The organism is Mycolicibacterium novocastrense (assembly GCF_001570485.1).
Lineage (GTDB): Bacteria > Actinomycetota > Actinomycetes > Mycobacteriales > Mycobacteriaceae > Mycobacterium > Mycobacterium novocastrense.
The window spans coordinates 1-113991 of record NZ_BCTA01000023.1; the positions used below are offsets into that span (position 1 = coordinate 1).

Here is a 113991-nt window from a genome sequence, read left to right on the forward strand (position 1 = left end):
TGGGACACGAAGGCCTCCTGGTTGGTGAAGCGGTTCTTAGACAGCTCCACTTCACAACCGGAGGCCTTCCCTGTCACACAGGCTCACCGATAAGGGGAGGGACAACCTCCCTGGGCATCACAGCTAGTCGTCGATATCGATGGCTGCCTGCTGGCCACCGCCAGTCGGTGCGGCGCTGTTGACGGCCGGCAGGGGCGGTTCGGACTTGGCATTCGAGGACGGCTTACCGGTCGCGCCCCGATACGGCGTGCACACGCCGACGAAAGGCACATCCTGACACGGTCCCTGGGGCAGCGCGGCCGCAATCGGGGCGGACGACAGCGCGGCCGCGGCGACCGCGAAAGCGGCAACTGCCGATCGAACCGTCATACCGAGCATCGTGGTTTCCTTCCGCCGATGCATACCTGAACGCCGCTGTGCACCAGGATAATCCCTGCACCTCGTCGAAAACAGCTCGTCTAGCTGGTCTTACAGTTAGCTTGGTTACCGGTCTCGATCGCTGCGGGCATCCCAGATGCGTTCCGTCTGCGGGCCGACGTCCGGGTCGTGGGTTTGCTGAAAGTTGCGTCCGCCGCGTGCGTAGGTCGCGAGAACCGCTGCGGGGACGTCGGGTTCGAGGATGGGCTCGCGCAGCCAGCGGCACGGCCGCACATGCACCAGGTCGACGGCGGCGGCCTCCTCGGCATCGTCCCGGCGGTACGGACCATCGATGCGGCCCAACCAGAAAAGCCCGTCGGCATCGCGGGTCCACACGAAGGACCCGTCTTCGACATCGGTGAATCGGTCCACGCGGCGAGCCAGCCGCTCGCCGAAACCCGCGTCGCCGAAACCGACGACGCCCAGAGCCAATGCCCGGTCGAGCGATTTCTGGGGGTCGATGTCGTCGCGGCGAGATCGCATCGGGGCCCGGTACACGGCGGTCATCCGCGATATTCTGCCTGTGACATGGAGACGTTCAAGCGCTATCTGATGTTTCAAGCCATGATGTTCGTCTTCGGCATCGTCGGCCCGATATTCCTCATCCTGTACTTCGCGTCCCAACCGGACCCCACCATGCGGTGGGCGTATTGGATCGGATTGTTCATCACGGCCGCAGACGTTCTGATTGCGTTGGGGCTCACGGCTTCTACGCAGACGAGTCGGGAACCCGCAGACACCCGCATCGCGGTGAAGCTCCTCGAGCGGCGCCGGCGCGACTAGCTGAACGGCGCCCGTTCGTCGATACGCCGCGACAGGCGACCTGCGCCGCGCCAGATCCGGGCGGTCCAGTCCTCGTCCTCGTCGGTGACGAAGTTGCCCATCACCCGCACCGCGATGTTCATCAGAGTCGCCGACCGCATCGCGAGCGGCCCGGTTGACGGCAGGAATCGCGGGAACGTCAGCAGCAGTGCGAGCCGCCGGGCCACGGAGAACCCGCGCGCATAGTGCGCCGACAGCACCGCGGGCCACGCCTGCGACAGATCACCGGTGCCCAGCAGTTCGGCGGCCAGCCGGCCGGTTTCGAGGCCGTAGTCGATACCTTCGCCGTTGAGCGGGTTCACGCAGGCCGCAGCATCGCCGATCAACATCCAGTTCGGCCCGGCAACACCCGACACCGCTCCGCCCATCGGCAGCAGCGCCGACAGGCCGGCGCGCGGTTCCCCGACGAAGCCCCACTCCTCACGACGTAGCCCGGTGTAATACGACATCAGTGGCCGCAGCGCGGCGTCGGCCGGGCGCTTGATCGTCGCGAGCGCCCCGACGCCGATGTTCACCTCGCCGTTGCCCAGCGGGAAGATCCAGCCGTATCCGGGCAGCACCGCACCTTCTGGCGAGCGCAGCTCCAGGTGCGAGGTGATCCACGGTTCGCTTGCGCGCGGCGTGCCGATGTAGCCCCGGATCGCTACGCCGTACACCGTCTCCTGATGCCATTCGCGGCCCAGCACGCGGCCCAGCGTCGAGCGGGCTCCGTCGGCGACGATCAGCTCGCCGCAACCGATCTCGGCGCCCGAATCGAGTATCACCGCCGCCACGCGTCCGGAGGCGTCATGGCGCACGTCGACGGCTTTGACGCCGAGCATCATCTTCGCGCCGTCGTCGACGGCGACCATGCGGATGCGGTCGTCGAGTTCGGTGCGCGGAACCGCGCTCGAGGTCGACGGAAACGACGGTCCGGGCCACTCGATCTCGACGTCCGCCCCGAAGCCGGACATCCGCAGGCCACGGTGCCGCACCCGACCGTCCAGCCACGGCCCGAGGCCGAGGCGGCGCATCTCCAGCACGGCGCGCGGAGTCAGCCCGTCGCCGCAGGCCTTGTCGCGGGGGAACTGCGCCTTGTCGATGACGAGGACGTCGCGGCCGTTGCGCGCCGCCCACGCGGCGGCGGCCGAACCCGCGGGGCCGGCCCCGACGACGACCACGTCCGCCTTCATCGATCCCCCGGTCGCTTCGCTCTCCCCTGGCCTTCGGCCGTGGGCCCAACCCGCCGGTAAGTCCATGGTTCCCAGTATGTTGGCAGGGTGAGGACGCCAGCGACGGTGGTAGCCGGGGTGGACTTCGGAGATCCCGAATTCGCGCAGGAAGTGCGCGACGGGGTCGCCCGCATCGAAGACCTGATGGCCACTGAGCTCGGCAAAGCCGACGAGTTGATGGCCGAAGCGGTACAACACCTGTTCCAGGCCGGCGGGAAGCGGTTCCGCCCACTGTTCACGGTGCTCTCCGCCCGGCTGGGTCCGGACCCGGATGCCTGGCAGGTCACCGTCGCGGGCGCGGTCATCGAACTGGTGCACCTCGCGACGCTGTACCACGACGACGTGATGGACGAGGCGCAAGTCCGTCGCGGTGCGGACAGCGCCAACGCGCGCTGGGGCAACAACATCGCGATCCTGGCAGGCGACTACCTGTTCGCGACTGCCTCGCGTCTGGTCAGCAGGCTCGGACCCGACGCCGTTCGCATCATCGCCGACACCTTTGCCCAGCTGGTTACCGGCCAGATGCGGGAAACCCGCGGCGCGGCCGAACACGTCGATTCCGTCGAGCACTACCTGAAGGTCGTCTACGAGAAGACCGCATGCCTGATTGCGGCGTCCGGCCGGTTCGGGGCGACATTCTCGGGTGCCGACGAAGAGCAGATCGAGCGGTTGAGCCGGCTGGGCGGCATCGTCGGCACGGCTTTCCAGATCTCCGACGACATCATCGACATCGACAGCGATCCGGACGAGTCCGGCAAGGTGCCGGGCACCGACCTGCGCGAAGGTGTGCACACCCTGCCGGTGCTGTACGCGCTGCGTGACGACGGTCCCGCCGCCGACCGGTTGCGCGAGCTACTGGCCGGACCGGTGGAAAACGACGACGACGTGGCCGAGGCCCTGCGGCTGTTGCGCGGGTCACCGGGTATGACCAGGGCCAAGCAGACCGTCGCGCAGTACGCGGTGCAGGCCCGCGAGGAGCTCTCCCAGCTGCCCGAGGGGCCGGGCCGTCAGGCCCTGGCGACCCTGGTGGATTACACGGTCAACCGGCACGGCTGAGCGCCGGAACTTGCGGAGCCCGCCTAAGCGTTGATTCAGCGAAGTCTTTCTTTCCGAAGGAGGAAGCGATGACCTGGCATCCGCACGCGAACACCGCCAAGACGTTCGCTCTGCTGGTGGGGTTCTCGGCGCTGATCGTGTTCATCGCCGCGCTGTTCCGCAATACGGCGCTCATCGGCCTGGCGGTGCTGTTCGCCGTCGGCATGAACGCCTACATGTATTTCAACAGCGACAAGATCGCGCTGCGGGCGATGCACGCGCAGCCCGTCACCGAAATGCAGGCCCCGGTGATGTACCGGATCGTGCGCGAGCTGGCCACCACGGCTCGCCAGCCGATGCCGCGGCTGTACATCAGCGACACCGACGCGCCGAACGCGTTCGCCACCGGCCGCAATCCGCGCAACGCCGCGGTGTGCTGTACGACCGGCATCCTGCACATCCTCAACGAACGCGAACTACGGGCGGTGCTCGGGCACGAACTCTCACACGTCTACAACCGCGACATCCTGATCTCGAGCGTCGCCGGCGCGATGGCCGCGGTCATCACCGCGCTCGCCAACATCGCCTACTTTGCGACGATCTTCGGCGGTAACCGCGAGGGCGCCAATCCCTTTGCGATCCTATTGGTTTCGCTGCTCGGCCCCATCGCGGCGACAGTGATACGGCTGGCGGTGTCGCGGTCGCGGGAGTACCAGGCCGACCAGTCCGGCGCGGAGCTGACGGGCGATCCGTTGGCGTTGGCCAGCGCGCTGCGCAAGATCAGCGCCGGCGTCGAGCAGGCACCGCTGCCGCCCGACCCCAAGCTGGCCGATCAGGCGCACCTGATGATCGCCAACCCGTTCCGCGCGGGCGAGAAGATCGGCAAGCTGTTCTTGACGCACCCGCCCATCGGGGACCGCATCGCCCGCCTGGAGTCGATGGCCGGTCGGGGCCCTGGCTACTACTGACACCTCACCGGTCAGTGGTCTGTCAGCCGCAGTTCGACCATCGGCAGGGCGGTGTTCTCGGTGGTGATCGGTGCGCCCAGGGTCGATTCGAGGACCGGCTTCATCGTCTCCCACGCCCGGCGGTGCCGGTCGACGTAACGGCGCAGCGCAGCGTCAGCTTCGTCAGTGCTGAGCGGACGCGCGATCGCGGGCCTCGACAACCGGGTACCGACGGACACCTTCACCCTGGGATCGGCCTGGACGTTCTTGTACCACTGCGCGCGGGTGCCGAAGCCGGAGGCGACGATGTAAGCCTCCGGGTCAGTCCGATCGAGCACCTCGAGCACCACTTGCCGGGTCTGCCCCGACTTCCGGCCGATGTGTTCCAGCAACAGGATCCGCGAGCCGAAGATGAACCCGAGGCGTGCCCGATACAGCCCGATCGGGGCACGCATCAGCCGACGTGACCGCAGAGCCTTGGTGCCTGCGCCCACCAACACGTCCGAGGCTCGGTGAACCAGGTTCAAAAGCGCGCACATCGAGATCCTCCTTCGCTGTGCGTATTTGCCACTCCGTGGGCGTGTGGTGTGTGAGTGGCCCACAGAGTCCTTGTCTGAGTGCGTAAAAGGGGAGTAGAACCGACAGTACGGACCAGCCCGACGGACGGCGAACCCCAACGGAAGGGCGGTGGGTCGGTCATGTCGTCAGCGATGTCGTTCGCCTGGCCTGCTCGGTTGGAGCAGCGGGTCGCGCGCATCTGTGCGCGGGCTCAAGATCCGCTCGAACTACTGTCTGCGGTCGCTACCGTCGTCCGGGCAAAGATCCCCTACGCCGCTGCGGGCTGGCTGCTCACCGACCCCGACACTTTGCTCATCACCGGGGTGCATGCCGAGAACGTCACACGTCAGCAGAATCTCGCCCTCATCGAATGCGAATTGACCACCGACGACGTGAACAAGTTCGTCGACCTCGCACGGCGGGAGGTCCCGGCGGCTTCGCTCGGCATCGAGACCGCCGGTGATCTGAGCCGCAGCACGCGTTGGTCGAAGATCTACCAACCCAACGGATACGGCGACGAGATGCGGGGCGTCTTCAGTTCCGGGTCGGCCACCTGGGGGCACTTCTGCCTCACCCGGCGTGCCGAGGACCCGTTCTTCACCGAGGTCGAGGTCGCCACGATGGCGAGGCTCTGCCCGCACGTGGCCAACGGCATCCGGGCGTCCCTTCAGCTCGACGGTAGGCCCGTGCCGTCGGTTCCCACGGCGCCCGCGCTGCTGATACTCGCCGACGACGGCAGCATCGAGTCGATGACACCGCAGGTCAGCGAGTGGCTGGGGCCCGTCGAGGTCGAACGTCTGGAGAGCACCATCGTGCTGCACGAGGTCGCTCACCGGGCGCGCGTTCTCGCCGAAACCGGAGTCGGCGAGCCGGCGATGGCGCGCACCAGGGGCCGCTCCGGTGACTGGCTCGTGGTGCGGGCAGTCCGTCTGGAGCGAGAGGGGGCGGAAACAGGCTGCACCGCAGTGGTTTTGGAGCAAGCGCGCCGTTCGGACATTGCCCCGCTGCTGGTTCACCTGAGCCAGCTGACCCGTCGGGAGAAGGAGGTCACCCAGCTGCTGTTGACCGGCATGTCCACCCGGGAGATCGCCGGCCGGCTGTGGATCACCGCCGAGACGTTGCGCGGTCACATCAAGGCGATCTTCGCCAAGCTGGGTGTGAACAGCCGTCCGGAGCTTGCGGCACTACTCTCGCAAGATCTCGTCCTTCGGCAGTGACTCGCGCAACTTCGAAGCCGCCAGCTGCGCGGCAATGTCGTCGGCTACCCGTCGAGCCAGCGTTCCAACGAATCTCGTCAGCCCCGGCCGGTACACGTAGCCGACGAAGCGAAGACCTGGCAGTACCTCGGTGCCGCGTCCGTCGCGTGGCATGCCCCGCTGGTCGAGGACATCGAGATGGGAGACCATGGCATCCAGTCCGGTTCGGTACCCGGTGGCCGCGATGATGGCATCGACCTGAACAGAGGTGCCGTCCGCAAGGACCGCTCCGTCGGGTTGGAGTCGGTCGACGGCCGCTACCACGCGAAGCGAGCGATCGCGGATCGCATCGATCACTTGACGATCGACGATTGCAGTGCCCGCGCCGCGGCGCTTGAGTCCAGCGATCGGCCCCTCCGGCGGCTTGCCGAACCCGTAATCGCTCAGATCGCCGATCATTCCGCGCTGCACGGCAAGCAGAATCTTGTCGACGAGACCGGCGGGAAGCCGGAGAAAGAGCGGCATCGGCAGGTCGAAGGGCAGCCGACCGACTTGCCGCAGAAGAATGTTCGGCGGAGTGCGCACCGCCAGCAGTACCTCTGGGCAACCCGAGCGGCTCAAGTCGTGGGCGATCTCGAGCCCGCTGGAACCCGCGCCGGCGACCAAGACACGCTGACCGGCGAACCGGTCGGCGTTGCGGTACTCCGCGGTGTGCACGACCCGCCCGACGAAGCCGTTGTCGGCTGCCCAATCGGGGAGAGCAGGCTGATTGAAGATGCCCGTTGCGACCACGACATGGCGTGTCCTGCGTGGACCGCCGTTGGTGGCAACCTTCCAACCTCCCTCGGGGAGCGGGTCGAGTCGCTGCACGTCGACACCGAGTTCGACGGCAACATGGTGGCGGCCGGCGTAGGTCTGCAGATAGTCGACGTACTGGTCGCGGGTCGGAAACTGACCGAAGCGACGCGGGAACGGAGCGCCGGGCAGAGCCGAATTGCGGCGGCATGTGTTGAAACGCAGGGCGTCGTAGCGACCTGACCAGGCGGCGCCGATCTGCCCGCCGCGCTCGACGACGGTCACGTCCACTCCCCGCGCGAGCAATTCGGCGGCGCAGGACAATCCGGCAGGACCGCTGCCGATCACCAGCACGGTGTGCTCGGTTGTCATGGCGGTTCCTCCGTGAGCTTTCGCTGTGGTTACAGCGTCGGTCGAACTCGCGGTTCGCGCCATCCCGCAGGTGGGGGGTCCACTCCTCTGGCCGATGCGGGTAACACCCTGCGGACCTGCGGCGATGTGATTCGTGTGCTGCGAGTATTCCCGCTACCCCTTAGGGTGTGGACCGTGCTGAACAGGGTGTTGATCGGCGTCGTCGGGTCCGCGGGGGCGGCCCTGATCGGCGCGCACGGTATCGCCGCCGCTCAACCCTCCGAACCGCCGGCGCCACCGGCGCCGAACGTCAACGCGCTCGCGCCGGTGAAGCTGTCGGAGTTCGCGAAGATGGACGGCCACTGGTATGCGTTCAAGACCCCCGACGGATTGACGTGCGTCCTGCAGCGCAACGGCGGCTACGGCTGCAGCGGTGCGATCCCCGCGGCACCGAACGGCGCCAACTTCGTCAGCGGCGGCCCGGGTGTCCCGCAGTTCTCGGCGACGACGGCCGACGTGTTCGCCGTCGTCGGCGACGCCAAACCGCTGCCGGCCGGTTCGCGAATCAGCTTCCAGACCGTCAGCTGCGGCAGCGACGGCGGCGTGACCACGTGCTCGGACAGCCGAAACCAGTCCGGCTTCGTGTTGAGCCCCGCGGGCAGCCACATCATCAACGGCGGCAGGGACCCGCTGCTGGAGCGGCCCGAGGGCACGAACCCGTTTTTCAACTGAGCTAGAACCCGGCGCCGTGCACCTCGTGCCCGGGCTTCTCGACCATCAGGCCGCGGTAGGCGTCCTCGACGGAGGAGCCGTGGTTGACCACGGCGTCGACCTCGCGGGCGATCGGCATCGAAATCCCGTACTGGTCGGCGAATTCCATGATGACGCTCGCCGCCTTCACACCCTCGGCGACCTGGTTCATCGACGCGATGATCTCGTCGATCGGCTTGCCCGCACCCAACTGCTCACCGACGTGGCGGTTGCGGCTGCGCTGGCTGGTGCAGGTGACGATGAGGTCGCCGATGCCCGCCAGGCCGGCGAATGTGTCGCGGTGCCCGCCGGTCGCCTCGCCGAGTTTGGACATCTCGCGGATCGCACGGGCCATCACCATCGCGCGGGTGTTCTCGCCGATCCCCAGCGAATAGCCCATCCCGACCGCGATCGCATAGACGTTCTTCAACGCCCCGGCCATCTCCACGCCCACCACGTCGTCGGTGGTGTAGGTGCGAAACCGCTTGGTGCGGAACAGTCGTGCCAGATCCGCGGCGAGTTGCTGGTCGGGCATGGCGAGCACCGCGGCGGCGGCGTACCCCTCGGCCACCTCACGCGCGATGTTCGGCCCGGCCAGGATTCCGGCCGGATGCCCGGGCAGCACCTCGGAGACGACCTGGCTCATCCGGAAGTTGGTGCCCTGCTCGAGGCCCTTGACCAGCGACACCACCGGCACCCATGGCCGCAGCTCCTTGGCGAGCTCGGTCAGTACGCCGCGGAAGCCGTGTGACGGCACGCCCATGACGATGACGTCCGCGCACGCCGCCGCCTCGGTGAAATCCGTCGTCGCCTTGAGGCTGTCCGGAAGCTCGACCTCATTGCCCAGGTACTTCGAGTTGCGGTGGTTGACGTTGATGTCGTCGGCCGTCTCCTGGGAGCGCACCCACTGCAGCGTCGGCCCGCGGCGGGCGCAGATGGACGCCACGGTGGTGCCCCAGGAGCCTCCACCGAGAACGACGACTTTGGGTACACGTTGCTGTGGTGCCATGCCGATCAGGGTAGGTCGGACGGCGGATGTTCAGGGGCATTTCGTGGACCCCGGTCAGCCCAGCACGGGGAACCGTCGCTCCTGCGCAAGGCGGTCGAGGGCCGTCTGCATGACGGACCGGACATGGGCATCGACCGCCTGGGCGTTGCCGCCGAACATCCGGACATCGATCGGTTCGAGCACTTGGTCGACGATCTTGGCAGGCAACGGCATGTTGGCCGGAAAAAACGACGTCACGCCGAATGGAAAGCCGGCAGTCAATGGCAGGATGTCCAGCCGGATCCGGTGCAGGCCCAACCTCTTCGCCAACCGGTCCCCTCGCGTCAGGAACAGTTGAGTCTCCTGCCCTCCGATCGAGACCACGGGCACGATCGGCACGCCGGTGTCGATCGCGAGCCTGGCGTAGCCGGTGCGGCCCTCGAAGTCGATCACGTGCGCGCTCAGCGTCGACCGGTACGCGTCGTAGTCCCCACCGGGATACACCAGTACGACCGCATCCGAGCGCAACGCTTTGGCGGCGTTCTCCGGGTTCGCATGCACGACGCCGATGCGGCTCAGGTAACTCCGCAGTGGAGTGAAGAACACGCCGTAGTGAGCGAGCGTGTACAGCGGGCGGTCATAACCGAACCTCTTGTAGAAGGCCGGCGCGAAGACGAGTACATCCGGTGTCAGCATTCCGCCGGAATGATTGGACACCACCAACACCCCGCCGCTGGACGGGACTGATTCCAGTCCGCGGACTTCGACGCGGAAGTAGCGGTTGATCACCGGCGCAATGAGTTTCGTCGCCAGCTCGGTGAAATCCCGATCCCACTTGGCGAGCTCTGAACCGTCGACATCGCTGGCATTCATCGTTCCTCCGCGCGCTGTGCTTGGAGGTTCGACGGTAATTCGAATCCGCCGGGCTGAAATCGGTTGGCGCTGATTGAGGACCAACGCCTACCGAACCGATGACCAAGGACTCCTAGGAAGGTGGTGGCCCTGTCCTAGCGTCCCTGATAGTCGCGGGACCGGACCGGCGGCACAGATTTGGTGGCGGCGGAAATGTCGGGCGGCAATCTCTAGGGAGGAGTCCCGACAGATGATTTGGCGGATGCTGCGCTGGTCGCCGGAAACGCCGGCGTCCGATCGGGATGTCTCCAACGCGCTCGTGGCGGTCGGCGGTCTCTTCATGATGTCCGTCGATGCGGTGAAATTCATCTTCCACCGTCCCTTCCAGGCGCGAGAGTTCCTGGAACAGTCGGTGTTCATCGTGCGGGTGGCGCTCCTTCCGACGATGCTGGTGGCTGTCCCGTTGACCGTTTTGGTCAACTTCACGCTGAACATCCTGTTGCGCGAACTCGGTGCGGCCGACTTGAGCGGTGCGGGCGCCGCGTTCGGGGCGGTGACGCAGGTCGGACCCATCGTGACCGTGCTCGTGGTGGCCGGTGCGGGAGCGACGGCCATGTGTGCAGACCTGGGTGCGCGCACCGTCCGCGACGAGATCGCCGCATTGGAGGTCTTGGGGATCAACCCGGTCCAGCGGTTGGTGACCCCTCGGATACTCGCCGCCGGACTGGTGGCGCTTCTGCTCAACAGCCTGGTCGTCATCATCGGTGTAGGGGGCGGCTATGTCTTCTCGGTTTTCGTCCAGGACGTGAACCCGGGCGCTTTCGCCGGCGGCATCACGCTGCTCACCGGGGTCCCCGAACTGATCATCTCGGGGATCAAGGCGGCGCTGTTCGGCCTCATCGCGGGCATCGTCGCGTGTTACCGGGGATTGACCGTCCGCAGAGGCGGCGCACAGGCCGTAGGCAACGCGGTCAACGAGACGGTCGTCTACGCGTTCATGGCGTTGTTCGTGGTCAACGTGGTCGTCACCGCGATCGGTATCCAATTCACCGCCAACTGAAACGAGTCCGACATGCCCTCGCACCCGCCGACTGTGCATCCACGGGTCGACAAGGAGATCAGCCGTCCGATCGGGGTTCTGGGCCGACTCGGCGATCAGGCACTGTTCTGGGGGCGGTCGCTGGCCGGTGTGCCGTACGCGGTGAGGTACTACAGGACTGACATCGCTCGGCTCATCGCCGAGATCGGCATGGGCGCAGGGACTTTGGCGATGATCGGCGGCACGGTGGTGATCATCGGATTCCTGACGCTGGCGACGGGCGGAACTCTTGCGGTGCAGGGCTACAGCTCGCTCGGAGACATCGGCATCGAGGCTTTGGTGGGCTTCCTCGCGGCATTCATCAACGTCCGGATCTCGGTTCCGGTCGTCGCCGGAATAGGACTGGCGGCTACCGTCGGCGCAGGCGTGACCGCGCAACTGGGTGCCATGCGCATCAGTGAGGAGATCGACGCGTTGGAGGCGATGGCGATCCGCCCGGTCTCTTTCTTGATCAGCACGAGGCTCGTCGCCGGCATGATCGCGGTCACACCGCTCTACACGATCGCCGTCATCTTGTCATTCCTGGCGAGCCGGTTTACGACGGTGGCCCTGCTGGGGCAGTCGTCGGGGCTCTACGACCACTACTTCTCGACGTTCCTGAGCCCGGTCGACCTGTTGTGGTCATTCCTGCAAGCCGTTCTTGTGGCGCTCACGATCCTGTTGATCCACACGTATTACGGCTACTTCGCCACGGGAGGCCCGGCCGGCGTCGGCGTTGCAACGGGCAACGCGGTGCGGGCATCGCTTGTGGTGGTCGTATCGGTGACCTTGTTGGTGTCGCTGGCTGTCTACGGAACGGCGGGCAACTTCAACCTGTCGGGCTGAGCGCGCCGCGTCAGCGGGTTCTGGTCGGGCGAGCCGATCAGCGGTAGTTGACGAACTGCAGCGCCACGTCGAGGTCAGCGCCCTTGAGCAGTGCAATCACGGCTTGCAGATCGTCGCGCTTCTTGGAGCTGACGCGTATCTCGTCGCCCTGGATCTGCGCCTTGACGCCCTTGGGCCCCTCGTCGCGGATGAGCTTGGTGATCTTCTTGGCCTGCTCGCTGCTGATGCCCTGCTTGATCTGGCCGCTGACCTTGTAGGTCTTGCCAGACGCCTGCGGGTCGCCGGCGTCGAACGCCTTCATCGAGATGTCGCGGCGGACCAGCTTCTCTTTGAAGACGTCGACGGCAGCCTTGGCGCGCTCCTCGGTCGAGCTGGTGATGACCACCGTCTCCTCGCCCTGCCACTCGATGGACGTATCGGTGCCGCGGAAGTCGAAGCGTGTGGCCAGCTCCTTTGCGGCCTGGTTCAGGGCATTGTCCACCTCCTGGCGGTCGACCTTGCTCACGACGTCGAACGATGAATCCGCCATTGGATCCGTCCTCCCTGATGATCTGGTGCCGTTTTCGTCTTGGACCCATCCTCGTTGTACCCTGCAAGTCGCACCAAACCGGGTCGCCCGGGCGGTGCAGCACCCAGGCAGGTTGCCCGAGCGGCCAATGGGAGCGGACTGTAAATCCGTCGGCTTACGCCTACGCAGGTTCGAATCCTGCACCTGCCACGCTGGTCAGGCCCCTTTCGGGCGGGCCTGCGGCTTGCTTACCGGGGCTATGGCAGGGACCGAAGCGCCACGCGGCGTTGCCGAGATCCTTTCAGTGCGGCGAGCGTCTCCTCCGACGGCGGGGCGACGAGCACGGCCACGAAGTCGTCGAGCAGAGAGCTCACGTGTAACGCGTAGGCCGGGACCGGCAGTCCGAAAGCACGGTATCGATGACGGTCGGCGCACGCGTGCACGCACATCGCCGAAACTCGGTGGATCCGTTCGTCACGAATGGGTCGCGGGATGTGCCTCGTGGTGTCGCCGACTCTCCTGACGTACTCCCGATGGGACTTCTGATGCTCTTCGGGCAGGGACGCGAGGGGGCTCGCCGACGAGTCGTAACGCAACAACTGTTCCAAGAACGACACATAGAAGCAGCTCTCGTCCTCGGCCATCTCGATGAGCGGCAGCTGATGCGCCTCGACGATCGCCCGTAGGTCATCGGACGGGGCCCGCGCCGCCAGCAACCGGCGTCGCTGCGTCAGGTGCTCGAGGCGGTGCAACAGAATCGCCTGTATCAGACCCTCTTTCGACCCGAAGTGGTACTGCACCGCCGACTTGTTCGCCATGGCCGCTTCGGTGCCGATCTGGCGCAGCGGAACACCGTCCAGACCTCGTTGCGCGAACAGCCGCTCTGCCGTGAGCACCAGTTGCTGCTTCGCCGACAGCTCCACCGGCACAGACATGGAGCTAGAATCTCACACTGGACGAATTAAGTCTATGGACTTAAAGTTCAGTCGTCCGACTCCAGAGGGGTGCTATGGCCGACCAGCCTTACCAAGATGTGATGCTCGCCGATCCGGTGTTCGGTCCGGTGTGGGAGCGGCCCGGCCTGAGTCGGCGAGACCGCCGGTTCGTCACGCTGACGTGCGTATGCGCGCTCGAGAGCGTCGACCACATGAATCAGCACATGTACGCCGCACTCGCCAGCGGCGACATCGCCTACGACGAAATTCTCGAATTCGTGCTGCATTTCGCCGTATATTGCGGCTGGCCTCGGGCGTCTGAAGCCGAAGGGGCGGCACGCAATCAATGGGCGCGGTTGGCCACCGAACGAGGCGAGGACGTCCCCCCGAGGCCCGATCTCCCGGTGGAGTCCTTGGGGCCGACGGATCATCACGTTCGGCTTGACGAGGGCGAAAGGTGCTTCGTCGACGTGAACTTGCTACCTGCGCCACCCCGGGACTCGCCGTATTTCCAGGCCGGCATCCTGGCGTTTGTTTTCGGCCACCTTTGGCAACGACCCGACCTCGGACGTCGAGAACGCCGGTTGATCACCGTTGCCGCCGTCGGAGTGTCCGGCGCGCTCGGCCCGATCTACTCCCACGTCGGCTCGGCGCTGGAGTCCGGCGATATCACCCGTGCGGAGATGAACGAGGTCATTCTGCAGTTCTCTGCATACAGCGGGTTTCCCAAGGGCCGTCTTCTGCAGACGGCCGCCGACGAATCGTGGCGGCGGATCACCGCCGCCCCGAAAGGAGATTGATGCCGAAGCCACTCGAAGGCAAAGTCGCGTTCATCACCGGCGTAGGTCGAGGGCAGGGCCGCGCCCACGCGGTACGCCTGGCGCGCGACGGGGCCGACATCATCGGAGTCGATATCTGCGAGAACATCGCATCGATGACGTACCCGAATGCTTCACTCGCCGACCTCGAGGAAACCGAACGCCTCGTCGAGAAGGAAGGCCGCCGCATGGTGGCGCGCAAAGGTGATGTCCGCAGCTACCACGACATGCTGGCCGCGGTGGATGCTGGCGTCGAGCAGTTCGGCCGCATCGACATCACCATCGCCAACGCCGGGATCGTCCGTCTTGCAGGTGAATCCGCAGATTTCATGCAGGACTGGCAGGATGTCATCGACACCAACCTCACCGGCGTCTATCACACCATTCGGGCCGCGCTGCCCGTCATGCGCGAGGGCAAGCGGGGCGGGTCGATCGTGATCACCAGTTCCACGGCCGGTTTGAAGGGCACCGCATCGCTCAACGCGAGCGGTAACGCCTACGCGGCGGCCAAGCGAGGCGTGGTCGCCCTGATGCAAAACCTCGCCAACTACCTTGCTCCGGAATGGATCAGGGTGAACACCATCCACCCCACCGGAGTGCTCAGCGGCATGACGCAGAACGACGCGATGAACGCGTTGATGGCACAAGCGGCCGAAGGGGGACAGAACGCGATATCCGGCATGGAGAACGCGCTCCCGCTGCCCATTCTCCAGCCCGAGGACATCGCCAACGCAGTCGCATTCCTCGTCTCGGAGGAGGCCAAGTTCATCACCGGCATCCAGTGGCCGCTCGACGCCGGCTTCACCGTCCGCTGAGGTGGCCGTGGAATCGCTACAGGGTGCCACCGCCGTCATCACGGGAGGCGCCAGCGGCATCGGATTGGCGACGGCGCGTTCACTCGCCCGGAGGGGAGCGCAACTCGTCATCGCCGACATCCACGCCGACAACGCGAACGAGGCCGCCTCGGAACTCCATGAGAGCGGCTATCCGACGGAAGCCTTCGTGTGCGACGTGGGAACCGACGAAACCTTCGCCGATCTCCGCGACTTCACGCTGGACCGCTACGGATCCGTCGACATCGTGATGAACAACGTCGGCGTGCTGACCAGTGGCCGACCCGACCAACTCCCCGTCAGCGAGTGGGAACGGATCATCAACATCAACCTGATGTCCGTCGTCCGCAGCAACGCCGCTTTCCTTCCTGTCCTCATCGCGCAGGGTCGCGGCCACATCGTCAACACCGCCTCGTTCGCCGGTCTTTTCACGTATTCGTACGACCGAATGCCCTACGCGGCGACGAAGGCCGCTATCGTCCAGATCTCTGAGGGGCTCCGGCTCTACCTTCAGCCACAGGGGATCGGCGTCACTGTGCTATGTCCTGGTCCGGTCGCGACCAACATCCTCGCGACGATGCCCCCTACGTTCGGTCCAGAGGTCCAAACCGGCTTGCCCGGCGAGCAATTCGGGGTTCTTCTTCCGGAGGAGGTCGGTGAACAGGTCGCCGAAGCCATTCTCGGCGACACCTTCATGCTCTTCACCGATGATCAGGTCCGTGACGTTCTCGTCGAGCGCGCGTCGGATTGGAACTCGTTCATCGCGAAGCAGACGGAGAAGCTGGCTCAGCACTGAGGCGGGCCCGGGAGGCCCGGTCCGGCGCGCTCACAGGGCGTCGGCCGGAAAGACCTCATCGGCCAACGTGAGCCAATCGATGGTGCCCGCCTCGGTCGTCTCGTCGACGGTCGAGACCTTTGTCGTGACGGTTGTGGTCATGCATCAATCGTCGCCGCGCCCGGGTGCCCGTGGAATCGCCGGGAAGCCAGACTTCACGCCCTCGAGGTCAGCTTTTCCTATCCGCCCGGTAAGGCCGCGTCGTACCGACCATCAGCGCCGCGTGATCGCGCGGCTGACCACCTCGGCCACTTCCTTGTCGGTCAGCGCGCTGTCCTCGATCAGCGTGTGGGACAAGACCATCCGGACGACGACTTCGGCAGCGCCGAGTGGGCTCAAAGCGAGTTGATCTGAACTCGGTATCGCCTGGGCGACCATCGCCGCCACCGTCTGCACCAGGTTCAATCGATCGTTGCCGACAGGCAGCCCGGCATACAGCAGCCAGTGCGGTTCGTGGTCGCGAATGTAGACGAACGCCTTGTGATTGCGGAGGTACCGCAGCGTGGTGGTGACGACAGCCGCCGTCTGCGCGGTGGGGTCGGCCTCGGGGTCGAAGGCCGCGAGCGTCGCGGCGATCATCGCGCCGATCTCCTGCTCAGCGATCGCGCCCAGCAGTCCGTCCTTGTCGCCGAACTCGCGGTAGGCGGTGGCCCGCGAGACGCCGGCCCGTTCTGCGACCTGGCTCAAGGTCAGCCGATCCAGACCGCTTTCGCTGATCATCTCCAGCGCGGCTTGCACCAGTTGTGAGGACGAACGAGTCCTGGCCACGCCCCTTTCTACCGCAGCACCATTGCTTCTCCACGCAAACTGAGACTAGATTGCAAATTAGTCTCAGAAGAGGAGCGTGCCCGGTGACCCAGACTCCGATCATCGCGACCGATGGGCCCGCACTGCCCGAACTCGATCGGTACCTCGCGTCCCTTCCGGTCAGCGAGCGCGACCAGCTGATGGCCCAGCTCGCGACGCTCAGCGATGCCGACGTCAGAAGCCTCGGAGTCAGCGAGCCGCAGCTGGCCGAATACGACTACTCGGTCGACGACATCGACGGAACCATTCCGGCCGACCTCGAAGGCACCCTGTACCGCAACGGGCCCGGCCGCTGGCAGGACCACAGCGGTCGGCCGCTGCACCATCTCTTCGACGGCGATGGCATGCTCTCGGCGTTCACCATCGCCGACGGATCGGTCCACTACAAGAACAGGTACGTGCGGACCAACCACTATCTCGGCAAGACCGGGCTGAACCATATGGGCACCGCCGCGCCCGGTGGCATCAAGTCCAACATCGGTCGCCTTCCGCCGAACCTGGCCAACACCAATGTCGTTGAACACGCCGGTCGGCTGTTCGCGCTGTGGGAAGGCGGACCGCCGCACGAAATCAAACCGCAGACATTGGAAACCATCGGCGTCCGCCGGTTCGGCGGGAAATTGCGTTGGGTGGGATCCTATTCGGCGCATCCGTGCCTCTGCCCGGCAACCCGCGAGATGTTCAACTTCGGCGTCGAGTTCATCCCGCGACCGCACTTACGGATCTATCGCACCGACCCGACGGGCCGGCTGAAGCACTTCCGCTCCGCGCGACTGCCTTACGTCGCCATGGTGCACGACTTCGCGCTGACGGAGACCCATTTGGTGTTCGTCGTCTCACCGATCATCCCCGCGGCCCTGCCGGTGCTGTTGGGGCTCAAACCGATGGGCGACGCCATGCGGTACCGACCCGAGCGGGGCAGCGTATTCGTCTTGGTGCCGAGGGACGGCGGAAAGATTCGCACCATCGAATATGACGCCGTCTTGATGTTCCACCTCAGTAACGCCCACGACGACGGCGGTGACACCGTCATCGACGCGATCACGTACGACGACGGGCGACTCTTGGGGAGGCTCAACCGATTCCACGTCGCGCCGCTCGATGACGCACCATCGACGTTCATGCGATACCGCATCACACGGTCGGGACGTGTCCTGGCCGAACCGCTGTCGGGGCTGCCCTGCGAATTCCCCCGGCACAACGACGCATTCGAGGGTCGCAAGCACCGGTACGCGTACCTCAACACGCGCCACCATCTCGTCTCGTTCTACGACTCGATCACCAGACTCGATCTGAGCGACAATTCCGCGGCGACGTACACCACACCCGAGCCCGGAAACAGCTTCTGCGAGCCGGTATTCGCCGCCAAACCCAACGCGACCGCGGAGGACGACGGTTGGGTGCTCTCCGTCGAGTACCAGGCGGGGACGCATACATCGCGGCTGGTGATCTTCGACGCGGCGGATATCGCCGCCGGCCCGATCGCCGCCGCGAATTTGCGCCACCACATCCCGCAGGGCTTCCACGGCAACTTCGTCCCGCGGCCTCAGTGAGGGTGTGAGGTTTCGGACGGTCCTGACGAACCGGTTATGACGCGGATCGGCGGTCAGGACGCTGCGGGACAGCGACCTTGGCGACCGACTCCATGGCCACCGCAAACCGCGGATAGATGACGGCGGGGCCCACCCAGCGCGCGAGGAAGGTTCGCAGTTCGGTGCCGGTGGGGTGTTTCTTGTTGGTGTCGACGAGATACGAGTACAGGATCCGCAGCAAGAACTCGGCGAGCTCGCCGAGCGCCTCTTCGTCGAACCCGTTTGCGTCCCAGTCCACCTCGTACCGGTGCAGCATCGATCGGCTGAAGGCCAGCGCGGTGTCGGACGACAGCGACGGTGCGAGCTCACCGCGGGACCTTTTACTCAGGATGTAGATGATGCGATCGTCGCGGGACAGGTTCTCGATCGCGAACGCCAGCCCCTCGACTACGGCGGTGACGGCGTCGGTTTCGTCGCCCACGTGATGGGCCAACTGATCGAGGAAGCCGTCGCCGGAGCGCATCACTGTCGCGAGCAGGAGCGCCTCGGTGCCCGGGAAGTAGCGGTACACCGTCTGCCGGGTCACCCCCAGCGAGCGCGCGACGTCGGCGATCCGCATCGCCGAGCCGCGCTCGGCGATGATCTCGTCGGCGGCATCGAGGATGCGGCTGATCGCCTCCTCGTCAGAGGCGGGTGTGTTGCCCGACCAGCCATGGCGTCGCGCCACTAGTCGCCCACCTCCGCGCCCTGCATGTTGAGATCCTAGCGGCGGGGTTCGCCACTACCGGCCATGCCGACCGAGTACCAGTGGGCGGCGCTCTTCGGCTCCTCGTCGTATCTGTCGCACCAGCGTTCCGCGAACGGAGGGAGATTTTCGTGGGTCGGGTCATGGTTCGGCCCCTGTGATCGGACCAGGCCGGTCAGCATTGCGATCATCTCCTTCCTGGGCACGCCGGCGTAGGTGCCCTGCCCGGGCTCGGTCATTTGTCGGGCGGCGCGAGCCGCCGCGAGCAAGGACGGCGGTGTCATTCGTTCGGGCAGCAGGCCGCCGTAGTGGCCGCCGTCGGCTGCCGGGACATGCTTTTGGAACCCGCGAGAGACGATCCCGGCGATCTCGCCGAGGTGCACGGCGACGGAGCCGATCGTCCTGGCGCGATAGAGAAAGTCGCCGTGCACGGCGTTATACACCATCAGCGCGGAGCTGCGATGCTCGATCTCCTCGACGAAATGCCAGAGGAACAGCGATGCGACGCGTTCGTCGCCCGGTGCGAACAGCTTGTCCTCGTGGTCGAGGAACACCTTGAAGTAGGGCGTGAAGGTGTTCTCGATCACCGCGGTGTACGCGAGCCGCCACGCCAAAGGTTTTGTGGCAGTGAGGCGGTCGTAGGAGGCGATCACCTCGTCCATCGTCTCCTGCAGGCCCGGCCAGCGCCGGACCAGCGCACGGAAGTGGCTCATGTGCGCCGCCGAGTGTTGTGCCTCCTGCCGCAGGTAGGCGTTCGCCTCCTCGGCTTGCCGTGGATCGCGCATCAGCGGGATCGCTTCGCGGGTCGCGTCGACGATGAACTTCTCGAAGCCGGGTGCGAAGAAGGTGATCAGATTGCACTGCATCGCGAACGCCGGCCGCTGCGGGTTCCAGTTGAACGGCACGTCGTCGCCGCCGAGATCGAATCGGACGCGCCGCATCTTCAGGTTGGACATCGTCGTCGGACTCCTCGTCGAGTGGGTCGATCAAATCAGACCATACGTCTTGCGAATTGTGTATTCTTCGCGAATGGGCCGATTGGCGGAATGTGATGCTCTGCTCGGTCAGCCCTTCGACGACCCGGACGATGTGATCCGCGCCGCCGTCGCCGACGCGAGCGTCCCCGCGCTGCTGATGTCGATGGTCCACATGACCGGCGACATGGGCGTGCTCGACGAAATGCCCGGCCCGTATGCGCTCATCGCGATGGACCTGCAGGGTGCGATGAGCGAACCCGACAAGCAGAAGGTACGCGACCGCGCCGTCGAGGTGATCCGCGACTACCGAGACCGCGGATGCCCCGCGCCGTTCGTGCCGGACGCCGAGCAGATGCGGGTGATGCTCAACGTGATCTCGGCGGGCACGGTGACCGAGGAGTTCGTCGACTATGTCGCCGCGGACCTGCGTTTCACCGACGCCGATCAGTGTGGACCGGTGCTGGCATCGACCGCGCAGCAGCGCCACGACTTTCCGGTCGTCGTCATCGGCTGCGGTGAAGCCGGACTGCTGGCCGGCATCAAGCTCAAGGCCGCCGGTGTGCCGTTCACGATCGTCGAGAAGCGGTCCGCGGTCGGCGGCACCTGGCTGGCCAACCGGTATCCGGGCTGCCGTGTGGACATCGCCAGCCAGTACTACACCTATTCGTTCGAACCGACCGACCACTGGCGGCACTACTATGCCGAACAACCCGAGATCCTGCAGTATCTGCAGAACGTCGCCGACAAGTACGGCGTCGTGCCGCACGTGCGCTTCGACACCGCGGTCACCGGCGCGACGTGGGACGAGAACTCGGCAACCTGGCGGGTCACCGTCCGGGGCGCCGACGGGCGAACCGAGGAACTGACCTCACGCGCCGTGATCTGCGCCGTCGGCCAGTTCAGCAACCCGGTGATCCCAGACATCAAGGGCGCCAACACCTTCAGCGGACCGTCCTTCCACACCGCCGACTGGCGTGACGACGTCGATCTGAAAGGCAAGCGGGTCGCCGTCATCGGCGCCGGCGCCAGCGGGTTTCAACTCGTGCCCGCGATCGCGGACCTGACTGAGCATGTCGACGTCTATCAGCGCACCCCGCAGTGGATGGCGCCCAACCCGATGTACCACGACGTCGTTCCCGACGGGGCACGGTGGGCGATGCGGCACCTGCCGTATTACGCGCGGTGGCTGCGGTTCGTGTCGTGGTGGCCGATCGCCGACGCGCTCGACGAACAGGTCCGCATCGACCCGCACTGGGACAACGGCGGCTTGTCGTGCAACGCGTCCAACCACGCCATCCGCGAGATGTTCATTGCGTGGATGCGCAACTTCTGCACCGACGAGGACCTGCTGGAGAAGGTCACACCCAAATACCCGCCTATGGGCAAACGGACGTTGCAGGACAACGGAACCTGGCTCACCACGCTGCAGCGCGACGATGTCGAGTTGGTCACCGACGGCATCGCCGAGATCACGTCCCACGGCGTCATCACCGTCGACGGCGTGCACCGCCGCGCCGATGTGCTGGTGTGGGCCACCGGTTTCGATGTCAACCATCAGCTCGGCCCGATCGATGTGCGCGGTCTCGACGGGCTCGCACTCAACACCGCCTGGGGTGATTCGGCGTACGCGTACCTGGGCGTCACGGTGCCGGGATTCCCGAACTTCTACTGCATGTACGGCCCAGGCACCAACGGCGTCAACGGCGCCAGCATCATCTACAACTCGGAGTGCCAGATGCGCTACATCATGGGCTGCATCGACATGCTGCTGGCCGGCGGGTACGACTCGGCGATGCCGCGGGCGGACGTCTGCGCCGACTACGACCGTCGCAACCAGGAACGTCTCAGCCAGATGGTCTACAGCCACCCTGCAATCTCGAGCAGCTACTACAAGAACGCGTCGGGTGGGTTGCCCACTCTGTACGGGTTCCGCATCTTCGACTACTGGCGATGGACGAGCCACCCCGATCCAGACGACTACGAACTGCGGAGCTCGGACAGGACCGCTGAACTCAGCCGACCTTGAGGTACTCGAGGATGGCGCTGCCGACCACTCGGGGCTGATCGACCTGCAAGAAGTGTCCGGCACCGGGAATCGTGCGCACCCGGCTACCCGGCGGGAGCGCGTCGATGACCCCGTCGAAATAACCGGGCTGGACCGCGCCGTCCTGTTCACCCTGGAGTACGAGCACCGGATGGCTGGGCAGCTTGAACCGGAACCGGTGCAGGCCCGCGTATTGCGCTGCGGGACGGGTGAATCGAACCATGGACCGGTAGTACGACACCGCTGCCTTGCGGTGGGCGAGCGAGGGCAGCGCGTCCAGCGTCGCTGCGACACCGTCGCGCACGTCCACCCCTGGTGGCGACCAATCCCTCCAGAGTCGGGGGATCACCCGGTGCAGCACCCGCTCCGGCACGAACGGCAACTGGAAGAACAGCACGTACCAGCTGCGGCGCAGTTGGATCGCGGCCATCCGCAGATTCTGGCCCAGCCCGCGCCGCGAGTTGTCCATCGCCGCGAGCGGGGGCACCGACATCACGATGTGCTCGGCGAACGGGGAGCCCGGGTAAGCGGCGAGCCCGCTGGCGGTGAACGCGCCCCAATCGTGGCCGATCAGCACCGCGTCGGCCGGTCGGCCGAGGTGCGCGTGCAGGTCGACCATGTCGCACATCAGCGCGCCCAGGTGATAGTCACCGTCGGGCGCGGGTTCCGTCGGGTCATAGCCACGCGTGAACGGCGCGATCACGCGAAAGCCGTTGTCCACCAGTATCGGTGCGAGCGTCCGCCAGCTGTACGCACTGTCCGGGAAGCCGTGCACGCAGATGGCCGGCCTTCCGTCCGCGGCTCCCCAGCTGAGCGCGCTCATCCGCAGCCGCGGGAGATCGAACTCGATGAGTTCCGGATCGGTCATTTCGTGACCATACATTAATTCACATCTGTATTGTGTGGGGTGACGATCGGCGATGAGGAGCACAGGCTCGATGAGCTTCGACGTGGTGATCAAGAACGGCCGGTACTTCGACGGAACAGGCGGTCCGTCGGCTATCCGCAACCTCGGCATCCGCGACGGCCATGTCGCCGTGGTAACCGACGAACCGATCGGCGGCGTCGAGGAGATCGACGCGTGGGGGAAGTGGGTTCTGCCCGGGTTCATCGATATTCACACCCATTACGACGTCGAGGTGCTCAACGGTCCGGGCCTGACCGAGTCGCTTCGCCACGGCGTGACCACGGTGGTGGTCGGATCGTGCTCGCTGTCGACGGTGCATGTCGGCGGCGTCGACGCGGGTGATCTGTTCGGCCGGGTGGAGGCGATACCGCGCGAGCACGTCATCGCCGCCATCGATCGGCATAAGACCTGGTCCACCGCCGAGGAGTACGCCCGGGCCCTCGAGGCGCGGCCCCTCGGGCCGAATATCACGGCGTTCATCGGCCACTCCGACATGCGCACCGCCGTCATGGGGCTCGAGCGCGCGACGACGTACGACGATCAGCCGACGAAGGCAGAACTCGCGCAGATGGAACGGTGGCTCACCGAGGCGCTCGACGCCGGCTTCATCGGCCTGTCCTCCCAACAGCTGCTGTTCGACCGGCTCGACGGCGATGTCTGCCGCTCCCGCACGCTGCCGTCGACCTACGTGAAACGGCGGGAGATGCGTCGGCTCACCCGGCTGGTGCGCCGGCGCGGCCGGGTGCTGCAGAGCGGACCCGACATACAGCATCCGCTGAAGATGGCGGCACAGCTCGTGCGATCGATCGGTGGGGTGCGCCGTCCGTTGAAGATGAGCTTTCTGGCTGCCGCCGACGCCAAGTCGAACCCGATCGGCCACAAGATCCTCACCGGCGCAGCGCGAGTCGTCAACGGGCTCGGCGGCGACTTCCGGTGGCAGCACCTGCCAGTGCCGTTCGAGGTCTACGGCGACGGCATCGATCTGGTGATCTTCGAGGAGCTCGGCGCCGGCGCCGCGGCTCTGCACCTGCGCGACGAGGTGGAACGCGACGAGCTCATACAGGCCGAGGACTATCGACTCCGGTTCCGCAAGGAGTACGACAACAAGTTCAAGATCGGGGCCTGGCACCGGGACTTCTTCGACGCCGACATCGTCGCCTGCCCCGACGAATCATTGGTGGGCAGAACCTTCGGGCAGGTCGGCTTGGACCGCGGTCTGCATCCCGTCGACGCCTTTCTCGACCTCGTGGTCCGGTACGGCAGCGCCCTGCGCTGGCGCACCGTCATCTCCAACCACCGGCCCAGGATCCTGAAGAAACTCGCTGTCGACCCGGGTATTCAGGTCGGTTTTTCCGACGCCGGGGCCCACCTGCGCAACATGGCCTTCTACAACTGCAATCTGCGCCTGCTGCGCCATGTCCAGCAGAGCGCCGAGGCCGGTGCGGAGTTCATGACGGTCGAGTACGCCGTGCACCGACTGACGGGCGAACTGGCCGACTGGTATTCGCTGGACGCGGGCCATCTGCGGGTCGGGGATCGCGCCGACGTGGCCGTGATCGACCCCGCGCACCTGGACGAATCGCTCGACGCCTACGCCGAGGAGACCGTCGATCAGTACGGGGGGCTGAGCCGCATGATCAACCGCAACGACGACGCGGTCACGGCGGTGCTGGTCGCCGGCCGCACGGTCGTGCGCGACGGCGTCCCGACGGAGCTGGTCGGCACGGTCCGGACCGGTAGCTTCCTGCGCGCCGGCCAGACGATCCCGGCACCGGCCGAGGCGGTAGCGGCCAGTGGGTGACATCGACTACGCACAGATCGACCCGGAACTGCGACGGATCGCGCGGATCCTGCCGAAAGGTTATGCGCTGCACCGAGGTTTGGCGGTGCCGCGCGCATTGATGGCGCTCGCCGGGTACACCGGGCGGATGCGCGGCGTCGAAGTGGCCCGCGTGAACAGCGACGTCGCCGTCCGTGTTCACCGTCCGCGCGGTAGCGCGCCGCCCGCTCCGGCGCTGTTGTGGATCCACGGCGGCGGAACCGTGATGGGCTCTGCGGCACAGGAGGATCGGTTCTGCAGGAAGCTGGCCAACTTCACCGACGTGGCGGTCGTCGCGGTGGATCATCGCCTCGCGCCGGAGCATCCATACCCGGCGCCGCTCGAAGACTGTTACACCGCACTGCAATGGCTGACCCGGCAGCCGTGGGTGGATCCGGCGCGGGTCGCCGTCGGCGGGGCCAGCGCGGGCGGCGGATTCGCCGCGGCGGTGGCGCAGCTCGCCCATGACCGCGGCGACGTCGAACTCGCACTGCAGATGCTGGTCTACCCGATGCTCGATGATCGGACCCCTGCGGAGTCCCGGCGCCGGGTGATGTGGACTGCGCGCGACAACCGCACCGCCTGGCAGTGGTACCTCGCCGGTGCCGACCCCGAGGCGGCGGTCCCGGCGCGCCGCGCCGACCTGTCCGGGCTGGCCCCGGCGTGGATCGGCGTCGGGACCCTCGACCTCTTCCACGACGAATGCCGGGCCTACGTGCAGCGGTTACGGGACGCCGGTGTCGACGTCCACGAGGAGATCGCCGATGGCGCGTTCCACGCTTTCGATCTGATCGCCCCGAATACCTCTGTGGCGCAGCGCTTCTTCGCCAGTCAGGTCCGCGCGCTGCGCGCATCCCTTGTCGACGATCCCGTCCGTTACTGAGGTAATCCCGTGCCACGACAAGAAGCTCTCGAGCTCACCCGCCGCGTTCTCAAGCACTTCGAGAACGAAAGCCTCGACATCGCCGATCAGGTGTGGCGCGAACCGCGCAGCGCCTACGTCGACCGCGACCGTTACGAGGCCGACATTCGCATGCTGCGTAGCGTGCCCCACGTGATCGGCTGGGAAGGCGAGGTCGCCGCCCCCGGCTCGTATGTGACGAAGGATGTGATGGGCACACCCGTTCTGGTGACACGGGCGCAGGACGGTGCGCTGCGCGCGTTCATCAATGGCTGCGCACATCGAGGCGCGCAGGTGGCCGACGGCTGCGGTGCAACGCGAACGCTCACCTGTCCCTATCACGGCTGGACCTACGGCCTGGACGGTCGGCTCAAGGGGGCGCCCGCCCGCACGATGTTCGCCGGAGCAGACCTCGAAGACCGCGGCCTGATCTCGTTGCCCATCAGCATGCAGGGTGGGCTTCTGGTCGTGGGACTGTCGGCCGACGTCGATGTGTCGACGGCGCTGGACGGTATCGCGACGCCGTTGTCCGACTACGCCTTTGACCGGGTGTTCCACGTGGAGACCCGGCGCTACGACATCGCATGCAACTGGAAGCTCGCTGTCGACGTGAACTTCGAGGGTTACCACTTTCCCTTCGTCCATGCCGACACCTTGGACCCGTTGGCATCGAACAACTCGGTCTACGACATCTACGGCCGGAATATCCGCTGGGCCTTCCCGTTCCGCGACATCGTGCAGTACCGAGATCTCTCAGAAACCGACTGGCCCGACCAGTTCTTCGGCACCGTGGTGTACGGGCTGTTTCCCAGCTGCGTGCTGATCGAGGCGCCGGGCACGTCGCAGATGCTGCGCGCCTACCCCGGCAGCAATCCGGGCGAGACCGTGCTCTACCTGTCCATCTCGGCACCCGCGGAACCGGTCACCGACGACGAACGCGCCTGGTACAAGATGGGACTCGATGGCGCCGCCCAGGTTCTCGAAGGACAGGACTTTCCGATGGCCGAGGCGTGCCAGCGCGGTCTGACGGCCGGCGTCGACCACGTCGTCTTCGGCCGCAACGAGGCGCTGCTGCACCACCTCGCCGCCGTGCGGAACCAAGCGCTGTTGATCTGAGGGCACTGCGGGCGGCGAGCGCCCGCTCACCGGTGTAGGACAACGCCACAGCGCCGCAGGTCCTTGACCACTGCCCGCGCGAGGTCCAGTGTTTGGGTAGGCCGACCGATACGCAGGGGAGGGCCGCTGATGAGCATCGACGATGACCCGGTCACCACGCTCGATGACCTGCGCAGTGATTTGGCGCGCCGGCACAAATGGACAGCCACCGGCGGCGCCTCGGTCGACCCGGCGGTCGTCGACGCCGATATGGCGGCGCTCGACCGCGACGGCTATCTCATCTGGGAAAACCTGCTCAGCGCCGACGAGTGCGCGCAGATCAAGGAGACGGTCGCGCCGTGGCTCGCGCACACGGGCCGCAACTCGTTCGAAGGACACCGCACCCAGCGCGTCTACAGCCTGCTGAGCAGGACTCGGGTGTGCGACCGGTTGGTCGACCATCCGCGGGTGTTGGCGGTCCTCGATCGGCTGCTGATGGACAACTACCTGCTGTCGGCCCTACAGGCCATCAACATCCAGCCCGGCGAGACCGCGCAGTTGGCCCACCACGACGACGGCTTCTACCCGATCCCGCGACCACGCGAACCCCTTGCCGCCGCGACCATCTGGGCGATCGACGATTTCACCGCCGACAACGGCGCCACGGTGCTCTACCCCGGCAGTCACCGCTGGGGCAGGCGTCGCCCCGAACCGGACGACCCCGCGATACCCGTCGTCATGCCCGCCGGCTCCTGCGTTTTTTTCGTCGGCACCCTCTGGCACGGCGGCGGCGCCAACACCACCGACGCCGCGCGACTGGCCGTCACCGCCCAGTACTGCCAGCCGTGGCTGCGGCCGATGGAGGCCTTCACGCTCTCCATATCGCGCGATACGGCGCGCGAGGTCTCCGATGACATCCGCCGGATGATCGGCTACAGCATCCATCCGCCGTTTGTCGGCGCCGTCGACGGCCTGCACCCCCTGCGGCTGTTGGAGCAGCCGTAGTCGAAGATTGCACACCGGGATCTGGGCGCTAGGACACAATCCGCGCACCGGTTTCCAGCTGGGCGGTTCCCACTCAGAACGCGTCAGGATCTCCGGGCTCGGTCTCGAGCACCTCACGGTTGAAGATCAACATCTTGGCGAAGTACAGCCCGCCCGCCGACACGACGCCGAGGACGATCAGGTCGGGGACCAGGGAATCCGAGGGTGACATCAGCGCGACCAACGAGAACACCACCCAGACGAGGGCGGCGATCGCCACGGGTACCTCGAAGCGGCCTAGTCCGAACGCACCCTCCCTGCTGCCCAACCGCTTTCGCACCGACAGGTACAGCACCGTGATGGCTCCATAGATCAGCGCCGGCAGGATCGTCGACCCGACGATCAGCTGCAGCAGCGCCTGACCGGGCAGCGCCACCATGAGGGCGACACCCACGACGAACATCAGCACGGTCGCGGGAATCGGTGTACGTGTTCTCGGGTTGACCCGCCGGAACAGGGTATAGCCGGGAAAGCGTGAATCGCGTGCCATGGCAAAAACGATGCGTGAGCACGAGGCCAGCATCACCATCGCCGCACCGAACATCGCGAACGCGATACCCGACAACAGGATTCGCTCCGTGACGGGCCCCAGCTGACCGCGAATGATCATGGCGACGGGTGATTCGCTGGTGCTGACCTCGGGGATGCTCTTGATCGCGACGGTGAGAACGAAGATGAAGATGAAGCCCAGGACAGCCGACGCGATCACCGAGGAGACGATCGCCCGGGGGACACTGCGGTACGGATCCTTGGCCTCCTCGGCCAGATTGGCCGCCGAGTCGAATCCGACCAGCGTCACCAGTCCCATCACCATCCCCGCCATCAAGCCGCCACCGATCGCGAAGTAGTCGGATGCGCCGGCGGCGACACCCCGCGAGACGACATTGTCGACGGTTGCGCTGCCGCTGTGCACCATCACCGCCCCCAGGACGATCACCAGCACGACGACGATCGTCAACTCGAGTGCGACCGCGGTCGAAGTGACCACGCCGAGCAGTCGGGTCGATGCGATGACGAGCACCGTTTGCATCGCCAGCAGCGCCAGCGTGATCAGCCGGGCGACATCCTCATCCGGTGCGATGCCCAGCAGCGGCATCAGCGCTTGACTGGCGAGCGCATTGTCCATCGCCACCACTCCGATGGCCAGAAACCAGAACGTCAGCCACCCGAAGAACCAGCCGACCTTCGGGTTCGCCAACCTCGACGCCCACTGATAGGAGGACCCGCTCAGCGCGATACGGGCGGCGAACTGCGCGACCACCAAAGCTACGAGCGTCTGCCCGACCGCCGCAACCAACCACAGCCAGATGCCGACAGGTCCCGAACTCTGAAGCACCGCACCATAACTGGCGAATACGCCGACGGCGACCGAGATGAACGCGAACGAGATCGCGAACACCTGAAACGAGCCGAGACTGCTTCAGCTCAGGCGTGTAGCCGCATTCCCGAGACTCGTCCTCGGCGGACCGACCATGCACGACGTCCTCTGTGGTCATCCGCCCCTCCTGCACTAGATGAACAGTAGGGCACCGAATATTCCATAGACGTCAATTCCGCGCTTATTTTCGCGCCGGTCTGTACGTTCGTTTCACTGTCCTCAGCCTTCGGAAGGTCAATCCATGACAGCGGTCGCACCGGACGACGAACTTGCCGACGAATTTGTGAGGAGTGCGGCTACGAACCGGAGCTCAAACACTCCCTCGGCGCCCGTTCTGACGGTGATCGTGGGCGGGTTGTTCGTCCTCGGTGGGTTGTACTTCGTCAAGCTGCGCATGTTCAACCGTGACGTCCTCGAGACCGTACCCGGAGAACTCAATGTCTTCAAGCACTGAAGGATCGACCGAAACGCTGACGGGAGACGTTGTGCGGCCTGGCGATTCGGGCTACGACGCAGCCCGAATCGGCTACAACCACCTGTTCTCTCCGCAACCCGATGCGGTCGTGTTCTGCACCGGCGCACAGGATGTGGTGAACGCCGTGGCATGGGCGCGACGCAACGGTGTGCCCCTGCGGGTACGTAGCGGACGGCACAGCCTGGAGGGCTGGTCGGCTGTCGACCACGGCCTGGTGATCGATGTGAGCCGGATGAAGTCGACCGCCATCGACGCGGCCTCACAGGTTGCCACCGTCGGCGCCGGACTCACGCAGTTGGAAACGGTCACAGCGCTCGGCGCGGCCGGTTTCGCCGCGCCGACGGGAACCGAAGGTACCGTCGGGCTTGTCGGTGCGACCCTCGGCGGCGGCTTCGGTCTGCTCACCCGCCGATACGGTATGGCGTCCGACAATCTGCTCGCGGCGGAAGTCGTCGTGGCTTCGGGCGACGACGGCGCGACGGCGATCATCACCGACGAGCAGAACAACCCCCATCTGTTGTGGGCATTACGCGGCGCCGGCAACGGCAATTTCGGCATTGTCACATCGCTGACCTACCGCATCCATCCCTTGACGCAAGCCATCCATGTCGTGGCGACGTGGTCGGGGCTCGAGCAGCTGCCGCCGGTCTTCGACGCATGGCAGCACAGCGCCCCACACGTCGACGATCGGCTCACCAGCCAGTTGGAGATCCGCCGCGAGGAGATAGTGCTGGTCGCGGTACTGACCGACGGGTCCGAGACCGATGCCAAGCAGATGCTGGCGCCGATCCTCGCTGTCGGCAAGCCGCACATCTCGACCGCCGACGCGCGGTGGGCGGATGTCTACGCTGGCTTCCAGATACCACCCGCCGACGAAGCCGCGAACTGGAAGTTCCTGTCGCAGTTCATCTATGAGCCGTATCCGCCGGAAGCCATCGACCTCGTCGCATCGTTCATGTCGAGGGCTCCGACACCGGACTGCAACTATTTCACCAATGCCTTCGGTGGCGCAGTGCGGACAAGTGAGCCGCCCGGTGGTTCCGCGTTCGCGCACCGCGATGCGCTGTTCTACGCCGAACCCGGTGCGGGGTGGGGTATCCGCGGCGGGGTCTCGGCCTCCGACGATCCGCTGACGGACGGGTGCCTGACGTGGTGCGCCGAGTTCGCGGAAGCCCTGAAGCCGTATGTAAGTGGCGCCTACGTCAATGTCCCGAACGCCGGTATGCCGGGATGGGAATCGGCGTACTGGGGCGACAATGTGGGGCGGTTGCGCGCGATCAAGGCGAAATACGATCCTCAGAACGTGTTCGACTTCGAGCAGAGCCTTTCGGTCGACGCCGGCTGACCGGGGGGCGAAGGGCAGACATTTCGGTCACGCGGGGCTGAACCGCACTGCAGCGATGCCCTCCCGCCGCACCGCCTCTGCGAAATCCTCGACCGACGGAATGCCTCCGTCGCGGAACTTCAGACCCATGGTCGTCTGCGCACGCCTGGGGCCGTAAGACTGTGCGAGCCGCTGCGCCAAATCGGCCACCACCCCCGGATCGGTGATGAGGTCGCCACGCATCTTCCGCGCCGTGCCTCTGTGCACCACCTCCGCGTCCGCGCCGTCCCGGAAATTGTTCTTCCACACCGTGTTGGCTATCGCGTAGAGCCCGCCGTCGATGTGGTGCGCGGTCACCGGGATCGAGAACTGCCGCCCGGATTTTCGGCCTCTGAAGTTCAGCACCATGAACTGATTACCCAACGGGCCGGCCAGCGGAGTGCGCAACAGGAACCGCAGCGACGGGTTGAGAAAGCGCATCAGTGCGCCGGGTGGATGCCCGGTGCTCACTGCGGGTATCTGATCTGTCATCCGCTCACGGTATGACGAATCGAGCGATCGCCGACCGGAATGCGCGCTAAATGCGGCTTAGGTCGCCGCTGCGCAAACCGGGGGATGCCCCTGCCGCAATTTTCCGGGAGCGAAGATTCGCATCATGGCGACGAAGCACCGGGTGCGGGGGCACCATCGGGGTTGTGCCTTTCCCCCGGGACCGCGTCGCCTGCCGCAATACGCGATGATCAGCACAGCCAACGGAGTGTTCATCCGCGAGCGGCACGGAGGCCGACGAGATGTCTGAAGTCAAGTCTGCACCATCGAGCATCGCCGTCCTGACCAGCGGCGGTGACGCTGCTGGCATGAACGCGGCTGTGCGCGCGGTCGTCCTCACCGCTGCCCACCGGGGCATCGACGTGTTCGCTGTTCATGAGGGATATCACGGCCTCGTCACCGGCGGTGACCTCATTCGGCGCATGGAACCGTCTGCCGCCGATGGGATTTTGCACCTGGGCGGCACCGTCATCGGGACCGCCCGATCGAAGCGGTTCAGGACCCGCGAAGGCCGCCGCGAGGCCGCCCGCAACATGGTCGAGCGCGGAATCGACGCGCTCGTGGTGATCGGCGGCGACGGAAGTCTTGCCGGTGCCAACCTGTTCCGTCAGGAGTGGGCCGAGCTGCTCGCTGAACTGGTTGATGCCGGGACTATTACGCAAGACACGGCGGACAAACATCCCTTCCTGAGGCTTGCTGGTCTGGTCGGATCGATCGACAACGACATGTCGGGCACCGACATGACGGTCGGCGCCGACACCGCCTTGCACCGGATCATCGACGCATTGGACGCCCTGCACAGCACAGCGGCCAGCCACCAGCGCACATTCGTGGTCGAAGTGATGGGACGCAATTGCGGCTACCTCGCGCTGATGTCATCGCTGGCCACGGCGGCGAGTTGGGTCCTCATCCCGGAGCACCCGCCGAGCGCGGACTGGCGTGCGCAGATGTGTCGGGACATCAAGGCCGGCCGCTCCATCGGTCGTCGCCACAGCGTGGTCGTGGTCGCAGAGGGTGCGCGCGACCGCGACGGCATTCCGATCACCGCGGAGCAGGTTCGGACGCTGCTGGAGGACGAGCTCGGTGAGGACGTCAGAGTCACCGTGCTGGGGCATGTGCAACGTGGCGGCGCACCAAGCGCTTTCGACCGATACCTGGCCACGCAGTTCGGCTATCGCGCTGTGGAACGGCTGTTCGCCGACGAGCCACACGGACCCGCCCAGCTGATCGGGTTGCAGGGGAACCGGGTGATCACCTCGCCACTGATGGAATGCGTCGCGCGCACGCAAGAGGTTGCCGAACGCGTGAAGTCACATGACTACGACGGCACGATGAAGCTGCGCGGCGGGAGTTTCGGAGAGTCATACCGGATTCTGCAGACGATCCAGCAGGCCGCGCCGCGAAACGACCCGGACCGAGGCTGTCGGATCGCGGTGGTACACGGCGGCGGACCGGCGCCCGGGATGAACGCTGCCGTGCGCGTCGCCGTTCGGATCGGTCTCGACCGGGGTTACACCATCCTTGCGGCCAACAACGGATTTGTTGGGCTACGCGACGGTGACGTTCACGAGATGGGCTGGATGGACGTCAGCGGCTGGGTGTCGGAGGGAGGCGCCGAGATCGGCACCAATCGCTACGTTCCCGGGGCCGGTGCCATCGCTCAGATCGCCGAACAGATTGCGGCCCAACGAATCAACGGGCTCCTCGTGGCCGGTGGGTGGGCCGGCTACCGGGCCGCGTACGAGCTGCAGCGGCACCGGGACGAATACCCTGCTCTCGACATTCCGATCGTGTGTATGCCGATGACCATCAACAACGATGTGCCCGGAACTGAGTTGAGCATCGGCAGCGACACGGCGCTCAACAGCATTGTCGCCGATGTCGACAAGATACGGGGGTCCGCGGTCGCTACCCGGCGAGTCTTCGTAGTCGAAGTGATGGGCCACGACTGCGGGTTTCTCGCTCTGGTCGGCGGGTTGGCCACCGGCGCCGACCGGATCTACCTACCGGAAGACGGCATCACACTGGACGGCCTCACCGCCGATGTCCACGCCCTCACGGCCAGGTTCCGAGGTGGTAAGAGGGTTGGTTTGATTGTCCGCAGCGAAGGTTCCGATCGCGTCTACACCACGGAGTTCATCACGTCGCTGTTCCAAAAGGAAGGCGGAGGCCTGTTCGACGCCCGGGCGGAAACCCTCGGCCACGCCCAGGAAGGTGGCAACCCCTCGCCGTTCGACCGGATACAGACGACGATCATGACCGCACGCTGTATGGAATTCCTCTCCGAGCAGCTCGAAGCCGGCGGGCGGGCCAGCGCCATGATCGGATTCCAATCCGGCACACTGCGATTCACCGACCTCACTAGTTACCCGACGCTGATCGAGGAGGATGCGCAGCGGCCCGCCGAGCAGCGCTGGATGGACAACCGTGATCTCGCCCTCGTCATGCGCGGCTGAGGTGACCAGACCGGAGGCGGGTATGGGAGAGCGCGACCTGTCGGTGGACTTCTACCGAGTGTCGGCGATAGGCCTTGTCGTGGTGGGGCATTGGCTTGTGGCCAACGCCACCTATTCCGACGGCGAGTTCGGCATGCTCAACGTGCTCGAGGAGATGCCGTGGACCCAGTGGCTGACGCTGTTCACCGTCGGCGCGGCCTTGGTCGCGCTCACACCTGCCGATCGCGAAAGAACCACCGGCGGACGGTGAGTCGACTCGCAGCAAGCACGGCCAAGATCACGGCGAGCACCAAGGCCGGGCCCACGATCCACACGGGTCGGGTGAGCCACCACGCCGCAGTCGGCTCGCTCGACAATACGAATCCCGCTCGCTCATATAGCCACAAGAACACCACGAGCGCGGTCATGTGCCAGGTGAACACGGGCATGGTCACGCCGTTGGCCGCCACCACCGCCCGCCAGGGTCCGCGGCGCTGCAGCCAGGCGTTGAGCCGAGGCCGGCCGAGCATCACAAGCCCGAGCTGGAAGGTGGCTAGCGCCGCGATCGGCGCCGTTGTCGGAAACATGTTGCTGGTGTCCTCGCCCTGCACGGCGACCATCGACCGCGAGTAGGGCCCGAACGTGGTCAGGACGACCAGTCCGGTGAAACCCGCAGCGGCCACCGCGGCCGCGAGTCGGCGGCCGCCGGCAATCAGCGTTCCGTCGCGCCAGAAGTAGCCGAGCTGGTGGCAGAACAGCCACACGCAGGCCGAACCGACCAAACCCGGGGCCGGCCCGCCCCAGTCCAGGCCGAGCCGCAGGAAATCGCAACCGAGGACCAGCGCGGCGAGGACCGCCAATACCCGCCAGCCCCAAGCCTGATGCAGGCGGGCCGTCAGCGGTACGGCGGCGACGACCCCGGCGTAGACGCCGATGAACCACAGGGGGACGAACACGACGATGCCCCACTCGAGTACACCGCGCCGACCGGTGGCCTGCACGATGAGATCGAAGACCAGCCAGACCGCCAGGAACGGTACGAGTGGTGTCAGCAGCCGTCGCATCCGTGCCCCGAGGAACTTCGCCGCACCGCCGCCCGCCCGGGTGACCGCCTCCCAACCCGCGAGGTTGGCGTAGCCGCCGACGAAGAAGAACACGGGCATCACCTGCAGCACCCACGTCGCCATCCATTTGCCCGGTACGTAGCCGATCGGATTGGGCATGACGAGCGCGTAGTCGCCGTCCCAGTGGGTGATCGAAAGCGACCAATGCCACAGGACGACGACGCAGATGCTCGCCGCCCGTAAGAAGTCGACGACTCGATCGCGGCTGGCGGGTGTCGCGTCGACCAGCGCGTCGAGATCGGGCAGACCGCTTCGTCGGTTGTCGATCTTCGCCTCCACTTCCGATGTGACTACAGGCCCAACGACGTCTGCGCCTGCTTCAGGGTTGCCGCAGACGCCCGCAGGCCCGCGAGTTCGGACTCCGAGAGGGACAGCTCGAGTACCTGACCGGCACCCGCGGCGGTCACGACCGTCGGCAGTGACAGGCACACATCGCTGATCCCGTATACGCCGTTCTGCACGGTCGACACCGGCAGCACGCGGTGCTGGTCACCCAGGATCGCCTCGACGATTCGCGCGGTCGACAACCCGATGGCCAGGCTGGTCGCGCCCTTTCCGGCGATGATCTCGTAGGCGGCATTGACGACGTCCGCCGAGATCTGGTTGCGCGTGGCTTCGTCGAACACCGCCGCGCCGCCGATGCGGAAATGCTCGGCAGGCACACCGCCGATCGACACGGTCGACCACAACGAGATCTGCGAGTCGCCGTGTTCGCCGACGATGTATCCGTGCACATTGGCGATGGCCAGATCGGCGCGCTCGGCAATGAGATAGCGAAACCTGCTGGAATCCAACACGGTCCCGGATCCGAAGATCCGTCCCGAGGGGATGTCGACTGAACGAACCGCCGCATAGGTGACGATGTCGACCGGATTGGTGACCAAGATGATGATCGCGTCGGGCGAGTGCTCGAGCAGTTGCGGGGTCAACGCCTGGGCCATCGCTACATTGCTGGTCGCGAGGTCCAGCCGGCTCTGGCCCTCATGCTGTTTGGCGCCGGCCGTGACGATCACGACCTTGGAACCGGCGGTGACGCCGACGTCGTCAGAACCGTTGATCGGGCAGTGCGGAACGAATTGGCTGCCGTGGTTCAGATCGAGCACTTCGGCGCGGAGCTTCTTGGCGTCGATGTCGTAGAGGCTCAGAGATCCCGCAGATCCGCGAATCAGGCAGGCATAGGCGATCGCGGTACCGACACCGCCCATACCGACGATGCTGACCTTGTTGGACCGTCCCCTCAATGACTCCGTCATAGCTCCATAGTTCGACGATGTCGCGTCGCGCGCGACGGTTCGGGCAGATTCGTCACCCAAGTGGCCACCACAACGGGATCACCACCATCGCGACAACGAACCACGCCACCATCGTGACAATGCCGAGCCGCCAGTAGTCGCTGAAACGATAACCACCAGGATGCATCACGATCATATTGGCCGGTGTCGCAATCGGAGTGAGTAAAGATGCCGCCCCCGCGAGCGCCACCAGAATCAGCGTCGCCTGTACCGAGACACCGCTGTCGACCGCGGCCGCCACCGCGATCGGTATCACGACCAACACCGTGGCGACATTCGAGATGAACTGGCCGAGAAGCGCGGTGAGCACGAACAGCAGGCTCAGCAGTAAATATGGGCTGTGGCTTCCCACCACGTCGACGATCGGCGTGGCGATCTGCTCTGCGGCCCCGCTGGTCTGGATCGCCGTGGACAGCGGGATGAGCGCGCCGATGACGATGATCGTCTGCCACGGAATCGCGCGGTACACCAGGTCTGTCCGCACCACGCGCAACGCCACCATGGCCAGTGCAGCCAGCAAGGCCGCCACCGCCGGCGGCACAATCCCGGTCACGAGCAAACCGACCATCGCCGCGAGCACAGCAAGCGCTCGGGGCGCCGAGCGGTCCAGCGCGACGGTCTGCCGCCGTACGTCCTCGGTCGAATCGACGACCAGCATGCCGGAGGCGGTCAACCGGTCGATCGCGGACCATTGGCCACGCACCAGGATGGTGTCACCTTGGGACAGCTCGACGACACGTGGGCCGGCGTCGGCGTTCATTCGATGCACCGACAAAACGGTGACCCCGGCAACGGATAGTCCGGGGAAAGCCTTTACGCCCAACCAGTTTGATCGAGGGGGGATCACCAGCTCCGCGAGACCGCTGTCGCGGCCCAGCAGGTCGTCGTCGGGCCGGGTCACCAGGTGCTCGATCGAGCATCCGGCGTGGTCGGCGAACGCGGCGACGATCTCGTCATCGCCCTCGACGACGAGCACGTCCCCGGGTTCCAGCCGGTGATGGTCGTCGGCGATCCGACCGCCGTGTGTCTGGGTGGTCACCAAGGTCAGCTGGTCACCGGCTGACGAGCCGGTGCCTGCGCCGTGCGCGGCGACGAGATCGCGCGCCGGCACGTTGATCGCCGCCGACCGCTCACCGACCGTCAACCGGAACAGGCGACGGTCCAAACCCCAATGGTCGACGATGCGCGGTAGGTAGTCACTGAAATCGCTGGGCAAGGTCGTCGACTCGCGGTCGGGCAGAAGCCGAGGGCCGAAAGCCACAGCCACTCGGATGGTCACCAGCACCAGCGGGACCCCGACGAGCGCAAACTCGAAATAGCCGAACCCGGGCCCCCCATAGGCGCGTGAGGCGTCGTAAACCAGCACATTGACCGGACTGCCGCCGAGCGTCAGCTCCCGCGCTACAGCCGAATGCCAACGGGATCAACACCTTTGACGGTGGGATCTGGGCGCGGCGCGCCACCGCGGTAGTGACCGGTACCAACGCCGCGGCGGCACCGTTGACGGTGATGATTGCGCTGACCAGTGCACCCAGCGCCAACACGGTGCTCACCAAGCGGGTGTAAGCCCGTCCCGCCAATCGGGCCAGCGTCCCGCTGACCCAGGCCGTGACCCCGGACGCCTCCAGACCCTCGCTGACGACGAACAGTGATGCGATGAACACGATCACCGCGTCGCCGAACCCACTGAAGAGTGTTCTCGTGTCGATCAGTCCGGTGAAGTACAAAGTCAACGCGACACCGATCGCGACCACCTCGACCGGAAGCCGGTTCCAGATGAACAATGCGATCGCGACGCCGACGATCACCAGGCTCAGCGTGGCGTCGGACATGTGATCGTCTGGCTCGTGCCGGTTGTGGGGCGCTGACCGGCGATCGTCTCGGATCCGGCTTCGGTGGTGTCGGGGTCGATCAGTTCGGCGTCAGGCACGATGTGTCGATTATCCCGACAATCACGTCAACGCGCCGCGAATTGCGGGAGCCGCCGGGCCCTCGGAGCTGCATCGACTCCCGAACCGGTCATGCGACGGCCGGGTGGTGACGATAATGGCGCCATGACAACCCCTGCCGACCTTCGGGTTTCTCCCTGGGAATTGCGGTGGTCCGGCTTTGAGCTCGACTCGTTGCCCGACATCGAATCGATATTCGCCTTGTCGAACGGCCACATCGGGTTGCGTGGAACCCTCGACGAGGGCGAGCCGCTGGGTACCCCGGTACCTACTTGAACGGGTTCTACGAGAATCACGAATTGCCCTATGCCGAAGGCGGATACGGCTACCCCGAAGATGGCCAGACCGTCGTGAATGTGACCGACGGGAAGATCATTCAACTGTTCGTTCAGGATTCGCCGATGGACATGCGCTACGGCAGAGTGATCGAACACGAATACAGTCTGGATCTCCGCGCGGGCACACTGCGCCGCAACACCGTATGGGCCTCCCAGACAGGGCGGTGCGTACGGGTCAAGTCGGAGCGGCTGGTCTCCTTCGCCCAACGCGCCGTGGCCGCGATCCGCTACGAGGTCGAGCCGTTGGACTCGATGTTGGAACTGGTCGTGCAATCCGATCTGCTGGCCAACGAGGCGGTTGCGACCCCTGGTGACGACCCTCGGCTGGCGGCGGCACTGGATCGACCCCTGATTGCGAATTTCGCTGCGGCGACCGACAAGTCGGCAGTGCTGGTTCATCACACCAGGCGCTCGGGATTACGTGTGGCCGCCGGAATGGATCATCAGCTCGATGACATCCCGGGAAGTTCATGCGATATTCGGGCCGAAGAAGACCTCGCGCGGATGACCGTTGCCGTCGACCTGCCCAAGGGTCAGGTGCTGCGGATGACGAAGTTCCTCGCGTACGGATGGTCGAGCAGGCGCTCCACGCCGCCATTGCGCGCGCAGGTGGACGCCGGGCTTGCGGCGGCGAAGCAGACCGGATGGGACAACCTGCTCAGACGGCAACGCGAGTACCTCGACTCCTTCTGGTCCCACGCAGACATCGAGATCGACGGGGATCCAGAACTCCAACACGCGATTCGGTTCGCGCTGTTTCAAGTGCTCCAGGCCGGCGCCCGAGGGGAGAGTCGACCCATATCGGCGAAGGGCCTGACGGGTACCGGCTACGGCGGGCACGCGTTCTGGGATACCGAGACCTACGTGCTGCCCGTGCTGACCCACACCATGCCGGAGGCGGCTGCGGCCGCTCTGCGCTGGCGGCATTCGACACTGGAGAAGGCTCAACGGCGCGCTGATGAACTCGCGCACAGCGGAGCCATGTTTCCGTGGCGGACGATCGACGGTGAAGAATGTTCCGGCTACTGGCCGGCAGGCACGGCGGCGGTCCACGTGACGGCCGACATCGCCTACGCGACGGCACAATACATCGCGGCGACCGGAGATCAGCAGTTCGAAAACGATTGCGGTATGGAACTTCTCGTCGAAACCGCCCGCCTGTGGGTGAGCCTCGGGCACCATGATTCCACCGGGCAGTTCCGCATCGACGGCGTCACCGGACCCGACGAATACACGGCGCTGGTCGACAACAACCTGTTCACCAACCTCATGGCGCAGCACAATCTGACCGAAGCCGCCGATGCGTGTGAGCGGTGCCCGGCGGTCGCTCGCAGTCTCGAGGTCAGTGCCGAAGAAACCGCCCAATGGCGGGTCGCGGCGTCCAACATGGTGGTGCCGTTCAATCCCGATCTGGGAGTGCACGAGCAGTCGGAAAGCTTCACCCGGATGGCGCTGTGGGACTATGCCGCGACGTCTGCCACCGACTATCCACTTCTGCTGCACTATCCGTACTTCGAGCTGTATCGCACTCAGGTGATCAAGCAGGCGGACCTCACGCTGGCGATGTATCTGCGGGGTGACGCCTTCACCGAGGAGGAGAAGCTCCGCAACTTCGAGTACTACGAAGCGCTGACCGTCCGTGACTCGTCCTTGTCGGCTTCCGCGCAGGGGGTGATCGCCGCAGAGGTCGGCTACCTGCAGCTCGCCTACGATTACCTCGTCGAAACCGCATTCATCGATCTGCACAATCTGCACGGCAATGTCTCCAGCGGTCTGCATATCGCCGCGCTCGCCGGAACATGGCTGGTCTGCGTGGCCGGGTTCGGTGGAATGCGTTGTCGCGGTAGGGAGTTGACCTTTGCGCCCGCACTTCCGAACGCGCTGAATCGCATGAAGTTCACAATTCTCTGGCGCGGCAGTTGCCTGTCGGTGCAGATGACCGCTTCTGAAGTCACGTACCGACTCCAATCGGGTGACCCGGTTCAACTCACCCACTACGGGCAGGCGTTGACGGTCGGTGACGAACCCGTCAACGTGCCCATCAAGAATCCGGCCCAACGGGGAGCAGTGGAATTCCCCGCGAATCGCGCGCCGTACCGACGAGCGTGAGTCGAGCGGTCCCGTTGACCGGATCGCCGCACGAAGTGGCTAGAGAGATCCGAGATCGTCGGGCACGTCGACCGCGTGTTCGCGCAGGGCTTCGAGCGAGATGACCTCGAGCGTGCGTTCATGTGTCGACGCCAGCACCACCGGCGCGGCGAAGCCGTCCTGGTAGGCCTTCAACCAGTTCACCGCGGTGACGCACCAGCGGTCGCCCGGCCGCAGACCGGGAAAGCGGTACTCCGGTCGCGGGGTGGACAGGTCGTTGCCGATGGACCGCTGGTGCCCGAGGAATTCCGCAGTCACCACCGCGCAGATGGTATGGCTCCCCAGATCCTCGGGCCCGGTCGAGCAGCACCCGTCCCGGTAGAAGCCGGTCATCGGGTCAGAACTGCACGGCTGGAGCGGCTCGCCGAGCACATTGAGTTCAGACACAAGTCGTCCATCGTTTTGGAGGGTCTTAATATTCAGTATTACCCGAACGTATTCGAACAACGAGGAGCATCCGGCATGGCCGCGCTCAGGACTGGCGACGGATTTCCCGACATCGTCGTGACCGCTGTCGCCTCGACGACAGCGTTGGCCACCGACGCCGAAGAGACCTGGCAGCTGCTACAGCAGGGTCGAAGCGGCATCCGGGCGCTGGACAAGTGGTTCGTCGACGAGTTCGACTCCCCGGTCCGTATCGGGGGCGCGATCCTCGAGGATCTCGACGAGCACCTGGACCGGGTCGAACGGCGCCGGACGTCATACATGCAGAAGATGTCCACCGTGCTGAGCCGCAGGCTCTGGGAGATCGCGGGCAATCCCGACGTCGACACCCGCAGGCTGGCGGTGTCGGTCGGGCTTGCGCTCGGCAGCACCGAGGAGATCCCGCTCCAGCACGATCTTTGGCGGCAGAAGGGCCTGCGCGCCGTGTCGCCGCTGACCATCCAGATGTACATGCCCAATGGGGCGGCCGCCGCGGTGGGACTGGACAGGAAAGCGAAGGCGGGCATCATCTCGCCGGTGATGGCCGACGCCTCGGGTGCCGCGGCCATCGCGCAGGGCTGGCGACACCTCATCCTCGGCGAGGCCGACATGGTGATTTGCGGCGGGGTGGAGACCCACATCGAGGCGGTGCCGATCGCGGCGTTCAGCCTGCAGGGGCTGCTGTCGACCAGCAACGACGACCCCGCAGGCGCCTGCCGACCCTTCGACAAGGACCGCGACGGCATGGTGTTCGGCGAGGGCGGCGCGTTGATGATCATCGAAACCGAGGAGCACGCCAAGGCGCGCGGTGCGAAACCGCTGGCCCGGCTGATGGGCGCGGCCATGACCTCGGACGCCTATGACTTCACCGAGCCCGATCCCCACGGTGAGCGCGCAAGCGACGCGATCACCCGGGCGATCGAACTGGCCGGCCTGACGGCCACCGACATCGACCACATCAACGCGCACGCCACCGGGACCGTGCACGGGGATCTGGCAGAGGCCAGGGCCATCCGCAACGCGCTGGGCGACCATTCGCCCGCGGTGTACGCGCCGAAGGCGGCGTTGGGGCATTCCCTGGGGTCCGCCGGGGCGATCGAGGCCGTGTTGACGGCTCAGGCGCTGCGCGACGGGGTCGTTCCGCCCACGCTCAACCTCAAGGACCTCGACCCGCAGATCGACCTCGACGTGGTCGCCGAGAGCCCGCGCCGCGGCGACTACCGCTACGCGGTCACTAACTCGTTCGGGCTCGGCGGCTACAACGTCTCGTTGGTTTTCGGCGCCTACTAGCGGCTATTTGGTCAGCGTGAACTGTCCGACGTAGCTGACGTTGCGCGAGAAGAAGTCCGAGCAGCCGCGCAGGTACTTCATGTAGCGGTCGTAGACCTCCTGCGACGTCGCCGCGATCGCCTGATCCTTGGCGGCCTCCAGCTTCTCGGCCCACGTGTCGAGGGTGCGGACGTAGTGCGGGGTCATGTCGTCGAACTCGGCGACGGTGAAGCCGGCATTCCCCGCGAACTCGTAGACGTCCTCGTCGCACGGCACGGCGCCACCGGGGAAGATCTCCTTGGCGATGAACCGCATGAACTTCAGGTCCGACATCACGATCGGGATCCCCAACTCGGGCCAGCGCTTGAGCGGGTGGCCCATGATCGTCTGCAGCACCATCCGGCCGTCGGCGGGCATGACGCGGTGGCAGGTGTCGAAGAACGCCTTGTACTTCGTCTTGGGCCACGCCTCGAACGCCTCGATGGACACGATGCGGTCGACCGGCTCGTCGAACTCCTCCCAGCCCTTGAGCAGCACCCGCCGGGAGCGTTCCGTGTCGACAGCATCGAGGATCTGCTGACCGAGCGCGTGCTGGTTGCGGCTCAGTGTCAGCCCGACCACGTTGACGTCATAGGTCTCGATCGCGCGCTTCATCACCGAAGCCCAGCCGCAGCCGACGTCGAGCAGCGTCATCCCGGGTTGCAGGTCGAGCTTGCGCAGCGCCCGGTCGATCTTGGCGTACTGGGCCTCCTCGAGGGACATGTCGTCACGCTCGTAGAACGCACAGCTGTAGGTCCGCGTCGGATCCTGAAACAGGCCGAAGAAGTCGTTCGAGAGGTCGTAGTGGGCTTGAACGTCCTCGTACGCCACCTTCATCGTCGTCCCCGAACTATCCGACATATTCCTTTGGCCTCCTATGCGGCTACGCGACCCCGACGACCCCGTAACGACCAAGCTTTATATCGCACTTTTCCTCAACCGGCTAAGCAGCCGCCTTCTCGCACGTGAACTGAGCGACGTCGGTGTAGCCGTCCCGGAAAAGGTCGGCACAGCCGGTCAGGTATTTGCGGAAGCGCTCGTAGATCTCCTCGGAGGTGATCTCGATGGCCTCGTCCTTCTTTGCCTCCAGGTTTGCTGCCCAGGTATCGAGCGTCTTGACGTAGTGCGATTGCAGGTGCTGCTCACGGGTGACCGTGTAGCCGGCCTTGTTTGCGTGCTCGCGCACCATCGAGGCCAGTGGCAAACGTCCGCCGGGATAGATCTCGTCCATGATGAACTTGATGAATCTCACTCGCGACATCGTCAGCGGCAGGCCTTTTGCCTTGATCTCCTCGTCCTCGGGAATGATGATCGTGTGTAGCATCATCACGCCGTCGTCGGGCATCCAGTTGAAGGTCTTCTTGAAGTAGTCGTCGTACTTGTTGAAGCCGAAGTGCTCGAATGCGCCGATCGAGACGATCCGGTCGACCTGGCCCTCGAATTCCTCCCACGGCTGCAGCCGGACTTCCATCTTCCGGTCGCTCTTGATGTTGGCGAACCGGTTCTCCTCGATGTGGCGCTTCTGGTTCTCGCTCAGCGTGAGGCCGATGACGTTGACGTCGTACTTCTCCACGGCCCGCTGGATCGTCGAACCCCAACCGCAGCCGATGTCGAGCAGCGTCATTCCGGGCTGCAGGCCCAGCTTGCCCAGTGACAGGTCGACCTTCGCGAGCTGCGCCTGCTCCAGCGTGTAGTCGTCCTTCTCGAAGTAGGCGCAGCTGTAGGTCTGCGACGGGTCCTGCCAGAGCTTGAAGAACTCATTGGAGATGTCGTAGTGGAACTGGACTTCCTTCTTGTCCGACCCGCGGGTCTGCGATGCGGATTTGGACAGCCACTTCGACTGCGCCTGGTCTGTCGAGCTCTGCTGTGTATCTGAGGTTCCCACCACGGTCCACCCTTAGAAACTGATCGAGGGACGAATATTCGACTATCGCGCAGTTTTCTTCGACACGATGGTGAAACAGTACCTCCGACCATTGAGGTGGTGATGGGCGGCACACGACATCGCGGCTAGATTTTCGAGGTCCGCGTCATCCAGCGCATCACCTGCCAACCGACGAACACCGGCAGCCAGATCGTCACCACCCGATAGAGCAGAACCGAGGGCACGGCGACCGCGGCGGGCATGCCGAACGCCGCCAGCCCGCCGATCAGCGCCGCCTCGACCGCCCCGATCCCGCCCGGCGTCGGTGCGGCCGAGGCCAGGGTCCCGCCGACCATCGTCACCACGGTGACGGTGATGAACGACGTGTCACCGCCGAAGGCCTCGATCGCCGCCCACAGTGCGAACGCGTTGCCCAGCGTCGTCGCCGCACAACCGGCCATGATGATCGCCAAGCGACGGGGTTCACGAGCCAGTGCGATGAGGTGACCGACCATCTCCTCCAGCCGCGGCCGCACCGCCGTCGACAGCCACCGTCGCAGCTTCGGCACCAACAGAAACGTCCCGACCAGGCCGAGCAGCACCCCGCCGATCAGGTACAGCAGCGTCACGTTGGGAACGAATCGCGACAGGTCCGCCGATACGCCGGCCGCCGTGGAGAAGAAGATGAGCAACCCCAGGTGGGTGATGACCTGGACCGACTGCTGCAGCGCCACCGCGGTGGTGGCGCGCATCGGGCTCACACCGCCCTTCTGCAGATACCGCGCGGACAGCGCCAGCCCGCCCACTCCCGCGGGCGTCGTGGTGGCGGCGAACTTGTTGGCCACCTGCATGACGATGAGCCCCCACAGGCTGACCAGCCCATCGGCGCACGCCCAAAGTGCCGCCGCGGCACCGAGATACGTCAGGCTCGTGGCGGCCAGCCCGAGTAGTGCCCACCACCAGTTCGCGGTGCGCAGTTCGGTGACGAACGTCGGCACCGAGGACAGGAACGGATATGCGACGTAGACCAGCGCGGCCAGCAGTACCAGCTGGATCACCTGGCTGCGGGTGAAGCGCGTGACGGTCTCGGTGCGGATCTCGTCCACGCGGGTCTGACGCTTCACCTCGTCGCGCACGGTGGAGATGACGGCCTTGGCGTCGGTCACCGAGTTGCGGATGCGCATCGGCATCGCGGCCATGGTCAACCGCCGCGACGCGGTCAGCACCGCCTCGTTGCCGAACGCGTCGATCGCAGCCCGCACCGCTGAACCCGCGTCGTAGAGATGCGTCGTCGTCACCAGAAGCTGGGCGATGTCGCTGCGCAACTGGGCGTCGGTGGCGCCGTACTCGGCGTTGTCGAATCCGCCGAACAGCACCGCATCACCGTCGACGGTGATCTCGCTGCTCCGCAGGTCGCCATGCGAGATCTGGCAGTCGTGCAGGTCGCGCAGCGACTCCCACACCCGGCCGACGGGTATCGAGTCGGTGCACTCGCTGATCGGGATTCCGCGGGGCGGGGTGTGGGCGTACAGCGTCCAGCCCCGGTCCAGCGCGGCGACGGCGATCGTCGAGGCGTTGGCGATCTTGAGCTCGCCGATCGCGATGGCCATCAACGCGCGGTGCTCGACGAGGCGTCGCATCGACGCGTGCAGCGGCGCGGTCTCCCGGTCGCGCAACCGCACTTTGCGCCACAGCTGCAGCAGCACGCCGCCGCCGCGCTGGTGCGGTCCGTACAGTTCCATCACCGCGGCGGCCTGCTGGTCTTGGCAGGTGGCGGTGAGCACGAGCGGTCCGGCGCCGGCGGGGCGCACCACCTGCAGGCCGGTGACGACGCAACCGCGCCGTGCCATCGCCCGCACCGCTCCATCGAGGGGCACCTCCAGCCCCGGGGTCCCGACGACCAGCACCACCAGGGCCCCGACGAACCACCCGGCGGCCAGCCCCATGAGCGAGCGGGCCGGCACCACCGCGCTGACCACCAGGTGAATCGGCACGAACGCCAGCAAAAGCGTCCACCACCAGCGCCGCCATCGGGCAGGCAGCCAGGGCCCGGAGACGGTGAGCACCGCGGCGAGCATCGCGATCCAGCGCGGGTCGTCGACGAATTGGGAGGCGAACGTGTCGAGGCGCCCGGACAGGTCGAAGTGCCAGCGCGGCGCCGTCAGCCCCAGGCCGCTGATCGACAAGGCGGAGCCGGCGATGACGGCCGCGGCCGCATAGGCGCCGAGCAGCTTCCACTGCCGTGACAGGATCAGGCTGACCAGGATGACGAACGGCAGCGCGACGATCGCGATGCCGTAGACGAGATAGACCAGGTTGGCCTGGGTCGGCGTCAGAACCGCGACGATCTCGGAGATCGAGCGTTCCAGCGCCACCCACTCGTTGCGGGTGATCAGCGAGCCGGTGATGACGACCGCGAGGAGCAAGGCGGCCAGCACGACGCGGACGATGTCGTTGGTCCGCCTCGTCAAAGGCTGCAGCAGGCTGCCGGAGACGGCGATATCCCGTCCGTCAACGCGCATGTATCAACGATCTTCTCCGGTCGGGGGCCACGTCGGTAGCGACCCGCCGTCAACTTAGCCGCTGACCCGTGGAAAGCGGCTCATTGGCCGACCGGGACCGCGAAGTCAGATCGCGTACTGCCTCGGCTCGTGCTGCACGGAGATCCAGTGCTCGGTGGTGAATTCGTCGACGGCCCACTGGCCGCCGAAGCGACCGATCCCGGATGCCTTCTCCCCGCCGAACGCCGTGTTGGCGTCGTCGTTGACCGGCGCGTCGTTGACGTGGGTCATCCCGGTGTCGATACGACGGGCGAAGCGCACCGCGCGTTCGACGTCGCGGCTGAAGACCGCCGACGACAGCCCGTATTCGGTGGCGTTGGCCAGCCGAAGCGCTTCCTCGTCGCCATCGGCCCGGACCACCGTCATCACCGGCCCGAAGACCTCCTCGCGGGCGGTCGCCACGTCGTTGGAGCCGGTGAGGATGTGCGGTGGCAGGCACTGGCCGGTCGGGCCGAAGGGATCGCCGCCGGTCAGCAGGGAGGCGCCGTCGCCGCGGGCGCGATCGAGCTTGTCCTGGATCGACTCGACCTGTGAGCTGTTGATGATCGGGCCGAGGTCGGTCTGTGGATCGCGCGGATCGCCGACGCGCAGCTGTTTGGTCCGGTCGACGAAACGGTCGAGAAACTCGTCGAACACGCGGGCGTCGACGATCGTCCGGTTGCCGATCATGCAGATCTGGCCTTGATGGAAGAAGGAGCCGAACACCGCGGCCCGCACGGCGAGGTCGAGATCGGCGTCGTCGAGCACGACGATGGGACCATTGCCGCCGAGTTCGAGCGCGGTGCGCTTGATCCCGGCCTTGGCCGCGATGCCTTCGCCGACGGGTGTGGAGCCGGTGAACGAGACGACGCGCGGGGTCGGGTGCGCCACGATCGCGTCACCGATCTCCGAGCCCGAACCGATGACCACGGACAACAGGCCCGGCGGCAGCCCGGCCTCCTCGAAGATCCGCGCGAGCAGCAGCCCGCCGGTCACCGGGGTGTCGCCCGCGGGTTTGAGCACCACCGCGTTGCCGACGGCGAGCGCGGGCGCCACCGAGCGGTTCGACAGCTGCATCGGGAAGTTCCACGGCGAGATCACCGCCACGACGCCGACGGGCTCGCGGTAGATGCGGCTCTCCTTGCCGGGGATGTCCGAGGGCATGATCTTGCCCTCGACGTGGTGGGGCATCGACGCGGCCTCCCACAGCACCGAGCGCACCAGGCTCCATTCGAGTTCGGCCTTGGCGAGGGTGCCGCCGGTCTCGCGGACCAACCAGCCGGTGATCTCGTCCTTGCGGGCGCCCATCACGTCTGCGGCGTCGCGCATCACCTGAGCGCGGGCCATGGGCGGTTGCGCCGCCCAATCCCGTTGCGCTTCTTCGGCGATCGCGTACGCCTGATCGAGATCGTCGGCGTCGGCCTGGGGGATCTCGGTCAGCACATCGCCGGTGTAGGGGTCGGTGTCCTGCCGGGTCTCGCCGGACGAGCCGGCACGCCACTGCTTGCCGATCGGCATGGTGTCGAAGTCGGGATAGGCGCTCATGAGATTTGGATCGCGATCTTGGTGTGGGGGCTGTCGGCCTGTGCCTGCCATGCGCGCGGAGCCTCGTCGAGGGGGTAGCGCTCGGTGTCGACGCGGATGCGCCCGGCCGCGGCGTGCCCGGTGAGTTCGTCGTATCCCGCGCGCATCACGTCGGCACCCATCAGGTTGTTGTTGTGCCCGATGTGGGTGCGGCCCATCAGCTTGGCAAAGGGGGCGGCGGCGGTCGCTCCCGCGCCCTGCCCGACCGTGATCAGTGTCGCCCCGACGGTGGACGCGTCGAGCGCGGCAAGGAACGGATCGCCGTACACCATGTCGATGACGACGTCGTAGCCGTCGCCGGATTCGTTCATCAGCGCCTCGGGGTCGTCATCCTGTCCGAGTCGGACCACCGCGTCGGCGCCGAGTTCACGCACCTCCTCCAGTGCGTCTGGGTTGCGACCGGCGCCAACGACATGCTTCGCGCCGAGCAGCTTGGCGGCCTGCACCGCGATGCGGCCCACCACGCCGGTGGCGCCGAGCACCAGCACGGACTTGCCGTCGGACACGTCGGCGTGCCGGGTCAGCGGCAGCCAGGCGGCCAGTCCCGCTATCCCGAGCGCCACGGCGAGGTCGTCGTCGAGAGCGTCGGGGATGGGAAACGTCAGCGCGGGATCGACGCGGCACCGCTGGGCCCACGACCCGAACGGTTCAGGTGGCGAGTCGAAATACACGCGGTGACCGTCGGTGGTGGTGCCGATACCTTCTTTGCCCACAACCGAAGGCGTCACGGGTTCGCCCATCGCGCCGGATGCGAGGGCCAGGTCGACCGGATTGCAGCCGGCGAGGCGAACGTCGACGACTTCGGTCTCGGGGCCGTCGGGTTCGTCGAATTCCCTGACCGTCGGTGTCTTGCCGGGCGCTTCGAGCACGGCGGCGCGCATGGGGCTCCTTCCGTTGGGTTCACGATCGGGCTACCCGGTGTAGGCGGTGTTATGCGTGGCGTTCGACCGAACGGTTGGCGGTCGGCTGTTCCATATCGCGCGTCCCGCTCGTACTCTATTAGGCATGAGTATAACAACGACGACGGCGCTGCCGCCGGGTCCTCGGCTCCCGTCGTTCGCACTGCTGTTGCTGATGATGCGGTGGTGGCCGCAGATCGTGTCGATTTGCCAACGCCGCTACGGCAACGTGTTCACGTTGACCAATTCCATGGTGGGCTCGATGGTCTATCTCTCCGATCCCGCCGACATCAAGACGGTGTTCGCCGGAGACCCGCGGATTTACCATGCCGGCGAAGCGAATTCGATGCTGGCGGGACTCTTGGGGGACAGCTCGGTGCTCGTTGTCGACGACGAGGTGCACCGCGAGCGCCGCCGACTGATGATGGCGCCGTTCCACCGTGACGCGGTGGCGCGTCAAGCCGACGTGATGGCCGAGATCGCGGCGGAGAACATCGCCGGCTGGCCGGTCGGCAGGCCGTTCTCGGTGGCGCCGAAGATGTCGGAGATCACCCTCGAGGTGATCCTGCGGACCGTGATCGGCGCCAGCGACCCGCAACGACTGGCGGCGCTGCGCGAGGTGATGCCGCAACTGCTGAACGTCGGGCCGTGGGCGTCGGTGGCGATCGCCAAACCCAAGCTGTTGAGACATCGACTCTGGCAACGGTTGCGCCGCAACATGGATCGCGCCGACCAACTCTTGTATGCCGAGATCGCGGACCGTCGCGCCGATCCGGACCTCGCCGAGCGCACCGATGCACTGGCGATGCTGGTACGTGCGGGGGTCGACGACGGCGCCGGGATGAGCGATCGAGAGTTGCGCGATCAACTGATCACGCTGCTGGTGGCCGGGCATGACACCACCGCGACAGGGTTGTCCTGGGCGCTGGAGCGGTTGACCCGCAATCCGGATGTGTTGTCAAAGGCTGTGCGGGCGGCGGAATCCGGTGACGACGAGTATCTGGACGCGATCGCCAAGGAGACGCTGCGGATCCGCCCGGTCGTTCCCGATGTCGGCCGAATCCTCACCGAGCCGGTTGAGATCGCCGGCTATCGACTACCCGCGGGGGTGATGGTGGTTCCGAGCATCACGCTGGTGCACGACGATGCCGCTATCTATCCCGAGCCTGACCGGTTCGATCCGGATCGCATGGTCGGCGCGACGCTGAGCCCGACGACGTGGTTGCCGTTCGGCGGCGGCAATCGCCGTTGTCTCGGTGCGGGATTCGCGATGGTGGAGATGCGCGTGGTGCTCCGTGAAGTGCTGCGGCGCGTCGAGCTGGCGACGACCACCTCTGCAGGCGAGCGGCAGAAGCTCAAGCACGTGATCATGACACCGCATCGCGGTGCGCGAATCACGGTGTTGGCGAAAAAGATTGACGCGTCGACGGCGGCGGAGCAAGCTGCATCAAGATCCGCCACCGCCGACACGTCACCCGCGACGCAGAACTGATCAGGGGATGTCGGTGGCGGGCACGCTGCCGCAACCGACTCCGGGAATGCACCCGGCGGCGCCTTGTGGTCCGGCGACACCGGACGGTCCGCCGGGGATAGCGCCCGCCGCACCTTCGGGTCCGGCTGTGCCACCTGGGCCGCCGGGGATGGCGCCCGTCGCGCCTTGCGGTCCGGCCGCGCCCGCGGGGCCGCCGGGGATAGCGCCCGCGGCACCTTCGGGTCCGGCCACACCGGCCGGTCCGCCGGGAACAGCACCGGCCGCGGCCGGAGCGCCCGGAGGCGGCGGCGGTGTCCACACACCCGGCGCGGGAGCGGGAGCGGGCGCCGGGGCAGGGGCAGGCGCGACCGCGCAGCCCGTGCCCGCGGGGTCGACGCAGCCCGAGGGGCCACCGGTCGGGAGGAACGACGGCGAAGCAAAGCCTGCAGGTGCGGCCGCAATCGCAGCAGCAGCCGCGCCGGCCACGAAGAGCGGTGAAAACTTCTTCAGGTTGGTCAACATGCCGGTGCTTTTACCACCATCCGCAGAGCTCAAACCTCCAACCCCGGCGCGCACTCACCTCCAACCCCGCGGGCGACCCCTCCAACCCCCGCGAGCTCACCTCCAACCCCCGCGAGCGACCGTGTTTGTGCACCGACACGCCGCGTTCGGCCGTACAACGGCGGCCGCTCGCGCCGATTGAGTGCCCGCAACGGCTCGAGTGCCGCGCCGATTGAGTGCCCGCGACGGCTCGAGTGCCCGCGACGGCTTGAGTGCCGCGACGGAGAGCGCCAACGTTAGGAGCGACGGTTCGCCGTCCCGCCGTCGTCGGCGAGGCTGGCGATCTCGCGGTCCCATGCCGCGTAACGCATCCGCCGCAGGCACGGCCGGCCGACGAGGACGAACATCGCCGCCACCGCAGTCACCGCGAGCCAGAACGAGATGGCCGCGACGGATGCGTCGACCCCGGCGCGCCACCACGGGTCCAGAGGCTGCGTCCGTCGACCGTCCGGATAGACCGAGACGTCGATGGTCTGCCCCGCTTTCACTGGCCGGTCCCACCGGAAACGCTCGGTGTGCTGAACGCCGGCAAACCGCCAATTCGCCTGTACGACGGAGACATCGGTGCCTCGAAGCGTCGCGCTCGTGGCGGTGACCGTAGCGGTGACCGGGTAGCGGTGCTGGGCTTCTGCAACGTAGGCGCGGCCGCGTTCCTCGTGGATGGCCGTCGCCATGGCCCCGGCGACCGGTATGGCGATCAGCGAGGCCGTCACCGCCACCACCATCACGAGGGTCTCGACGCGATCGGTCCTCCGCACGAGCGGATTTCGACCGATGGCGTGGATCATCCGCCAGTGCCACCACCCGCGTTGGACCGTCTGCATCGTGCCTCCCTCGGACGTCAGGGGAATTGACCGAGGCCGCCCATCCAAACCTCTTTTCGCCCCTCCGCGAGCGCGCGCGTCCGCACACGACGCGCCGCCGAAAAGCAACACTTCTCGCACGCTCACCCGAAAGCGAAAGACCGGCATCACTCCTCGCCAGCAACCTGTCGCACCGGACCCCGTCAGCCCGCCAGGAGCATCACCGCGGCAGGCCCGAGGCCGCCGGCCATAAACGGCGCAGATTATTAAGAGATCCTGGCAAACATGATGTAACTTCAATCGACACACGATGCGGGGTTGGCCGCTGTCGAGGGGTTAATAGAGACGGTGGACGCGACACCATTCGGGCACTACCAGCTGCAGGAGTTGATCGGCCGCGGCGGTATGGGCGAGGTCTATCGCGCCTACGACACCAAGACCGACCGCATCGTCGCGCTGAAGGTGTTGCCGCCGTCCATGGCCGCCGACGAGGTCTTCCAACAGCGCTTCCGGCGCGAGTCGCAGGCCGCCGCCGGGCTCAACGACCCGCACGTCGTGCCGATCCACGGATTCGGCGAGATCGACGGCCGCCTCTACCTCGACATGCGCCTCATCGAGGGCCGCAACCTGGGCGCCATCCTCAAGGACGCCGGTAAACGCCCGCTCGATACGACGCTGGCGGTCAAGATCGTCGAACAGGTGGCGACGGCGCTCGACGCCGCGCACGCCCGCGGCCTGATTCACCGCGACATCAAGCCGTCGAACATCTTGGTCACCGAACGCCAATTCGTGTACCTCATCGACTTCGGCTTGGCCCGCAGCGCGGGTGAGAAGGGCTTGACCACCGCGGGCAGCACGCTCGGGACGATGGCCTATATGGCCCCCGAACGCTTCGAGGGCAAACCGGTCGATCAGACCGCCGACATCTACGCACTGGCCTGCGTGCTCTATGAGTGCCTGACCGGCGTTCGCCCGTATCCCGCCGACAGCCTCGAGCAGCAGATCGCCGGCCACATGAACAAGGACGTCCCGAAGCCGTCGGCGGTCGATCCGCGGTTGGCGGCCTTCGACGAGGTCATCGCCAAAGGCATGGCCAAGACGCCGGCCAAGCGCTACCAGAAAGCCGGCGACCTGGCCGACGCCGCCCGCCGAGCGCTCACCGCGCCGGTGCGCACCGCGGGCAGCGGCAGACACCAGGCGCGACGGGCGCCGGCCAACGTCAGACGCGTGCCGCGCCGGGCGTTGGCGGTGGCGGCGTCGGTCGTGCTGGTCGCCGCGCTGGGCACGTTCGGCGTACTGCAGTGGCGGGGAGACGGTAGCGCCCGACCGGCCAGCATCGAAGAGACCACAGCCCCGCCGCCCGCCGCCGACGGCGCGGTGGCATCGATCGCGGCGACGGTGCCCGAGGACATCCGGTCGACGGGCAAGCTCGTCATCGGCGTCAACACCCCTTATGCGCCAAACGAATTCAAGGACGCCGACGGCCAGATCGTCGGCTTCGACGTCGATCTGATGAATGCGGTCGCCCGAACCCTGGGCCTGGTTCCCGAATACCGCGAAACCGCGTTCGAGGCGATCCTGCCGTCGGTGCGGGCCGGCGACTTCAACGTCGGCATGTCATCGGTCACCGACACCAAAGAGCGTGAGGAGGCGGTCGACTTCGTCACCTACTTCCAGGCGGGCACGCTGTGGGCGCAGCGGACCGGGTCCGGGTTCAGTCCGGCCGACGCATGCGGGCTCCGTATCGGCGTGGCGTACGCGACCCTTCAGGAGACCGAGGAGATTCCGGCGAAGAGCAAGGAGTGCGTGGCCGCCGGCTCGGCGCCCATCGACGAAGTCGTCTACGTGACGCAGGACGACCTCACCAAGGCGCTGATCAACGGTGAGGTCGACGTCATGGCCACGGACTCACCGGTCGCGGGATTCGCGATCAAGACCTCGGGCGGTGCGCTGGAGGCCGCCGGGGATGTGTTCAACTCCGCGCCCTACGGCTGGCCGGTGGCCAAGGGCTCCGGGCTGGCGGAGTCGCTGCGTCAGGCATTGGCGCATCTGATCTCCACCGGCGAGTACCGCACCATCGCCCTGATGTGGGGCGTCGAGAAGGGCATGATCTCCACGCCGCAGATCAACGGTGCGACCCGCTGACCGTTGGCCCTCGCAAGCCGGCGTGTAACCTGGAGATAGCCGTCTCCGGTCAGCAGCCGTCTTTTCCACACGATGGATCTGCGTCTTGATACCGCGCGCCAGTCGACATCGGCCGCTGCGGAACGTAACGAAGGACTTGCTACATGCAGTCGAACGACCTGTTCTCACACCCTCAGAAGCCCGAGTTCACCTCGAACGAAGACCACTCCACCGAACCCGTCACCAATCCGGTGTTCTCCGACCGCCCCGAACGCGGTCCGTCCACACCCTCGGCATGAACGGCCTCACGGGGACGCGGCGGCTGGCCCGACCCGTCCGCCTCGTGCTCGCACGCAAACTCGGCTCCGACATCGACGGCGCGTGGTGGCCCCACACCGGATCGGTCGCCGGTGAACTACCCGAGCTGATCGAAACCCTGCACAAGACGCTCGGCGAGATCATCGACATCCGGGTGAACTGGGCGGCCACCGAAGGCACGCTTGACTACAACTCGATCCTGTCGAGCACCAGGACCAAGAGTCCCGGCCCGCGCCGGGCGCATCGACTGATGGTCGTCGCCGGACGCTCGGCTTCGGTGAAACTTCTTGTGATACCGCATATGACGACGCCCGCGCTCGGTGCGATGGTCATGCGGTGCGCGGCCGGCAGATCCTACGACGGCTCACCCGAATGCGCGCAGTGGAGCGAAGCCGCCGACACCGTCATCCGTGACGCGCAGTCCGACAGCGTGGCCTGGACGGCCAACGCCTGATCTTTCAGCGCACGACGATCGTGTGCTCGCCACGAGGCACCAGCTCGCCGATCACGGGCGCGCCCGGAATCTCCCCGGCGATCAGCAGACCACCCGACGTCTGCGCATCGGCGAGCAGCAATGCCTCATCTTCGTCGACGGCGGACAGATCGACATGCGGTGCCACCCAGTCCAGGTTGCGCCGGGTTCCGCCGCTGACAAAGCCCTGCGCCAACGCATCTCGCGCGCCGTCGATGTAGGGCACCGCCGCGCTGTCGATGACCGCGGTGACGCCGCTGGCGCGGGCCAGCTTGTGCAGGTGGCCGAGCAATCCGAAACCCGTTATGTCGGTGGCGCATTCGGCGCCGGCGTCGACGGCGGCCCGCGCGGCGTCGGCGTTCAGCGTGGTCATCACCGCGATCGCCTCCGGGAACGTCTCACCGGTGTTCTTGTGCCGGCTGTTGAGCACCCCGACGCCCAGCGGCTTGGTCAGTGACAACGGCACACCGGGTTTTCCTGCGTCGTTGCGCAGCAACCGGTTGGGATCGGCGACACCGGTGACGGCCAGCCCGTACTTCGGTTCCGGATCGTCGACGCTGTGCCCGCCCGCCAAGTGGCAGCCCGCGGTCCCACACACATCCAGGCCGCCGCGCAACACCTCGCTGACCAACTCGAACGGCAACACATCGCGCGGCCAGCCCAGCAGATTCACCGCGACGACCGGACGCCCGCCCATCGCGTACACATCCGACAGCGCGTTGGTGGCCGCGATCCGGCCCCAGTCGTACGGGTCGTCGACCACCGGGGTGAAGAAGTCCGTCGTGGCGATCAGCGCCAGCCCACCGCCTGAACCGACGCCGTCGATGCGCACCGCCGCCGCGTCATCGCCGTCGTCGAGGCCCACCAGCAGCTCGCCGACCGGATCGCGCGGCGCGGCGCCGGTCAGGCCACGGACGACGTCCTCGAGTTCACCGGGTGGAATCTTGCACGCGCAGCCACCGCCGTGCGCGTACTGGGTCAGTCGGTAGGTCATCTGCTCCGTCACAGCCTCCATGCTGCCTGGCATGATCGGGCCGTGGGTCAGGGAGGCGTATCCGGTCTGGTGACCGGCGCGGTCTTCAAAATCGCTGAGCGGCAGATTCTGTCGCTGGCGGGTTCGATTCCCGTCCGCCTCCGCCACCCATTCCGGTGATCAGCCGTCCCACACCACCAGGCCGTCGTCGCGGATCCGCGCCCCTTCGGACGGCTCGTGCGGCACCAACCGACCGTCGTGCATCAGGTGTTCGACCGGCACCGAGAACCGCAGCACCGCCACGTCGGCGACGATCCGCCGGTGGCAACGCCACCACACCGACTCGCTGCACATCATCGCGGTGCGCCCCTGTTTCGACTGCTCGATGAGCTCGGCCAACGCGTCCTGGAAGTCCTCGGTACGCGTGTACGCGGCGTAGGCGGCGAACTGCTTGACCCGCCACCACGGATCCTCGGGTTCGGAGCCCGCGGGCAGGCTTCGGCGCCCGCCCAGGCGCTGTTCCCAGCGGTAGGACAATCCGGCTTTCCCGGCCCACTCGGTGATCGCGGTCCTCTCGACGTCGGGGTTGTGCCTGCTGTTCGGATAGCGGCGGATGTCGACGAGCGCCTCGACCTCGGCCTCGCCCAGCAACCGCGCGAGGGCCGACCTGTCGAGCGCGCCGTGACCCACCGACATCAACACACCACCGGTGTACCCGATCGACGCCGTTGGGCCATGATGGCTTCATGCGAATTCGGTGCGCTTTGGTGCGCTGGCCGCAACAACGTGCACACAAATCACGGGGGCGACGGTGACCGATCCCCGACGACGGGTGCCGCGCACCGACGCGCTGCTCGCCGATCCGCGCCTGGCCGAGGCCTCGCGGGTGCTCGGTCGAACGCTGGTGAAAACCGTTGTGGGACAGGCCCAACAACGCGCGCGGGCCGGTGAGATCGAGCCGGAGCGGGTTGCCGACGACGCGGTCGCATCGCTGCCGACCAGCGCGGCCACGCTGCGGCCGGTCATCAACGCCACCGGGGTCGTCGTGCACACGAACCTGGGCCGGGCGCCGCTGTCCAAGGCCGCGGTTGACGCGGTCGTCACCGCGAGCGGTGCCACCGACGTGGAGTTCGATCTGGAGACCGGGCGCCGCGCCCGGCGCGGACGCGGGGCGCTCGCCGCGTTGGCCCGTGCGGTTCCGACCGCCGGCGGCGTGCACGTGGTCAACAACAACGCCGCCGCGCTGCTGCTCACCGCGATGACGCTGGCCCCGGGCCAGGAAATCGTCGTCAGCCGCGGTGAGCTGATCGAGATCGGCGACGGCTTCCGGCTGCCCGAACTGATGGAGTCGACGGGTTCGCGCATCCGCGAGGTCGGCACCACCAACCGCACCCATCTGCGCGATTACGCCGACGCGCTGGGCCCCGACACGGGTTTCATCCTCAAGGTGCACCCGTCGAATTACTCGGTCAGTGGCTTCACCTCGACGGTCGGCGTGCCCGAGCTCGCCGAACTCGTCCGGGGCGAGCGAAGCGACGGGAAGAAAGTCGTTCCGCTCGTCGCCGACATCGGCTCGGGCCTGCTCACCCCGCACCCGCTGCTGCCCGAGGAGCCCGACGCCACCACGATGCTGCGCGACGGCGCCGACGTCGTCACCGCCAGCGGGGACAAGCTGCTCGGCGGGCCCCAGGCCGGCCTGCTGTTCGGCTCGGCGGAGCTGATCGAGAGGCTGCGCCGCCACCCCGCGGCGCGGGCGCTGCGGGTCGACAAGCTGACCCTCGCCGCGCTGGAGGCCACACTTGTCGGCCCACCCCCGCCGGTCATGCAGGCGCTCGACGCCGACGTCTCCGACTTACGGATCCGCGCACAGAAACTCGCCGCACAGCTGCCGGGGGCCGAGGCCGTCGACTGCACGGCCGCAGTCGGCGGTGGCGGCGCACCCGACGTCGCGCTGCCCAGCGCCGCGATCAGCCTTCCGGAGTCCTACGCCGCCCCCCTGCGAACCGGCACACCGTCGGTCGTCGGACGGCTGGAGGGCGGTCGGTGCCTGCTGGACCTGCGCACCGTGGCACCCGACGACGACGGCCTGCTCGCCCAGGCGGTGCTGGCGTGTACGTCGTAGCGACCGCGGGCCACGTCGACCACGGCAAGTCCACGCTCGTCGAGCGCCTCACCGGCATGTGGCCCGATCGGCTGGCCGAGGAGCAGCGGCGCGGCCTGACCATCGATCTGGGCTTCGCGTGGACCACGCTCGACGGGCGTGAGGTCGCGTTCGTCGACGTGCCCGGCCACGAGCGGTTCGTCGCGAACATGCTCGCCGGCGTCGGCCCCGTGCCCGCGATCATGTTCGTCGTCGCCGCGACGGAGGGCTGGATGCCCCAGTCCGACGAACATCTCGACGCGCTGCGGGCGCTCGGCGTCCGGCATCTGCTCGTGGTGATCAGCAAGTCCGACCTCGCCGACCCGGCGCCTGCTCTGGCGCAGGTCAGCCAGCGGCTGCCCGACGTTCCGGTGGTGCTCGGCGCGGACCTGGAAGCCGTTCGCGCCGCGGTGGTTTCGCTTGTCGACAGGCTGCCCCCACCCGACCGCGATGCCGACGTGCGGCTGTGGGTGGACCGGTCGTTCACCGTCCGCGGCGCGGGCACCGTGGTGACGGGGACGCTGGCGGCGGGCACATTGCGTGTCGGCGACGAGCTCGAGCACGCGGGACGACGGGTGACGATTCGGGGCCTGCAGTCGCTCGGCCGGGATCGGCGAGAGGTCGGTGCCATCGCGCGGGTCGCGGTGAATGTGCGCGGTGTCGACCGCAGGCACATCGGTCGCGGCGACACCATCCGAACCCCGGGCGCATGGTTGGACACGGCCGAAATCGACGTTCTGCTAAGGCAACCCGGTGAATTACATCGGCAGCTCGTGCTGCACATCGGGTCGGCGGCCGTCCCGGTGCACGTGCGGCCGCTCGGCGCGGCGGGTGCGCGGCTTCGGCTGACGCGTCCGCTGCCGCTGCGAGTGGGCGACATCGGGTTGTTGCGTGACCCCGGCGAGCATCGGATCGCCGCGGGTGTCGAGGTGCTCGACGTGCGGCCACCCGCACTGCGCCGTCGCGGTGCGGCACGCGAGCGCGGTGAGGAACTGGCCACCGGACATGTGCGTCCACCACCGTGTGCCCGGATAACGGAGTTGCGCGCCATGGGATTTGATGCCGACGGCACCCGCATCGGGGAGTGGGTGGTCGACAGCGACTGGTGGACGCAGCGTGGCCACCAGATGACCGTGGCGCTCAACGATTGGACGGCCGGGCACGACATCGCGGCGGGAATGCCGTTGGAAGCTCTACGGCGGCAGGCCGGTCTGCCCGCCGCCGAACTGCTGCTCGCGCTGTTGGAGGGCACCGGGCTTCGGGTGGCCGACGGGGCGGTGCGACGCCCGGACGCCGAGTTGCCCGCACGCGTCGACAAGGCGGTGCGCACGGTGGAGGAGTGGTTGGCGGCCGAGCCGTTTCGAGCACCGGAGGCCGACGAACTCGCCGACCTGAACCTGGGACCGCGCGAACTCGCGGCGGCGATCCGCGCCGGACGGCTCATCAGGATCGCCGACGGCGTGGTCCTCGGCCCCGATGCCGCCGACCGCGCCGCCAAAATCCTCGCGACGCTTCCGCAACCGTTCGCCGTCGCCGAGGCCAAGCGCGCGCTGAACACCACCCGGCGGGTCGCGGTGCCGCTGCTCGAACACCTCGACGCTCGAAAGATCACCCGGCGGGGCGCCGACGGCACCCGAACGCTTCTTCCGCAGGAGCGCTGAATCAGCAATCCCATTGGCTCCACCAGCCCCACTGGCCTCTGGTGGGTTCCCCATCGCAAGTGCCCGCCTCAGAGCGAATTATTCGCTCCGAGCGAATAATTCGCTGATAGCCGGGCAGTCGCGAAGTACCCTCTGCTCGGGGCTCATGAGGCGACTGTGACTGCGGGGACTTGCGCGGGCGAAAGCACGTTTCGTACCTGCGACTGAGCGCTCGTCCCGTCACAACCCCAGTTCGCTCAGACCCGGATGGTCGGCAGGCCGCGGGCCGGAGCGGTCCCAGTGGAACAACCGCTGCTCCTCGCTGATCGGCACATCGTTGATGCTGGCGTGGCGGGTCTTCATCAGCCCGTCGGCGGCGAACTCCCAGTTCTCGTTGCCGTACGCCCGGAACCACCGACCCTGGGCGTCGTGGTATTCGTAGGCGAACCGGACCGCGATGCGGTCGTCGCCGTAGGCCCAGAGTTCCTTGATCAGCCGATACTCGAGTTCTTTCTGCCATTTGTCGGTCAGGAACTCGATGATCTGTTCGCGGCCCTGAAGAAAGGTCGACCGGTTGCGCCATTGACTGTCCGGTGTGTACCCCTTCGCGACGCGTGCGGGATCGCGGGTATTCCAGTTATCCTCTGCACCACGGACTTTCGCAACAGCGGTGTCGTGGCTGAACGGCGGCACCAGCGGCGTTGTGCTCATTCGCGTGTCCTTTCCTGCGCCCGTCCCGTGGCTTACGTACAAAACCGTACGCTCGGCGCCGACATTTCCGCGATCGGCTAGCGTTCGGCCTTGATCACCTGCGCCAAACTGAACTGCCACCGCTCGACCAGCCGGAAGCCCATATCGTGGCTGACCGCGAACGCTCGCGTCCCGCCGAACAACGGGCCCGGGGGAATCGCCACGCCCTCTTCGTGTTCGGGGGCGCCGGGGTCGGCCTGTGTGATGATCCAAACGACGGCGCAGTGTTCGAGCGGTCCGACCGAGGCCTCGGGAATCAGGTTCGTGTCGAACACGTCGCGGCGGTCGGCGGCGCGCTGCCACAGGCTGACGTCGACCAGGCCGGCGTAGGCGTCGGGACGCGCGGCCATCAGCGGTCGCATCGGCGCGGGGTGGAAGGTGACGGTGTCATTGACCAGCAGGCAGTCACCCGCGGCGGCCTTGGTCGAGATCAGGTCGGCAACCGGGCTGTAGTCCATGTTGTACTTCGCGTACGGACCGCGTTGCACGGCAACGAAAGTGGGGGCCGCAACCACGGCGAACACCACCACGACGGCCGTCGCCACCCACCCCGAACGTGCCACCGCCATGACGCAGACGCCCAGCAGCAGTGCCATCGCGGGTGCGGTGAAACACAGATACCGCGGGGTGTAGAGCGGTTCGCGCACCGCCGAGTACGCCACGATCAACGTCGTCGGGATCACCAGCCAGGCGACGGCCAGCACGACGCCCTCCCGTTCCCCGACACTGGGCCGCCTCGCGAAAACCCACACCCCGATCGCCGCGAGCACCACCGCCGCCGACAGCGCCGCGAAGTACGGGTTACGGTCGAAATACTGTTGGACGGCAACGTCTTCGAACGTGCGCGTACCGATCGGCGTGATCCAGCTGATCTGCTGGGCCTGCCCGGCGACCACGGCGACAAACGGAGCCATCACCGCGACGCCCGCACCCGACGCGATCGTAAACGGCAGCACCACCGCCCGGCGGCGCCGGAACGCCAGCACGAACACGGCGTGTGCGGGAACCAGCAGCGCCAGGTAGACGTCGAACAGAATCGACACGGCCAGCACAGCACCGTATGCCGCCCACGCCCAACGTGATTCGCGTCCCGCGGCCCACACCAGCAGCACTGCCAGCCAGACCGCGAGCATCATCGTCAGCGCGTACGGACGCGCCTCGATGCCCGCCCACGTCGCCCGGGGCAGGATGGCGCACAGGACGCCGGCCACCACCCCGACCGCCCGCGACGACAGCTGCCGGCCCAGCACCACCACACCCGCCGCGGCGGCGCCGACAGCCAGGCCGCTGGGCACCCGCGACCAGAACTCGGTCGGCGGCACGAGAGAGAACCAGCCGTGCATCAGCACGTAGTACAGGCCGTGGACGGCGTCGACGTCGCCGAGCATCTGCCACAGCGCAGGCAGCGGCCGGCTGTAAGACGCCGAGATCGTGGCGGCCTCGTCGTACCAGAACGACGGTCTTCCGGCGCCCGCGAGGCTCACCGCAGCGCCGAGAATGCCGACGAGCAGCGGTTCCAGCCGCGCGAGCCGGCCGCGGGCGGAGACGTCTACCAGACGCGGATCCAGTCGATGAGCATCACCGACGGATACGGCGCCCGACGCGGATCGCCACCGCCCGAACCGCCGACCGCCAGATTGAAGATGGCCTGCAGCCAGTAGCCGGGTTTACCGAACGGCCACCGCAGGTCCCCGGGACGGCCGTGGACCGGGATCGGCTTGGCCGGAACGGTGAAGTAGGGCTCGGCGCCATCGACGTAGTCACGCCAGAAGCGGAAACCGTCCTCGCTCCACTCGGTGCGCCAGCTGTGCCATGCGGGATCCACCAGCTGCGGAATCGACATCCCCTCCCACGTCTTGCCGTTGGAGGCGGCGTGGACGGTGGTGCCGGGTGGCCAGGACTCGTTGCCGTAGTACTCGACGATGTCGACCTCGCCGTCCGGCAGCGGATCCTGGTTCAGCAACCAGTAGGCCGGCCACAGACCCGGGTGCATGCAGTCCAACTTGATCCGCGCTTCCCAGGTCGTGCCGATCTGGCCCCGGAAGTGGCTGAGCACCTTGCCGCTGAAGTACTGGTCGCCTTCCTGGGTGGCGCACAGCACGAGGTTGGAGTTGCCGTCGACGAACACGTTGCGCCGGTCGTCGCGGTAGTGGCCCGCGATCGGCGGGTTCACCGGGTCGTCCCAGGACTGGATGATCCACTTGGACGGGTCAGGTGCGGAGCCGGCGGGTCCGTCGAACTCGTCGACGAACAGATAGCCGCCGGTCGCCGCGTCCGGTGGCGGCTGCGCCGGCGGCGACGGCCGTACCGGCGAGGCGTTGGCCAGCGGCGAGGGTAGTGCGGCCGCGCCAACGGCGGCGGCTCCGGTCATCATCATCAGGGTGCGACGGTCGATTTCGGCCACAGCAGCACCATAGAGGGTGCAAACCATGATCGGGTCGAGTTGCCGCCACCGTGGTGCCCGACGCGGACGTCAATTGACGACGCCCACGGGTGACATATCCATCTGACTAGGCGCAACGCCGACGTAAGTCGGCTTCGTGGCAACTGCACCCGCAACGCGGTTTGATGGGAGTCGCGTCGGGTAAGGAGGCACTGTGGACCTCAAGGGGTTGTTCCAGTCGTGGCCGGTGTACCGCCAGCTCACGGGTCCGGACCGGTTGGGGCGCGGCCACGCCGCCCAGTCCAAGCGCTCGGTCGAGTTGACCCCGCGCACCGTCGACGCCGACCGGGTCGCGTACTCCGTATGCCCGTACTGCGCGGTCGGGTGCGCGCAGAAGGTGTACGTCAAGGATGAGAAGGTCATCCAGATCGAGGGCAACCCCGACAGTCCGGTCTCGCGAGGTCGCCTGTGCCCCAAGGGATCTGCGAGCAAGCAGCTCGTCACCGGCCCGCAACGGCTGACCAAGGTGCGCTACCGCCCGCCGTACGCCACCGAGTGGCAGGAGATCAATCTCGACACCGCGATGGACATGGTCGCCGACCGGGTCCTCGACGCGCGGGAGAAGGGCTGGCAGCAGTTCGACGCCGACCGCAACACGCTGCGCCGCACCATGGGCATCGCGAGCCTGGGCGGAGCGACGCTGGACAACGAAGAGAACTACCTGATCAAGAAGCTGTTCACCGCCTTGGGAGCATTACAGATCGAGAACCAGGCGCGTATTTGACACAGCGCCACGGTTCCCGGTCTGGGAGCCTCCTTCGGTCGCGGCGGGGCGACGGATTACCAGCAAGACCTCGCCAACTCGGACTTCATAGTGATCATGGGGTCGAACATGGCCGAGGCCCATCCCGTCGGTTTTCAGTGGGTGGTCGAGGCCAAGGCGCGCGGCGCCAAGGTCGTGCACATCGACCCGCGGTTCACCCGTACCAGCGCGCTGGCCGATCGGCACCTCACGCTGCGGGCGGGCAGTGACATCGCCTTCCTCGGCGGCGTCATCAACTACATCCTGAGCAACGACCTCGACTTCCGCGAGTACGTCACCGCCTACACCAACGCCTCGTTCATCGTCGACGAGCGGTTCCGCGACGCCGAGGATCTCGACGGGTTGTTCTCCGGCTACGACGACGAAACCGCCTCCTACAACCCGTCGACGTGGCAGTACGAGCGGACGGACCGCGAAGGCGGCGGGTCCGGAGCCAAGGAGGAAGCCGCGTCGGAGCAGCAGGGGTCGGGCGGCGCGCCGATCGACGACACCGCGCAGATGCTGCCGAGCGATCCGACGCTGCAGCATCCGCGCTGCGTGTTCCAGATCCTCAAACGGCACTACGCGCGCTACACCCCGGAGATGGTGGAGCGGATCTGCGGTGTGTCCGCCGAGGATTTCCTGGACATCGCGCGGGCGTGGGCCGAGAACTCCGGGCGCGAGCGCACCGGTGCGCTGGTGTACAGCGTCGGGTGGACCCAGCACACGATGGGCTCGCAGTTCATCCGTGCCGGCGCGATCATCCAACTGCTGCTGGGCAACATCGGCAGACCGGGCGGGGGCGTGTTCGCGCTGCGCGGGCACGCCAGCATCCAGGGTTCGACCGACGTGCCGACGCTGTTCAACCTGCTACCCGGGTATCTCGCGATGCCGCACGCCGGTCAGGAAACCTTGCAGCAGTACGTCGACGACATTCGCGGCCGCAACCAGAAAGGCTTCTGGCACAACGCCGATACCTACATGGTGTCGCTGCTCAAGGAGTACTGGGGCGAACACGCGACCGCTGACAACGACTTCTGCTTCGACTACCTACCCCGCATCAACGGCGACCACGGCACCTACCGCACCGTGATGGACATGGTCGACGGCAACGTGTTCGGTTACTTCCTGCTGGGGCAGAACCCGGCGGTCGGGTCGGCGCACGGACGGTTGCAACGCCTCGGCATGGCCAACCTGGACTGGCTGGTGGTGCGCGACCTCGTCGAGATCGAGAGCGCGACGTTCTGGAAGAACGCCCCGGAGATCGAGACCGGCGAGATCGACCCGGAAACCTGCCGCACCGAGGTGTTCCTGTTCCCCGCCGCCTCGCACGTCGAGAAGTCCGGCACGTTCACCCAGACGCAGCGCAAGCTGCAGTGGCGCGAACAGGCGGTCGAACCGTCCGGCGACGCCCGATCCGAGCTGTGGTTCTTCTACCACCTGGGTCGGATTCTGCGCGAAAAGCTCGCCGGCTCAACCGATGAACGGGACCGGCCGATACTGGACCTGTCGTGGGACTACCGACTCGACGGTGACGAGCCGTCAGCCGACGACGTGCTCCGGCGCATCAGCGGCGTGGATCTGACGACGGGTCGCGCCGTCGACAACTATCTCTCGTTGAAGGCCGACGGCTCGACGATGTGTGGCTGTTGGATCTACAGCGGCGTCTACGCCGACGAGGTCAACCAGGCGGCCCGGCGGGAACCGCAAGACGACTCCCAATGGGGTTGGGTGTGGCCGATGAACCGCCGCGTGCTCTACAACCGCGCATCTGCCGACCCACAGGGCAGGCCGTGGAGCGAGCGCAAGAAGCTGGTCTGGTGGGATGCCGACAAAGAGGAGTGGACGGGCTACGACGTCCCGGACTTCGAGAAGAACAAGCCGCCGGATTACGAACCGCCCTCTGACGCAGTGGGTGTCGACGCGCTGAGTGGCGTCGACGCGTTCGTCATGCAGGCCGACGGCAAGGGATGGCTGTTCGCGCCCAACGGGGTGCTCGACGGTCCGTTGCCGACGCACTACGAACCGCACGAGTCGCCGATGGCCAATGCGCTCTACAGGCAGCAGGGCAACCCGGCGCGCAAGGTCTACGGGCGCGCGGACAACCCGTCGAACCCGTCACCGCCGGAGTTGCACGGCGACGTGTTCCCGTTCGTCTTCACCGCCGCACGGCTCACCGAGCACCACACGGCCGGCGGGATGAGCCGCCAACTGCCGTACCTGTCCGAGCTGCAGCCGGGCCTGTTCGTCGAGGTGTCACCGGAACTGGCGGCCGAACGCGGTCTGGCGCATATGGAATGGGCGCACGTGGTGACCAGCCGCTCGGCGGTCGACGCGCGGGTGTTCGTGACCGACCGGATGCGGCCGCTGCGGGTCGAGGACCGGGTGGTGCATCAGGTGTGGATGCCGTACCACTGGGGCAGCGTCGGGCTGATCGACGGAGACGTCGTCAACGACCTGCTCGGTGTGGTGGCCGATCCCAACGTGTTCATTCAGGAGAGCAAGGTCGCCACGTGTGACATCCAGCCGGGGCGGCGGCCGCGGGGACCGGCGCTGCTGCAGTACATCGCGATGTACCGCGAGCGTGCGCGCATCACGCCCGAGACGGGTACCAACCTGGACACCACTGGGCCGTCGGAAGACCACACCGAGGAGCAGCCATGAGCCACAACAGCTTCTACGGCCCCCTCGACGACGTGGCCGCCGATGCGGGGTACGGCCAACACCCGCCGCGGATGGGCTTTTTCACCGACACGTCGGTGTGCATCGGCTGCAAGGCCTGCGAGGTCGCGTGCAAGGAGTGGAACGAGGTTCCCGTCTCCGGGGATGGGGACGGTTACAACCTGCTGGGCATGTCGTTCGACAACACCGGTGAGCTGGGCGCGAATTCGTGGCGGCACGTTGCGTTCATCGAGCAGCCTTCCCGCGAACGCGTCGACCTGGGCATGCCCGGCTTCGAGCGGCCCGGTGACACGATGAGCGCCGAGACCCGCCAGGACTTCCGTTGGTTGATGAGCAGCGATGTCTGCAAGCACTGCACCCACGCCGGGTGTCTGGATGTGTGCCCGACCGGCGCGCTGTTCCGCACCGAGTTCGGGACCGTCGTTGTGCAGCAGGACATCTGCAACGGATGCGGATACTGCGTGTCGGGCTGCCCGTACGGGGTGATCGAGCGGCGGGAGGGCGACGGCCGGGCCTGGAAATGCACGCTGTGCTACGACCGGCTGCGCGACGGGCTGGAGCCGGCCTGCGCGAAGGCGTGCCCGACGGACTCCATCCAGTTCGGCGTGCTCGACGAACTGCGTGAACGGGCAGCATTGCGCGTCAACGAGTTACACGAACGCGGCATTACCGAGGCACGGCTGTACGGCGAGGATCCCAACGACGGTGTCGGCGGCGACGGCGCGTTCTTCCTGCTGCTCGACGAACCGGAGGTGTACGGGCTGCCACCGGACCCGGTGGTGCCGACACGCGACATGGGCGCGATGTGGCGCTACGCGGGTATGGCGGCGTCGGCGATGGTCGGTATCGCGGTGTCCTCGTTCTTCGGAAGGCGCAACTGATGCCCCGCGAACAACTCGCCGTGCCGAAGGCCGAGTTCCGCTCCTACTACGGCAAGCAGATCCTCAAGAGCCCGGTGTGGGACTGGAGGATCGCGGCGTACCTGTTCTGCGGCGGGCTGTCCGGCGGCTCGGCGATGCTCGCGGCAGGAGCGGACCTGACGGGGCGGACCGAGCTGCGCAAGGTGACCCGAATCGGTTCGCTGGTCAGCATTTTGGCGAGCCTGTACTTTCTGATCGCCGACTTGGGGCGACCGGAGCGGTTTCACCACATGCTGCGGGTGGCCAAGCCGAGCTCGCCGATGAGCATGGGGACCTGGATTCTCTCGGCGTACGGCCCGGGTTCGGGCGTGATCGCGGTCGCCGAGCTGATGCCGCGTCGGCTGCGCCGGACGGCGTTGGGCCGCCTGGTGGAACGGGCGGCGCGACCAGCGGGACTGTGGGCGGCGGGAACGGCCTCTGCAGTGGCGTCGTACACCGCAGTTCTGTTGTCGCAGACGGCGGTTCCGGCATGGCGGGAGGCCCACCCGTATCTGCCGTTCGTGTTCACGGGCTCGGCGGCGGCCAGCGGCGCCGGGCTCGGCTTGTTGCTGGCGCCATACGACGAGACCGGTCCGGCGCGGCGGATGGCGGTGCTGGGCGCGGGTATGGAGGTCGCGGCGTCACGGGTGATGGAGCGGCGGCTGGGCGTGGAAGGCGAGGCGTACACCACGGGGCGGCCGCACCGGATGCGTCAGGTGGCGGAGGTGCTGACCGTAGGGGGAGCCGTCGGGGCGGCGCTCGGGCGCAACCGGGCGGCGATGGTCGCGTCGGGGGCGGCGCTGCTCGTGGGAAGCGCGCTGCAGCGGTTCGGGGTGTTCGAGGCCGGCGTGGCGTCGACGCGTGACCCGAAGTACGTCGTCGTCCCGCAGCGGGAGCGGGTGGATGCCCGCGAGCGCCTACGCACAGTGCGCTGAGGGCTGTTCACGACCGACCACAACCCTGAGTGCAGTCTCGCCCATAGGACCATGAACAACATCCATCCCACCGGCTGCTCGGTCCGATACCGTGTCCGTCCATGACCGTACCGACCACTGAAGCGCAACCGCCGCGGTCGACTCCGGCCCAGACGAGGCGGGCGGTGTGGAACACGATCCGGGGCTCGTCGGGCAACCTCGTGGAGTGGTACGACGTCTACATCTACACGGTGTTCGCCTCGTACTTCGAAGCGCAGTTCTTCGCCGAGTCCGAGAAGAACTCGACGGTGTACGTGTACGCGATCTTCGCGGTCACCTTCGTCATGCGCCCCGTCGGGTCGTGGTTCTTCGGACGGTTCGCCGACCGGCGGGGCCGGCGCGCAGCGCTGACGGTCAGTGTGTCGCTGATGGCGTTCTGTTCCATGGTGATCGCGTTGGTGCCGTCGCAGGCGACGATCGGGATCGCCGCGCCGATCGTGCTCGTGCTCGCCCGCCTCGTGCAGGGGTTCGCGACCGGGGGTGAGTACGGGACATCGGCGACGTACATGTCCGAGGCCGCGACCCGCGAGCGTCGCGGCTTCTTCTCGAGTTTCCAGTACGTCACGCTGGTGGGCGGACATGTGCTGGCGCAGTTCACGTTGTTGGTGCTCGACGCGTTCCTCAGTGAGGACCAGTTGCACGACTTCGGCTGGCGCATCGGTTTCGCGATCGGTGGGGTCGCGGCGGTGGTGGTGTTCTGGTTGCGGCGCACCATGGACGAATCGCTGTCCGAGGACGTCATCGAGGCGACGAAAGCCGGCGAGGACAAGGGCGCCGGCTCCATGCGCGAGTTGTTCACCCGCTACTGGAAACCGCTGCTGCTGTGCTTCCTGATCACCATGGGCGGCACCGTCGCGTTCTACACCTACAGCGTCAACGCGCCGGCGATCGTGAAGACCGCCTACAAGGGCGAGGGTATGACGGGCACGTGGATCAACCTGATCGGCCTGATCTTCCTGATGCTGCTTCAGCCGATCGGCGGGATGATCAGCGACAAGGTCGGACGCAAGCCGCTGCTGCTGTGGTTCGGTTTCGGCGGATTGGTCTACACCTACATCCTGATCACGTATCTGCCCGAAACACGTTCGCCGCTAACCTCTTTCCTGCTGGTGGCGGTTGGATACGTCATCCTCACCGGCTATACCTCGATCAACGCGCTGGTCAAGTCGGAGCTGTTCCCGGTGCACGTTCGGGCACTCGGAGTGGGTGTGGGGTACGCTTTGGCGAACTCGATGTTCGGTGGCACGGCGCCGTTGATCTATCAGGCGCTCAAGGAACGCGACCAGGTGCCGCTGTTCATCGGCTACGTCACCGTGTGCATCGCGATCTCGCTCGTCGTCTATATCTTCTTCTTGAAGAACAAGTCCGAGACGTTCCTGGATCGCGAGCGTGGTCACGCGTTCGTGCGCTGACCTTCAACACTGGCCCTCGATGGAGCGAGGAGACCGGTGTCAACGGAACACGCGGTGATGCAACGCATTTGACTATGAGCCTAGTTATCGCTTGGTGGTGGTTGGGGTTCGTAGGGGTCGTACCATTTCCATTCGGCGCGTTCGCCGCGGGGGCCTGGGCAGGGTGGGACCGTTGGTGGTGGTTGGGTGGGTGGGTGTGCGAGTGATCCGGGGTCCAGGGGTCGGCCGTCGCTGCCGGTGACGCGCAGTTGGTCGGCCGGGCCGGTGATGATGATCTGGCCGCGGTGGTGCATGCGGTGGTGATACGGACACACCAGCACCAGGTTGTGCAGTTCGGTGGGTCCGCCGTCTTCCCAGTGCACGATGTGGTGGGCGTGCAGTCCGCGGGTGGCCCAGCAGCCGGGTACTTGGCAGGTGCGGTCGCGGTGTTCGAGTGCTCGGCGTAGTCGGCGGCTGATCACCCGTGTCGAGCGTCCGGATCCGATGAGTTGGCCGTGACGTTCGAGCCACACCTGGCAGGTGGTGTCGCACAACAGCATGCGCCGCTCGGCTTCGGAGAGCACCGGTCCCAGATGCGGCCAGGCCGCGGGTGTGTCCAGGTTCAGGTGCACGATGGCGGTGGTGTGTTGATCGTGGGGGCGTCGGGCCGCCTCGGTGTCCCAGCCGGTGTGCACGAGGCGCATGAACGCATCGGCCAGGGTGGGAAACGGCGGGCGACACCGCAGATCGCCGAGCTGTCGGCGTTCGTGGGTGTCAGCGCCGGTGTCGGGGCCGTGATCGGCGGTGTGCTCGTTGATCAGCGCGTCGCGGTGCGATTGCAGGGCGGCCTCGAGTGCGGCGGCCTCGAGGTGGGGCAGGGTGATGCGGTAGGTGGTGGCCTGCTCGCCGACGGTTTTGCTGATGCCGCGTGGGGGGTCACGGTGGTCGGGTTGGGGGCGTGGTTCGAGTTTGATCGCGAACCGTAGTTGGTTGACCGTGGCCACCGAAGCCATCTCGGCGTAGTGCTCATCAGAGCCCGCCCCGGCGTACTGGGCGATGACCCCGACCTGATCCAGCGACAGGCGGCCCTCGCGCATCTCGGTGGTGCAGCGCGGAAACTCGTCGAAGCGTTGCGCCACGGCGGCCACGTTTTTGGCGGTGGCATCCGACATGCCCAGTTTCCAGGCCACCAGCGCTTTGACCGAGCGCACACCTTCGGCGGTTGACCACAGACCGTCGCGGTCGATCTCGGCGATGATTTCCACGATGCGCCCATCGATGGCGTTGCGCTGTCCTGACAACTCGGCCAACTGTCCCAACAGGCCCACCAAACGCTCGTGGGGACCGACATCCACCTGGGCATCCGCAGAAGCGATCGACATGACCCAATCATCACAGAAGGGTCCGACAAATCCGGCGCGTCAATCCTCCAGCGCCCGGCCCACGATCAACGGGTCCGGCTCACCGACCACTTCGTCGTCCTTGTCGTCATAGTCGAAGCGCGACAACAGGTATCGCATTGCGTTGATTCGACCCCGCTTCTTGTCGTTGCTCTTCACGACGATCCACGGCGCATAGTCGGTGTCGGTCGCGACGAACATCTCCTCCTTGGCCCTGGTGTAATCCTCCCAGCGGTTGACCGCCTCCATGTCCATCGACGAGAACTTCCATTGCCGCAGCGGATCGACCAGCCGGATCGCGAACCGTGTCCGCTGCTCGGCCGGCGACACCGAGAACCAGAACTTGGTCAGGTGCAGTCCGGAGTTGACCAGCATCTCCTCGAACGCTGGTGCCTGCCGCATGAACTCGGCGTGCTGTTTAGGCGTACAGAAACCCATCACCCTCTCCACGCCGGCGCGGTTGTACCAGGACCGGTCGAACAGCACCATCTCCCCGCCGGTCGGCAGATGCCTGACGTACCGCTGGAAGTACCACTGCGACTTCTCTTCTTCGGTCGGCTTCTCCAGCGCGACGACCCGTGCGCCGCGTGGGTTGAGGTGCTCCATGAACCGCTGGATCGAGCCGCCCTTTCCCGCCGCATCCCGGCCCTCGAACACGATGACGTGCCGCGCTCCGGTGCGCTTGCTCCAGTTCTGCAGCTTCAACAGTTCGATCTGAAGCTGCCGTTTGGTCCGCTCGTATTCGTCGCGACTCATCCGCTCGTCGTACGGGTAGCGTTCACGCCACGTCTCGATCGGCTTGCCGTCACGATCGAGCAGTACCGGGTCGTCTTCGTCCTCGTCGTTGACGGTGTATCCGTGGTCGTCGGTCGACAGCGCGTCGAGGTCGATCTCCGAGTCTGCAGTCGTCATCACCGGCTCCTAACGACGCTCGCCTACCCGCAAGCCTGCGTGGCTAATCGCGCTAATCTCAGCGGGTGCGGCTACTCCGCGCCGTCGCCGGCGCCCCGTTCAGCTTCGCGTGGCTGCTCGTCTTGCTCATCACGACCCGCGTGCAGCGCTCGGCAGGACATGGGGGGTCGCGACGGATCCAGCGCAGGAACTCCACGAATTTGCGCCGGCTGCGCAGCGAGCCCCATCGCGTGCTCACCACCAGCTTGTTCTGGCTCGACGACCACAGGTGGTGGCCCTACGTCCCGGTGTTCGTCGGTGTCGTCGCGCCGGCGGAGCGCCGGTTGGGTTGGTGGCGTTGGCTTCTCGTCGGGATCGGCGCGCACGTCGTCGCCACCTACGTCGGCCAGAGCTATCTGCGGTTCCTGATTCGGAAGGGTCGAGCGCCGCAGCGGCTCGAGAATGCCCGTGACGTCGGGGTGAGTTACTTCGTTCTCGGGGTGGCCGGTGCGCTGTCGGGTTACACCCGCAAGCCGTGGCGCTCCGGCGCTCAGACCGTGGCCGCGCTGGCGCTGGCCGGTAACGCCGCCGCCCGGCCCACGTTCACCGAAGTCGGCCACCTGACCGCGTTCCTCGTCGGCCTCGCGGCGGTTCCGCTCGCGCCCGACCGCGACGACCATCCCTACCCGGACATACAGGGCTGACTTACGACGGCAACCCGCTCAAGCAAGCGGATTCATGCGCCCTGCTCCGCGGTCAGGCCTCCACCGTGGGCAGACGTTCACCGTTGAACCGCGTCACGGGTGCACCGGTATTCGGCGGCGGGTACCGCCCGTAGATGCCCGCCGGATCGCCCTCGGCATAGAGCTTGCTCTCGTAATCGGCGCGCGCGGCCAGGACGTCACGGCGGTATTGCTCGCGTAACTCTTGGGCTTTTCGAGCCTCGGCGGTCTTATGCCTCCAGAACAGGAATCCGCCGGCACCGACCATCGGGACCAGCACGAGGAGCAGCCAGGGGTTCTCGGCAAGGATGCCGAGCACGATGAGTCCCAGAACCACGCCCGCAACAATCAATGGCGTCCGGGACCGCGTATCTACGTTCACACCACCGGGACCTCCGCCAACCGCGATCGATGATCCAGCCGACCCGCTGAAGATGGCGAACAGAATCCAAAACGGGAGCCAGAGGCCGCAGGAGAGAATCGTCAGTATTAAGTGCAGTGCATGGTTCGCTCCGCCGCCTGATGACACCGCCACAGCCACCGCCGTTGGTGGTGCAGCGCTCGGCGGCGGAGTAGGCGCAAAGTGCTGTGTCCACCGCTGACCGTCGTAATAGCGTTGCCCCGGTTGGCCGCTCGGGTCGGGAAACCAGCCCGCGTTCACTGCGCAAATCCTTTGGTGTCACAGCTTCCAGCGCGCCCAGCGCAGCACCGCAAAGCTAGCTTGGGAATCTCTTCTCGGCACACAGCGCCTCCCCTTCGGTTGTCCACGGTCATCGACAATGTGAGCACTGGTCCGGCTCCCGCGCCCACCCGGCACTGTTTGAAGCGCCCCGACAGCACTACATTCCCATGAGCGTTCGCGGACGCGACGCTGATCAGTTGCCCGGCACAGACGCTACGGAATACCGGGGCCCGGGGAATCAGGGGTTTCCCTATGAAGAATTTGCTGGCCCGGTCCGTCCGTCGACTTCACTTCAAGGCTCTGTTGACGATCGGACGCTCTCCGGGCATACCCCGCTGACCTCGGCACATCGACGCGAAGGTTTCACAACCTCCACCTCGGGAACGATGTGGCCATGGATTGGGAATGTGCCGTCGTCGGGGGAGGGGCCGCCGGGTTGAGCGCCGCCCTCGTGCTGGGGCGGGCGAGACGGCGCACGGTCGTCATCGACGCCGACGAACAGAGCAACCGCGCCGCGAAGGTGATGGGCGGCATGCTCGGCTACGACCAGCGTCCGCCCGCCGAGCTGTACGCCCAAGGACGACGCGAGCTGACGGCCTATCCCAGCGTCGAGTACCGGCACGGCCAGATCGTCAGTGGCCGCCCGGTCGACAACGGCTTCATCCTCGAGCCCGATGACGGTGATCCCATTCTTGCCAAGCGGGTGCTGCTCGCGACCGGCATGCAGTACTGCCCGCCGGACCTGCCCGGGCTCGCCGAGCTGTGGGGCACCTCGGTTTTCCAATGTCCGTTCTGCCATGGCTGGGAGATGCGGGACAAGCGGCTCGCCACCATGGCCGCCGGCGAAGAGGCGATGCACTCCGCGCTGATGCTTCGCGGCTGGAGCGACGACGTCGTGCTGCTGACCGACGGGCGCACCGACCTGTCACCCGCGGACAAGCAGGTGCTGAAGGCCGCCGACGTGACCATCGAAGACCGTCGAGTCGTCGAATTGCTCAGCGAGGACGGACAACTGAGCGCGATCGCGTTCGCCGACGGTGACCGGCTGGCCCGCGACGGGCTCCTCGTCGAGGCGCCCCTCAAACAACGCTCAGCGCTCGCCGAGCAGCTGGGTGCCGCGTGCACGCCGGGCCCATTGGCCGCCGACACCATCAGCATCGACCCGATCCATCGCACGGAGGCCAGCGGCGTGTTCGCCGCGGGTGATCTCTGCAGCGAGCAGCCCTACGTGGCAGGCGCGATCGCCGCGGGATCGAAGGCGGCGATGATTGTCGTGCAGAGCCTGCTGGCCGACGAGTTCAGCTTGCCGTACCCCCCGATCTGAGGGCCCCCGCGGCAATGAACTCTCGCAGTTCGTCGGCGAGGCGAGCGGGCTGATCCATCGGTATCAGGGTGTAGCTGTCGCCGATTTCGACCAGGCGGCCACGCGGGAACAGCGATGCCAGACGCCGGCCGTGCTCCGCCGGCATCACCTTGTCTTCGGTCGCCCACACCACAAGTGCCGGCCGGTCGAAGGTCCGAAGCTGATCGGTCAGCTCGCTCAATCGCGCGCGGCTGGGCGTCGAGCCGGCGAAGGTGCGCAGATCGCGCCGCACTCGGCTGTCGACCAGCGCTGGGCGAAACCATTGATCCATCACGTCTTTGGGTATCGGGTGCTTGGCCATCCAACCCCAGCCGCCAGGGGCGCGGCGGAACCAGCCGAACCGTTGAAGCTGCATCGTCAGCCACAGGACACCGGGGATTCTCGCGCTGGAGGCGATGGCCTTCCCCGGTAGTCCTGGCGGGAAGTTGTCGAAAGCTTCGCAGGCGACCAGGGCGAGTGCGGAGATTCGCTCGGCGCCCTCGGCGAGCAGGAACTGCGCACCTCCCCAGTCATTGAGCACCAGCGTCACGTCGCGTAGATCCAACCTGTCGATGAACTCGCCGACCAGTGCCGCGACGCCCGTATGGGTCACCAGCTCCCCACGCCTCATCGGCAGGCGGTGGCTGCCGAGCGGAAGCGTGGGACAGATGCACCGATGCGCCGGTGCTAACCGGGCAACAACGTTGTCCCACAGGGAGTTATCCATGTTGACCCCGTGCAGCAGCACGACGACAGGACCGTCGCCACCGGTATCCGTGTATTCGATGACCCCGCCGCTCAGATCGACCCGGTGTTCGGTTCGAGGAACGCTCCGCATGGCACCTCCTAGACAGACCGACCGTCGGTCTGTAGCGTAGGGCAGGTGCGGGAGATCAAGCAACCCGAAGTGCGAAAGAGCGAGATCGTCGGCGCCGCGCTCAAGCTGTTCACCGAGAACGGTTACGAGAAAACCACCGTCGCAGCGATCATCGGAGAACTCGGCGTCGCGAAAGGCTGCTTCTACCACCACTTCCGATCCAAGGACGAAGTGTTCGAAGCGTGTGTGCTGGCGGCTTCGCAACAGATCGCCGACACCTGGATAGCGGCGCTGACGGACCACTCGCGGACCCCGACCGCCCGCCTGATGGACTTCCACTTCAGCTACCGGGAACTGACCGACGCCGCCACCTCGGGCCTGATCGCCGATCTCTACTCGCGGGCGTTCACCGATATGCACCACCGCGTGACCGCGCAAGTCGTCGCCGACGTGCTACCCGCCGTGACCGCGCTGATCGACGAGGGCGTGCAACAGGGCGAATTCACCGTCAGCGATCCGCAGTTCACCGCTGTCGTCCTGCTCGGCGCCCTTCAGGGACTACATGAGACCTATGCCCCGATCACCGATCTGGACCAGACCGCGCACCGCCGCAAGCTCGTCGAGATGTTCGAGCGACTCCTGGCCGCCAAAATTCCCGCAGAGGAGGGTTCATGAATTCCGCCCACACCGATGTGCTGATCGTCGGTGCGGGGCCCACCGGCCTGACGATGGCCAACGAACTGGCTCGCCGCGGTATCCGCACCCGAATCATCGACGCCGCGACCGGGCCCAACACTGAGACGCGTGCGTTGGGCGTACAGGCTCGCAGCCTCGAACTCTTTGACCGGCAGGGGATCACCGAGCAGCTACTCGCGCGCGGGCTGAAAGCGCGAGTGTTCAACGTGTTCAGTGAAAACCGGCAGATCCTGCGAGCCGACTTCGCTGCTCTGCCGTCACCCTATCCGTTTCTGCTGATGATCCCGCAGAACGAGGTGCAAGAGGTCCTCACCGCGAACCTCGCCGCGCTCGGCACACACGTCGAGCACCGGGTCGAGATGGTCGCACTCACCCAAAACGCCGACCACGTAAGCGCCGAGGTGCGGCGCCCCGACGGCGGCAGCGACACGGTGCGGGCAAGCTGGATCGTCGGTGCGGACGGAGCGCACAGCGCCGTCCGACGACAGCTCGGGCTGCGCTTCCTCGGCTCGGCGTTCGAGGAGAACTTCGCGGTCGCCGATCTACGAATGGACTGGGATCTGCCCGGCGACGAGTTCTTCGCCTTCCTCAACCGGGGCAGATTCGTGGCCTACTTTCCGATGCTGCACGGCTGGCATCGGATTGCTGTCGCACAGAACGAGCGACCCGCCCCAACCGGCGACGTAACGCACGCCGAATTGCAGCGCGCCGTCGACATCTGTGCCCCACCGGGGGCCAAGATCGCGGAGATCAGGCAGGCTGGCCGATTCCGGATCAACCAGCGCAGGGTCGAGTCCCACTCGGCTGGAAGGGTTTCCCTCATCGGTGACGCCGCCCATATTCACTCGGTGGTGGGTGCGCAGGGGATGAACACGGGCATCCAGGACGCCTTCAACCTCGGCTGGAAGCTCGCGGCGGTGGTACGCGGCGAGGCCGACCAGGCGTTGCTGGACAGTTACGCCGCCGAGCGGGCGCCGGTCGCCCGCCGACTCGTCAAAGGAACCCGGCGCGTCACCCGGATGACCCTGCTGCGCAACCCGGTGAGCACGAAGATGCGCCGCACCGTCGCTCCGCGCATTCTGGCGCGTCAACCGGTTCAACGGGCCCTGCTGCGTGCGATCTCACAGATCGACGTGTCCTATCACGACGGATCGGGCAGCGCCCCCCATGGTCGGATCGCCGTCGGCGACCGCGCACCCGACGTGAAACTCAGCGCGCAAGAGGGCACCGCCACAAGACTCTTCGACCTGCTGGACACCACGCGGCACACTCTGCTGATATTGGGCAGAGCCGCGCCCGCCCCGACGGAGTTGCCCGATTGGGTACGCGTTGTCCAGGTAGCCGATGACGCGGTCAGCGCCGCCTATGACCTGCCAGACGGTGGCTACGTGCTCATCCGGCCGGACGGCTACATCGGTTACCGCAGCACCGAGAGCGGCCCCGCATCCGTGGGGGACGACGTGGATCGCGTTCTCGCCCAGCCTGTTCAGGAGGGAAGATGAGAGCCGTCTGGATGACCGAGTTCGGTGGACCGGAGGTGCTGCAAGTCAGCGACAGCGCGGTGCCGGTACCCGGACCGGATGAGGTGCTGATCGAGGTGGAAGCCGCCGGCGTCACCTACGGCGATGTGATGAAGCGGCAGGGCGCGTTCGGGACCTTCGACCTGCCCGCCGGGGTCGGGCAAGAGATCGCAGGGATGGTGCGCAGCTCCGGCCCCGGTGGGCCGGCAGTCGGATCGCGGGTGGCGGCGATGGTTGAGCACGGCTACGCCGAACTCGCCGTAGCCCAATCGGATTCGGTCGTGACGCTGCCCAACACGGTGGACAGCCGTGAGGCGGCCACCCTCTGGATTCACGGAGTGACCGCATACCAGACCTTGCGCCAAGCCGGGAGAATCAGGTCTGGCGATACCGTGCTGGTGCACGCCGCCGCAGGAGGTGTCGGGACCCTCGCGATCCAGCTGGCGAGGTTGCTCGGCGCGGCGGTCGTCATCGGTACGGCGGGAACGCCGCGCAAACTCGACCATATTCGAGCGCACGGCGCCGACTTCGCTGTCGACTACTCCGAAGCCGGATGGGCCAAGACCGTGCTCGAGCTGACCGACGGGCGCGGCGTCGACCTCGTCCTCGACTCCGTCGGCGGTCAAATCTCGCTCGACACCATGGACGTAATGGCTTCGTTCGGTCGGATCGTGACGTTCGGAGCCGCCAGTGGAACCGCATCCACGTACCCCGGAATGGCGCTGATGGCACAGAATCTCTCCGTGAGCGGTTATTCGCTGATGGGTTGGCGCAGTCGCCCGGACACAATCAGTCAGGCCCTCGAGCAGCTCATCGCGTTTGTCGCCGACGACCGCCTCCGCCCGAGTGTTACCGAGTACTGCCTCGACGACGTCGTCGAGGCACACCGCGCCCTCGTCAATCGGCAGACCATGGGCAGCATCGTGTTGGTGCCGGCTCGCTAGCGTCGTCAGCAGGGTCGCCGTCCCGACCTAACCCAGCAGCGCGTCACACATCACGGGTAGGTCGCGCACCCGGATGCCGGTGGCGTGGTAGACGGCGTTGACGACGGCTGCGGCGGAGCCGACGATGCCGATCTCGCCCGCGCCGCGCGAGCCCATCGGGTTCGAGTGCTTGTCGACGTCGTCGAGCCACATCGCCTCGATCGCCGGGACGTCGGCGTGCGAGCTGAAGTGGTACGTCGCCAGGTCCCTCGTGACGATGTGGCCGAAGCGGGGATCACGCACGCTCTCCTCGTGCAGCGCCATCGACAACCCCATCGTCATGCCGCCGATCAGCTGCGAGCGCAGCGTCGCCGGATTGATCACCCGCCCGATGGAGAACACGCCGAGCATCCGAGGCACCCGGATCTCACCTGTGTACCGGTTGACCCGTGCCTCGACGAAATGGGCACCGAAGGAATACATCCCGAAGTTCGGCGCCTCTTCGTTCTCCGGCGCCTCGGCGGTGGTGGTGACGCCGACGTCCGGGTGATCCCCGTGGTCGTGCCGGAACTGTTGTGCCGCAGCGACGATCGCGCGCCCCCACGAGCTGATACCCGACGAGCCGCCCTCGACCGACGCGGCGGGCAGATCGGTGTCGCCGATCTGCAGGTCGATCGCCGAGAGCTCACAGCCCAGCGCATCGGCGGCGATCTGGCTCAACGCCGTCCACGTGCCGGTCCCGATGTCGACGGCGCCGATCGCGACCGTGTAGCGACCCCGAGCGACGCATTCGATGCGGGCGCTGTTACCCGGCTGGATCATCGCGGGATACACCGCGGACGCCACACCGGTGCCGACCAACCACTCACCCTCACAACAGGTTCGCGGCTCGGGATCGCGCGATGCCCAGCCGAACCGCTGCGCACCGGTCTGCAGGCACTCGACAAGGCGGCGGTCCGACCACGGATTGCCGGTCTCGGGGTCGACGGCGGGCTCGTTGCGGATACGCAACTCGATCGGGTCGAGGCCGCACGCGACGGCCAGTTCGTCCATCGCGACCTCGAGAGCGAACATGCCCGGACACTCACCGGGAGCGCGCATCCAGAACGGGACGGGCACGTCGAGGGCCGCCAACCGGTGTGACGTCTTGCGGTTCGCTCCCGCGTACATCATCCGGGTGGGAACCGCGGCCTGCTCGGCGAATTCCTTGACCGTGGCGGTCTGGGCGATCACGTCGTGGCTCACCGACGTCAACACCCCGTCACGCTCGGCACCGAGACGCAGGTGATGAATGGTGGGCGTGCGATATCCGACGAAGTCGAACATCTGCTGCCGGGTCACGGCGAACTTCACCGGTCGACCCGGAACCCGTTGCGCGGCCATCACCGCGAGCACATTGTGCGAGTGCGGGGCGCCCTTGGAGCCGAACCCGCCACCGACATTCTTCGCGATCACGCGCACCTTCTCGGGGTCGAGGCCGAACGTCGTCGCCATCTCCTTGCGAACCACGTGGACGCCCTGCGTGGAATCCCACAGCGTGAGGGTTTCGTTGTCCCACAACGCGATGCATGCGTGTGGCTCCATCGGATTGTTGTGCTCGTGCGGGGTGGAGTAGGTCTGGTCGACGACGACGGGCGCGTCGCGCAGCGCTGCTTCGGCGTCGCCCTCGGCGGTGTCGGTCGGGTGGCCCGCGTTGACCTGCTCGGGTGCGTACAGCTTCGGATGGTCGGCACGCAGTTCGACGTCGTGCGGGGAAGCGTCGTACTCGACCTGCACCAGTGCCGCGGCCTGACGGGCGGTCTCGGCGCTCTCGGCCACCACCGCACCGATCAACTGGCCGCGGTAGTTCACCTGCGGTCCCTGAAGGATCGTGAGGTCGCCGTTCGAGGTGTCGGCCAGCCGGTGCTTGTCGAAAGCGGTGAGCACGGCGAGAACTCCGTCGACCGCCTCGGCCACCGACGAGTCCATCGTCGTGATCCTGCCGTTGGCGATGGTGGCCTGGATCGGATGAAGGTAGGCGGCGTTCTCGACGGCGTACTCGTACGCGTAGTCGGCGGTGCCGGTGACCTTGGCGGGCCCGTCGAGCCGGGTGACACGCGTGCCAATGACGCGGGGTTCGAGGCTGGTCATCGTTGCTCGCTCAGTTCGGTCAGGGTGGCGATGACGGTGCGGCGGGTCAGCTCGACCTTGAACTCGTTGCCCGGCAGCGGTTGTGCATCCTCGAGTTCAGCGTCCGCGGCCCGGCGGAACGAGTCCTCGGTGGCCGGCGCGCCCGTGAGGATCTCTTCGGCACGGCGGGCACGCCACGGTTTGTGGGCGACGCCGCCGAGCGCGATGCGGGCGCTCGTGACTGCGCCGTCGTCGACGACGAGTTCTGCGGCCACCGACGTCAACGCGAACGCGTAGGAGGCGCGGTCGCGCACCTTGCGGTACGTCGATCGAGCGCCGTGCGGGGGCGGAGGGATCTCGACCGCGGTGATGAGCGCGCCGGGCGGTAACTCGGTGTCACGGTCGGGCCGGTCGCCGGGCAGCCGGTGGAACTCCGTCAGCGGCAGGCGGTGTTCGCCATCGCCGTCCACGAACACGACGTACGCGTCGAGCGCGGCCATCGCCACGGCCATGTCCGAAGGATGCACGGCTACACAGTGTTCCGAGGCGCCGAGGATCGCGTGGTAGCGCACGTAGCCGCCGATCGCCGAGCACCCCTCGCCCGGCGTGCGCTTGTTGCACGGTGTGGTGACGTCCTGGAAGTACACGCATCGGGTGCGCTGCAACAGGTTTCCCGCGGTGGTTGCGAGGTTGCGCAGCTGGCCGGAGGCCGCCGACAACAGCGCACGCGCGAGAACCGGGTAGCGGCTGCGGACCACCGGGTGGGTGGCGAGGTCGCTGTTGCGGACGTCGGCGCCGACGCGCAGGGTGCCGTCGGGCAACTGGTCGACATCGGAGAGGGGCAGGTGGCCGACGTCGACAACGAGGGACGGCTCGAGGATGCCGAGCTTCATGTGGTCGACCAGGTTGGTGCCGCCGGCGAGGAACACGGCGTCGGGACGGTCGGCGACCGTGGTGACCGCGTCGGCGACACTGGAGGCGCGGTGGTAGGCGAACGGGATCATCGGGCGGCCTCGCTGATGGCGGCGACGATGTTGGGGTAGGCGGCACACCGGCACAGGTTGCCGCTCATGCGTTCGCGGATCTCCTCGGCGGACAGCTCGGGCGGCTTCTCGAGATCGTCGGTGACGTGGCTGGGCGCGCCGGACTTGACCTCGTCGAGCATGCCGACGGCCGAACAGATCTGGCCGGGCGTGCAGTAGCCGCACTGGAAGCCGTCGTGGTCGAGGAACGCCTGGGCGACGGGATGCAGGGTGTCGCCGTCGCCGAGGCCGGCGGCGGTGACGATCTCGGCGCCGTCGTGGGCGACCGCGAACGCCAGGCAGGTGGTGGCGCGACGGCCGTCGAGCAGAACCGTGCACGACCCGCACTGACCGTGGTCGCAGCCCTTCTTGGGTGCGGTGACGCCGAGGTGTTCGCGGAGCAGGTCGAGCAGGGTCACGCGGTTGTCGACGCGCACGGAGTGCTCGGTGCCATCGACGGACACGGTGATGTCGGTGAAGTGGGCTGACTCCATCGCGTGGAGGTACCCGGGGGAGACGTCACGAAACGGCGCTACTCCTCGTGCAGCTTCTCCTCGAGGATCTTGTCCAGGTCGTCGATGAAGCTGTGGTGGTGGTCGTGGAAATAGCGATGATGGTGAACGGGATCGACCGGCCGCTCCCATACGTGTTCGGGTCCGTAGCTCACGACGCCGTCCTTCCAGGTACCGACCGCCATGTGCTCACAGGGCAGGCGATAGATGATCCCGCCCTCGGCATTGGTCACCCAGTGGACTTCCTGTTCATCGAAGTTCTCGTCGCACTGCGGACACGTGATCGGGGTCATCGCTCACCGGTCCTTCCGTTCACTTCCACTGAAGTGTCGTGTTCGCCCGATATCGACGGGTAGGGACAAAAGGCCTTAGTCGAGGTTGCGACAGTCACGATCACTTTCGGGAGCCGCGACAATGAATGCATGAACGCTCAGACCTGGACCATGGATCAATCCGAGGGCCGCCTCGAGATCCGCACCGGTGTCGAGGGCCGGGCGGCAAAGATGGGTCACCGCCTGACCATCGCCGTGAACTCCTGGCATGCCACGGCCGGATGGTCCGATGGCGAACCCGCCGAGGTGGCGCTCACGGTCGAGGTGGACTCGCTCGAGGTGCTCAGCGGTGAGGGCGGCGTGACGCCGCTGACCGGACCCGAGAAGGCGCTCGCGCGGTCGAACGCGCTGAAAGTGCTGAATGCGAAGCGGTTTCCGCGCATCGAGTTCGAAACCAGGGATATCAAGAAGATCGAAGACGGATACCGTCTCACCGGAACGCTGCAGATCAACGGCAAGACGCGCGACCAGGTCGTCGACGTGCTCGTGCGGGACCTCGACGATGTGTGGCATATGTCATGCGAAACCACCGTGCGGCACTCTGACTTCGGCCTCAAGCCGTACTCCATGCTGATGGGCGCGATGAAGGTCGCCGACGCGGTGACCGTCGCGTTCACCGCCGAGCGAAATAATCGGTAGCCTGGCGCACTGAGGAAATCGCCTGTGCTGCTGCGACATCGGAGTCGGCAGGCCGCCCGCTGCGGGGAGCGGGTTACGTAGGACGGCGTTGCGGGAACACCACTGATTGCTGCGCTGGTGTCGAGAAGAGAAAGGATGGCATGTGAGCTCCCCGAAGGGCGGTTCCCGTCTGGGCACGCGATTCGGGCCGTATGAGCTGAAGTCTCTGATCGGCGTCGGCGGGATGGGCGAGGTCTACCGCGCCTGGGACACCGCGAAGGAACGGACCGTGGCCATCAAGCTGCTGCGTCCGGATATGGCGGCCGATCCCGCCTTCCAGGAACGTTTCCGGCGGGAGTCGCGCGTCGCCGCGCGCCTGCAGGAACCGCACGTCATCCCGGTTCACGACTTCGGCGACATCGACGGTGTGCTCTACATCGACATGCGCCTCGTCGAGGGGGCCAGCCTCAAGGAGTTGATCCGGACCGCCGGTCCGTTGCCGGCGACGCGGGCGGTGTCGATCATTGCCCAGGTCGCGGCCGCGCTGGACGCCGCGCATTCGAATGGGCTGGTACACCGCGACATCAAGCCCGAGAACGTGTTGCTGACCCACGACGATTTCGCCTACATCGTCGACTTCGGCATCGCGCACGGCGGGGGCGAAGCGAACGTCACCAAGACCGGCTTGGTGATCGGCTCGTGTGCGTACATGGCGCCCGAACGCATCAGCGGTGAACGCGGCGGCCCGGCCTCCGACATCTACTCGCTGACCTGCCTGCTCTACGAATGCCTGACCGGCCGGGCGCCGTACGACTCCGGCGACCTGCGCGAGATCATGGGCGCGCATCTGTTCTCGCCGCCGCCGCGGCCGAGCATCATGCGACGCGGCATCAGCCGGGCGTTCGACGAGGTCATCGAGCGCGGCATGGCCAAGAAGCCCACGGACCGCTACACGACGGCCGGCGAGTTGGCCAAGGCGGCCGCCGCTGCGGCCGAGCACCCACCGGTCGCGATGCCGATACAGCCACCGCCGCCGGCCCCCTCGACGCGCCAGTTCTCGGCCGTCGACCCGAACCCGGCGAGCACGCGTTATCAACCGATGTACGCGCCGCAGCCGCCACCACCGACGAATCGCAAGCGTTTCGGCCCCACGCAGGTCGGGCTGGTTGCGGCGACGGTCGTGCTGTTCACCGCGGCGGTGGTGCTGGCCATCGTTCTGGCGTTCAGCAACAACGGCGGCGGGTCGGCCCCGCAGACGCGGCTGGCCGCGCCGCCGTCGACGACGACCCAGACCACGACCCCGTCCGCGACCACTACCACGACACCGTCGACGACAACCACCACGACGACGACGCCCACCACCAGCGGGCCACCGATCGCCGGGGTGTCGGGCACGGACTCGCAGGGCTTCATCGGGCACACCACGCGCTGCGACTCCGGGAGCACGCCGGTCGCGGCGATCCGGACGGCGCAATCGCTGGCGGTGATCTGCCAGACGGGTGCCGGCACGTATCAGTACCGCGGGGAGCGCCTGCGCGACGGTGCAAACGTGCAGCTCAACAACGCGCGACCGGTGGGGGGCGGGTTCGTCGCCACCAACCCGGCCGACGGCGCGCGGTACGACGTGCAGCCCGGCCTGCTGACGATTTCAAGTAACGGCAAGGTCGACTCGGCCGAACCGGCGCTGGAGTACGGCTCAGCGGCCCGCTGACCTGTCCGTTCGCCTACACCTGCGTCGTTATCAACAGCCAACAGCGTTGCTGCAGCGACTCCGGCTGACACGCGGCGATACTGAGAACGATGCCCGACGATACGAACGGCGTTTGCGCCGTGCAGACGCGCAGTGCCAAGAAGCCGCGCCGTCGCATATTGGCGTCACCTCTGCGGCTGGTGGTAATCGGTCTGGCGGCGATGGCAATCGTGGTGGGTGGCGTCGCGGTGGGACGGCACCTCTCCGCCGACTCGCCGCCAGTCGCAGGCAACACTGCCGAGGCACCCAAACCGACTCCGGTTTCGCTACCAGCTGCGCCGTCGCCGATGGTGCTGCCCGACGGTGCCGGCCAATCAGAGAGCGGCCGGTTCGAGGCGGAATTCGCTGCTCTCGAGGCTACGTTGGACGCTGACGTAGGCGTGGTCGTACGTCCAGTCGGGACAGGGCCGGCGCCCGTTGCGGCCGGTGAGCAGGGCGTGGATTCAGCATGGTCGACAATCAAGGTGCCACTTGCGATCGCGGGCTTGCGGGCCGCTGATCCACCGGAGGTGACGGACGTGATGCGGGCGGCGATCACTCGATCTGACAATGCGGCGGCCGAATCGATATGGCAGAGCCTCGGAGATCCGGCCACCGCCGCGCAAAAAGTGCAAGACGTATTGGCTCAGACCGGGGACCCCACGGTCGTCGAGTCCGAGAAGGTCCGGCCAGAATTCACCGCGTTCGGCCAGACGATCTGGTCCCTCGCCAACCAGGCGATGTTCCTCTCGTCCGCAGTCTGTGATGTCCGGAACGAGCCGATCATGTCGCTGATGAGCGAGATCGAGCCGGGCCAGCGCTGGGGGCTTGCCGTGATTCCGGGCGTTCGGTCCAAAGGCGGCTGGGGGCCGTCAGAAAGTGGCGCCTATTTGGTCCGTCAGATGGGCATCGTCCCTCTGCCTGCGGGATCAGCAGTCGTAACTGTGGCGGCGACGCCGAGGTCGGGGTCCTTCGAGGACGGCGCGAGGGTCCTCACTCAGATAGCCGACTGGCTCAGTCAGCATGATGATCTGTTACCGGCAGGCAACTGCCCTAGTCCCTAGTACAAGTACACGACGGCATCTCGTCCCCCGGTACATGTGATGTACGCGTCACCGGGGTGGGCGACACAGTGCACGACGAAATCCGGTCCTGCACAGCGGGGTCCGTTGCCCAGAACGGTTCGGCAATCCACGGCGCCGGGAGCCAATACCTCTCGAGGTTCGCGGGTAGCACTGTCGTACGTCGTCCAATAGGCCTTGAGCACGCTTTGGGTGAATAAGCAGGACGTTTCCCTAGATCCCCGGCGGGAACGGGTGCCCAATCCGGACCGGTCCATGAGGTAGTAATCGTCTTCGCAACTCTGTGGGCTTCTGCTCGTGTCGAGTCCAGCCACAGCCGGCGGCGGTGGTGACCCGACCCCAAGCGGATCCTCGGCAGGCCTTGGAGGTCGAGTCGGTGTGTCGGGCTCGGCGGTTCGGGTGGCGGTCTGTCGTGCCGTCGGGCGAGGTGTGTCGGGTGCCGCAATGGTCGGGCTCTCGGATCCGCGGCTCGCCAGGAGTCCGATGACGATGCCGATGCCACCCAACAGCAGAGCTCCGATAACGGCGATGACGGCGGGCACCAACCACGGTCGTGAAGAGGACGCCGACGCGACCGGTGGCGAAGGAGCGCGAGGAGGTGTCGCACCGGCCGGACGCTCGGCGGTTCGAGCGCCGTGGCCGCCGTCGACGGAGAATGCGTGCATGGTGTCGGCGGACGCCGCGACCATGGCATGGCTCGAGTCAGCGGCTCGTTGCGCCGCGCGCCCCAAGGCTCCGCAGCTTCCGTACCGGTCATCGGGTTCCTTCGCCATGCCTCGAGCAATCACTTCATCGAATGCGGCGGGGATGGCGGAATTGATTGCGCTCGGCCGCGGCGGCGCCGCCATCAGATGCGCCGAAACCTTCTGCTCGAGGCTGCTTTGTTGGAAAGGTGCGCCGCCGGTCAAGCACTCGTAAAGCACGCACGCCAACGAATAGACGTCGGCAGCCGGTGTTATCTCCTGGTCCCGGAATCGTTCTGGGGCCATGTAGTCAAAGGTCCCGATGTGCATCCCGGTCGCGGTCAAGCCGCTATCGCCTTTTGCCTCGGCGATGCCGAAATCGACGAGGTATGGAAAGTCTGAGGGGGTGACGATGATGTTCTGCGGTTTGACGTCTCGGTGGACCATACCGGCAGCGTGAGCGGCGTCTAGCGCTGCCGCTACTCCGCTGATGAGGACCGCCGCGCGCGCTGGATCGAGTGGACCGCGAGCGAGTAGCTGTTGCAGAGTCTGGCCGTCGACCAGACGCATGTCGATGTACAGGTGGCCGTCGATCTCGCCCCAGTCGTGAATGGGGATTACGTGAGGTTCCTGAAGGATCGCCGCGGCGTGAGACTCTCGCTGGAAGCGGCTGCGAAATCTGTCGTCCTGCCAGAACTGCTCGGCAAGGATCTTCAGCGCCACCGTTCGGCCCTTCTTGGTGTCTTCTGCTCGATAGACCTCACCCATTCCGCCTCTGCCGAGCAGCCCGGTGATCCTGTAATGGCCGAACATCTGGCCGACGCGCGGGCCGCCAGTAACCACCAGTCCTCCTCTCTGAACCTCGTGCTAGCGATTGTCGAAATTGCTCACTTGTCGGGTACTTATGCAAGGTCTAGCAAAGCGTCAGCGGTGAGTTGCGTGATTCCTTCGCTTTGAAGCGAATCTCGCGGCAAAGTGGCGGGAGGACCGGGTCGGCGTAAGGGGGCAGCGGTGGGTCCGAGCGCGATCCCCATGTCTGTTCGGTGGACGGTCACGGTTGCCGCGCTCTGCCTTCTGGTCGGCTGTGCACCAGCCAAAGTCGACGGCCGCCCCACGTCGATGCTGTTCAACCCTGGCCGCGTGGGTGGCCTACCGGTGGCGGAGGGGCCGAGCGGTCAGAAGCCGAGCTCGCCGCCGCCGGTGGGCACCGTCGAAAACACTGACCGCGGTGCGGCTGATGAACTGGCTCTGTCGGCGCTGAATGACATCGAAGAGTTCTGGCAGGCGCACTACGCCAAGTACCTACCCGGCGACTTCGAACCGGTGGACAACCTTGTGTCCTACGACTCCGAAGATCCGACCAGCCCAACCGTGTGCCTCAGCGAGACTTATGGGCTGGTGAATGCCATGTATTGCGTCCCAAGGAGATTGATCGCTTGGGATCGGGGTGTCCTGGTGCCTGTGGCGATCGAGTACTTCGGTGAGATGGGAGTTGTCGGCGTCCTCGCGCATGAGTACGGACATGCCTTGCAGTACATGAGCGGCCTGGCCGACTTGGGTACGGACGTCTTGGTGAAGGAGCAGCAAGCGGATTGTTTGGCCGGCGTCTACATGCACTGGGTGGCCGCGGGGAACTCCCCCCGATTTGCGCTGAGTACGGGCGATGGATTGAACCGGGTACTTGCCGGTTTGATCTACCTACGCGATCCGGTTTCAGCGGATTCTGGCGGGGACGCGCACGGTTCTGCACTTGACCGGATCAGCGCCTTTCAGTTGGGGTTCACCGGGGGCGCGGATCAATGTGCCGCGATCGACCTGGCCGAGATCGAGCGACGAAGAGGCGACCTACCGCAGGAACTCACCTACGACTCCTACGGTGAGCCCGTGCTGGACAGCCCCATCGACGAGGACACCCTTTCGCAGCTCATGGCCGTGCTCGAGGACATCTATCAACCCGCCGAAGCGCCCACGCTGTCCACGGAGCAGGTGGATTGTCCTGGTGCTTCGCCGGCGGCGCCGACGTCGTACTGCGCTGCCACCAACGTGATTCAAGCCGATCTTCCCAAGCTGAGTGCGTTGGGCGAGCCCAAGAGCGAGGAGCAGGACGAGGTCCTGATTCAGGGCGACAACACGGCGTTGTCGATGGTGACCTCCCGTTACGCCTTGGCGGTCCAGCATGAGCGCGGCGTCAATCTCGACACCCCGGTTGCGGCGCTGCGGACGGCATGTCTGACAGGGGTGGCGCAGGGGCAGATGACGAGTGAGTCCGGCTTCGACTTCGTGCTGTCACCGGGTGACGCCGACGAGGCGGTGTCCGGTTTGTTGACCCATCCTCTCGTCGCGAGCGATGTGCACGGACGTCCCGCACCGGCCGGGTTCACCCGGATTCTCGCCTACCGGCTCGGCCTGTCCAGTGACATCGACGAGTGCTTCCAACGATTCTCGTAGGACAACGATGCTGAAGACTCGGCTATGAGCGGTCCGCCCGAACAACCCTGGTGGGCGCGCCCCGGAGGGGCGCCGCTACGGGGACGCCCCGTGAATCCACCGACGCCCTACGGGCGGCCTCTAAGCCCCCCAGCACGGCCGTCCTCCGAATTCCCGTTCGCACCCCGCCCTGTCCCGCCGATGCAGCCACCAACGGCGGGATCCCCTCCGCCCGCTGCCTCGAAGCGCTCGCGGCGACGACTACTTCTCTGGGCAGGCACCGCGATCCTCGCATTCGAAGCGGTAGTGCTGGGTGTCGCGCTGTGGCTCTTCGGCTACTTCGACGGCAATACCGTCTTGGACGTTCGTCAAGTTGAAGCCGGAGTGGCTCGCATTCTGAGCGACCCGATCAACGGTTACGGCGCCAACACCGTCACCGACGTCGCATGCAACGGCGGCGAGGACCCAAAGGTCAAGCAAGGCAACAGTTTCTCGTGCCAAGTGACGTTGAACGGCAACCCGCGGCAGGTGCAAGTCGTCTTCCGAGACGACGCTGGGACCTACGAGGTCGACGGACCCCGATAGGACCGTCGCCTCGACATCGAGCGCGTTGGCGAGCAGTGGGTTTGCTGTGCAGCGTTGGGTACGATCCGGACATGTCACTGGGGGAGGGGCAGGTATTCGCCGGCTACACGGTCGTGCGGAGACTGGGTGCCGGCGGAATGGGGGAGGTTTACCTCGTCCAACACCCGCGCTTGCCTCGACGGGACGCCCTCAAATTATTGACTGGCGACGTTACGACCGACCCCAGCTTCCGAGAGCGATTTCTTCGCGAAGCAGACTTGGCTTCGACGTTGTGGCATCCGCATATTGTGGGTGTGCACGACCGCGGTGAGGTCGAGGGTCAATTGTGGATGTCGATGGACTTCGTCGACGGGGAAGACGCATCGAGTCTTCTTCGCCGGAACTACCCGGCGGGCATGCCCGCCGACAAGGTGGCCGCGATCATCACCGCGGTCGCCTCGGCGCTCGATTATGCGCACACCAAGGGCCTGTTGCATCGCGACGTCAAGCCGTCGAACATTTTGCTCGCCCATGGGAGCGGTCACGAAGAGCAACGAATCCTGTTATCGGACTTCGGGATTGCGCGCACTGTGGACGACAACAGCGGTCTGACCGATACGAACATGACGGTTGGGACCGTGGACTACAGCGCACCGGAGCAGTTGACGGGCCACGATATGGACGGTCGCGCCGACCAGTACTCACTCGCCGCTACCGCCTTCCATCTGCTCACAGGCGCACCGCCGTTCCGTGATTCCAACGTCGCGGTCGTAATCGGTCGGCATCTCAACTCCGATCCGCCGAGCCTCAAGGAATTACGGCCCGAACTACAGTCGCTCGACCATGTGCTCGCGGCAGCGCTGGCCAAGGATCCAGACCATCGATTCGCGACGTGCGCCGACTTCGCGGCCGCATTCAGAGAACAGGTCTCCGGGAGCGCGGAGGCCCACGGCGCAGCAGCGCCGACGGCGCTGGCGCCAATCGAGCGCGCGGCCAAGAAGACCGGGCAGCAGGGACCCCCAGAGCCACTTCCGCCCGGCTGGTATCCGGATCCAGGTGGTGGTGGCAGAACGTTGTACTGGGACGGCCGCGGATGGCTCACCGCGCCGTTGCCCAAAACCGATGTGTCTCATGGCAATGGCGAGCCAAGTGACAAGCGTACAAGTCTTTGGCTGGCCGTGGTCGGGATCGCCGTCGCAACCGCCATAGTCGCCGTCACTTTGGTGGCCTTGGGGCGCGACGATTCCGATTCAGCCGAGCCGACTACGCAGCCGACCCCGTCATTAACCGAACCTGCTTTCCCCACGGAGCGGTCCCCGAGGAGGCCCGCCACCACAACACCGCCCACACTCGAGCCCACTACGCACACGCAGACGGTAACCGTAACGCCGACTCGTAGTCCCCTGCCCAGCGCAACGGAGGTCCCTTACTGGCTGGCGACGATCGTTGGGACGTGCGACGAAGGCGGGACCTGTGGCGTCAAGCAGCGTGAGGCGCCATACGTCGAGGCCGAGCGACTCAATCCCAACGACCTCAAGGACGGCGCGACCGTGAGAGCGGTGTGCCACACGGTCGGCGATCCCCGAACAAGCGGAGGCGCAACCAGTTCCGTATGGTTCCGCCTGGTCAACGGCGCCTATGTCAATGCCGTCTACCTGAGCTTGAGATCCCCGATCGGAATGCCGCCGTGCTGATGCCACAGAGGTTGAGACGTGTCGTGTCACTTTCTTTCCTCACGCTCATAGTCGCCGGTGCGCAGGCGTGTGGTGTCGCAGAGCAAGACAGCGCAACGGCATCTCCATCAGAGCAGGCAAGCCAATCATCCACCGCTGCAACGACGGTAACGACCGCTTCCAACCCAGTTCCGCCGCCCGTATCGGGACCGAGAGGTTGGGAGGTTGTGGGCACCTCGGTGCAAGGCGCGCCAATCCGCGCGCTGACCGTGGGCCACGGTCCTCGTAAGGTGTTGTTCATCGGTGGGATTCACGGTGACGAGCCAGAGGGCTCGGTGACAGCTGCCGAGCTGCCGGCGGCGTTCGAAGCGGCAGGACTCGCTCAGGCGGTCACCCTGACCATATTGGAGGATGCCAACCCTGATGGACGCGCCGCTGGTACTCGCGGTAATGCCAACGGAATCGACGTCAACCGCAACTTCCCCGCCCAGAACTTCGACACAGCGGACCCCTCGAACGGGGGTCAACCCCTGAGCGAGCCGGAGACTCGCGCAGTCGTGGCGACGGTCGATCGCATCGGACCGAATTTGATCCTCGTCGCGCATTCGTGGGCCGGACGCCAATTCATCAACTTCGACGGGCCGGCTCGAGAAGCCGCCGAACAGTTCGCGCAAGCCAGTGGCCTGCCAGTCGAGCAGTCGAGTTCGTTCGCCCCGACACCGGGATCGTTGGGGTCCTACTTCGGCCGCGACCGAGGGATTCCGGTCCTGACTATCGAGGTCCTCAAGGGTTCAGACCCGAGGACGGTGTGGGACCAACTGCGACCGGCGCTCATAGAGGCCATTGGTGGATGAGCTACATCCCGGCTTCGATGTTGGACACAATCTGCTGAGCCTCGGGCCCACACAACCTCATAAGTTCGACCGGGCCGTCCGCCAAGTATGTGTCGATGCGCCTTTGGAGGTCACCCGACTGGACATACTGGTAAAGGCTGTCACCCGGGCAGGCGGTGTCCCCGCTCGCATCGCGATGGCCTGCCAGCGTGTCAGTGGGGATCTGCCACTTCGACGCGGCCCACGCGAAGGCAAGGGCCGCTCCGTCCACCTGCTCCTCCGTGACTTGCTCCTCATCGAAGTTCCCTTCACAGACCACGAGGAAGTGGCCGGTCGGGTCGTAACTCGTCGCGGTGTCGCCCACAATCTCTGGATTCCGTAGCTCGTAGAGGTTTCCGTTCCGGTCGACGCTGACGTGGTAGGCGATGTCGATCCAACCTTGCGTGTCTTGGTGATAGCTCTGGTGCTGGCGAAGACGGAAGGGGGCGTTGCTGTTGTCCCCGAGGGTTGCTGCCGTGTGGTGAATCGTCATGCGGACGGGGTTCTGAGGTTTGCCACCGGGACGTGCCGGTTTGGCCTGCCAAGCCTCCCTGCACAACAGGGTGCCGGATGTGGGCGTCACTGGGGGCGCGGTAATCGGCGCTGGGATGGGGGGCGGGGCGGTCGCCGCGGGAGGGACTGGACTGGGCGGAGCTGATGTCGCTGACGTCCCGCGGTAGCCCGGCGGGGCCTCGCAAGCTGCGATAGCCGCTGCTGTCAACCCGGCCGCGCCCGCAAGCTTCATGAGCCGTCGGCGGGTGAATTCTGCTGCCGGTTTGCGTGGGCCGGACGAAGTGCTGTCCACACGGTCACGATACGGAAGCCTGGCGAGCAAGATGGCGGAGTTCGGCGATCAATTCCTGCAGCTGATTCCCGTTCGAGGCCGCTTGTCGACTCCGACTTTGTAAGATTTGGGGCATGCCCATTGCTGATGGGGCGGACTTTGCTGGATATACCATCATCCGCCTGCTGGGTACCGGGGGGATGGGCGAGGTCTACCTTGCGCGGCACCCGCGGTTGCCCCGCCTGGAAGCTCTGAAGATCCTTCCCGAGAATGTGAGTGCCGACCCCGAATTCCGTCAGCGCTTCGCGCGCGAAGCAGACATCGCCTCGTCGCTCTGGCATCCCCATATCGTCGCCGTCCACGATCGCGGCGAGTACGACGGCCAGCTGTGGATCGCGATGGATTATGTGGACGGCACCGATGCCGCAAGGCTGGTGCGGGATCGGTATCCGCACGGGATGCCGCCCAAGGATGCGCTGGACATCGTGTCCGCGATCGCCGATGCACTTGACTACGCCCACGAGCGGTATCTGCTGCACCGCGACGTCAAACCGGCGAACATTCTGGTCACCGATCTTCGATCCGATGATCGGCGAATCCTGCTGGCCGATTTCGGAATCGCCAAGGCGGCGAACGAAACGCATGGGATCACTTCGACGAATATGACCGTCGGTTCTGTGGCGTATGCCGCGCCTGAGCAGCTGACGGGTAAGAAGCTTGACGGGCGAGCGGATCAATACGCACTGGCGTGTACGGCGTTTCACCTCTTGTCGGGCAACCAGCCTTTCTCGCACTCGAGTCCGGCTGCAGTAATCGGCAGCCACTTGTCGGCCCCCCGGCCGCGATTGTCGAGTGTGCGTCCCGACCTCCCCGCGATGGATGAGGTGCTGGCAAAGGGTATGGCTACAGAGCCGTATCAGCGTTTCGAAACATGCGAACAGTTCGCAGCTGCTCTACGACATGGCGATACGGCGTGGGCAAGGTCCGCAGCTGAAACACAGTTCGCGTTCAGCACTGCACCATCACCGCCAGCTGTTCCTGAGCGGAGTGATCCTGTACCCCCGACGCCGACGCCGAAGACAGCCGAGCTGCTGTCGTCGAAGAGCACCGCACTGATCGCGATAGGTGTCGCGGCTGTACTGGCGGTGGTGATCGTCGTCCTTCTCGCAGCGGTCATCGACGGAGACTCGCCACCCCCACCCACGACCGCAGCGCCGACATCACCGCCATGGGACGAACGAGAGCCAACGCAGACGTCTCGGCCTCCGCGTGAAACGGTGACCGAGACGGCCACCGTGACACCCCCTCCGCCGCCGCCCGTCCCGCGCCCACAACCACCTCAGCGGCCCGCGCCTACCCGGCCGCCCGGCGATCTCGGCCTTCCGACGCCCATCAGCACTCCACTGTGTAATGGCCAGGGCATCGTGGTGTTAGGGAATGTGACGACCCCGGGGATGTATGCCGGCGGCATTCAAAGGCTCTTGAACCAGTACCCGGGCTCGTCCTACCTGCGCACCGACCAGTCCTGTCCCTCCCTGCGCCAGGCGGATGACGAAGGCGACCCGATCTATGCGGTGTACCGCTATGCAGGCAGGACCTTGAGCGAAGTCCGTTCCGCAGTTTGCGCCACGGGCGGCGACGCCTACGGGAAATGGCTGGACTACGTCACGCCGCCGGACAGAATGATCACCTGCTGAGCCGCCGCATCAGTTTCCCTTCAGTGACACCGACCGTTCGCTAGGCTCTCAAGATCAGCGGTTCGCAGATCGGGGGACCTCATGGACAACCGCAAGTACTCGCGCGAGAGCGAACAGGCCCGCAGACAGGAAATCGAGCAGGATGCCCGTCGGCTCCGGGAGTTCGAAACCTTCTCAAAATTCTCCGACAAGGACCTGAAGCGCCTGGTCGAAGCCGCGCATCGCACCTCCACGTCGGGGCCGTGGCCACTGATCCAGGAGCAGACCCCGTCGGACGCCTGCTACATCCTGCTCAGCGGCGAGGTCGGCGTATACGTCGGCCACGACCGCATCGCCGTCGTCGGCCCGGGTGAGGTGATCGGCGAATCGGTATTGCGCCGCGGCGCACTGCGCAACGCGACCGTGACGACGACGGGTCGGGCCGAAGTACTGCACATCAACCCCGACGACCTCTCCCGGTTGATCGACGAGATGCCGGCGCTGCGCGAGGCCATGGACGCGACCGTCGCTCGCCATGCCCCACAGGCCACCAAGCAGGGCTGATTGGAGTACCCGTTTTCGTTCCACCTCGCCCCGAGGAAAACCGTATTGTTGAGCCACACCGAAGGAATATGAACGTAATGCGGGGTGGCGAAAAAATCAGGACCGTCGCTTAGGTTTGCGATATGGATCGGTCGTCAAACGATTGACTACGCTCCCCAACCGGTATGGGTCGAGAGTCGCGCGAGGCGGACGGCGGAGTCTTGGTGGTGGGTTCAAGACGTTCCGTGCTAAGTGCGATGCGCTAAAGCTCGCACTGAGATCGTGGGGTCATCGCGCGCGGGACGCGGACCGCGTGGATTCCTGCTGCAGTGCTAAACGTCCGCGAGCTTAGTGAGGCAAGCTGCGCGTCCGACCTAATCGCTGCGGTCACCGCCGAAGAGCCGAATTCCTGGGTGATTCCATTTCACCGTCCTCTAACCTTTCGGCATGGCCAGCGTGTCCAGCCGGATGGCATATGTGATGCTCGCCTCGATTGAGGACGAGTTTCGAGCGATTGTCGAACACTACGCGGGCGAAGAGGATGCCGCATCTTTACTGAGCCCTGAGCTTCTCGAGATTGCGGCAAGCCGCAGGCGCCGAGACGGCGCCACAACTGCAATACATACGGTCGGTCCGCTGCTGCCTTACCTAGATTTCCAGAACAGCTACGATCTGGCTAATCGCATGAGCGCCAGATTGCCGGCGTCCCTCGCCGCAGGGCTCAACGACCTCTCCCTCGCTGTTAGGAAGACGGTCGCAGTTCGCAACAGAGTTGCTCATAACCGGCCTCTCGATATCGATGACCTTCCAACGGTGATCGATCTGACAAGCGATCTCTTACAGATTGGCGGGTGGGACTGGCAGAAGCTACGTCAGACACGGACGGAGATAAAACAAGATGCAGGATTTATCTTCCGCGCTGCTGCGAATCTGATTGTCGATCCCGACACAGCTGTTGCCAACAATCTCCCCGCGCCCGACTTCGATGAGACCTCGCTTCTCGGAAGAAAGGAGGAGAGAAGGAAGATACTTCGTGCACTCCAAGGGGCATGGCCAGTCATCTCAATCTTGGGCGACGGGGGTATCGGGAAAACTGCTCTCGCGCTCCAAGTGTGTTACGACCTTGTGGAGATGCCGGATTGTGCTTTCGAAGCCGTGGTCTGGGTATCGGCAAAGAATGCACAACTTACATCGACAGAAATTGTTCGTATAGAGAGTGCGGTTGAGGACTCTCTTGGCTTATTCGCTTCCGCCGCAGCCGAGCTCGGTGGTAGCGGGGCTTCAGATACAGCCATAGATGAACTGATAAACGTGTTGGAGAGCTTCCCGACCCTTCTTGTCCTGGATAACGTCGAAACTGTGCTCGATGAGTCTTTTCCTCGCTTCCTCAAAGAGATCCCGCCGGGCAGCAAAGTGCTAATCACCAGCCGGATTGGAGTGAAGACCGAAAATCCATTCAAACTCAGTGGCCTTTCTGAGTCTGACGCAGTTGTACTGATGCGTTCCCTGGCTAAAGCCCGTGGGTTCGACCTATCCTCAATTGCTACAGCCGAGGATCTTGCAAAGTGGGTAATTCGCATGGGGTGTCGGCCGGCCTATATCAAGTGGTTCGTCTCGGGTTTGCAGGCGGGCCAGTTGCCGGAGAAGCTCCTGGATGACGATGGACTCATTCTAGATTTCTGCATGTCGAATGTGTTTGACTACTTGACGCAAACTGCGAAGAGTGCACTTCGCGCAATGCTAGTTGTGCCAGGCGCTCACACTATGGCCGAGCTCGCTTTTCTCACCGACCTCGGTTCATCATCTATTCAAGAAGTGATACTCGAACTTACGACTACAAACTTCGTAACCCAAGTGCGAAGCGGGGCCTCGGGAACCGCATTGGACTTGAGCGACTTCGCGCGTTCCTACCTCCGGCGGACCCTGCAGATAGATGTAAGTGAGCGGCGCGCGCTGACGGAAAAGCAGAAGCAACTTTATGCGCTCGGCGGTGGGCTTCAAGCCGCACACGACCTGGATCCTTATGCGGTCGAAACGATTGATGTTCGGGGCGTTGGTGATTATTCTGCGGCAAAATTACTACGCGATGCGCTCGACCTAGCGATGCGGGGAAAGGTCGATGATGGTCTGCAGCTCCTTGCAGAGGCGGTGGAGTTGGCCCCCGGATATCACGAGGTCGCGCGTGTAGAGGCGTACTTGCACGAAGTCTCGACCAATTTTCCGGAAGCGTTCGAGGGGTATTCTCGTGCGAAAGACCTTGCGCCGAACGATCCGTACGTCGCCTACTTCTTTGGACGCTTCCTAATCGACTCAGGATTCGATCCGTCGCAGGGTATTCGTGAGCTCCAGCGAGCAGCGACGCTAGATCCGGAGTCTTCGCACTTGCACATGTCCATCGCTATGGCGTTTCTGAACATGTCTAAGCTCCGAGAAGCGCTGGATGCCGCAAGTTATGCAGTAGGCGCTGCGCGGCCTGGAGGCGAAGATCAGCGGAACAGCATCTACCTTCTATGGCAGGCTTGTGCCCTCAGTATTCGATCTCTTAGCGCGCAGACGGATTGGGGCGGTGTTGCTGAGGTAGTCGAGGCCGCACTTAACGTATCTGAATCTGTTCAAAACGAAGTATTCGAGATCGCGACTCTCGACCTGTTGCTGTGGTGCGAGGGGATGTTAACGGAAGCGCACCACGAGGCGTCAGACGAATTTATTGCGAAGAAGATTTCCGTCTCACTCCGGAAGCTACAGTTTCGTCGGCTGTCCGTCGACAGCGACCATTCTGCAAGAGTGGTCGGTTGTGTCAAATTACTGGTTCCCGAGCGTGGGTTCGGGTTCGTGAGATGTGCTACCGAGGAATACTTTCTACACGCGAATGAGCTTTGGACCCGGGAGAAGTTTCAACAGTTGGCGCCGGGTTCTGTGCTCGTGTTCACCCCGGGTAAGAAGGCGAGCTCAGGAAAGCCGCCAGCAGAATCTGTCCATTGGGTCGGCTAACAACGCCGCTGAAGAGCTGGCGACGACCTAACCTTGGTCATGGTTTGACGCGGGTGTCAACCCGGGTACGCCGCGTCAATGGAACGGCTCAGTGCGTTCGACGCGACGATGCTCTACAGCGAATCATCCAGTGTCCCACTGAATATCTGTTCAATCGCGTGCCTTGACACCTCGACCATCCCCGGTGGCTACGACTTCGAGCGGGTTCGCGAGCACCTGGCCATGCGGTTGAAGGCACTGCCCGAATTGCGGGCAAAGCTCGCCAACAGTCAACTGAACCTCGACCATCCGGTCTGGGTCGACGATGACGGCCTGGACCTGGAGTATCACCTGCATCGCATCGCGCTGCCCGCGCCGGGAGGGCGCAACGAACTGGTCAATGTCTGCTCGCGCATCGCGGCGGCGCCGCTGGACCGCAGCAAGCCGCTGTGGGAGATGTGGGTGATCGAGGGCATCTCCGAAACCGACCCGTTCAACGCCGGGGACGTCGCGCTGATGATCAAGGTGCACCACGCCGCGGTGGACGGGGTGTCGGCGGCCAACCTGATCAGCAAGCTGTGCGACGTCGCACCCGACGGTCCACCACCCGAGCCCGTCGAGGGTTTCGGCGGCGCGAGGCCACTGGAGATCGCCGCCGATGGTTTGATCCGCGCGTTCATGCGTCCGCTGCAACTGACCAGGGCGGTGCCCGCGACGATGTCCACCATCGTCAGCACCATCACCCGCGCGCGCAGCGGCAAGGCCATGGCTGCCCCGTTCTCGGCTCCCACGACCGTGTTCAACGCCGAGATCACCTCCGACCGCACCATCGCGCTGGCGCAACTCGAGTTCGACGACGTCAAGAAGGTGAAGAACGCGTTCGACGTCACGGTCAACGACGTGGTGATGGCGCTGTGCGCCGGCGCCCTGCGTCAGTACCTGCTCAAGCGGGGAGAGCTGCCGGACAAGCCGCTGATCGCGGTGGTTCCGGCGTCGGTGCACGACAAGTCCGACCGCCCGGGCCGTAATCAGCTGTCAGGCTTCTTCAACAACCTGCAGACGCATATCGAGGACCCCGCCGAGCGGTTACGTACCATCGCCGAATCCAGCTCGCGCGCAAAGGCTCACAGCGCCGACATCGCTCCCACGCTGTTGGCCGACGTGACTCAGGCACTGCCACCCGCATTGTTCGGTGTGGCGATGGAGGTGCTGTCGCACACCCCGCTGAAGCGGGCCGCGATCCACAACGTGGTGATCTCGAATGTGCCGGGGCCGCAGGAGAAGTTGTACGCGATGGGCGCGGAGATGAAAGCGCTCTACCCGCTCGGCCCGATCTTCCACGGTTCCGGGCTCAACATCACCGTGATGTCGTTGACCGGTAAGCTGAACGTCGGAATCATCGCGTGCCGCAAACTGGTCAACGATCTGTGGGATCTTGCCGACGGTTTCGAAGGCGCGTTGGACGATCTACTGGCCGCTTGCTGAGCGCTTCGCGGGCTTGATCAACCACAGCGCCAGGATGATCGCGGCGACCGGACCGACGGCCATGATCAGGCTCAGGGTGTGGATGGCGTCGACGGCGTTGTGCGGGGCCTGCTCCACCACCAGCCGCGCCTGGTCGGGGTTGACCATCTGGGCTCCGTGACCGCCGTGCACCGTCAGCAGCGCCTCGCGTGTCTCGGCGCGCGTGATGCCGGACTGGGACAGGTCGTGCGCGCTGTCGGTGAGGAACAGATTGATGCCGACGAGCGCGAAAAGTGCGGGCCCGAGCGAGTATCCGCCCTCGTTGACCGCGCTCTTGACCGCAGACACCGCGCCGCCGAGATCGGTTGGCGCACTGCTCATCATGATCATCGCCTGCGGGGTGGTGACGAGGGCACCGCCGACCACGATCAGCGCGGTGGTGATGAACACCGTCGTACGCGTCGTGTCGAGGTCGTAGAGCCGCATCGTCAGCAGCCCGCCGAGCATGACGATGAGCCCGGTGATCATCACCGTGCGGGGACTGAACCGGTTCGCGGTGGGGCCGGCGGAGGTGGCGGCGACGGCGGCCAACGCGGTCGCGGGGATCAGCAGCAGGCCGAACAGTTCATGGGACTCCTTGCGGACCGTGACGAGATAGAACGACAGCAACACCATCGACCCGCCGAGCACGATATTGAACAACACACCGGCGGTCACCGCGGCGTTGAACCGGCCCGACCGGAACACCCGCATGTCGAGCGCCGGATCGGTGGCGCGCAACTCCTGCATGACGAATGCGCATCCGGCCACCAGGCCGACGCCGATCGCCACCAGTCCGACCGTGTTGATGCCGGTTTCGATGCGCGAGACGCCGAAGATCAGCCCCAGCAGCGCGACGGCGAACAACACCATGCCGAGCACGTCGAGCCGACGCCCCGCGCGCACCGTCTCGGGTACGAACCGCCACGTGACGAGCAACCCGAGGACACCGATGACCGGCGCCACGAAAAAGCAGGCGCGCCAACCGATCGCGTGACCCAGCATGCCGCTGATCGCGGGCATCGGGGTGGCGACGGCGTACCCGACGCCGAAGTAGGCGGCGATCGCCGCAGCCCGCCGGCCCGGCGGGAACACCGCGTTGGTGATCGCCAGCGACAGGCCGATCAGGAACGCCAGCATCACGCCGGCGCCCGCGCGGGCGATGATCAACACCGCCGGGGCGGGCGCGGCGGCGGCGAGCACGCTGAACGCGATGGCCCCGGTCAATCCGAGCAGGTACATCCGCCGCATGCCGTACAGGTCGCCGAGCGCGCCGGCGCTCAGGACCGCCGCCGCCATGGTCAGCGTGGCCAGGCTGGCGACGAAGGTCGCGGTGGATCCGGTGATGCCCACGCCGCTCGAGACCAGTTGCAGGTTGGCCGAGAAGGTGGTCGGGTCGCCGATCGCGATGGCATAGCCCAGGCCCATCGCGAGCACCGTCATGACAGCGGCGAACCCCGATACCTGACGCTGCTCGGCGTCGACGCGAGTACCGTCCGGCACGCGCGGGATGTTACCGGTGGAAAGGGCGCCCCATCATCCCTTTTGAAGCAGAGGTGACCGACTCAGCAGGGCGCTTTGATCTCGAAGGGCATCGTGCGGGCCTGGGCGGGGTTGCGCCCGTCGGCGCCTACGACGGTGCCCGAGATGGTGTAGACGTTGCCCTTGGTGGTGGCCTCGGCATCACCGGTCTCACCGCCTGCGGCGCCGTTGATCTCGTTGACGTTCTCGATGTTGACGGTCCGCACGACGGGCGTATCACCGCCGAGCTCGAGGAACACCTGCGCGCTGCCCGTCTTCGCCTTGGCGTCGATCTGCATCGACCACTCGTGCTGGGTGCACTCGACGGACTGGGTGTCCACACCGGTTCCGTCGATGACGATCCGGCCGGACTGGGCGGGTTCCTCGCTCGGTGTCGGCCCGACCAGGCCGCACCCCGAAACGACGGCCACCGTCAACACCGGTAAACAGTTGGACCGGAATTGCATCTGACACCTCCTGGCGTGGGGAGGTTACCCCGGCGGGGGGTCGGCGAGGGTGGTCATCGGCCGTTTTGCCGGAAAAGGGCCGGGGTAATAAAGCCGGGTGTCAGGCGGTCCGGCGGGAGCATGAGCTTCAAGGGCGCGGTCAACGATGCCACCGGAAGTCGCGTGGTCCAGTTCTTCGCGCGTGCGGGATATCCCGTCAGCGGGACGTTGCACCTGCTCGTGGGCTACACGATCCTGCGGATCGCGCTGGGCCTCGGCGGTGACGCCGACCAGTCCGGTGCGCTGGCGACGCTGGCCACCGAGGGCGGCGGGACGTTCTCGCTGTGGATCGTCGCCGGTGGGCTCATCGCGCTGGCGATGTGGCGGTTCGCCGAAACGGTGTTGGGGCTGCATCCGGGTGAAAGCACCGAGGCGCACAAACGCGACTCGCCAGTCATGAACCGGCTCAGGGCTTTTGGGTTGGCGTTGGTGTACTGCGCGGTGGCTTTCACCGCGATCCAGTTCGCGCTGGGCGCCAGGACCAAGGGCAGCGAGCAGACGTCCGGTCTGAGCGCGCGGTTGATGCAGTCCGACGGCGGCAAGGCGGTTCTGGTGCTCGCGGGGCTGTCGATCGCGGTGATCGGCGCCTACTTCGTCCACAAGGGCGCGTCGCGGAAGTTCCTGAAAGACCTCACCGTCCCGGGTGGCCGGCTGATCACGGTGCTGGGTATCTGTGGGCACGTCGCCGAGGGTTTGGTGCTGTTCGCGGCGGGCCTTTCCGTCGTCGTCGCGACCTACGTGAGCGATCCGGCCAAGTCCACCGGACTCGACGGAGCGGTCAAGGCGCTCGGACGCGCACACTACGGTGAGGCGATCTTGATCGTCGCGGCAACGGGTTTCGCGGCCTACGGGTTGTACAGCTTCGCGCTGGCGCGGTACTCCCGCATGTGAGGTTTTCGTCCGTCGCCGTCGAGGTATCCGAGGGGCAATCGACTTCGAGGAGGAACGGTGAGCGCAACGGACAAAGCCAGGAACAAGGTCGACAACCTCGCCGGCAAGGCCAAGGAGGCCGTCGGCAACATGACCGGCGACCCGCGCACCCGCGACGAGGGCCGTGGGCGTCAGGCGAAGGCCAACTTCAAGGATGCCGGCGAGAAGATCAAGGACGCCTTCAAGAAGTAGTCATTGGCTCAGTCGTAGATGACGGCCAGTCCTCGGCGCCGCAGGTCTTCCAAGCCGTCGAGCATGGCCTGTATCTGCTCGGGGGGATGGCCCACCCAGTCAATGATCTCGCCGACGATTCTGACCGGTTCGCGGGTGCGGTACGAGCGCGTCGGGTTGCCGGGGAACTTCTTGTCGGTGACGTTCGGGTCGTCTTCCACGGCGCCGAGTGGTTCGACGAGGTAGATGCGGCCGCGTCCCTCGCCTGGCGCCAGCTCGGCTCCCCAGGTTGCCGCGTCCAGCGTTTGGGTCACATAGACGTGATTGGAGATGCGCCCGTCCTCGAAGTTCGAGGGGCGCCCTGGCACCAGCAGGTCGCCCACGGCGAGGTCGGCCTTCGTGCCGTGAAGGTAGGCACCAGAGTCGTGGACTTCGAACGGTTTTGGCGGGTTCGACACACTGCTCCTTTGTTCGTCGTGTGCGTGGCCGGACGATTGTGCAGCACGTCAGGGGCCTTGCCGCAAGCCCCACCCCCTGTCGTAAAGTGAGAGTGGGAGAAAGCCTGTCAGCTCGTGAATTCCTCGAGCGGAAGCCGGTGCGCGTAGATGTCCGGGTCTGGGCAGTCGAATCCGGCGGGCAGGCTCGGCGAAGTGGCGGTCATGGAGCGGAGTCGAGCTCGGACCGCAGATAACCGAGCACCTCGTCCGCGGTGGCGAAGCCGCCGAGGTGGCTTTCCTGGCGTCGCAGAACGAGTTCGGCGTTGGGCAACAGGTCGATGGCGGCCTCCGCGCACCGCAGGGGCACGATGTTGTCCGCATCGCCATGCCACCACCGCACCGGTGCGCTGACGTCGCCGAGCCGAAATCCCCAGTCGCGGCCGAAGAGTCGGGCGTCATCGACGATCGCCTGGAAGCGACCCTTGGAGATGAGGACGAGGTCCTCGATGAACATGCCCTCCATCTCGGAATCCTTGAGCACCCGCCGGTCGCCCTCGGGCACCACACTGGCGTAGGCCTGGCAGACGTAGTGCGCGAGCGGCAACACCGGCAACAGCAGCACGTGGACCGTTTCGGCGATGGGCCGGCGAAACCCGTGCAGGACTGGTGCAAAACGGCGGGCCAGGTCGATGGCGCCCGTAGCGAGGGCGTCGGGTCCCACCGACGGGACGACGCCACCGAGCACCGCCACCGCGGCGACTCGGCTGGAAAGCGGCGGCACGGCGGCGCAGGCCAGGGCGTAGGGGCCGCCGCCGGACAGGCCCGCCACCGCGAGGCGTTCGGCGCCGAGGTCGTCGGCGACGTGCGTCATGTCCGCCGCCCAGTCCGCCACCGACTCGTAGGGGTGGGGGTCGGAGAGGCCGGTTCCCGGGCGGCCGATGACGATCACGCGCAGGTTGAGCTTCTCGGCGGCGCGGCGACCGAGGAGTGGGAACTGGCGACGGCCGCCCGGCGTGCCGTGAAACCACAACACCGGGTCACCATCCGGGGCTCCGAACTCCGCGAAACCGAGGCGGCGGCCGCCGGGCAGGTAGAAGCGCCCCTCGGCGCGGGGCTTCTCGACCCGAGGGACGCGAACCGGGTGGCGGACCAGGTTGACCATTCCGGCTGAATCCTAAGCACGCCCAGTCGGCGTCCGGTCGGAAATGGGCTATTCGGTGACCGGTGGAAGAGGCTCCTCCGGAGGGGCGAGATCGCTTGGCTGACAGCGCTGATCGGGATAAGTCTCGTGATGGTAGGGGTACTCGGAATTCAATTCCCAGGGAAACGGCATACGCTCTCCATCGGCGTGGGCAACAGCCCATGACGCTACGCACCTCTTAGCAGTGCCGGGTAACTATCCGATATGGAATGGGTCGCGAATGCAGAACATGAATTCTTTTGTGCCTGAGTTCATTCGGGCCGCTCGAAGTGCTGGTAATCCTTGGGCGTGCGCCAGTTACCGCCCCACGTCCAGCCGCGGTCGGTGAAGATCCGCACCGCGGGATCGCCGTCGTGCAGTAGGCCCGAGTCGATGCGGGTGCGGTCGAGATAGGGTCCGGCGTTGGCGGGCTGGAGATCACCCGCATCGTCGATGTAGGGGTTGAGAAGGGGATTGATGTCGATGGCCCGGCCGTAGGCGTGGTGGGACCAGTTGCCGGAGCCGGGGATGTCGCGGCAGTTGAACGCCGAGGTGTTGTTGTCGCGCATGGACAGTTCGTCTTCGGCGCCCGGGTAATGATCGGGCGTCTGCATCTTCTCGATCGGATACTGCGCTTGGCGGAGTTCTTCGAAGATTTCGATCACCTCGGGCACGAGGGTTTCGTGCACAATCAACTCGCCGCGGTGTGTCTGGAGATCCGTTCCGAGGTAGTCGATCTCGACTCGTCGCAGTCGCTCAGGCTCCAGAGGGCAACCGGGACGCCAACTTTCGCCGAGTTCGGCGGCCGTGACCGGCAGAACGCGGGCAGGTGTCGGCTGCGTGGTTGTCGCCGACGCGGGAGGAGGCGCGGCGGCTGTGGTCTGCGTAGTGGTGGTTGTGCTGGGTGGCGGCGTGGACTCGGCCGGCGGTGCGGGGGAACCGCACTGCACGAGCAGGGCGGCCGCCGCCATCACGACGACTATCCGACGACGGCGGTGGGCCACCACTGGATCGTATCCGCGTGGGGCGGCGATCAGTTGTAGTCCGTGCTGCCCTCGACGGCGTGAGTGGTGCTGATCAGCTTCGCGAAGCAGTGATCACGGTCGAAGTCGTGGCTTCTGCACCACGCCAAGGCACCGTCGGCGGTCGGGAACGTCGCCCCGGCGACCGTCACCCAGAAATCTGAATGGGAGAAGGTCGACCATTCTCCGGACCACAGCAACCGAGCACCGGGGTAGGCCTGGCGAAGCCGCTGGTGTTCGGCCAGGATCGCCGCGTGTGTCCACGTGCGTCCCTCGGCGACTAGTCCGAGCCGCTTGGAACTCAGTTGCGGCACCCAGGTATCGGCGATGGTTGCCAGGACCATCGGGCGATCGCTCGCGGCAATCGCGCGCAGTTGATTTCCGCTTGCGGTTTCGGCGTCGGGCTGTGAGGCCGGGTACGTCGAGGGCGCGGGCCGTGTCGTGGGACGGCTGGTGCTCTCGATGATGTGGGCCATCAGCGACGGTACGGTCGTCGATCCGCCGATCTGGGTCTCGTAGGTCGTCGCCCCCTGCACCTCGACGTACATCGTCACCCTGTCCTTCTGGACGAAGTCGGCGACCATGTCCGCGTCATGAGCGGTGACCAAGGTGTTCTGGTCGTAGTCGTACACATTCGTCATCGGCGCTGGCCCGGTGTCCGCGCGGAACAGCGTCGTGCCCGTGGCCGAGTCGAACTGAGTGATCACCCCGTATACGACGATCTTCCGGCCGGCCCATGCGTCGGGATCCTTGGCCATGAGCGCGAACTCGCGCGCGGTCAACGATTGGTATGTCGACCGGTCCAGGCGTGTCGGGTCGTGGGCAGGCCGCGGCCCGGCGGGCTCTTGCGGGACCGTGGGCGCCGGCGCGCTCGCGACGACGGTCGGGGACGGATCCGTCGAGTCGGTGTCGGTGGGCCCGTTTCCGCTGAGCTGAAGACCGACCAGGACGCCGACCGCCAGCACGAGGACCGCGACGCCTCCGGATAGTGAGGCGGCGACGACGGGATTTCGCTTGGCGCGCTTGGGGTCTGAATCGTCATAGCCATCGGGCCATGGGACGGTCGGCTGCTGATGGTCGTAGTACGGGTTGGGGTAGACCATGGCGGTGTCCTTTGGGAGTGTCGGATTGGCGCGCGGCTAGCAGAGGTACGTGTTGGCGGCGATCACCACTGCCTGGGCTTCGGTGTAGGTGACGTTGTTGTACGGATTCCAGACGAGCTTGTCGACGGTGGTGTCCAGCGGGACCCACATCGACTTGTCCGCACATATGGCGTAACCCAGGCGCAGCAGTGTGACGTAGTTGCCGTCGTTGGACGTGACGCCGAGTCGGGACATGGCGTTCAGGTAGCTCAACTCGTCGGCGGATGCCGGGGCGGCGGTTGCGATCGTGGTGGCGATGCTCAGGGTCAGTGCCAGCGTGAGGCCGGTCAGCAGTTTCTTCATGGCTGTACTTCTTGGTCGTACGGGTTCGTGCGCCGGATGCGTCGACTTCGGGCGAGACGTGATCGCGTAGCGGTGCGACGTCGTGTCGGGCCGTGCTCGTGCTCGGCGCGACACGACGAAGACGGTCGCGCTGAACGTTGCTGCGGCGAATCGTGGCGCCAGTCTTAGCCGGCGCATCATTTGTCTGTTCACTTGTGCTTGATTGCGGAAACTGTGACGAGCAGGCCGTTTCAGGTTCCTCTGAGGTAAACGGTACGGAGATAGCCTGGCCGAGGAATCAGGGATTTCCCTATCATTAGTTTGCTGGAGGCCGACGATATGGGAGTCGACGACAGTCGTACCTCATGCGCCACAGGCGTAACGCCGGCTCGGACGAACCCGCCTGGATCGTGACGACGCTCAGGTGTGCGCGGCAACGCCCGGGTGTCGATCGGCGGGTCTGCAGTCGCCGTCGCAGCGGCGCGCGGTCAGCGGAGGCCGGACTCGATGTCTGCGACTGCTTCTGATGCCTCGGGCCCGCAGATGGTGCGGAGGTCGACCGCTCCGGCGGCGAGGAGGGCATCGACGCGGTTCTTGAGATCACCGTCGACGACGTGCGCGTAGAGGTTCGCACCTGGACACGAGGTGTCGTGGCTGGCGTCGCGGTGCCCGGCGAGCGTGTCGGTCGGGATGTCGAATCGCTGTGCTCCCCAGGCGAAGGCGAGCGCAGCGCCGTGGAGCTGCTCCTCGGTGATCTCCTCCTTGTCGAAGTCGCCTTCGCAGACGACCAGGAAGTGACCGGTCGGGTCGTAGTTCGTGGCGGTGTCGCCGACGAGTTCGGGCTTTCGCAGTTCGTAGATGTTGCCGTTGCGGTCGACGCTGAGGTGATAGGCGATGTCGATCCAGCCCTGGGTGTCCTGGTGATAGTGCTGATGCTGGCGCAGGCGTGCCGGCGCGTTGGCGTTGTCGCCGAGGGTGACCGCGGTGTGGTGGATCGTCATGCGGACGGGGGTGTGTTCCGTGCCGCCGGCGTGGGGCGGCTGGGCGCCCCAGGCGGTGCGGCACAAGATGTTTGGGGCGTTCGGCGGAGCCGCCGTTGCGAAGGGTGGCGGTACGACGGTGGCAGCGGCTGCCAGGCCGGACAGTTGCAGGAGTCGTCGGCGGCTGAGTGCGAAGCGGTCGTCGGCGAGCACGTCAGCCCATCAACGAGATGACAGCGGCGATCAGCACAGCGACGCCGAGTGCCGTCATCACCAATGACGAAGGGGCACTTCGGCGTAGCGCCGAGTTCATCGGGTTCTTCGGGTCAACCCAGACGTCGACGGTTTGGCCGGGTGCGTATCGAGAGGCTTGTGCGGAGGCGATACCGCCCAAGCCCATGCCGAATCCGAGGGGTGTGCCGAACGCGGCGCGCTGCCCGACGAAGGTCTGGCCGTTGACTTGGTATTGGTAGGCGACAACGGAGCGCTGCACGTTGGCGCCCATGCGTCCGGCTCCGGCTTGGGTCTGGTAGCCGGCGACACCCGAGCCCAGCATGGTTCCCGGGACGCGCTGCCAGCCGAGGGCGCCGAGCAGCTGCAGCACGCCGGGCAGCCCGCGAAACAGCAGGAAGATCCCGATGATCAACAGGCCGATCTCGGTGACGTAGTTGGCCACCGCCGGAGCCTAACGCGCTGATCAGCGACGTGCGGTCGTTCAGTTGAGCCGAAGGGAAAAGCGCGGCTCTCGATGTCGTCCGGACGGCAGTTCGGGCTGCGTCACATTGCCGTGCGGTACATGATCTGGACCACGAGCAAACTGTCGCCGGGCTTTGCTCTAGTCCGCAATGCTTACCCCTAAAGCGTCTGTGACGTTTGCTTTCGGCGACACCAGGGGCGGCGCCTTCGATTGCTGAAAGACTCGTGAGCGATTGGTCAGCGTATAGGGGTGGTGGGTATCGTCCGCCGTCGATGGGACGACATTCATTCGCCAAGATGCGGCGGCGGCGTCCGCGCTTGGCGGTGGTCGCAGGCGTGATTACTGCCGCCACATTATTTGTGGTCGGCGCAGACAGTTATCCGCACGTCCGTGATGCGGTTGCGTGCTGCGACGTCGCCGCGGCGCCACAACCACCGCCACCGGCGGTGAACCTGATGGCAGCACAACCGCCCGCCCCGAGTCTCCCGCCCGTGCTGCCACAGGGCAGGGCGCCGGAAACTGGACTGCAGGTCGACACGATCTTGGCGGCGCGTGCGGTCAGCGCGGAGTTCCCCGAGATCCTCACCATCGGCGGCGTGCGCTCCGATTCTTTGAAATGGCATCCGCACGGGTTGGCGATCGACGTGATGATCCCGAATGCTCGCTCGGCGGCGGGGATCGAGCTCGGAGATAAGGTCCTGGCCTACGTCATGGCGAACGCGGAACGCTTCGGCCTCGAGCACGCCATCTGGCGGCAGACCATCTACCGTCCCAACGGCTCGAAGAACGTCATGTCGGACCGTGGCTCAGACACCGCCAACCACTACGACCATGTGCACATCGCCACGGCCGGCGGCGGATATCCGCAAGAGGGCCAGGTCTACCTCCGCTGAACGCACTGTGGTTGAAGTCATCAATCGCCCAGCGCGTCAGCATCTTTCGTGTGGAGTGGCGAATCGGCGCTCTCGTGACACCGGTGTCGTTCGCGGAGGCGTCAGACGAGCGACCTTGTCGCTTCGCGCGAACAGAGATGGGCGTGTTGGGTTCTCGTTGTGCCCCAACCTCTCTGCGACCAGATAATCGTTGTGCCTGGCGTCCGCATTGGTGATCTGCGGGTCTCGGGGTAGATGGGCGGAACGCGAACGTACGCTGAAGTGTGTGAGCGAGCAGGATCGCATCCGCTGGGAAGAGCGATACCGGAACCGTACGACGCCGGGCGTATCCGCAGCGGATATTCCTGCGGTGGTCGCTCCCTTCGAGGCCGAGTTCCCCGCTCGGGGTCGGGCACTGGATCTGGCATGCGGTCAGGGGGTCGCCAGTGTGTGGCTTGCCCGCCGTGGGCTCGATGTCCTGGGTCTCGACATCTCGGCGACAGCCATCGATCAGGCACGGGAACTGGCGGTGCAGGCCGGCGTGGGGGAGCGGTGTCAGTTCGATGTTGTCGATCTCGACGATGGCCTGCCGGCGGGCCCGGCTATCGACGTCGTCATGTGTCACCGGTTCCGCGATAGTCGGCTCGATCAGTCCATCGTCGATCGGTTGGCACCCGGTGGGCTGCTGGCGATTTCAGCGCTGAGCGTGGTCGGTGCGGGCGCAGGGCGCTTCAGGGTACAGCCGGGCGAGTTGACTGCAGCGTTCGCTCAGCTCGAGGTCATCGCCGCGGGGGAAGGCGACGGCGAAGCGTGGCTGCTGGCAAGGAAACCGGCACGATAGCGGTACGGTTCGTCCGGTCTGTCTCACGCGGAGTGACCCGGGCATCGACTAGATGCAGGTTGGCGTGAGCCATACAGGTCAGTCGTCGGCGAAGTGTCGCGGAGCGGTCTGGAGGGCCGGCTGATCGGCTTCTCGCGCGACGTAGGGGAGGCGCCGCTAGACGTCCGATCTGCGACGAAATCGGCGAAGGAGTGGGGGTCGATAACGCCTCCAGGGAGAGCGCGACAACGATTGCATTTCCGTCGATTCGGTCCCAGATAGAAAGCCGGCAGAGTCGGCGGGTTTGCAACTGCAGCGCTGCAATGTCTTTGACCGATCGAAGTGCGCGCACTGCTTCCATCGAGGCGAGCCAATCCTGTCCAGGACACGGGACGCGGCACGCCGATGTGCGGAATACGTGCTGAAGGCTGAGGTGGTGGGTGGTCCTGACTGTCGCTTGCCAGGGTGATGGGACCACCTGATTGCCAGGGGGATGGGACCACCGTGGCGCGTTACTGAGGATGCTCGTCGGCGGGGTCTGGGTCAAGCTGGGGCCGGGTCCGTTGGCGGTAGGACGGTCCTTCGATGACCAGGGTGTGCGCGGCGGAGGTCAGCCGGTCGATGGCTGATTGAGCCAGCAGGGTGTCGGCGGTCATGGTCAGCCATTCAGCGGGCTCGCGGTTCGACGTCACGATCGTGGTCTTGGCGCGATGGCGCTCGACGACGATCTCGTAGAAGTCGCTGGTTTCGGTGGCATCGAGCGGGCGTAGCGCGAAGTCGTCGATGATCAGGACGTCCACGGCGGCCAGGCGGCGGATCTCGGCGTCGACGGTGTGGTCGAGGCGGGCGGCGCGCAGCCGGGTGAACAGTTTGTCGGCCCGGCCGAACACGACGGTGTGTCTGCGTCGAATGGCCATGTGTCCCAATGCTGTTGCCAGATGCGTCTTGCCAACACCAACGGGCCCGAGGACGATCGCGGACTGGCCGGCGTCGAGGAACCGCAGTGAGGTCAGATCCCCCAGCAGGGTGCGGTCATAGCGCAGGTCCTCGTGTGCGGTCCAGGTATCAAACCGCATGGTGGGGTCGAGTCCGGCTTTGGTCGCCCGCAACGCCGCGGAGCGGGATTCGCGTCGGGAGACCTCGTCGGCCAGCAGCGTTTCCAGGAACCCGATGTGACTGAGTTTGTGTTGGCGGGCCAGAGCGGCGCGTTCGGGCAGGGTGTCGGCCATCGCGCCGAGTTTGAGGGTCTTGAGCAGTCGGAGCAGGTCAGCGCCGATCGGGTCGGTGGCGCCACGGGCGGTGGTGGTCATGTCAGCGGTTCTCCTCGGCGACGGTGGTCGTGATGATGGTCAATGGTGTTGGGGTGGAGCCGAATTCGGATGGATCGCGGGCGAAGCGGGTGGCGGTGTGGCCGACGGCCTTCGGCAGCGCGGGTGTGCTGGTCTCGGTGGCACGCTCGAGCATGGAGGCGATCTTGTTCACCGAGACGACATCAAGATCCAGCGACAGTGCGCAGGCCTGTTCGACCCGGTCGGCGCCGTAGCGGCGCACCAGGCCCAGCAGCCGGTAGACGGTGCGCATCTTCGTCCAGGGCAGCCGGTCATCGAGGATGCGTTCGGCGTAGATCCCGACGTTGGGGCCGTGCGCGGCGCAGGTGGCGATCAATGTCGTCACATCGCGCAGCGCGTAGCCGGTCTTGTGTTCGGGCAGATCAGCGGGGTCGGTGCTGCGCCCACCGGCCGGCTGGCGAGGATGGACCTTGACCAGCACGCCGCGGCGATAGAACTTCACCAACTCGGTGTCGGCCCGCACGTCCAGGTACTGACCGATCCAGCACTCGGGCAGCGAATACAGCGCCTTGGCGACCTCGGCGTGGAAATCGCGGTGCACCTTGACCGTCTTGAACACCGGCACGTCATAAACCCCTGGCACCGGCAACAGCCGGGACTGTTCCCCGGCGGTGAACACCTCCAGCGGACGAGCGCAGATGGTGCCGTGTGTGCGGGTGCCCGCGGTGTCACGACACCACACCGTCGCCGCCTGCTGCGCATGGGCCAGGCTGGTGAATGTTTCACCGTCCCAGAAGTTTCGGCGCACGTACTGCACGGCGCGTTCCACTCGCGGCTTGTCCTTCGGCGAGGCCACCCGCGCCGGGTCGGTCAGGAACCCGACATGCCCGGCGTAGTCCAGCCAGCCCTGGCTGAACTGCGGGTTGACCGCATCGGCGGCGGCGATCACCGGTTTGAGGTTGTCGGGGATCAGCACGGCGAACACGCCGCCGAAGAACTCCCAGGCCGCCTCGCAGCCGGCGATCACCGCGGCCAGAGTCTGCGAGTAGGACAGCCACACAAACATGTGCCGGGAGTACACCGCGGTGAAGATCAGCGCATGCACCTTGCGGCGGCGCCCATCATCGACGTCAGTGAGCATCCCCAGATAGCCGAAGTCGACCTGGCACTCCACCCCGGGATCACCATCAGCGACCCGCACCGTGAGATCTTTGCGGCCGAAACCGCAACGCTGGCTGGCGAATCGGTGCAACGTCCGATACGGCACCACACAGCCCTGCCTTCCCAGCAGAGTGTGGATCTTGGTCACTGTCAACGGCCGCTGCTCACCAGAGCCGGCCACCCACTTGGTGATCTGATCCTCGAACCCCAATAACTGCTCCCACGCCGCGCCGTGACCATCGGGGCGAACCGGGCGCACCGCTTCGGCGACCATCCCGATCAGACCGTCGTCGATCGCGCCGGCGTCGTCGCCGCGGCGCAGACCGGCCGCGTGGGCGGCCTCGACGTAACGGCGCACCGTTTTGCGATCCACACCGCAATGCGCGGCGATCGTCCGGTACCCCGGCGCCGGTAACCCCGCCACGCCCAGCCACACCCGCAGAACTTCCCTGATCTCGTTCACACTGACCTCCCGAAAAGCCATGCCGGCGACCTCCGTGACTTGAGCTGTCACGGCGATCGAACGAACAAATGAAAAGACCACCGACGCGACGCGCCGGTGGTCCCATAACTGGCAATCCAGGTGGTCCCATCACCCTGGCAAAAATCAGGTCACACTGGTCCCATCCTCATGGCAGGCGACACTGACGGCGTTCTTAGTTGTCGCCATCGAGCACTGTGGATGAGATGATTGCGTTGGGACCTGGACAGATTGACGTGGAATTGCTGAAGTGGGGACTGGCGCCAGTTGTTCACAGTGGCCTGATGTAGGCATAGTTCGCGCAGCAGTGTGAAGTCAAAACCATAGCGTCGACCCACGGACTGGCAGCTACGTCGGCGTTGAGTTCGAGATATGTGTAGCGGTAGATGCTGTGGCGGTAGGCGGCCTCGGCCAGAGGCTGATTCGGACGTGAGGGAGAATGCGGGCGCACTAAGAAACCCTCGACTCAGCTAATTCGAAAATGCGTACTTATCGGCTAGCGTCCCGGTGCGTCGATTCCGCGCCTAGCGGGTCGGCTTAACCCCTTCAGTTCGGCAATGTCACTACTCGTGCCACGAAGACACGAAGAAGCGAATCAACGAGTGCACGAGGACACCTCAGAAGCGTCACACACTGCACATGCGCGTATAGCCTCCTCTGTAAACCAGCAACACCGGCGGAATCTGGCACCGCTCGGACATTACCCCGTGCGTCGGCGTGATGGTATGCCCAACAAGGGCGAAAGAGGC

The 113991-nt window shown here is 66.0% G+C and carries 103 protein-coding genes, 2 tRNA genes and 4 pseudogenes; 55 read left to right on the forward strand and 54 right to left on the reverse strand.

The features are described 5' to 3' along the window. Nucleotides 1-123: 123 nt before the first annotated feature. Together RMCN_RS07460 and RMCN_RS07465 are read right to left on the reverse strand one after the other, a co-directional pair. The gene (locus RMCN_RS07460; RefSeq protein ID WP_131808539.1) at nucleotides 124-369 is read right to left on the reverse strand and encodes a hypothetical protein; all 246 of its coding nucleotides are present in this window, start codon (nucleotides 367-369) and stop codon (nucleotides 124-126) included. 114 nt (nucleotides 370-483) lie between these two features. Continuing rightward, nucleotides 484-924, reverse strand: coding sequence for a hypothetical protein (locus RMCN_RS07465; RefSeq protein ID WP_067388105.1), 441 nt, complete (start codon nucleotides 922-924; stop codon nucleotides 484-486). A gap of 21 nt (nucleotides 925-945) precedes the next feature. Between RMCN_RS07465 and RMCN_RS07470 the strand changes: the two genes are divergently transcribed. Further along, complete coding sequence (locus tag RMCN_RS07470; protein WP_067388107.1) at nucleotides 946-1200, forward strand: hypothetical protein; 255 nt, start codon at nucleotides 946-948, stop codon at nucleotides 1198-1200. On the opposite strand, the gene menJ is transcribed toward RMCN_RS07470, so the two are convergent. Further along, nucleotides 1197-2411, reverse strand: coding sequence for a menaquinone reductase MenJ (gene menJ / locus RMCN_RS07475; protein WP_067388109.1), 1215 nt, complete (start codon nucleotides 2409-2411; stop codon nucleotides 1197-1199). The genes RMCN_RS07470 and menJ overlap by 4 nt on opposite strands. A gap of 87 nt (nucleotides 2412-2498) precedes the next feature. Between menJ and grcC1 the strand changes: the two genes are divergently transcribed. Both grcC1 and htpX read left to right on the forward strand, forming a co-directional pair. Then, entirely contained in the window at nucleotides 2499-3506 is a 1008-nt protein-coding gene (gene grcC1 / locus RMCN_RS07480) for a nonaprenyl/(2E,6E)-farnesyl/geranylgeranyl diphosphat synthase (protein ID WP_174523785.1), read from the forward strand. A 68-nt stretch (nucleotides 3507-3574) separates the two neighbouring features. Then, on the forward strand, nucleotides 3575-4453 hold the full coding sequence (gene htpX, locus RMCN_RS07485) for a zinc metalloprotease HtpX (protein WP_067388110.1): 879 nt from the start codon (nucleotides 3575-3577) through the stop codon (nucleotides 4451-4453). An 11-nt stretch (nucleotides 4454-4464) separates the two neighbouring features. Here htpX and RMCN_RS07490 read toward each other — a convergent pair whose 3' ends face one another. Beyond that, complete coding sequence (locus tag RMCN_RS07490; protein WP_067388112.1) at nucleotides 4465-4971, reverse strand: nitroreductase family deazaflavin-dependent oxidoreductase; 507 nt, start codon at nucleotides 4969-4971, stop codon at nucleotides 4465-4467. A 159-nt stretch (nucleotides 4972-5130) separates the two neighbouring features. Between RMCN_RS07490 and RMCN_RS07495 the strand changes: the two genes are divergently transcribed. Then, nucleotides 5131-6207 carry a helix-turn-helix transcriptional regulator gene (locus RMCN_RS07495; protein ID WP_067388114.1) on the forward strand — a complete coding sequence of 359 codons (1077 nt, stop codon included), beginning with the start codon at nucleotides 5131-5133 and terminating at the stop codon, nucleotides 6205-6207. Here RMCN_RS07495 and RMCN_RS07500 read toward each other — a convergent pair. Continuing rightward, a complete protein-coding gene (locus RMCN_RS07500; protein ID WP_067388118.1) occupies nucleotides 6175-7353 on the reverse strand; it encodes a flavin-containing monooxygenase in 1179 nt (392 codons plus the stop codon). The genes RMCN_RS07495 and RMCN_RS07500 overlap by 33 nt on opposite strands. Before the next feature lie 174 nt (nucleotides 7354-7527). On the opposite strand from RMCN_RS07500, the gene RMCN_RS07505 reads away from it, so the two are divergent. Beyond that, complete coding sequence (locus RMCN_RS07505; protein ID WP_064414109.1) at nucleotides 7528-8064, forward strand: hypothetical protein; 537 nt, start codon at nucleotides 7528-7530, stop codon at nucleotides 8062-8064. 1 nt (nucleotide 8065) lies between these two features. Here RMCN_RS07505 and RMCN_RS07510 read toward each other — a convergent pair whose 3' ends face one another. Then, a complete protein-coding gene (locus tag RMCN_RS07510; protein ID WP_067388120.1) occupies nucleotides 8066-9091 on the reverse strand; it encodes an NAD(P)H-dependent glycerol-3-phosphate dehydrogenase in 1026 nt (341 codons plus the stop codon). A gap of 54 nt (nucleotides 9092-9145) precedes the next feature. Then, entirely contained in the window at nucleotides 9146-9943 is a 798-nt protein-coding gene (locus RMCN_RS07515; RefSeq protein ID WP_067388122.1) for a lysophospholipid acyltransferase family protein, read from the reverse strand. A gap of 241 nt (nucleotides 9944-10184) precedes the next feature. Between RMCN_RS07515 and RMCN_RS07520 the strand changes: the two genes are divergently transcribed. Both RMCN_RS07520 and RMCN_RS07525 read left to right on the forward strand, forming a co-directional pair. Continuing rightward, complete coding sequence (locus RMCN_RS07520; RefSeq protein WP_067388124.1) at nucleotides 10185-10982, forward strand: MlaE family ABC transporter permease; 798 nt, start codon at nucleotides 10185-10187, stop codon at nucleotides 10980-10982. A gap of 12 nt (nucleotides 10983-10994) precedes the next feature. Continuing rightward, nucleotides 10995-11846: an MlaE family ABC transporter permease gene (locus tag RMCN_RS07525; protein WP_067388126.1), complete on the forward strand. Its 852-nt coding sequence runs from the start codon at nucleotides 10995-10997 to the stop codon at nucleotides 11844-11846. A gap of 37 nt (nucleotides 11847-11883) precedes the next feature. On the opposite strand, the gene RMCN_RS07530 is transcribed toward RMCN_RS07525, so the two are convergent. After that, nucleotides 11884-12375: a YajQ family cyclic di-GMP-binding protein gene (locus RMCN_RS07530; RefSeq protein ID WP_064423338.1), complete on the reverse strand. Its 492-nt coding sequence runs from the start codon at nucleotides 12373-12375 to the stop codon at nucleotides 11884-11886. A gap of 106 nt (nucleotides 12376-12481) precedes the next feature. On the opposite strand from RMCN_RS07530, the gene RMCN_RS07535 reads away from it, so the two are divergent. Further along, nucleotides 12482-12564, forward strand: a tRNA-Tyr gene (locus RMCN_RS07535). Between the two features lie 47 nt (nucleotides 12565-12611). Here RMCN_RS07535 and RMCN_RS07540 read toward each other — a convergent pair. Then, nucleotides 12612-13289: a TetR/AcrR family transcriptional regulator gene (locus RMCN_RS07540; RefSeq protein ID WP_067388128.1), complete on the reverse strand. Its 678-nt coding sequence runs from the start codon at nucleotides 13287-13289 to the stop codon at nucleotides 12612-12614. 74 nt (nucleotides 13290-13363) lie between these two features. On the opposite strand from RMCN_RS07540, the gene RMCN_RS07545 reads away from it, so the two are divergent. From RMCN_RS07545 to RMCN_RS07555, 3 genes are read left to right on the forward strand one after another with little or no spacing between them, the layout of a single operon-like run. Further along, a complete protein-coding gene (locus RMCN_RS07545) occupies nucleotides 13364-14089 on the forward strand; it encodes a carboxymuconolactone decarboxylase family protein (protein ID WP_067388131.1) in 726 nt (241 codons plus the stop codon). Then, the gene (locus RMCN_RS07550; protein ID WP_067388133.1) at nucleotides 14089-14922 is read left to right on the forward strand and encodes a mycofactocin-coupled SDR family oxidoreductase; all 834 of its coding nucleotides are present in this window, start codon (nucleotides 14089-14091) and stop codon (nucleotides 14920-14922) included. Before RMCN_RS07545 ends, RMCN_RS07550 begins: the two co-directional genes overlap by 1 nt. Nucleotide 14923: 1 nt before the next feature. Next, on the forward strand, nucleotides 14924-15736 hold the full coding sequence (locus RMCN_RS07555) for an SDR family oxidoreductase (protein ID WP_067388135.1): 813 nt from the start codon (nucleotides 14924-14926) through the stop codon (nucleotides 15734-15736). A 252-nt stretch (nucleotides 15737-15988) separates the two neighbouring features. Here RMCN_RS07555 and RMCN_RS07560 read toward each other — a convergent pair whose 3' ends face one another. Beyond that, nucleotides 15989-16543 carry a TetR/AcrR family transcriptional regulator gene (locus RMCN_RS07560; RefSeq protein ID WP_067388136.1) on the reverse strand — a complete coding sequence of 185 codons (555 nt, stop codon included), beginning with the start codon at nucleotides 16541-16543 and terminating at the stop codon, nucleotides 15989-15991. Between the two features lie 83 nt (nucleotides 16544-16626). On the opposite strand from RMCN_RS07560, the gene RMCN_RS07565 reads away from it, so the two are divergent. After that, nucleotides 16627-18135, forward strand: a complete 1509-nt coding sequence (locus tag RMCN_RS07565; RefSeq protein ID WP_067388139.1) for a carotenoid oxygenase family protein — start codon at nucleotides 16627-16629, stop codon at nucleotides 18133-18135. Nucleotides 18136-18169: 34 nt separating this feature from the next. Here RMCN_RS07565 and RMCN_RS07570 read toward each other — a convergent pair whose 3' ends face one another. Together RMCN_RS07570 and RMCN_RS07575 are read right to left on the reverse strand one after the other, a co-directional pair. After that, nucleotides 18170-18841 (reverse strand): TetR/AcrR family transcriptional regulator, encoded by a 672-nt coding sequence (locus tag RMCN_RS07570; RefSeq protein ID WP_067388141.1) that lies wholly within the window; start codon nucleotides 18839-18841, stop codon nucleotides 18170-18172. A 35-nt stretch (nucleotides 18842-18876) separates the two neighbouring features. After that, nucleotides 18877-19815 (reverse strand): metal-dependent hydrolase, encoded by a 939-nt coding sequence (locus RMCN_RS07575; RefSeq protein WP_067388143.1) that lies wholly within the window; start codon nucleotides 19813-19815, stop codon nucleotides 18877-18879. A gap of 73 nt (nucleotides 19816-19888) precedes the next feature. On the opposite strand from RMCN_RS07575, the gene RMCN_RS07580 reads away from it, so the two are divergent. Next, complete coding sequence (locus tag RMCN_RS07580; protein ID WP_067388145.1) at nucleotides 19889-21862, forward strand: flavin-containing monooxygenase; 1974 nt, start codon at nucleotides 19889-19891, stop codon at nucleotides 21860-21862. Here RMCN_RS07580 and RMCN_RS07585 read toward each other — a convergent pair. After that, on the reverse strand, nucleotides 21849-22748 hold the full coding sequence (locus tag RMCN_RS07585) for an alpha/beta fold hydrolase (RefSeq protein WP_064414110.1): 900 nt from the start codon (nucleotides 22746-22748) through the stop codon (nucleotides 21849-21851). The two genes, RMCN_RS07580 and RMCN_RS07585, sit on opposite strands and share 14 nt — an antisense overlap. 70 nt (nucleotides 22749-22818) lie before the next feature. On the opposite strand from RMCN_RS07585, the gene RMCN_RS07590 reads away from it, so the two are divergent. From RMCN_RS07590 to RMCN_RS07605, 4 genes are all read left to right on the forward strand, one after another. After that, nucleotides 22819-24588, forward strand: a complete 1770-nt coding sequence (locus tag RMCN_RS07590) for an N-acyl-D-amino-acid deacylase family protein (protein ID WP_067388147.1) — start codon at nucleotides 22819-22821, stop codon at nucleotides 24586-24588. Further along, the gene (locus tag RMCN_RS07595; RefSeq protein ID WP_067388149.1) at nucleotides 24581-25489 is read left to right on the forward strand and encodes an alpha/beta hydrolase; all 909 of its coding nucleotides are present in this window, start codon (nucleotides 24581-24583) and stop codon (nucleotides 25487-25489) included. The genes RMCN_RS07590 and RMCN_RS07595 overlap by 8 nt, the downstream gene beginning before the upstream one ends. 9 nt (nucleotides 25490-25498) lie before the next feature. Continuing rightward, nucleotides 25499-26623, forward strand: a complete 1125-nt coding sequence (locus RMCN_RS07600; RefSeq protein ID WP_067388151.1) for an aromatic ring-hydroxylating oxygenase subunit alpha — start codon at nucleotides 25499-25501, stop codon at nucleotides 26621-26623. A gap of 129 nt (nucleotides 26624-26752) precedes the next feature. Continuing rightward, on the forward strand, nucleotides 26753-27607 hold the full coding sequence (locus tag RMCN_RS07605; RefSeq protein ID WP_064348716.1) for a phytanoyl-CoA dioxygenase family protein: 855 nt from the start codon (nucleotides 26753-26755) through the stop codon (nucleotides 27605-27607). A 73-nt stretch (nucleotides 27608-27680) separates the two neighbouring features. Here the strand turns inward: RMCN_RS07605 and RMCN_RS07610 are convergent. After that, a pseudogene (locus RMCN_RS07610) lies at nucleotides 27681-29142 on the reverse strand (APC family permease). A 123-nt stretch (nucleotides 29143-29265) separates the two neighbouring features. Between RMCN_RS07610 and RMCN_RS07615 the strand changes: the two are divergent. Together RMCN_RS07615 and RMCN_RS07620 are read left to right on the forward strand one after the other, a co-directional pair. Beyond that, on the forward strand, nucleotides 29266-29478 hold the full coding sequence (locus tag RMCN_RS07615; RefSeq protein WP_067388153.1) for a hypothetical protein: 213 nt from the start codon (nucleotides 29266-29268) through the stop codon (nucleotides 29476-29478). Next, complete coding sequence (locus tag RMCN_RS07620; RefSeq protein WP_067388155.1) at nucleotides 29462-30844, forward strand: FAD-binding oxidoreductase; 1383 nt, start codon at nucleotides 29462-29464, stop codon at nucleotides 30842-30844. The genes RMCN_RS07615 and RMCN_RS07620 overlap by 17 nt, the downstream gene beginning before the upstream one ends. A gap of 27 nt (nucleotides 30845-30871) precedes the next feature. Here RMCN_RS07620 and RMCN_RS07625 read toward each other — a convergent pair whose 3' ends face one another. Continuing rightward, the gene (locus tag RMCN_RS07625) at nucleotides 30872-31354 is read right to left on the reverse strand and encodes a hypothetical protein (protein WP_067388157.1); all 483 of its coding nucleotides are present in this window, start codon (nucleotides 31352-31354) and stop codon (nucleotides 30872-30874) included. A 260-nt stretch (nucleotides 31355-31614) separates the two neighbouring features. Here RMCN_RS07625 and RMCN_RS07630 point away from each other — a divergent pair, with 260 nt between their 5' ends. Both RMCN_RS07630 and RMCN_RS07635 read left to right on the forward strand, forming a co-directional pair. Further along, complete coding sequence (locus RMCN_RS07630; RefSeq protein ID WP_067388159.1) at nucleotides 31615-33828, forward strand: 6-phosphofructokinase; 2214 nt, start codon at nucleotides 31615-31617, stop codon at nucleotides 33826-33828. Between the two features lie 22 nt (nucleotides 33829-33850). Continuing rightward, nucleotides 33851-34078: a hypothetical protein gene (locus tag RMCN_RS07635; protein ID WP_067388161.1), complete on the forward strand. Its 228-nt coding sequence runs from the start codon at nucleotides 33851-33853 to the stop codon at nucleotides 34076-34078. Here RMCN_RS07635 and RMCN_RS07640 read toward each other — a convergent pair. From RMCN_RS07640 to RMCN_RS31400, 4 genes and pseudogenes are all read right to left on the reverse strand, one after another. Next, nucleotides 34038-35210 (reverse strand): acyltransferase family protein, encoded by a 1173-nt coding sequence (locus tag RMCN_RS07640; protein ID WP_201028803.1) that lies wholly within the window; start codon nucleotides 35208-35210, stop codon nucleotides 34038-34040. The genes RMCN_RS07635 and RMCN_RS07640 overlap by 41 nt on opposite strands. Before the next feature lie 11 nt (nucleotides 35211-35221). Further along, nucleotides 35222-36184: an L-lactate dehydrogenase gene (locus RMCN_RS07645; RefSeq protein ID WP_067388163.1), complete on the reverse strand. Its 963-nt coding sequence runs from the start codon at nucleotides 36182-36184 to the stop codon at nucleotides 35222-35224. Between the two features lie 52 nt (nucleotides 36185-36236). Further along, nucleotides 36237-37589: an SLC13 family permease gene (locus tag RMCN_RS07650; protein WP_234787606.1), complete on the reverse strand. Its 1353-nt coding sequence runs from the start codon at nucleotides 37587-37589 to the stop codon at nucleotides 36237-36239. Nucleotides 37590-37677: 88 nt separating this feature from the next. Continuing rightward, a pseudogene (locus RMCN_RS31400) lies at nucleotides 37678-37956 on the reverse strand (SLC13 family permease); the annotation flags it as partial. Between RMCN_RS31400 and RMCN_RS31985 the strand changes: the two are divergent. Together RMCN_RS31985 and RMCN_RS07655 are read left to right on the forward strand one after the other, a co-directional pair. After that, nucleotides 37880-38059 carry a hypothetical protein gene (locus RMCN_RS31985; RefSeq protein ID WP_308206399.1) on the forward strand — a complete coding sequence of 60 codons (180 nt, stop codon included), beginning with the start codon at nucleotides 37880-37882 and terminating at the stop codon, nucleotides 38057-38059. The pseudogene RMCN_RS31400 and the gene RMCN_RS31985 overlap by 77 nt on opposite strands. A 218-nt stretch (nucleotides 38060-38277) precedes the next feature. Further along, nucleotides 38278-40619: pseudogene (locus RMCN_RS07655) on the forward strand (glycoside hydrolase family 65 protein). A gap of 39 nt (nucleotides 40620-40658) precedes the next feature. On the opposite strand, the gene RMCN_RS07660 reads toward RMCN_RS07655, so the two are convergent. Next, complete coding sequence (locus RMCN_RS07660; RefSeq protein WP_067388165.1) at nucleotides 40659-41045, reverse strand: DUF2237 family protein; 387 nt, start codon at nucleotides 41043-41045, stop codon at nucleotides 40659-40661. A gap of 75 nt (nucleotides 41046-41120) precedes the next feature. On the opposite strand from RMCN_RS07660, the gene RMCN_RS07665 reads away from it, so the two are divergent. Then, complete coding sequence (locus tag RMCN_RS07665) at nucleotides 41121-42371, forward strand: KasA/KasB family beta-ketoacyl-ACP synthase (protein WP_064414099.1); 1251 nt, start codon at nucleotides 41121-41123, stop codon at nucleotides 42369-42371. Nucleotides 42372-42374: 3 nt separating this feature from the next. On the opposite strand, the gene RMCN_RS07670 is transcribed toward RMCN_RS07665, so the two are convergent. From RMCN_RS07670 to RMCN_RS07690, 5 genes are all read right to left on the reverse strand, one after another. Continuing rightward, entirely contained in the window at nucleotides 42375-43250 is an 876-nt protein-coding gene (locus RMCN_RS07670) for a cyclopropane mycolic acid synthase family methyltransferase (RefSeq protein ID WP_165604422.1), read from the reverse strand. An 82-nt stretch (nucleotides 43251-43332) separates the two neighbouring features. Beyond that, complete coding sequence (locus tag RMCN_RS07675) at nucleotides 43333-44277, reverse strand: cyclopropane mycolic acid synthase family methyltransferase (RefSeq protein ID WP_067388169.1); 945 nt, start codon at nucleotides 44275-44277, stop codon at nucleotides 43333-43335. Between the two features lie 122 nt (nucleotides 44278-44399). Beyond that, nucleotides 44400-46775, reverse strand: a complete 2376-nt coding sequence (locus RMCN_RS07680; RefSeq protein WP_064414102.1) for a lysylphosphatidylglycerol synthase transmembrane domain-containing protein — start codon at nucleotides 46773-46775, stop codon at nucleotides 44400-44402. 105 nt (nucleotides 46776-46880) lie between these two features. Beyond that, nucleotides 46881-48338, reverse strand: a complete 1458-nt coding sequence (locus tag RMCN_RS07685) for an aldehyde dehydrogenase family protein (protein ID WP_064414103.1) — start codon at nucleotides 48336-48338, stop codon at nucleotides 46881-46883. Then, a complete protein-coding gene (locus RMCN_RS07690) occupies nucleotides 48335-49258 on the reverse strand; it encodes a quinone oxidoreductase family protein (RefSeq protein ID WP_067388171.1) in 924 nt (307 codons plus the stop codon). The genes RMCN_RS07685 and RMCN_RS07690 overlap by 4 nt, the downstream gene beginning before the upstream one ends. Before the next feature lie 124 nt (nucleotides 49259-49382). Here RMCN_RS07690 and RMCN_RS07695 point away from each other — a divergent pair, with 124 nt between their 5' ends. After that, the gene (locus tag RMCN_RS07695; RefSeq protein ID WP_067388173.1) at nucleotides 49383-50768 is read left to right on the forward strand and encodes a cytochrome P450; all 1386 of its coding nucleotides are present in this window, start codon (nucleotides 49383-49385) and stop codon (nucleotides 50766-50768) included. Here the strand turns inward: RMCN_RS07695 and RMCN_RS07700 are convergent, their stop codons facing one another. Beyond that, nucleotides 50769-51269 (reverse strand): hypothetical protein, encoded by a 501-nt coding sequence (locus RMCN_RS07700; RefSeq protein WP_084377243.1) that lies wholly within the window; start codon nucleotides 51267-51269, stop codon nucleotides 50769-50771. A gap of 275 nt (nucleotides 51270-51544) precedes the next feature. Further along, entirely contained in the window at nucleotides 51545-52132 is a 588-nt protein-coding gene (locus tag RMCN_RS07705) for an Rv1733c family protein (RefSeq protein ID WP_067388175.1), read from the reverse strand. Nucleotides 52133-52459: 327 nt separating this feature from the next. Between RMCN_RS07705 and stpK7 the strand changes: the two genes are divergently transcribed. The 3 genes from stpK7 to RMCN_RS07715 all read left to right on the forward strand — a co-directional run bounded on the left by stpK7 (nucleotide 52460) and on the right by RMCN_RS07715 (nucleotide 55007). Further along, nucleotides 52460-54256 carry a serine/threonine protein kinase StpK7 gene (stpK7, locus tag RMCN_RS07710; protein ID WP_067388177.1) on the forward strand — a complete coding sequence of 599 codons (1797 nt, stop codon included), beginning with the start codon at nucleotides 52460-52462 and terminating at the stop codon, nucleotides 54254-54256. Nucleotides 54257-54399: 143 nt separating this feature from the next. Further along, on the forward strand, nucleotides 54400-54534 hold the full coding sequence (locus tag RMCN_RS31820; RefSeq protein ID WP_263987696.1) for a hypothetical protein: 135 nt from the start codon (nucleotides 54400-54402) through the stop codon (nucleotides 54532-54534). Further along, nucleotides 54531-55007, forward strand: a complete 477-nt coding sequence (locus RMCN_RS07715) for a DUF5994 family protein (protein WP_064415642.1) — start codon at nucleotides 54531-54533, stop codon at nucleotides 55005-55007. The genes RMCN_RS31820 and RMCN_RS07715 overlap by 4 nt, the downstream gene beginning before the upstream one ends. A gap of 4 nt (nucleotides 55008-55011) precedes the next feature. Here the strand turns inward: RMCN_RS07715 and selD are convergent, their stop codons facing one another. Further along, nucleotides 55012-56019, reverse strand: a complete 1008-nt coding sequence (gene selD, locus RMCN_RS07720) for a selenide, water dikinase SelD (protein ID WP_067388329.1) — start codon at nucleotides 56017-56019, stop codon at nucleotides 55012-55014. A 51-nt stretch (nucleotides 56020-56070) separates the two neighbouring features. Here selD and RMCN_RS07725 point away from each other — a divergent pair. Further along, nucleotides 56071-56165: transfer RNA gene (locus RMCN_RS07725), tRNA-Sec, on the forward strand. Between the two features lie 13 nt (nucleotides 56166-56178). On the opposite strand, the gene RMCN_RS07730 is transcribed toward RMCN_RS07725, so the two are convergent. Further along, nucleotides 56179-56700 (reverse strand): DUF488 domain-containing protein, encoded by a 522-nt coding sequence (locus tag RMCN_RS07730; protein WP_067388179.1) that lies wholly within the window; start codon nucleotides 56698-56700, stop codon nucleotides 56179-56181. Nucleotides 56701-56809: 109 nt separating this feature from the next. Between RMCN_RS07730 and selA the strand changes: the two genes are divergently transcribed. After that, a complete protein-coding gene (selA, locus tag RMCN_RS07735) occupies nucleotides 56810-58120 on the forward strand; it encodes an L-seryl-tRNA(Sec) selenium transferase (RefSeq protein WP_067388332.1) in 1311 nt (436 codons plus the stop codon). After that, entirely contained in the window at nucleotides 58108-59799 is a 1692-nt protein-coding gene (locus tag RMCN_RS07740) for a selenocysteine-specific translation elongation factor (RefSeq protein ID WP_067388181.1), read from the forward strand. Before selA ends, RMCN_RS07740 begins: the two co-directional genes overlap by 13 nt. A 219-nt stretch (nucleotides 59800-60018) precedes the next feature. Here RMCN_RS07740 and RMCN_RS07745 read toward each other — a convergent pair whose 3' ends face one another. The 3 genes from RMCN_RS07745 to RMCN_RS07755 form a co-directional block, all read right to left on the reverse strand. Then, nucleotides 60019-60489 (reverse strand): nuclear transport factor 2 family protein, encoded by a 471-nt coding sequence (locus RMCN_RS07745; RefSeq protein ID WP_067388182.1) that lies wholly within the window; start codon nucleotides 60487-60489, stop codon nucleotides 60019-60021. A gap of 77 nt (nucleotides 60490-60566) precedes the next feature. Continuing rightward, nucleotides 60567-62084 carry a glycosyltransferase family 39 protein gene (locus tag RMCN_RS07750; RefSeq protein WP_067388184.1) on the reverse strand — a complete coding sequence of 506 codons (1518 nt, stop codon included), beginning with the start codon at nucleotides 62082-62084 and terminating at the stop codon, nucleotides 60567-60569. Further along, nucleotides 62078-62923 (reverse strand): glycoside hydrolase family 16 protein, encoded by an 846-nt coding sequence (locus RMCN_RS07755; protein WP_064415654.1) that lies wholly within the window; start codon nucleotides 62921-62923, stop codon nucleotides 62078-62080. The genes RMCN_RS07750 and RMCN_RS07755 overlap by 7 nt, the downstream gene beginning before the upstream one ends. 202 nt (nucleotides 62924-63125) lie before the next feature. On the opposite strand from RMCN_RS07755, the gene fdh reads away from it, so the two are divergent. The 4 genes from fdh (at nucleotide 63126) to RMCN_RS07780 (ending at nucleotide 69680) form a co-directional block, all read left to right on the forward strand. Further along, nucleotides 63126-66377 carry a formate dehydrogenase gene (fdh, locus tag RMCN_RS07765; RefSeq protein ID WP_234787607.1) on the forward strand — a complete coding sequence of 1084 codons (3252 nt, stop codon included), beginning with the start codon at nucleotides 63126-63128 and terminating at the stop codon, nucleotides 66375-66377. After that, the gene (locus RMCN_RS07770; protein ID WP_067388190.1) at nucleotides 66374-67276 is read left to right on the forward strand and encodes a 4Fe-4S dicluster domain-containing protein; all 903 of its coding nucleotides are present in this window, start codon (nucleotides 66374-66376) and stop codon (nucleotides 67274-67276) included. Before fdh ends, RMCN_RS07770 begins: the two co-directional genes overlap by 4 nt. After that, nucleotides 67276-68229: an NrfD/PsrC family molybdoenzyme membrane anchor subunit gene (gene nrfD / locus RMCN_RS07775; RefSeq protein ID WP_067388192.1), complete on the forward strand. Its 954-nt coding sequence runs from the start codon at nucleotides 67276-67278 to the stop codon at nucleotides 68227-68229. Before RMCN_RS07770 ends, nrfD begins: the two co-directional genes overlap by 1 nt. A 101-nt stretch (nucleotides 68230-68330) precedes the next feature. Continuing rightward, nucleotides 68331-69680 carry an MFS transporter gene (locus RMCN_RS07780; RefSeq protein ID WP_067388194.1) on the forward strand — a complete coding sequence of 450 codons (1350 nt, stop codon included), beginning with the start codon at nucleotides 68331-68333 and terminating at the stop codon, nucleotides 69678-69680. Nucleotides 69681-69760: 80 nt separating this feature from the next. On the opposite strand, the gene RMCN_RS07785 is transcribed toward RMCN_RS07780, so the two are convergent. After that, nucleotides 69761-71041: an HNH endonuclease signature motif containing protein gene (locus tag RMCN_RS07785; protein ID WP_067388195.1), complete on the reverse strand. Its 1281-nt coding sequence runs from the start codon at nucleotides 71039-71041 to the stop codon at nucleotides 69761-69763. Nucleotides 71042-71080: 39 nt separating this feature from the next. After that, a complete protein-coding gene (gene ppk2, locus RMCN_RS07790; protein WP_067388197.1) occupies nucleotides 71081-71971 on the reverse strand; it encodes a polyphosphate kinase 2 in 891 nt (296 codons plus the stop codon). Nucleotides 71972-72036: 65 nt separating this feature from the next. On the opposite strand from ppk2, the gene RMCN_RS07795 reads away from it, so the two are divergent. Continuing rightward, nucleotides 72037-72654, forward strand: coding sequence for a rhomboid-like protein (locus RMCN_RS07795; RefSeq protein ID WP_064415380.1), 618 nt, complete (start codon nucleotides 72037-72039; stop codon nucleotides 72652-72654). Between the two features lie 52 nt (nucleotides 72655-72706). Here RMCN_RS07795 and RMCN_RS32085 read toward each other — a convergent pair whose 3' ends face one another. Continuing rightward, on the reverse strand, nucleotides 72707-73009 hold the full coding sequence (locus tag RMCN_RS32085; protein WP_234787617.1) for a hypothetical protein: 303 nt from the start codon (nucleotides 73007-73009) through the stop codon (nucleotides 72707-72709). A 231-nt stretch (nucleotides 73010-73240) separates the two neighbouring features. After that, nucleotides 73241-73333: pseudogene (locus tag RMCN_RS32090) on the reverse strand (DUF2510 domain-containing protein); the annotation flags it as partial. A gap of 415 nt (nucleotides 73334-73748) precedes the next feature. On the opposite strand from RMCN_RS32090, the gene RMCN_RS07805 reads away from it, so the two are divergent. Further along, entirely contained in the window at nucleotides 73749-74678 is a 930-nt protein-coding gene (locus RMCN_RS07805; RefSeq protein ID WP_067388334.1) for an NAD(P)/FAD-dependent oxidoreductase, read from the forward strand. Here the strand turns inward: RMCN_RS07805 and RMCN_RS07810 are convergent. After that, complete coding sequence (locus RMCN_RS07810; RefSeq protein WP_064415382.1) at nucleotides 74653-75534, reverse strand: alpha/beta fold hydrolase; 882 nt, start codon at nucleotides 75532-75534, stop codon at nucleotides 74653-74655. The two genes, RMCN_RS07805 and RMCN_RS07810, sit on opposite strands and share 26 nt — an antisense overlap. A gap of 45 nt (nucleotides 75535-75579) precedes the next feature. Between RMCN_RS07810 and RMCN_RS07815 the strand changes: the two genes are divergently transcribed. The 3 genes from RMCN_RS07815 to RMCN_RS07825 are packed head-to-tail and all read left to right on the forward strand — an operon-like array spanning nucleotide 75580 to nucleotide 78673. Further along, nucleotides 75580-76188, forward strand: a complete 609-nt coding sequence (locus tag RMCN_RS07815) for a TetR/AcrR family transcriptional regulator (RefSeq protein ID WP_064415383.1) — start codon at nucleotides 75580-75582, stop codon at nucleotides 76186-76188. Further along, nucleotides 76185-77711, forward strand: coding sequence for an FAD-dependent monooxygenase (locus tag RMCN_RS07820; RefSeq protein WP_064415384.1), 1527 nt, complete (start codon nucleotides 76185-76187; stop codon nucleotides 77709-77711). The genes RMCN_RS07815 and RMCN_RS07820 overlap by 4 nt, the downstream gene beginning before the upstream one ends. Continuing rightward, nucleotides 77708-78673 (forward strand): quinone oxidoreductase family protein, encoded by a 966-nt coding sequence (locus tag RMCN_RS07825; protein ID WP_067388199.1) that lies wholly within the window; start codon nucleotides 77708-77710, stop codon nucleotides 78671-78673. Before RMCN_RS07820 ends, RMCN_RS07825 begins: the two co-directional genes overlap by 4 nt. A gap of 27 nt (nucleotides 78674-78700) precedes the next feature. Here RMCN_RS07825 and RMCN_RS07830 read toward each other — a convergent pair whose 3' ends face one another. The 4 genes from RMCN_RS07830 to RMCN_RS07845 are packed head-to-tail and all read right to left on the reverse strand — an operon-like array spanning nucleotide 78701 to nucleotide 82588. Beyond that, complete coding sequence (locus RMCN_RS07830) at nucleotides 78701-80782, reverse strand: xanthine dehydrogenase family protein molybdopterin-binding subunit (protein ID WP_067388200.1); 2082 nt, start codon at nucleotides 80780-80782, stop codon at nucleotides 78701-78703. Further along, a complete protein-coding gene (locus RMCN_RS07835; protein ID WP_064415386.1) occupies nucleotides 80779-81765 on the reverse strand; it encodes an FAD binding domain-containing protein in 987 nt (328 codons plus the stop codon). The genes RMCN_RS07830 and RMCN_RS07835 overlap by 4 nt, the downstream gene beginning before the upstream one ends. Next, nucleotides 81762-82277 carry a 2Fe-2S iron-sulfur cluster-binding protein gene (locus RMCN_RS07840; protein ID WP_064415387.1) on the reverse strand — a complete coding sequence of 172 codons (516 nt, stop codon included), beginning with the start codon at nucleotides 82275-82277 and terminating at the stop codon, nucleotides 81762-81764. Before RMCN_RS07840 ends, RMCN_RS07835 begins: the two co-directional genes overlap by 4 nt. A gap of 38 nt (nucleotides 82278-82315) precedes the next feature. After that, nucleotides 82316-82588, reverse strand: coding sequence for a hypothetical protein (locus tag RMCN_RS07845; protein ID WP_064415388.1), 273 nt, complete (start codon nucleotides 82586-82588; stop codon nucleotides 82316-82318). 129 nt (nucleotides 82589-82717) lie between these two features. Here RMCN_RS07845 and RMCN_RS07850 point away from each other — a divergent pair, with 129 nt between their 5' ends. The 3 genes from RMCN_RS07850 to RMCN_RS07860 all read left to right on the forward strand — a co-directional run bounded on the left by RMCN_RS07850 (nucleotide 82718) and on the right by RMCN_RS07860 (nucleotide 86038). After that, nucleotides 82718-83266, forward strand: a complete 549-nt coding sequence (locus RMCN_RS07850) for a YceI family protein (protein WP_067388201.1) — start codon at nucleotides 82718-82720, stop codon at nucleotides 83264-83266. Between the two features lie 142 nt (nucleotides 83267-83408). Beyond that, entirely contained in the window at nucleotides 83409-84956 is a 1548-nt protein-coding gene (locus RMCN_RS07855; RefSeq protein ID WP_067388202.1) for a serine/threonine-protein kinase, read from the forward strand. Between the two features lie 326 nt (nucleotides 84957-85282). After that, a complete protein-coding gene (locus RMCN_RS07860; RefSeq protein ID WP_234787608.1) occupies nucleotides 85283-86038 on the forward strand; it encodes a serine hydrolase in 756 nt (251 codons plus the stop codon). Here the strand turns inward: RMCN_RS07860 and RMCN_RS07865 are convergent. Further along, the gene (locus RMCN_RS07865; protein WP_409366041.1) at nucleotides 86035-87582 is read right to left on the reverse strand and encodes a serine/threonine-protein kinase; all 1548 of its coding nucleotides are present in this window, start codon (nucleotides 87580-87582) and stop codon (nucleotides 86035-86037) included. The genes RMCN_RS07860 and RMCN_RS07865 overlap by 4 nt on opposite strands. A 189-nt stretch (nucleotides 87583-87771) precedes the next feature. Here RMCN_RS07865 and RMCN_RS07870 point away from each other — a divergent pair, with 189 nt between their 5' ends. From RMCN_RS07870 to RMCN_RS07885, 4 genes are all read left to right on the forward strand, one after another. After that, nucleotides 87772-89187, forward strand: a complete 1416-nt coding sequence (locus RMCN_RS07870) for a neutral zinc metallopeptidase (protein ID WP_067388338.1) — start codon at nucleotides 87772-87774, stop codon at nucleotides 89185-89187. Between the two features lie 180 nt (nucleotides 89188-89367). Then, a complete protein-coding gene (locus RMCN_RS07875) occupies nucleotides 89368-89751 on the forward strand; it encodes a DUF4333 domain-containing protein (RefSeq protein WP_084377249.1) in 384 nt (127 codons plus the stop codon). A gap of 71 nt (nucleotides 89752-89822) precedes the next feature. Further along, nucleotides 89823-91424, forward strand: coding sequence for a protein kinase domain-containing protein (locus tag RMCN_RS07880; protein ID WP_084377271.1), 1602 nt, complete (start codon nucleotides 89823-89825; stop codon nucleotides 91422-91424). Between the two features lie 206 nt (nucleotides 91425-91630). Further along, nucleotides 91631-92257, forward strand: coding sequence for a M14 family zinc carboxypeptidase (locus RMCN_RS07885; protein WP_067388209.1), 627 nt, complete (start codon nucleotides 91631-91633; stop codon nucleotides 92255-92257). A 1-nt stretch (nucleotide 92258) separates the two neighbouring features. Here the strand turns inward: RMCN_RS07885 and RMCN_RS07890 are convergent, their stop codons facing one another. After that, a complete protein-coding gene (locus RMCN_RS07890; protein ID WP_234787609.1) occupies nucleotides 92259-92768 on the reverse strand; it encodes a peptidoglycan recognition protein family protein in 510 nt (169 codons plus the stop codon). A gap of 425 nt (nucleotides 92769-93193) precedes the next feature. Between RMCN_RS07890 and RMCN_RS07895 the strand changes: the two genes are divergently transcribed. From RMCN_RS07895 to RMCN_RS07910, 4 genes are all read left to right on the forward strand, one after another. Continuing rightward, nucleotides 93194-94756, forward strand: a complete 1563-nt coding sequence (locus RMCN_RS07895) for a serine/threonine-protein kinase (RefSeq protein WP_067388211.1) — start codon at nucleotides 93194-93196, stop codon at nucleotides 94754-94756. 81 nt (nucleotides 94757-94837) lie between these two features. Continuing rightward, complete coding sequence (locus RMCN_RS07900; protein ID WP_067388213.1) at nucleotides 94838-95299, forward strand: Crp/Fnr family transcriptional regulator; 462 nt, start codon at nucleotides 94838-94840, stop codon at nucleotides 95297-95299. Nucleotides 95300-95725: 426 nt separating this feature from the next. After that, on the forward strand, nucleotides 95726-98269 hold the full coding sequence (locus tag RMCN_RS07905; RefSeq protein ID WP_067388215.1) for an NB-ARC domain-containing protein: 2544 nt from the start codon (nucleotides 95726-95728) through the stop codon (nucleotides 98267-98269). 78 nt (nucleotides 98270-98347) lie between these two features. Next, nucleotides 98348-99733: a WS/DGAT/MGAT family O-acyltransferase gene (locus RMCN_RS07910; RefSeq protein WP_067388217.1), complete on the forward strand. Its 1386-nt coding sequence runs from the start codon at nucleotides 98348-98350 to the stop codon at nucleotides 99731-99733. On the opposite strand, the gene RMCN_RS07915 is transcribed toward RMCN_RS07910, so the two are convergent. Together RMCN_RS07915 and RMCN_RS07920 are read right to left on the reverse strand one after the other, a co-directional pair. Beyond that, complete coding sequence (locus RMCN_RS07915; RefSeq protein WP_234787610.1) at nucleotides 99716-101254, reverse strand: MFS transporter; 1539 nt, start codon at nucleotides 101252-101254, stop codon at nucleotides 99716-99718. The two genes, RMCN_RS07910 and RMCN_RS07915, sit on opposite strands and share 18 nt — an antisense overlap. A 62-nt stretch (nucleotides 101255-101316) precedes the next feature. Beyond that, nucleotides 101317-101739, reverse strand: coding sequence for a lipoprotein LpqH (locus RMCN_RS07920; RefSeq protein ID WP_067388219.1), 423 nt, complete (start codon nucleotides 101737-101739; stop codon nucleotides 101317-101319). A gap of 120 nt (nucleotides 101740-101859) precedes the next feature. Here RMCN_RS07920 and RMCN_RS07925 point away from each other — a divergent pair, with 120 nt between their 5' ends. Both RMCN_RS07925 and RMCN_RS07930 read left to right on the forward strand, forming a co-directional pair. Further along, entirely contained in the window at nucleotides 101860-102669 is an 810-nt protein-coding gene (locus RMCN_RS07925) for a DUF1206 domain-containing protein (protein WP_067388221.1), read from the forward strand. A 57-nt stretch (nucleotides 102670-102726) separates the two neighbouring features. Beyond that, nucleotides 102727-102900: a CsbD family protein gene (locus RMCN_RS07930; RefSeq protein WP_064415395.1), complete on the forward strand. Its 174-nt coding sequence runs from the start codon at nucleotides 102727-102729 to the stop codon at nucleotides 102898-102900. 8 nt (nucleotides 102901-102908) lie between these two features. Here the strand turns inward: RMCN_RS07930 and arr are convergent, their stop codons facing one another. From arr to RMCN_RS07965, 7 genes are all read right to left on the reverse strand, one after another. Continuing rightward, complete coding sequence (gene arr / locus RMCN_RS07935) at nucleotides 102909-103337, reverse strand: NAD(+)--rifampin ADP-ribosyltransferase (RefSeq protein ID WP_067388223.1); 429 nt, start codon at nucleotides 103335-103337, stop codon at nucleotides 102909-102911. Nucleotides 103338-103536: 199 nt separating this feature from the next. Beyond that, nucleotides 103537-104478, reverse strand: a complete 942-nt coding sequence (locus tag RMCN_RS07940; protein WP_067388225.1) for an alpha/beta fold hydrolase — start codon at nucleotides 104476-104478, stop codon at nucleotides 103537-103539. A 290-nt stretch (nucleotides 104479-104768) separates the two neighbouring features. Beyond that, entirely contained in the window at nucleotides 104769-105467 is a 699-nt protein-coding gene (locus RMCN_RS07945) for a M15 family metallopeptidase (protein ID WP_067388227.1), read from the reverse strand. Between the two features lie 62 nt (nucleotides 105468-105529). Beyond that, entirely contained in the window at nucleotides 105530-106621 is a 1092-nt protein-coding gene (locus tag RMCN_RS07950) for a hypothetical protein (RefSeq protein WP_067388229.1), read from the reverse strand. A gap of 36 nt (nucleotides 106622-106657) precedes the next feature. Then, nucleotides 106658-106963: a DUF732 domain-containing protein gene (locus RMCN_RS31005; protein WP_067388231.1), complete on the reverse strand. Its 306-nt coding sequence runs from the start codon at nucleotides 106961-106963 to the stop codon at nucleotides 106658-106660. A gap of 467 nt (nucleotides 106964-107430) precedes the next feature. Continuing rightward, on the reverse strand, nucleotides 107431-108135 hold the full coding sequence (locus tag RMCN_RS07960; RefSeq protein WP_234787611.1) for a peptidoglycan recognition protein family protein: 705 nt from the start codon (nucleotides 108133-108135) through the stop codon (nucleotides 107431-107433). A 1-nt stretch (nucleotide 108136) separates the two neighbouring features. After that, nucleotides 108137-108598 (reverse strand): DUF3592 domain-containing protein, encoded by a 462-nt coding sequence (locus RMCN_RS07965; RefSeq protein ID WP_067388233.1) that lies wholly within the window; start codon nucleotides 108596-108598, stop codon nucleotides 108137-108139. A gap of 476 nt (nucleotides 108599-109074) precedes the next feature. Here RMCN_RS07965 and RMCN_RS31235 point away from each other — a divergent pair, with 476 nt between their 5' ends. Both RMCN_RS31235 and RMCN_RS07975 read left to right on the forward strand, forming a co-directional pair. Further along, nucleotides 109075-109512 carry a VldE C-terminal domain-containing protein gene (locus RMCN_RS31235; protein ID WP_308206398.1) on the forward strand — a complete coding sequence of 146 codons (438 nt, stop codon included), beginning with the start codon at nucleotides 109075-109077 and terminating at the stop codon, nucleotides 109510-109512. 265 nt (nucleotides 109513-109777) lie between these two features. Next, nucleotides 109778-110332 carry a class I SAM-dependent methyltransferase gene (locus RMCN_RS07975; protein ID WP_067388235.1) on the forward strand — a complete coding sequence of 185 codons (555 nt, stop codon included), beginning with the start codon at nucleotides 109778-109780 and terminating at the stop codon, nucleotides 110330-110332. Between the two features lie 491 nt (nucleotides 110333-110823). On the opposite strand, the gene istB is transcribed toward RMCN_RS07975, so the two are convergent. Together istB and istA are read right to left on the reverse strand one after the other, a co-directional pair. After that, nucleotides 110824-111621 carry an IS21-like element helper ATPase IstB gene (istB, locus tag RMCN_RS07980; protein ID WP_067388237.1) on the reverse strand — a complete coding sequence of 266 codons (798 nt, stop codon included), beginning with the start codon at nucleotides 111619-111621 and terminating at the stop codon, nucleotides 110824-110826. A 1-nt stretch (nucleotide 111622) separates the two neighbouring features. Beyond that, entirely contained in the window at nucleotides 111623-113245 is a 1623-nt protein-coding gene (gene istA / locus RMCN_RS07985) for an IS21 family transposase (protein ID WP_067388239.1), read from the reverse strand. Between the last annotated feature and the right edge of the window lie 746 nt (nucleotides 113246-113991).

What these genes read in the sequence shown, in the direction of transcription:
- RMCN_RS07700 (WP_084377243.1), bottom strand. Translation starts at nt 51,269, where the DNA reads ATGTTGACCAACCTGAAGAAGTTTTCACCGCTCTTCGTGGCCGGCGCG.
- RMCN_RS07705 (WP_067388175.1), bottom strand. Translation starts at nt 52,132, where the DNA reads ATGCAGACGGTCCAACGCGGGTGGTGGCACTGGCGGATGATCCACGCC.
- htpX (WP_067388110.1), top strand. Translation starts at nt 3,575, where the DNA reads ATGACCTGGCATCCGCACGCGAACACCGCCAAGACGTTCGCTCTGCTG.
- selD (WP_067388329.1), bottom strand. Translation starts at nt 56,019, where the DNA reads ATGACCTACCGACTGACCCAGTACGCGCACGGCGGTGGCTGCGCGTGC.
- RMCN_RS07950 (WP_067388229.1), bottom strand. Translation starts at nt 106,621, where the DNA reads ATGGTCTACCCCAACCCGTACTACGACCATCAGCAGCCGACCGTCCCA.
- istB (WP_067388237.1), bottom strand. Translation starts at nt 111,621, where the DNA reads ATGACCACCACCGCCCGTGGCGCCACCGACCCGATCGGCGCTGACCTG.
- RMCN_RS07615 (WP_067388153.1), top strand. Translation starts at nt 29,266, where the DNA reads ATGACAGCGGTCGCACCGGACGACGAACTTGCCGACGAATTTGTGAGG.
- RMCN_RS07580 (WP_067388145.1), top strand. Translation starts at nt 19,889, where the DNA reads ATGGGCCGATTGGCGGAATGTGATGCTCTGCTCGGTCAGCCCTTCGAC.
- RMCN_RS07920 (WP_067388219.1), bottom strand. Translation starts at nt 101,739, where the DNA reads ATGCAATTCCGGTCCAACTGTTTACCGGTGTTGACGGTGGCCGTCGTT.
- RMCN_RS07690 (WP_067388171.1), bottom strand. Translation starts at nt 49,258, where the DNA reads ATGCGCGCCGCCGTGCTCGAAGCGCCCGGCAAGACACCGACGGTCAGG.
- RMCN_RS07905 (WP_067388215.1), top strand. Translation starts at nt 95,726, where the DNA reads ATGGCCAGCGTGTCCAGCCGGATGGCATATGTGATGCTCGCCTCGATT.
- RMCN_RS07900 (WP_067388213.1), top strand. Translation starts at nt 94,838, where the DNA reads ATGGACAACCGCAAGTACTCGCGCGAGAGCGAACAGGCCCGCAGACAG.
- RMCN_RS07845 (WP_064415388.1), bottom strand. Translation starts at nt 82,588, where the DNA reads ATGACCCCGATCACGTGTCCGCAGTGCGACGAGAACTTCGATGAACAG.
- RMCN_RS07540 (WP_067388128.1), bottom strand. Translation starts at nt 13,289, where the DNA reads ATGTCTGTGCCGGTGGAGCTGTCGGCGAAGCAGCAACTGGTGCTCACG.
- RMCN_RS07465 (WP_067388105.1), bottom strand. Translation starts at nt 924, where the DNA reads ATGACCGCCGTGTACCGGGCCCCGATGCGATCTCGCCGCGACGACATC.
- RMCN_RS07895 (WP_067388211.1), top strand. Translation starts at nt 93,194, where the DNA reads ATGCCCATTGCTGATGGGGCGGACTTTGCTGGATATACCATCATCCGC.
- RMCN_RS07890 (WP_234787609.1), bottom strand. Translation starts at nt 92,768, where the DNA reads ATGACGATTCACCACACGGCAGCAACCCTCGGGGACAACAGCAACGCC.
- RMCN_RS07880 (WP_084377271.1), top strand. Translation starts at nt 89,823, where the DNA reads ATGTCACTGGGGGAGGGGCAGGTATTCGCCGGCTACACGGTCGTGCGG.
- RMCN_RS07645 (WP_067388163.1), bottom strand. Translation starts at nt 36,184, where the DNA reads ATGACGGAGTCATTGAGGGGACGGTCCAACAAGGTCAGCATCGTCGGT.
- RMCN_RS07685 (WP_064414103.1), bottom strand. Translation starts at nt 48,338, where the DNA reads ATGAGCGCCTATCCCGACTTCGACACCATGCCGATCGGCAAGCAGTGG.
- RMCN_RS31820 (WP_263987696.1), top strand. Translation starts at nt 54,400, where the DNA reads ATGCAGTCGAACGACCTGTTCTCACACCCTCAGAAGCCCGAGTTCACC.
- RMCN_RS07910 (WP_067388217.1), top strand. Translation starts at nt 98,348, where the DNA reads ATGGAACGGCTCAGTGCGTTCGACGCGACGATGCTCTACAGCGAATCA.
- RMCN_RS07510 (WP_067388120.1), bottom strand. Translation starts at nt 9,091, where the DNA reads ATGGCACCACAGCAACGTGTACCCAAAGTCGTCGTTCTCGGTGGAGGC.
- ppk2 (WP_067388197.1), bottom strand. Translation starts at nt 71,971, where the DNA reads ATGACGACTGCAGACTCGGAGATCGACCTCGACGCGCTGTCGACCGAC.
- RMCN_RS07925 (WP_067388221.1), top strand. Translation starts at nt 101,860, where the DNA reads ATGAGCTTCAAGGGCGCGGTCAACGATGCCACCGGAAGTCGCGTGGTC.
- RMCN_RS07590 (WP_067388147.1), top strand. Translation starts at nt 22,819, where the DNA reads ATGAGCTTCGACGTGGTGATCAAGAACGGCCGGTACTTCGACGGAACA.
- RMCN_RS07520 (WP_067388124.1), top strand. Translation starts at nt 10,185, where the DNA reads ATGCTGCGCTGGTCGCCGGAAACGCCGGCGTCCGATCGGGATGTCTCC.
- RMCN_RS07715 (WP_064415642.1), top strand. Translation starts at nt 54,531, where the DNA reads ATGAACGGCCTCACGGGGACGCGGCGGCTGGCCCGACCCGTCCGCCTC.
- RMCN_RS07545 (WP_067388131.1), top strand. Translation starts at nt 13,364, where the DNA reads ATGGCCGACCAGCCTTACCAAGATGTGATGCTCGCCGATCCGGTGTTC.
- RMCN_RS31985 (WP_308206399.1), top strand. Translation starts at nt 37,880, where the DNA reads ATGAACACGATCACCGCGTCGCCGAACCCACTGAAGAGTGTTCTCGTG.
- RMCN_RS07805 (WP_067388334.1), top strand. Translation starts at nt 73,749, where the DNA reads ATGGATTGGGAATGTGCCGTCGTCGGGGGAGGGGCCGCCGGGTTGAGC.
- RMCN_RS07840 (WP_064415387.1), bottom strand. Translation starts at nt 82,277, where the DNA reads ATGGAGTCAGCCCACTTCACCGACATCACCGTGTCCGTCGATGGCACC.
- RMCN_RS07680 (WP_064414102.1), bottom strand. Translation starts at nt 46,775, where the DNA reads ATGCGCGTTGACGGACGGGATATCGCCGTCTCCGGCAGCCTGCTGCAG.
- RMCN_RS07490 (WP_067388112.1), bottom strand. Translation starts at nt 4,971, where the DNA reads ATGTGCGCGCTTTTGAACCTGGTTCACCGAGCCTCGGACGTGTTGGTG.
- RMCN_RS07665 (WP_064414099.1), top strand. Translation starts at nt 41,121, where the DNA reads ATGGCCGCGCTCAGGACTGGCGACGGATTTCCCGACATCGTCGTGACC.
- RMCN_RS07695 (WP_067388173.1), top strand. Translation starts at nt 49,383, where the DNA reads ATGAGTATAACAACGACGACGGCGCTGCCGCCGGGTCCTCGGCTCCCG.
- RMCN_RS07635 (WP_067388161.1), top strand. Translation starts at nt 33,851, where the DNA reads ATGGGAGAGCGCGACCTGTCGGTGGACTTCTACCGAGTGTCGGCGATA.
- RMCN_RS07630 (WP_067388159.1), top strand. Translation starts at nt 31,615, where the DNA reads ATGTCTGAAGTCAAGTCTGCACCATCGAGCATCGCCGTCCTGACCAGC.
- RMCN_RS07820 (WP_064415384.1), top strand. Translation starts at nt 76,185, where the DNA reads ATGAATTCCGCCCACACCGATGTGCTGATCGTCGGTGCGGGGCCCACC.
- RMCN_RS31235 (WP_308206398.1), top strand. Translation starts at nt 109,075, where the DNA reads ATGGCAGCACAACCGCCCGCCCCGAGTCTCCCGCCCGTGCTGCCACAG.
- RMCN_RS07850 (WP_067388201.1), top strand. Translation starts at nt 82,718, where the DNA reads ATGAACGCTCAGACCTGGACCATGGATCAATCCGAGGGCCGCCTCGAG.
- RMCN_RS07945 (WP_067388227.1), bottom strand. Translation starts at nt 105,467, where the DNA reads ATGGCGGCGGCCGCCCTGCTCGTGCAGTGCGGTTCCCCCGCACCGCCG.
- RMCN_RS07525 (WP_067388126.1), top strand. Translation starts at nt 10,995, where the DNA reads ATGCCCTCGCACCCGCCGACTGTGCATCCACGGGTCGACAAGGAGATC.
- RMCN_RS07860 (WP_234787608.1), top strand. Translation starts at nt 85,283, where the DNA reads ATGGTGCTGCCCGACGGTGCCGGCCAATCAGAGAGCGGCCGGTTCGAG.
- RMCN_RS07875 (WP_084377249.1), top strand. Translation starts at nt 89,368, where the DNA reads ATGCAGCCACCAACGGCGGGATCCCCTCCGCCCGCTGCCTCGAAGCGC.
- RMCN_RS07605 (WP_064348716.1), top strand. Translation starts at nt 26,753, where the DNA reads ATGAGCATCGACGATGACCCGGTCACCACGCTCGATGACCTGCGCAGT.
- RMCN_RS07825 (WP_067388199.1), top strand. Translation starts at nt 77,708, where the DNA reads ATGAGAGCCGTCTGGATGACCGAGTTCGGTGGACCGGAGGTGCTGCAA.
- RMCN_RS07550 (WP_067388133.1), top strand. Translation starts at nt 14,089, where the DNA reads ATGCCGAAGCCACTCGAAGGCAAAGTCGCGTTCATCACCGGCGTAGGT.
- RMCN_RS07620 (WP_067388155.1), top strand. Translation starts at nt 29,462, where the DNA reads ATGTCTTCAAGCACTGAAGGATCGACCGAAACGCTGACGGGAGACGTT.
- RMCN_RS07530 (WP_064423338.1), bottom strand. Translation starts at nt 12,375, where the DNA reads ATGGCGGATTCATCGTTCGACGTCGTGAGCAAGGTCGACCGCCAGGAG.
- RMCN_RS07585 (WP_064414110.1), bottom strand. Translation starts at nt 22,748, where the DNA reads ATGACCGATCCGGAACTCATCGAGTTCGATCTCCCGCGGCTGCGGATG.
- RMCN_RS07940 (WP_067388225.1), bottom strand. Translation starts at nt 104,478, where the DNA reads ATGGTCAACCTGGTCCGCCACCCGGTTCGCGTCCCTCGGGTCGAGAAG.
- RMCN_RS07625 (WP_067388157.1), bottom strand. Translation starts at nt 31,354, where the DNA reads ATGACAGATCAGATACCCGCAGTGAGCACCGGGCATCCACCCGGCGCA.
- RMCN_RS07575 (WP_067388143.1), bottom strand. Translation starts at nt 19,815, where the DNA reads ATGTCCAACCTGAAGATGCGGCGCGTCCGATTCGATCTCGGCGGCGAC.
- RMCN_RS07770 (WP_067388190.1), top strand. Translation starts at nt 66,374, where the DNA reads ATGAGCCACAACAGCTTCTACGGCCCCCTCGACGACGTGGCCGCCGAT.
- nrfD (WP_067388192.1), top strand. Translation starts at nt 67,276, where the DNA reads ATGCCCCGCGAACAACTCGCCGTGCCGAAGGCCGAGTTCCGCTCCTAC.
- RMCN_RS07670 (WP_165604422.1), bottom strand. Translation starts at nt 43,250, where the DNA reads ATGTCGGATAGTTCGGGGACGACGATGAAGGTGGCGTACGAGGACGTT.
- RMCN_RS07780 (WP_067388194.1), top strand. Translation starts at nt 68,331, where the DNA reads ATGACCGTACCGACCACTGAAGCGCAACCGCCGCGGTCGACTCCGGCC.
- RMCN_RS07745 (WP_067388182.1), bottom strand. Translation starts at nt 60,489, where the DNA reads ATGAGCACAACGCCGCTGGTGCCGCCGTTCAGCCACGACACCGCTGTT.
- RMCN_RS07460 (WP_131808539.1), bottom strand. Translation starts at nt 369, where the DNA reads ATGACGGTTCGATCGGCAGTTGCCGCTTTCGCGGTCGCCGCGGCCGCG.
- menJ (WP_067388109.1), bottom strand. Translation starts at nt 2,411, where the DNA reads ATGAAGGCGGACGTGGTCGTCGTCGGGGCCGGCCCCGCGGGTTCGGCC.
- RMCN_RS07835 (WP_064415386.1), bottom strand. Translation starts at nt 81,765, where the DNA reads ATGATCCCGTTCGCCTACCACCGCGCCTCCAGTGTCGCCGACGCGGTC.
- RMCN_RS07785 (WP_067388195.1), bottom strand. Translation starts at nt 71,041, where the DNA reads ATGTCGATCGCTTCTGCGGATGCCCAGGTGGATGTCGGTCCCCACGAG.
- RMCN_RS07810 (WP_064415382.1), bottom strand. Translation starts at nt 75,534, where the DNA reads ATGCGGAGCGTTCCTCGAACCGAACACCGGGTCGATCTGAGCGGCGGG.
- RMCN_RS31005 (WP_067388231.1), bottom strand. Translation starts at nt 106,963, where the DNA reads ATGAAGAAACTGCTGACCGGCCTCACGCTGGCACTGACCCTGAGCATC.
- RMCN_RS07495 (WP_067388114.1), top strand. Translation starts at nt 5,131, where the DNA reads ATGTCGTCAGCGATGTCGTTCGCCTGGCCTGCTCGGTTGGAGCAGCGG.
- RMCN_RS07870 (WP_067388338.1), top strand. Translation starts at nt 87,772, where the DNA reads ATGTCTGTTCGGTGGACGGTCACGGTTGCCGCGCTCTGCCTTCTGGTC.
- RMCN_RS07830 (WP_067388200.1), bottom strand. Translation starts at nt 80,782, where the DNA reads ATGACCAGCCTCGAACCCCGCGTCATTGGCACGCGTGTCACCCGGCTC.
- istA (WP_067388239.1), bottom strand. Translation starts at nt 113,245, where the DNA reads ATGGCTTTTCGGGAGGTCAGTGTGAACGAGATCAGGGAAGTTCTGCGG.
- RMCN_RS07515 (WP_067388122.1), bottom strand. Translation starts at nt 9,943, where the DNA reads ATGAATGCCAGCGATGTCGACGGTTCAGAGCTCGCCAAGTGGGATCGG.
- RMCN_RS07500 (WP_067388118.1), bottom strand. Translation starts at nt 7,353, where the DNA reads ATGACAACCGAGCACACCGTGCTGGTGATCGGCAGCGGTCCTGCCGGA.
- RMCN_RS07470 (WP_067388107.1), top strand. Translation starts at nt 946, where the DNA reads ATGGAGACGTTCAAGCGCTATCTGATGTTTCAAGCCATGATGTTCGTC.